The organism is Bradyrhizobium sp. 521_C7_N1_3 (assembly GCF_052075975.1).
GTDB classification, from domain to species: Bacteria; Pseudomonadota; Alphaproteobacteria; order Rhizobiales; family Xanthobacteraceae; genus Bradyrhizobium; species Bradyrhizobium japonicum.
The window spans coordinates 339,994-452,618 of the sequence record NZ_CP197232.1 but is presented as its reverse complement, the minus strand read 5'-3'; the positions used below and the strand labels follow the sequence as shown (position 1 = coordinate 452,618).

The following is a 112,625-nucleotide window of genomic DNA, read 5'->3' as shown; positions in this document are numbered from 1 at the left end:
TGTACGGCACGCGGCCGATGCAGACCAGTACGACGTCGGCGTCCAGCGTCTCGGCAGCGCCGCCGGCGGCGGGCTCGATGGTCACCTTCAGCGACTTGCCAGAGGTGTCGACGGCCGTGACCTTGGCGCCGAGCTTGAACGCAAAGCCCTGCTTTTCCAGGATGCGCTGGAATTGCTTGGCGATTTCGCCGTCCATGCCGGGCAGAATGCGATCGAGGAATTCGACGACGACGACTTCAGCGCCGAGCCGCTTCCACACCGAGCCGAGCTCGAGGCCGATCACGCCGGCGCCGACGATGAGGAGCTTGCCGGGGACCTTGTCCAGCGACAGCGCGCCGGTCGACGACACGATGCGCTTCTCGTCGATCTCGATGCCTTTGAGACGCGCGATGTCGGAGCCGGTCGCGATCACGATGCTCTTGGTGTCGACCACTTGCGACTTGCCATCGGCGGACACTTCGACCTTGCCGGTGCCAAGGATCTTGCCGGAGCCCTTGAGCACGTCGACCTTGTTCTTCTTCATCAGGAATTCGACGCCCTTGACGTTGCCGTCGATGCCCTGCTGCTTGAAGTTCATCATCGCCGGAAGCTCAAGCTTCGGCGCGGAAACGGAAACGCCCATCTTGGCGAAGGAGTGCGCGGCTTCCTCGAACATTTCGGAGGCGTGCAGCAGCGCCTTCGACGGCATGCAGCCGACGTTCAGGCAGGTGCCGCCAAGCGTGGCGTTCTTTTCGACCACGGCGACCTTCATGCCGAGCTGGGCCGCGCGCACCGCGCAGACATAACCGCCCGGTCCGGTGCCGATGACGACGAGATCGTAGGTAGCCATGAGAGAAAGTCCCGTGAGTTTAGCGTGATGAGGATGTGTCAGCGTCCGCGCGGCGCGTCAGCGTCCGCCGGACACATCGAGAATGGCTGAGGTGACGTAGGAGGCCTCGTCCGACATCAGCCAGACGATGGCGTTGGCGATTTCGTCGGCGGTGCCGACGCGCTTCATCGGCACCATATGGGCCAGACGATGGGCGCGGTCGGGCTCGCCGCCGGCGGCGTGGATTTCGGTGTCGATCAGGCCGGGGCGGATGCCCGCGACGCGGATGCCTTCGCCTGCGACCTCGTAGCCGAGACCGACGGTGAAGGAATCGATCGCGCCCTTGGACGCCGCGTAGTCGACATAGGTATTCGGCGCACCAAGTCTGGCAGCGACCGATGACAGATTGACGATGACGCCGCCCTGGCCGCCGTGCTTGGTCGACATCCGCTTCACCGCTTCGCGCGCGCAGAGGATGGAGCCGGTGACGTTGACGGCCATCACGCGCCGGATGCGCTCGGCCGACATCTCGTCGACGCGCACACCGCTCTGGCCGACGATGCCGCCATTGTTGACGAGCGCACCGAGCGTGCCGAACTTGTCGGCTTGCTTGAACAGCTCCATGATGTCGCTTTCCTCGGCGACATCGCATTTCACCGCGATGGCCTTGCCATTGCTGGCCGCGATCTGGGCGACCACCTCGTCAGCGGCCGTTTTGTTGCTGGCGTAGCCGACGACGACACGGAAGCCGCGCGCGGCCGCCGCAATCGCGGTCGCCCGCCCGATGCCGCGGCTGCCGCCGGTGATGACAACGACCTTATCCGTCACGCGCGCCTCCATGGTTCGACCTGCGCCGTCGCACGATAGGGCGACGGCGCTCGCAGAGCTTCAGGGATCAGAGATCGAGCACCAGGCGTGCCGGATCTTCCAGGCTCTCCTTGACGCGAACCAGGAAGGTGACGGCTTCCTTGCCGTCGATGACGCGGTGATCGTAGGACAGCGCCAGGTACATCATTGGACGGACCTCGATCTTGCCGGCGACGACCATCGGCCGCTCCTGGATCTTGTGCATGCCGAGGATGCCGGACTGCGGCGCGTTCAGGATCGGGGTCGACATCAGCGAGCCGTAGATGCCGCCATTGGTGATCGTGAAGGTACCGCCCTGCATCTCGTCGATCTTGAGCTGGCCGTCACGGGCGCGGCGACCGAAATCGGCGATGCCCTTCTCGATGTCGGCGATCGACTTGTTGTCGCAATCGCGCACCACCGGCACGACAAGACCCTTGTCGGTGCCGACGGCGACGCCGATGTGGTAGTAGTTCTTGTAGATCAGGTCGGTGCCGTCGATCTCGGCGTTGACCGCCGGGATGTCCTTCAGCGCCTGCACGACGGCCTTGGTGAAGAAGCCCATGAAGCCGAGCTTCGAGCCGTGCTTCTTCTCGAACGCATCCTTGTAGTGGGCACGCAGCGCCATCACGTTGGTCATGTCGACCTCGTTGAAGGTCGTCAGCATGGCCGCGGTGTTCTGCACGTCCTTGAGGCGGCGCGCGATGGTCTGGCGCAGGCGGGTCATCTTGACGCGCTCTTCGCGGGCGGCGTCATCTGCCGGCGACGGCGCGCGGACCTGGACGGCGGCGGCGGGCTGGTTGACCGGGGTCGGCGCGGAGGCCGCACGCTCGATCGCGGCGAGCATGTCGCCCTTGGTGACGCGGCCATCCTTGCCGGAGCCCGGAACGGTCGAAGCGTCGATGCCGGTCTCGGCCGAGAGCTTTCGCACGGACGGGGCCAGCGGGGCGTCGGCCGGCGGCGCCTTCGCAGCAGCCGGAGCCGGCGCGGCAGCAGCTGCGGCCGGAGCAGCAGCGGCGGGCTTCGCGGGAGCAGCAGCCGGCTTGGCAGCGCCGGCACCATCCGTGATCTGGCCGAGCAGCGCGCCCACAGCAACGGTCGCGCCATCGGCGGCGATGATCTCGCTCAGCGTGCCGGCGGACGGCGCGGGGACCTCGATGGTGACCTTGTCGGTCTCGAGCTCCACCAAGGGCTCGTCGACGGCGACGGGATCGCCGGCCTTCTTGAACCAGCGGCCGATGGTGGCCTCGGTGACGGATTCGCCGAGCGTCGGCACACGAATTTCAGTCATGGTCTTTTCCTTAAGGGATCGCCGGTGCGGTCAAAAATTCGGTCGTCATCGGCCTGCGAAAGGCAAGCCATCCAGCAAGCCGGACGTTCGTACTCTGCACGGACGTCGCGACGTACTGGATGCCCCGCTCCAGTGCGCAATTGCGCACGAGGCGGGGCATGACGCAGTTCAGAAAGATCAGCTCAGTGCTTCGTCCAGGAACGCCTTCAGCTGCGCCTGATGCTTGGACATCAGACCAGTGGCGGTCGCGGCGGAAGCGGCGCGGCCGACATAACGCGGACGCCGGCTCGCACCGTGCACCTGGTTCAGCACCCATTCCAGATAGGGCTCGATGAAGTGCCAGGCACCCATGTTGCGGGGCTCTTCCTGGCACCAAACCACTTCAGCCTTCTTGAAGCGCGACAGCTCGGCCACCAGCGCCTTCAGCGGCACCGGATAAAGCTGCTCGACGCGCATCAGGTAGATGTCGTCGATGCCGCGCTTCTCGCGCTCCTCGTAGAGGTCGTAATAGACCTTGCCGGAGCAGAGCACGATGCGGCGGACCTTCTCGTCGGGAACGAGCTTGATCGCCTCGTTCGGCAGCATCTGGGCGTCATCATAGAGGATGCGGTGGAAGGTCGTTCCCTTCGCGAGCTCCTCGAGGCGCGACACCGCCCGCTTGTGACGCAGCAGCGACTTCGGCGTCATCAGGATCAGCGGCTTGCGGATCTCGCGATGAAGCTGGCGGCGCAGCACGTGGAAGTAGTTCGCCGGCGTGGTCGGGTAGACCACCTGCATGTTGTCTTCGGCGCACATCTGCAGATAACGCTCCAGACGCGCCGAGGAGTGCTCCGGTCCCTGGCCCTCATAACCGTGCGGCAAGAGGCAGACGAGGCCGGACATGCGCAGCCATTTGCGCTCGCCCGAGGAGATGAACTGGTCGAACACGACCTGCGCACCGTTGGCGAAGTCGCCGAACTGGGCTTCCCACAGGGTCAGCGTGTTCGGCTCGGCGAGCGAGTAGCCGTATTCGAAGCCGAGCACGGCTTCTTCCGACAGCAGCGAGTTGATGACCTCGTAGTGGCCCTGCTCGTGGCCGAGATGGTTGAACGGCGTGTAGCGGCTCTCGTCTTCCTGGTCGATCAGGACCGAATGGCGCTGCGAGAACGTGCCACGCTCCGAATCCTGGCCCGAAAGGCGGACATGGTGGTTCTCGTTGAGCAGCGTGCAGAACGCCAGTGCCTCGCCGGTCGCCCAATCGATGCCGACGCCGGTGTCGATTGCCTTGGCGCGATTGTCGAGGAAGCGCTGGATGGTGCGGTGGACGCGGAAGCCATCCGGCACCTTGGTGATCTTGCGGCCGATTTCCTTCAGCTCGGCGGTGTCGACGCCTGTGACGCCGCGGCGCGCATCCTCTTCCTGGTCGGCGATCTTGAAGCCGGACCACTTGCCGTCGAGCCAGTCGGCCTTGTTCGGCTTGTAGGAGGTGCCGGCTTCGAACTCGGCATCGAGCCGTGCGCGCCAGTCGGCCTTGGCCTTGTCGACCTCGCCCACGGTCATCACGCCTTCGCTGATCAGGCGGCGGGCGTAGAGCTCGAGCGTCGACGGATGCGCCGCGATCCTCTTGTACATCACCGGCTGGGTGAAGGCCGGCTCGTCGCCCTCGTTATGGCCATGCCTGCGGTAGCAGAACATGTCGATGACGACGGGCTTGTGGAACTTCTGTCGGAATTCGGTCGCGACCTTGGCCGCGAAAACCACCGCTTCCGGGTCGTCGCCGTTCACGTGGAAGATCGGCGCGTCGATCATCTTCGCCACGTCAGACGGATAGGGCGAGGAGCGCGAGTAGCGCGGATAGGTGGTGAAGCCGATCTGGTTGTTGACGATGAAGTGGACGGAGCCGCCGGTGCGGTAGCCCTTCAGGTCGGACAGGCCGAAGCATTCCGCGACCACGCCCTGGCCGGCGAACGCGGCGTCGCCATGCATCAAGAGCGGCATCACCGAGATGCGCTGGTCCGGCGGATCGCCGTGCTGGTCCTGCTTGGCGCGAACCTTGCCGAGCACCACGGGATCGACGATCTCGAGATGCGAGGGGTTGGCGGTCAGCGACAGATGGATGCGGTTGCCGTCGAACTCGCGGTCCGAGGAGGCGCCGAGGTGATATTTGACGTCGCCGGAGCCTTCGACCGCATCGGGGTTGGCCGAGCCGCCCTTGAATTCATGGAACAGGGCGCGGTGTGCCTTGCCCATCACCTGGGTCAGCACGTTGAGGCGGCCGCGATGCGGCATGCCGAGCACGACTTCCTTCACGCCGAGATTGCCGCCGCGCTTGATGATCTGCTCGAGCGCGGGAATCAGCGATTCGCCGCCGTCGAGGCCAAAGCGCTTGGTGCCGGTGAACTTGGTGTCGCAGAACTTCTCGAAGCCTTCGGCTTCGACCAGCTTCATCAGGATCGCGCGCCGGCCTTCGCGGGTGAACGAGATTTCCTTGTCCGGTCCCTCGATGCGCTCCTGGATCCACGCCTTCTGCGCGGCGTTGCTGATGTGCATGAACTCGACGCCGAGCGTCTGGCAGTAGGTGCGCTCGCAGATTGCGGTGATCTCGCGCAGCGTGGCGTATTCGAGACCCAGCACGTGATCGAGGAAGATCTTGCGGTCGAAATCGGCTTCGCTGAAGCCGTAGGTGCGCGGGTCGAGCTCTTCGCGGTTGCGCGGGGCTTCGATGCCGAGCGGATCGAGCTTGGCGTGGAAGTGGCCGCGCATGCGGTAGGAGCGGATCAGCATCAGCGCGCGGACGGAGTCGCGCGTGGCCTGGAGCACGTCGGCGGACGAGAAATCAGCGCCCTTGTTGCCCGCCTGGGCCTGCGCCTTGGCGGCGATCTTGGCACCGACCGCCTTCTCGACCTGGGCCCAGTTGCCGTCGAGGGCGGAGGTGAGATCGTCCTGCGGGGTCAGCGGCCAGTTGTCGCGCTCCCAGGACGGGCCTTCGGCGTTCTTGCTGATATCGCCGGGCTGGTCGTTGAGGCTCTTGAAGAACTCCTGCCACTCGGCGTCGACCGAGGACGGGTCCTTCTCGTAGCGGGCGTAGATTTCGTCGATGTAGGTGGCGTTGGTGCCCTGCAAAAAGGAAGAGAGGGCAAAGGCTGCGTTCGCGTCTTGGCGAGACATGCTTGAGTTCCTGGCGATTTCGGTTCGCGCATAACAAACGGCGCTGGCGCTGAGCTCCCCGGCAGAGGCCCAGCGCGACAGGCACCATTTATCCTATTTGCTACGAAACTTCGCCCGGAAAAGTACGAAGAAGTGAATTAGCCTTTCAACTTTTCGGCAAGCGTGTGACCAAGGCGGGCGGGAGACGGAGACACTGTAATCCCAGCCGATTTCATCGCATCGGTCTTGGAACCGGCGTCGCCCTTGCCGCCTGAGATGATCGCGCCGGCATGGCCCATGCGGCGGCCGGGAGGCGCGGTGACGCCGGCAATGAAACCGACCATCGGCTTCTTGCGGCCGCGCTTGGCCTCGTCCTTGAGGAACTGGGCGGCGTCCTCCTCGGCGGAACCGCCGATCTCGCCGATCATGATGATCGATTCGGTCTTGGGGTCGGCGAGCAGCATTTCCAGCACGTCGATGAACTCGGTGCCCTTGACCGGGTCGCCGCCGATGCCGACCGCGGTGGTCTGGCCGAGGCCTTCCTGCGAGGTCTGGAACACGGCTTCATAGGTCAGCGTGCCGGAGCGGGAGACGATGCCGACGCTGCCGGTCTTGAAGATGTTGGCGGGCATGATGCCGATCTTGCACTCGCCGGCGGTCATGACGCCCGGGCAGTTCGGCCCGATCAGGCGCGACTTGGAACCGGCCAGCGAGCGCTTCACGCGTACCATGTCGACGACAGGAATGCCCTCGGTGATGCAGACGATCAGCGGGATCTCCGCGTCGATGGCTTCGCAGATCGCATCGGCCGCGCCCGGCGGCGGCACGTAGATCACCGATGCATCGGCGCCTGTCTTCTCGCGCGCCTCGCGCACCGTGTCGAACACCGGCAGGCCCAGATGCGTGGCGCCGCCTTTGCCCGGCGAGGTGCCGCCGACCATCTTGGTGCCGTAGGCAAGCGCGGCCTCCGAGTGGAAGGTGCCGTTCTTGCCGGTAAAGCCCTGGCAGATGACCTTGGTGTTCTTGTCGATCAGGATGGACATGAGGTCTGCTTTCGCGAACTAACGAGTGAGAGGTCAGTGGATGCGGCGGTAGATGCCGGTGAGCACGTCGGCCCAGCCTTCCGCGTCCGGCGAGAACTGGATCTTCAACGAGTAGGAATTGTCGTCGATGATTTCGTAGACGTGGCGCGCATTGCCGCGGAGCGAGCCGCGCACCAGCGTCAGGGTCTTGCCGACCCAGCCGCCGGAGGCGGGCGAGGGCGGCGTGTAGCCGAGCGAGTCGTACCAGAACAATTTGTAGGTCCGGTCGTCCCGGTCGTAGGTGAAGAGGCCGTGGGTGGCAAAAGCCTGCTTGCCGTCGCGCATCTGGACACAGTCCTGGATCAGGTAGAAGCCGTTCAGATCCATGCGCGCGACGACGTGCGAGGTCGCCGGCCCGCCGGCGACCCAGCGCGACGGGAAGACCACCTCTTCGCCATTCCATTCGCCGGCGAACGCGGCGAGGCGCGTGTGCTCTGCAAGCGGAGATGATGCGGCGAGATGGTCCTGGGCCATGGCCTTAGCCTCCCTTGACGGCCTTCACGATCTTCTGCGCGGCGTCGTCGAGATTGTCGGCCGGCACTACGTTCAGGCCGGATTCGCGGATGATCTTCTTGCCGAGCTCGACATTGGTGCCTTCGAGGCGGACCACCAGCGGCACGCTGAGGCCGACCTCGCGCACGGCGGCCGTGACGCCTTCGGCGATCACGTCGCACTTCATGATGCCACCGAAGATGTTGACAAGGATGCCCTTCACGTTGGGATCGGCGGTGATGATCTTGAACGCGGCCGCCACCTTCTCCTTGCTGGCGCTGCCGCCGACGTCGAGGAAGTTCGCCGGCGCCATGCCGTAGAGCTTGATGATGTCCATCGTCGCCATCGCGAGGCCGGCGCCGTTGACCATGCAGCCGATATTGCCGTCGAGGGTGACGTAGTTGAGGTCGTATTTCGACGCCTCGATTTCCTTGGCGTCTTCCTCGGTCTCGTCGCGCAGCGCGAGCACCTCGGGGTGACGGAACAGCGCGTTGTCGTCGAACGACACCTTGGCGTCGAGCACGCGGAGCTGGCCCTGCTTGGTCACGACCAGCGGGTTGATCTCCAGCATCGACATGTCCTTGGCGACGAAGGCGGTGTAGAGCTGCGCGGTGAGCTTCTCGGCCTGCTTGGCGAGATCGCCGGAGAGTTTCAGCGCGTTGGCGACGGTGCGGCCGTGATGGCCCATGATGCCGGTCGCGGGATCGACCGAGAAGGTGACGATCTTCTCGGGGGTGTTGTGCGCGACGTCCTCGATGTTGACGCCGCCTTCGGTCGACACCACGAACGACACGCGCGAGGTCTCGCGGTCGACCAGGATCGAGAGGTAGAACTCCTTGTCGATGTCCGAGCCGTCCTCGATGTAGAGGCGGTTGACCTGCTTGCCGGCGGGACCGGTCTGCACGGTCACGAGCGTGGCGCCGAGCATCTGCTTGGCGAATTCGGCGACCTCAGCGGCCGACTTGGCGATGCGGACGCCGCCCTTGTCGCCGGCCGAGGCTTCCTTGAACTTGCCCTTGCCGCGGCCACCGGCGTGGATCTGGCTCTTCACCACCCAGACCGGACCCGGGAGGGCCTTGGCGGCGGCTTCCGCGTCAGCGGGCTTCAGGACGGGGACGCCCTTCGAGATCGCGACGCCGAACTCGTTCAGCAGCGCTTTGGCCTGATATTCATGGATATTCATATGGTCGCTCCCTGAACCCGCGGGCGGTGACCTCTAGGGCCCACCTCAGTCTTGTGGCTGGCATACCATATACCACAGGAACTGCAACCCGGATTCTTTGACTTCGAGATCTCTGGACTATCGAGCCGGAACCCGCCCCGGCAGTGGGCCCCGGAAGTGAAACCGCCGAAGACCGGTTTTCGATCTTCGGCGGGGTATCATTAGCGCCTTAGCGGCCGAGAAGATCGGGTGCGATCTTCTTGCAGGCATCGACCAGGCCCTGTACGGCGCCGACCGACTTGTCGAAGGCTTCGCGGTCCTTGCCGGCGAGCTCGATCTCGACGACGCGCTCGACGCCCTTGGCGCCGATCACGACGGGCACGCCGACATACATGTCCTTCACGCCGTATTCGCCATTCAGATAGGCGGCCGAGGGCAGCACGCGCTTCTTGTCACGCAGATAGCTCTCGGCCATCGCGATCGCGGAAGCGGCGGGCGCGTAGAAGGCCGAGCCGGTCTTGAGCAGATTGACGATCTCGGCGCCGCCGTTGCGGGTGCGGTCGACGATCTCGTCGAGGCGCGCCTGCGAGGTCCAGCCCATCTTGACGAGGTCGGGCAGCGGAATGCCGGCGACGGTGGAGTACTTCACCAGCGGCACCATGGTGTCGCCGTGACCGCCGAGCACGAAGGCGGTGACGTCCTCGACCGAGACGTTGAACTCGTCGGCCAGGAAGTAGCGAAAGCGCGCCGAATCCAGCACGCCGGCCATGCCGACGACCTTCTTGTGCGGCAGGCCCGAAGCCTTCTGCAGCGCCCACACCATCGCGTCGAGCGGGTTGGTGATGCAGATGACGAAGGCGTCGGGGGCGTATTTCTTGATGCCGGCGCCGACCTGCTCCATGACCTTGAGGTTGATGGAGAGGAGGTCGTCGCGGCTCATGCCGGGCTTGCGCGGCACGCCGGCGGTGACGATGCAGACTTTTGCGTTGTCGAGGGCTTCGTACGAATTCGCGCCGGTGTAGTGCGCGTCGAAACCGTCGACCGGCGAGGACTGGGCGATGTCGAGTGCCTTGCCCTGCGGCACGCCCTCGGCGATGTCGAACATCACCACGTCGCCCAGTTCTTTCAGGCCGATGAGATGAGCCAACGTTCCGCCGATCTGACCGGAGCCAATCAAAGCAATCTTGTCGCGCGCCATGTGAACCTGTCCTTTAGACACGTTAAGGAGGGGAAAACTGAGACGGGTGGTTATCCCTTTCGCTTCCCCCGTTCAAGTCGGTGGATGCCCAATTGTCGGGCTTGGCGAATATTGAAGCGCATCCCTGTCATTCCGGGGCGCGACGAAAGTCGCGAGCTACGATGCGCAATTGCGCATCTGAGAATCCATAACCACCAGCGGGAGCATGGATTCCGGCCTCGTCGCTTCGCGACGCCCCGGAATGACAGCGCCGGCAAATAGGACTTAAGTCTCCACCAGGCCCTTGGTGGAGCCGCTGGCGGTGGAATCCTTGCGGCCGTGAGGCAGCGCCAGATAGGATTCCGAGCTCATCTCGATCAGGCGCGACGCCGTCCGCTTGAACTCCATGGCCTCGTTGCCCTCGTGGGCGAGATAGAGCGAGATCGGATTGGCATCGGCCGAGGCCATCAGCTTCACGGCATTGTCATAGAGCGTATCGATCAGCGTGATGAAACGCTTGGCGGCGTTGCGCTGGGAAAAATCCATCACTGGAATATGGTCGACCAGGATGGTGTGATAGTCGTGCGCGAGCCGGAGGTAGTCGGACGCGCCGAGCGGTTTTTCGCAGAGATCCGCAAATCCGAACCGTGCCACGCCATGGGCCGAGCACGGCACGTGCAGGATGCGGCCCTTGAACGAAATATCGCGCGACTTGCATTTGGCGCCGCCGGTCATCTTCGACCAGGCGCGGTCGAGGGCTGCGTCCGCGTCGCCGTCGGCCGGCGTCAGCCACATCGGCACGCCCTGAAGCTTTTCCAGGCGGAAATCCGTGCGCGCATCGAGCCGCAGCACGTCCATGTGGTCGGTGATCTGCTTGATGAAGGGCAGGAACAGCGAACGGTTCAAGCCGCCCTTGTAGAGATCGTCGGGCGCGACGTTGGAGGTCGCGACGACCACGGTGCCGAGCTCGAACAGCTTTGCGAACAGGCGGCCGAGGATCATCGCGTCCGCGATGTCGGTGACGTGGAATTCGTCGAAGCAGAGCAGCCAGCTCTCCTCGAAGATCGCGTTCGCAGTCAGCGCGATGACGTCGCCATCGGCGATCTCGCCGCGCGAGATGCCCTGGCGATAATCGTAGATGCGCTCATGCGCTTCCGCCATGAACTCGTGGAAATGCGCGCGGCGCTTGTGCTCGACGGTACTGTGCTGGAAGAACAGGTCCATCAGCATGGTCTTGCCGCGGCCGACTTCGCCATGGACGTAGAGTCCGCGCGGCGCCTCGTCCTTGTCGCCGCTGAACAAGCGGCTGAGCAGGCCCTGCTTGCGCTGCGGCTTGTAATTCGCGAGCCGCTGGTCGAGCGCCGCATAGGCTTCGGCGATTTCGGCCTGCGCAGCATCGGGCTCGATCGCGCCGGACGCGATCTGGGCCTGGTATGCCTCGCGGAATGAGGAACTGGGGGTGGAGAGCATGGCTCTTTACCGCCAGAGATGCGCGGAAATTGCAAGCCGTGAATTGGTGGGCGGGGTATGCGGTTTCGTGTTCCGGACGCGCTGCGTCACCGAAAGCGCGATCACGCGCGTCTTCAACGCGCTATGGTGGCGCTGCGCAGAGCCGGGACCCACTATTTCGTACATCGATCGTGGAGCGATGGGCCCCGGCTCGGCAGCGCACCGCTATGCGCCGCGCCGCGTCCGGGGCACGAGAGCGGTGCTACTCACACAGCTCGTAGGCGTCCTCGACCACATAGGGGCCGCCGCCGGTCGATGCGCGTGACGAGAACAAGACAAAACGTTCGGCCATGAACGCCTTGCTCGGGAAGTAACCGCGCAGCGAGAGATAGTCGGCGACGTCGCGGTCGGACGCGTCGTGCAGCCGGGCCAGCGTGACATGCGGGGTGAACTTGCGGCCTTCGGGATCGAGGCCGATCCGCTGCATCATGCGTTCGAGCTCGGCCTGCAACTCCATCAGCGGCTTGCTCGGCGCGATGGTTGCGACCACCGCGCGCGGCTTGCGGCCGCCGAAGCTCGTGAGCCCCTGCACCTTCACCTCGAAGGGCTTGCGATCAACGCGAAACAGCATCGATGCGATCTCGTTGGCGGACATGCCGTCGATATCGCCGATGAAGCGCAGGGTAACATGATAATTTTCGGGATCGATCCAGCGGGCGCCGGGAAGGCCGCCCCGCAAATTGGAAAGCGTCTGGCCGATCTCGGCCGGAATTTCCAGACCTGTGAACAAACGCGGCATCGTTTCGCACTCCCGATGCTTGGGCATGATCCTTGGGAAGGATCATATCCAAATTGTAGAGCCGGCAACGAATCACCGGTACCCTGATTCCTATCGCAGTTGTGTGACTCTGCGAAGCATCGCGCGCCTCACCCCGGTAAAACCCTGGGAATTACGGTTAGCGCTGCCCGCTTTTCAGCGGCGCTGCTCGCTTATGTTGCGCAAAAATGCCTCCACGGTGGGCATGATGTTGTTAACGATGATGTCGACGCCGGCCGCGGTCGGATGAATGCCGTCGGCCTGGTTAAGCTTGGCGTCGGCCGCGACACCGTCGAGGAAGAACGGATAGAGCGGCACGTCGAATTTTTTCGCAAGATCCGGATAAATCGAATTGAAGCGCGCAGCGTATTCCGCGCCGTAATTCGGCGGCGCCAGCATGCCGCACAGCATCACCGCGATCTTGCGTGCCTTCAATCGCTGGACGATGTCCGTCAGCGCGGCACGCGTCAGGTCAGGGTCGATGCCGCGCAGCGCGTCGTTGGCGCCGAGCTCGATGATCACGCCGTCGGTTCCGTCCGGGACCGACCAGTCGAGCCGCTCACGGCCGCCGGACGAGGTGTCGCCGGACACGCCGGCATTGGTCATATCGACCGCTATGCCCTTGGCCTGCAAGGCTTTTTGAAGTTTTGTGGGAAATGCGTCCTGGGCCGGGAGGCCGAGGCCGGCGCTCAGGGAATCGCCGAGAACGACAAGCTTGACCGGCTTTGCCGCTTCGGCCCATGCCGGATCCACCGCCGTCATCAAAGCGAACATCAACACGGCTATGTGCATGAAGAATCCGTAACGCCTCTCGACCGCGTATGCGGAGTTGCCATATGACCGGACCATGGACAGTCGCATCGAAACCTCTTCGCTCGCCGGCACCGCGCCGGACACCATCGCCATCTCCAACGTCAATCTTTCATTGGGTACGGGCGCGGCACGCGTTCACATCCTCAAGGATATCAGCCTGCGGGTCGCCTCGGGCGAGACGATCGGCCTGATCGGCCCGTCAGGCTCGGGCAAATCCACGCTGCTGATGGTGATGGCGGGGCTGGAGCGTCCTGATAGCGGAGAGGTGGTGGTGTCAGGCACGCCTTTCAATGCCCTCGACGAGGACGCGCTGGCCCGCTTCCGCGGCCGCCAAGTCGGCATCGTCTTCCAGTCCTTCCATCTGATCCCGACCATGACGGCGCTCGAGAACGTCGCCGTGCCGCTCGAACTCGCCGGCAACCCTGACGCTGCAAGACGCGCGGCGCAGGAGCTGCAATCGGTCGGGCTCGGCGATCGCCTGCATCACTATCCGACGCAGCTCTCCGGCGGCGAGCAGCAGCGCGTCGCGCTCGCCCGGGCGCTGGCGCCCGATCCCGCCATCCTCGTCGCGGACGAGCCGACCGGCAATCTCGACGAGGCGACGGGAAAACAGATCGTGGATCTGCTGTTCGGCAAGCACGCCGAGCGCGTCATGACGCTGGTGCTGGTCACGCACGATTCCTCGCTCGCGCAGCGCTGCGATCGCGTGATCCGCCTGCGCTCCGGCCGCATCGACACCCAGTCTGCGCCGGCATGAGCATCGCGGCCGAACCGTTCGCGAAACCCAACGGCGTCGCCCTGTCGCTGCGCTACGCGCTGCGCGAATTGCGCGGAGGCCTGCGCGGCTTCTATGTCTTCATCGCCTGCATCGCGCTCGGCGTGATGGCCATCGCCGGCGTCGGCTCGGTCTCGGCGAGCCTGAGCGACGGTCTCGCGCGCGAGGGCCGCACGCTGCTCGGCGGCGACGTCTCCTTCGTGCTGTTCCAGCGCGAGGCGAAGCCCGAGGAAGTCTCATTCCTGCGCTCGCGCGGCACGGTCTCGACGGCCGCGACCTTGCGCGGCATGGCGCGCGCCGCCGACGGCCAGCTCGCGCTGGTCGAGATGAAGGCGGTCGACGACACCTATCCGATGCTGGGCCAGCTGACGCTGGCGCCGCAGCTGCCGATGTCCGACCTGCTCGCGGAGCGCGACGGCGCGTTCGGTGCGGCCGCCGATCCGACGCTGCTGGCGCGGCTGTCGCTGAAGACCGGTGACCGCGTCACCATCGGAAGCGCAACGTTCCAGATCCGCAGCACCGTCGAAGCCGAGCCCGACAAGCTCGCCGGCGGCATCGGTTTCGGGCCGCGCTTCCTGATCAGCGAGGCGGGCCTGCGCGCCACCGGCCTGATCCAGCCCGGCAGCCTGGTGCGCTGGGTGTACCGGGTGAAGCTGCCTGACGCCGCCAACAGCGAGCGCGCCACCGAGGCCTTCATCGCGGACGCGCGCAATGCGGCGCCGCAGGCCGGCTGGGAGATCCGCAGCCGCTCCAATGCCTCGCCGCAGCTCGAGCGCAACATCAACCGCTTCACACAATTTTTGACGCTGGTCGGCCTCGCCGCGCTCCTGGTCGGCGGCGTCGGCGTCGCCAATGCGGTCAAGAGCCATATCGACCGTCGGCTCGAGGTCATCGCGGCGTTCAAGGCGGTCGGCGCCACCGGCCGCGACGTGTTCGGCATCTATCTGGCGCAGGTCCTCCTGCTGGCGGGAATTGGCTCGGTGATCGGCCTTGCGCTCGGCGCCGCCATGCCTTTCGCCATCGTCGGCCTGTTCGGAAAACTGCTGCCGCTGCCGGTGGTGCCGGCCGTGCATGCCGACGAGCTCGCGCTGTCCTTCGTCTACGGCCTGCTCACGGCGCTCGCCTTCGGCCTGTGGCCGCTCGGGCGGGTGCACGATGTGCCCGTCGCCGCGCTGTTCCGCGACACCATCAGCTCCGAATGGCACCGGCCGCGCTTGAGCTATATCGTGTTCATGGCCGTCGTGATCGCGCTGCTGATCGCGGTCGTGATCGGATTGTCCTTCGACAAGCGCATCGCCGCGGTGTTCGTGGCCTCCTCCGTCGTCGTGTTCGCCCTGCTCCGCGGCATCGCCGCCCTGCTGATGACGATCGCGCGCCGGCTGCCGCGCACGCGTCTGCCGATGCTGCGGCTGGCGATCGCCAACATCCACCGGCCCGGCGCGCTCACGCCCTCCGTCGTGCTGTCGCTCGGGCTCGGGCTCGCCGTGCTCGTCACCATCACCCAGATCGACGGCAATCTGCGCCGGCAGTTCCTTGCGGCCCTCCCCGAGCACGCGCCGTCGTTCTTCTTCATCGACATCCCGAGCACGCAGGCCGAGCAGTTCGACGGCTATCTGCGCCGGATCGCGCCGGGCGCGAAGGTCGAGGACGTGCCGATGCTGCGCGGCCGCATCGTCGCCGCGCGCGGCGTGCGTGCCGAGGATCTCAAGCCGACCACCGATTCCGAATGGGTGCTGCAAAGCGACCGCGGCCTGACCTATACCGCCGAGCTGCCGAAGGGCTCCAAGGTGGTCGAGGGTGAATGGTGGAGCGCCGACTATTCCGGCCCGCTGCTGGTCTCGATGGAGAAGAAGATCGCCGACGGGCTCGGCCTCAAGCTCGGCGACGAGATCGTGGTCAACGTGCTCGGCCGCGACATCCCGGCCAAAATCGGCAATCTGCGCACCATCGACTGGCAGGGCATGGGCATCAATTTCGTGCTGGTGTTCTCGCCCAACGCCTTCAAGGGCGCGCCCCACACCCATATCGCGACGCTCACCGAGGCCGGCGGCACAGCGGCCGGCGACGGCAAGATCATCAAGCAGGTCGCCGACGCCTATCCGATGGTGACCAGCGTGCGCGTGCGCGAGGTGATGGAGACGGTCGGCTCGGTCGTGACCAATCTGGCGCTCGCGATCCGCGGCGCCAGCGCGGTGACCCTGATCTCGGCGATCCTGGTGCTGGGCGGCGCGCTCGCCGCCGGCCACCGCCACCGGGTCTACGATGCGGTGATCCTCAAGACCCTCGGCGCGACCCGGCTGCGGCTGCTCGGCGCCTATGCCCTCGAATACCTGCTGATCGGACTTGCCACCGCGGTGTTCGGCGTGATCGCCGGCAGCATCGCGGCCTGGATGATCGTGACGCGGCTGATGACGCTGAGTTTCGTCTGGCAGGCCGGCAGCGCGGCCGGCGTGGTCGCGGCGGCCCTGGTGGTCACGGTCGGACTTGGGCTCGCCGGGACGCTGCTGGCACTGAACAAAAAGCCCGCCACGGTGTTGCGGAATTTGTGACAAATGGTAGCGGGCGCCCGCGCGATGTCGGAATCGCACGATTCCTAGCGATTAACCACGTCTGCTCGCCAGGATTGCGGGCGAGGGCGACATTCAGCCGCGCGTGGACGGTTGCAGCGAATGTGTTAGTTTCCCACATATCCAATGGGTTCGGAGCCCCGATTATGAGCCAGAATTTAGTCGGCACAGATCGGTATCCGAGATAGAATTTGACGAACCGGCGGCATCGCGACCCTCATGCCGGACCGGGCCAACCAACGGGAATTCGACCATGTCGGACCTAGACCGTAACTACGCTTCTCCTTTCGGCAGGGCCGCCGGGCGTGTTGACGCCGCGACGGTCGATGCCGGCCTGCGCGCCTATATGCTGCGCATCTACAATTACATGAGCATCGGCCTCGCCATCACCGGCCTGGCCGCGCTCGGCGTCTACATGGCCGCCGTGACCGACGTTCCGACCCCGGAAGCCGTCCGCGTCGGCAAGCTGTTCCTGACGCCGTTCGGCTACGCGATGTTCGTCAGCCCCCTGAAGTGGCTGTTCATGCTCGCGCCGCTTGCGATGGTGTTCGTGATCTCGGCGGGCATCAACCGTCTCGCCCCCTCGACCGCGCAGATCCTGTTCTGGGTGTTCGCGGCGCTGATGGGCATTTCGCTGTCCTCGATCTTCCTGGTGTTCACGCACACCTCGATCGTGCGGGTGTTCTTCATCACAGCGGCCACGTTTGGCGCACTGAGCCTCTACGGCTACACCACCAAGCGTGATCTGACCGGGATGGGCTCGTTCCTGTTCATGGGCCTGATCGGCATCATCATCGCGAGCCTGGTCAACCTGTTCCTGGCGAGCACGATGCTGCAGTTCATCGTGTCCGTGGTCGGCGTGCTGGTGTTCGCGGGCCTCACCGCCTGGGATACCCAGCGGCTGAAGAACGACTACATCTACGGCTACGCCTCGGCCGGCGGTGAAATCGCAGAGCGTGCGGCCATCACCGGCGCACTGTCGCTGTACCTGAACTTCATCAACCTGTTCACGCTGCTCCTGCAGCTCCTCGGCCAGCGCGACTAAGCGCTTCGACGAGAGAACGGATACGAACCCCGGCCGAGAGGCCGGGGTTTTTGTTTGGGGCGGGGCGCGCCACACGCCCGTAGCCCGGATGGAGCGCAGCGCAATCCGGGACAGGCCTATCTGCGGATGCGACGGCCCCGGATTTCGCTGCGCTCCATCCGGGCTACGAGCGCCACCTCTCTCCTCGTCCTTGCGAGCGCAGCGAAGCAATCCAGAGCCCCTCCGCGGGCGCATTTCTGGATTGCTTCGCTGCGCTCGCAATGACGGCGGAGAGGCGGCCTCGGCCCCTTCCAGCCGCCGCGGGAAGGCTTTAATCTTCCTTCCATGTCCGCACCTGAGATCAGGCCCGCCGTCGAGGCCGACCTTCCCGCCATCACCGCCATCTACCAGCAGGCCGTCCGCGAGGGCACCGCGACGTTCGAGCTGGAACCGCCGGATCTGGCCGAGATGACGCGCCGCTACCGCGCGCTGATCGACGGCGGCTATCCCTATTTCGTCGCGATCCTCGATCGTAGCGTCGCCGGCTATGCCTATGCCGGCGCCTACCGGCCGCGGCCGGCCTACCGCTTCACGGTCGAGAACTCGATCTATCTTGATCCCTCATTCCACCGCCGCGGCATCGGCTCATTGCTGCTGGAGCGGCTGATCGCCGAATGCGAGGCGCGCGGCTTCCGCCAGATGATCGCGGTGATCGGCGATTCCGCCAATGCCGGTTCGATCGGCGTGCACACGCGCGGCGGCTTCAAGATGATCGGCACGCATCCCAATGTCGGCCTGAAATTCGGCCGCTGGCTCGACACGGTGATGATGCAGCGCGACCTCGGTGAGGGCGCGAGCACGGTGCCGAAATAACCTCGGTCTCGTAGGGTGGGCAAAGCGTAGCGTGCCCACCATGCCCGGCGATTGAGGAAAGATGGAGGGCACGGCGCGGTGCGCCTTTGCCCACCCTACGGCACCGTCCGTACGGCTACACCACCGCCAGCTTGCGATCGATCACCAGCAGCACGCGCTCGAGCTCGTGGCCGCGGCGCAGGATCAGACCGGTCGCCGAGATCACGCTGTACATGCCCTGCTTGCGCGCCAGCCGCGGGTCTTTCTCGATGCGATAGATCGGCACTTCCGAGGCGCGGCGGAAGACCGAGAACACCGCGCGGTCCTTCAGGAAGTCGATGGCATAGTCGCGCCACTCGCCGTCGGCGACCATGCGGCCGTACAGGTTGAGGATGCGGTTCAGTTCCAGCCGGTTGAATGTCACCCGGTTGGGTTGGGCATTCGCAGCGGCGGGGCGCGCCACTGCGCGCTGCTCGCTCGGATCGGCGTCCTCCGGCGTCAGACTCATCGAGCGCCTCCTCATCTCGCGGCATGATCGCATCCGCGAAGACCGTCCCCGGAACCGCGGATCATGACAGTTGCATGATCGCGCCAACCGTTCCCCGCCGCAAGGGGCTCTTCACTCAACTCATTGAATCGGGTGCGAATCGGAACACACGCAGGAGTGGAATTCTGTCGCGGCAAACCGTCACGGGATCGTTAGAAGGAATCTTGATATCGCCGCTTTTCCGCCAAGCGCCTGCCGCCCTGCATTGCGAGAAGAGTTGTGTGCGTTGACCCGGTCCTTTCGGTTCCGGATTCCTCAGCCCCCAGCCCCCCGGGGCCGTCAGGATCGGGTCTGTACGCGCGACAAGGAGGGCCAACGCAAGTTGGTCCTTTTTGGTTTGTGGCGGGATGTTTCCGGCACGCTGTCATTCCGGGGCGCGCCTCTTGGCGCGAGCCCCGAATCCATTTCCCAGCTCAGATTGTGGATCGATGGATTCTCAGGTGTGCAATCGCGCACCATGGCTCGCGCTTCGCGCGCCCCGGAATGACGAGAGACCAATTGTCTTGAGACGTTCTTGAGCGTGCTTCGCTTCAGTGCAGCGACGTGTATGCTGCGCCGAGCATCGCACCCGGCTTCTCGCGGCTGCCGTCCTGGACATAGACCACAGCGCCGTCGACGCCCTCGCGCGTGAGATTTTCCAACGGCACCGTCCAGCTTTCCGGACGTCCGTTCCAGTCGCCGACCTTGAGCAGGTTGCGCACGACGTTGTGATAGGTGATCTGCTGTCCGCGATTTTCGCCGCGGCTGATTGCGATCGGCACCGATTTCGTGATCGAGCAGATCCAGACCTCGCCGCGCGAGACCGCCGACTCCTTGCTCGCCGCCACCGAGACGTTGATCTGCTTGCCTGCAAGCGACATCGTCACCGGCACGCTCATCACACCCGTGCCCTTGTCGGTCTGGCCGATCGCGCTCTCGATGCCGGCGCGGTCGCTGCCGATGACATGCGTCGAACCGTTGACTACGACTTGCGGCGTATAGACCTCGCGGTCGCCGCGCATGCGCGAATAGGCGCGCTGCCGCGCCGAGAAGCGCGAATCCGCAAGCGTGTCCTTCCAGCCGAGATAATCCCAATAGTCGATCGGCATGCTCAGCGCGATGATCGACGGGTCTTTGGAGAGATCGCCGATGACCTGGTCGGCGGGCGGGCAGGAAGAGCAGCCCTGCGATGTGAAGAGCTCGACCACGGCGCGAGGTTCAGCCTCGGCGGGACGGATGACGGCGACGATGGCGCAGATGCCGAGTGCTCCCGACCAGAGTGCACCGGACCAGCGCGAAACCAGATTAGAAGCCATCATTGCAGTCATGTTGAACGTCACACCTCGCACGCGTGGGGGGAATATCCTATCGCCTGATGGTCACCGTAGTCTTACGGGCATCGTACATTCAACCGTCCAGGGCGAGGTTTTCCGCCGGGCGGGACCGTCGGACGCGTGTTCTAACGCACGAAGGCGGCCCTGTGATAGGCCGCCCTCGTTTAACCTTCTACTCACGTCGCGGTGAGCCACCGTTCACAAATTCGCGCTTAGGCCGCGAGCTTGCGCAGCACGTAGTGCAGAATGCCGCCGTTCCGGTAGTAATCGAGCTCGTCCAGCGTATCGATGCGGCAAAGCAGCGAAACCCGCTGCAACGAACCGTCGCCGGAGACGATCTCCGCGGTCAGCTTCTGACGCGGCTTCAGGTCGCCGACCAGGCCGCGCAGCGTGACCTTCTCGTCGCCCTTCAGGCCGAGCGAGGACCAGGAGGTGCCCTCCTCGAACGTCAGCGGCAGCACGCCCATGCCGACCAGGTTGGAGCGGTGGATGCGCTCGAAGCTCTGGCAGATCACGGCGCGGACGCCGAGCAGGCGCGTGCCCTTCGCAGCCCAGTCGCGCGAGGAACCGTTGCCGTATTCGGCGCCGGCGAACACCACCAGCGGCACCTGCTCCTGCTGGTACTTCATCGCGGCGTCGTAGATCGACATCTGCTCGCCGTCGGGCCAGTGCTTGGTGAGACCGCCTTCCGGGATATTTCCGTCAGCGCCCTTCAGCATGAAGTTCTTGATGCGGATGTTGGCGAAGGTGCCGCGCATCATCACTTCATGGTTGCCGCGACGCGTGCCGTACTGGTTGAAGTCGGCCGGACGCACCTGGTGCTCGCTGAGATATTTGCCGGCGGGCGAGGTGAGCTTGATCGAGCCGGCCGGCGAGATGTGGTCGGTGGTGATCTTGTCGCCGAACATGGCGAGGATGCGCGCCTCGACGATGTCGGTGACCGGCTCCGGCTCCTTCTTCATGCCGTCGAAATAGGGCGGGTTCTGCACGTAGGTCGAGCTCATGTTCCAGCGATAGGTCTCGCTCTCGACCGTCTTGATCTTGCGCCAGTTGGTGTCGCCCTTGAACACGTCGGCATACTTCTTCTTGAAGATCGACGCGGTCACGAACTTCTTCATGAAGGCGTTGATCTCCTTCGTCGTCGGCCAGATGTCCTTGAGGTACACCGGCTTGCCGTCCTTGCCTTCACCGAGCGGCTCGACGGCGAGGTTCTTGGTGACGCTGCCCGCGAGCGCGTGGGCGACGACCAGCGGCGGCGACGCCAGATAGTTCGCCTGCACGTCCGGCGAGACGCGGCCTTCGAAGTTGCGGTTGCCGGAGAGCACGGCGGCCGCGACGATGCCGTTGTCGTTGATCGACTTCGAGATCTCCTCGGGCAGCGGACCGGAATTGCCGATGCAGGTGGTGCAGCCGAAGCCGACCAGGTTGAAGCCGACCTTGTCGAGATCGGCCTGCAGGCCGGAATCGGAAAGATATCCCGCGACCACCTGGCTGCCCGGGGCGAGCGAGGTCTTCACCCACGGTTTTGCCTTGAGGCCCTTGGCGGCAGCGTTGCGCGCGAGCAGGCCGGCGCCGATCAAGACGCTCGGGTTCGAGGTGTTGGTGCAGGAGGTGATCGCAGCGATCACGACGTCGCCATGTCCGATCTCGAAGTTCTTGCCGTCGACGGCAAAGCGCTTCGTCGGCTCTTCGGTCTTCTTGTACTCGGTGCCGAGCGCGAGCGAAAAGCCTTCAGCGACCGACGGCAGCGCGATGCGGCCTTCGGGGCGCTTCGGACCGGCCATCGAGGGAACGACGTCGCCGAGGTCGAGGGTCAGCGTTTCCGTGAACACCGGATCGGCCGACTTGGCGGTGCGGAACAGGCCCTGCGCCTTGGCATAGGCCTGCACCAGCGCGACGCGCGCCGGAGCGCGGCCGGACGTCTTGAGGTAATCGAGCGCAGCGGCGTCGACCGGGAAGAAGCCGCAGGTCGCACCGTATTCGGGGGCCATGTTGGCGATCGTCGCCTTGTCGGCGACGGAGAGGTGGTCGAGGCCGGGACCGAAGAACTCGACGAACTTGCCGACGACGCCGAGCTTGCGCAGCATCTGCGTGACTGTGAGCACGAGGTCGGTCGCGGTGACGCCTTCCTTCATCGCGCCCTTCAGCTTGAAGCCGACGACGTTGGGCAGCAGCATCGACAGCGGCTGGCCGAGCATGCAGGCTTCCGCCTCGATGCCGCCGACGCCCCAGCCGAGCACGGCGAGACCGTTGACCATGGTGGTGTGGGAGTCGGTGCCGACCAGCGAGTCGGGATAGGCGACCTCGAAGGTGCCGGTCTTCTTGCCGACCGTCATCTTCTCCTTCTTGGTCCAGACCGTCTGGGATAGATATTCGAGATTGACCTGATGGCAGATGCCGGTGCCGGGCGGCACGACCGAGAAGTTCGAGAACGCCTTCTGGCCCCACTTCAGGAACTCGTAGCGCTCCTGGTTCTGCTTGTATTCCTCGGTGACGTTCTTGCCGAAGGCCTTGTTGTCACCGAAGAAATTCACGATCACGGAGTGGTCGATGACGAGGTCTACCGGAACCAGCGGGTTGATCTTCTCGGCATCGCCGCCGAGCTTCTGCATCGCGTTGCGCATCGCGGCGAGATCGACCACGGCCGGCACGCCGGTGAAATCCTGCATCAGCACGCGAGCCGGGCGGAATGCGATCTCATGCTCCAGCGACTTCTTGCGCAGCCACTTCGACACCGCCACGATATCTTCCTTCTTGACCGTGCGGCCGTCCTCGTTGCGCAGGAGGTTCTCGAGCAGAACCTTCATCGAATATGGGAGTTTCGAAATTCCCTTCAGACCATTCTTCTCGGCCGTGGGCAGGCTGTAATAGACATAGGTCTTGGCGCCGACCTTGAGGGTCTTTTTGCATTTGAAGCTGTCGAGCGAGGTCATGTAGGAAATCCCAATTGTTAGTTATACCCGGCAGGGGGTATTTTAACACCGTCAGCGAGTCCGGCTGGTTCGCTTGCAGGGGCAGGTTGAGTTGCTGCATCAAGTAGTTCCGGGCTTATAGAAGCTTTCTAACCGCGCCGCCACAGCCACAATCGTGCCGCAGCAATCCGCGAGCCAAAAATTCCCATGCGCTACCCCAAGATTTCCTGAGGCCGGGCTTTGAGCGGAATGGACCAAGGCAAAATGCATCTGTCCGGACGCGGGGTCGTCTGCGTGCGCGGCGGCCGCGAGGTGTTTTCCGGGCTCGATTTCGATGCTGTCGCCGGCGAGGCCGTGGCGGTCGTCGGCCGCAACGGCTCGGGCAAGACCTCGCTGCTGCGGCTGATCGCGGGCCTGCTGATTCCGGCCGGCGGGACAATCGCGCTCGCCGGGGGCGATGCCGAGCTGACGCTGCCGGAGCAGTGCCACTATCTCGGCCATCGCGACGCCCTGAAGCCGGCGCTGAGCGTGGCGGAAAACCTGTCATTCTGGGCTGATTTTCTGGGCGGCGAGCGCAGTGATGCGGCCAAGAGCCTCGCCATCGTCGGGCTCGATCACGCCACTCACCTGCCCGCGGCCTTCCTGTCCGCCGGCCAGCGCCGCCGCCTGTCACTGGCCCGGCTGCTGACGGTGCGCCGCCCGGTCTGGCTGCTGGACGAGCCGACCACGGCGCTGGACGTGGCCGGCCAGGGCATGTTCGAGGGCCTGATGCGGGAGCATCTGGCCCGGGGCGGCCTGATCATCGCGGCGACCCATGCGCCGCTGGGGATCGAGGCGCGGGAGCTGCGGATCGGGGGAGCGGTATGAGATTCACTGACCCTCAGCTTTTCGAGCGGCCTGGCACCGCTCCGTCCGTTCCCTCCCCCCTCTTGTCCGCCGAAGCCTTGGCGAAGGCGGATGCGGGGGGAAGGAGCGCGGTTTGCCTGGCGCCCGAGCCAGGCTCTCATGGCCGCCTCGCCATCGAGGCCACCCCATGACCGCCCTGTCCGCCCTCATCCGCCGGGATATCCGGATCGCGCTCCGCGTCGGCGGCGGGGCGCTGATCGGGGTGCTGTTCTTCCTGACCGTCGTCGTCCTGATGCCGTTCGCGGTGGGGCCGGATCTGGCGCTGCTGTCGCGGCTCGGGCCGGCGATCCTGTGGCTCGGCGCGCTGCTCGCGAGCCTGCTCACCCTGGACCGGCTGTTCATGGCCGACCACGAGGACGGCTCGCTCGACCTGATCACGATGAGCCGGACGCCGCTGGAACTCGCCTGCGCCGCCAAGGCGCTGGCGCATTGGCTGGCCGCGGGCCTGCCACTGATTGTCGCAACCCCGGTGCTCGGCCTGCTGCTCAACCTCGACATGGTCGCAACCGGGGCGGTGGCGCTGACGCTCCTGGCCGGTACGCCGGCGCTGACCTTCACCGGCATGATCGGCGCCGCACTCGCGGTGACGCTGCACCGGGGCGGACTGCTGATGGCCGTGCTGGTGCTGCCGCTGTCGATCCCGGTGCTGATTTTCGGCGTCGCGGCCTCGCAGGCCGTGATCGTCGGTCCCCTGACGTTCGGCGCGCCGTTCTCGATCCTGTGCGCGCTGTCGCTGGTCAGCCTCGTCATCGGGCCTTTTGCGGCGGCGGCCAGCCTGCGCCATGGTCTCGACTGAAATGGGCTGGATTGCCCTTGACCCCGATCAACTTTCGCTGCGCGCTTTTATGCTGATTGCGTGAGTGCTGACCTGTGATTATCAGAATACCATGACGCTGATCGATCTCGCCAATCCGACACGGTTCCTCGCGCTGACGGCGCGGGTGCTGCCGTGGCTTGTAGCCGCGACCGTCATCCTGCTCACCATCGGCCTCTACCAGTCCGCACTCGCGCCCGACGACTACCAGCAGGGCGCGACGGTGAAGATCATGTTCATCCACGTGCCCAACGCCTGGCTGTCGATGTTCGTCTGGGGCGTGATGAGCATCGCCTCATTGGGCACGCTGGTGTGGCGGCATCCGCTCGCCGACGTCGCCGCCAAAGCCGCCGCGCCGATCGGCGCCGCCTTCACCTTTCTCGCGCTGCTCACGGGATCGCTGTGGGGCCGGCCGATGTGGGGCACCTATTGGGAATGGGACGCGCGACTGACCTCGGTGCTGATCCTCTTCCTGATGTATCTCGGCCTGATGGCGCTGTGGCGCGCGGTCGACGATCCCTCGCGCGCGGCGCGCGCCGCCGCGGTGCTGACGCTGGTCGGCGCGATCAACCTGCCCATCATCAAGTTCTCCGTCGACTGGTGGAACACGCTGCACCAGCCGGCGTCGGTGATGCGCATGGGCGGCTCGACGCTCGACAAGTCGTTCCTGATTCCGCTGCTGCTGATGGCCATCGCGTTCACGCTGCTGTTCGTCACGTTGCACCTGGCGGCGATGCGCAACGAGATTTTGCGCCGTCGCGTCCGCTCCTTGCAGATGATGCAGGCGAGCCAGAAGGCCGCATGACGATGTCACTTGGTCCCTACGCGTCCTTCATCGTGACGTCCTATGCCGCGGCCGCGCTCGTGGTCGCGATCCTGATCGGCTGGATCGTGCTCGACTATCGCAGCCAGACCGAGCGCCTGCGCGAGCTCGACCGCAGCGGCGTCACGCGCCGCTCCGGACGCAGCGCAACGGACACGCCGTGAGCGACCAATCATGAGCGATCAACCGACGTCCGCTCCGCCGCAGCGCCGCACCTTCCTGATGGTGCTGCCGCTGATCGCCTTCATCGCCCTGGCCCTGCTGTTCTGGTTCCGGCTCGGCAGCGGCGATCCCTCGCGGATTCCATCCGCGCTGATCGGGCGGCCGGCCCCGCAGACCACGCTGCCGCCGCTCGAAGGATTGCAGGCCGACAACTCGCAGGTGCCGGGCCTCGATCCCGCCGCGTTCAAGGGCAAGGTCAGCCTCGTCAATGTCTGGGCCTCCTGGTGCGTGCCCTGCCATGACGAGGCGCCGCTCCTGACTGAGCTCGCCAAGGACAAGCGCTTCCAGCTCGTCGGCATCAACTACAAGGACGCAGCCGACAACGCGCGCCGTTTCCTCGGCCGCTACGGCAACCCGTTCGGCCACGTCGGCGTGGATGCCAACGGCCGCGCCTCGATCGAATGGGGCGTCTATGGCGTGCCGGAGACGTTCGTCGTCGGGCGCGAAGGCACCATCGTCTACAAGCTGGTCGGACCGATCACGCCGGACAATTTGCGCACGGTGCTGCTCCCGCAGATGGAGAAGGCGTTGAAGGCGGGGAGCTAGCTCCGCTCTCGCGCGAACGAAGGCGCCGCCCCACACACCGCTGTCATGCCCCGCGAAGGCGGGGCATCCAGTACGCCGCGTCTTCTCCGTATCTCACGACTGCCTCTGGAATACTGGATCGCCCGGTCAAGCCGGGCGATGACAGTTGAGTGCGTGGCCGTATTTCAGCTCGCAATGACGAACTGAGAGACCGTCACCCCTTCCGCACATCCCCCGCCTCGGCCTCGCTCGCCTCCAGCGACGCCGGCTCGATCCCGTAGCGCTTGGTCAGCGGCATCTGGGCGATGGCGAAGATCATCGTGATCGGCGTGACGCCGAACACCTTGAAGTTCACCCAGAAGTCCGTGCTCTGGGTGCGCCAGACGATCTCGTTCAGGATGGCCATGCCGGCGAAGAACAGCGCCCAGCGCAGCGTGAGGATGCGCCAGCCCTGCGGGGTCAGATTGAACATCTGGTCGAACATCACGGCGATGAAGGAGCGGCCGAACAACAGTCCGCCGCCGAGGATCGCCGCGAACAGGCCGTAGATGATGGTCGGCTTGACCTTGATGAAGGTCTCGTCGTGCAGCACCAGCGTCAGCGTGCCGAACACCAGCACGATCACGCCGGTCACGATCGCCATGATCGGGATGTGGCGCGTCACCACATAAGAGGCGATCATCGCCGCCACGATCGCGACCATGAAGGCGCCGGTCGCGGCGAACAGATTGAACTTCGCATTCACGAAGAAGAACACGAGCAGCGGACCGAGCTCGGTCGCGAGCTTGAACAGCGGATGCGGCTGGGTCTTGTCCATTCTCAGCTTTCGATTCCGGCGATCGCACGGGCGAAATCGCGCGCCGTGAACGGCGCGAGATCGTCGACGCCTTCGCCGACGCCGATGAAATGCACCGGCAGTTTGAATTTCTCCGCGAGCGCCACCAGAATGCCGCCGCGCGCGGTGCCGTCGAGCTTCGTCATCACGAGGCCGGTGACCCCCGCCGTGCGATGGAAGGCCTCGACCTGCGACAGCGCGTTCTGGCCCACCGTTGCATCCAGCACAAGCAGCACGGCATGCGGCGCAGTGTCATCCACCTTGCGGATCACGCGCACGACCTTTTCAAGCTCGTTCATCAGCTCGGCCTTGTTTTGCAGGCGGCCGGCGGTGTCGATCAGGAGCACGTCGATGGCCTGCTCCTTCGCCGCCGTCAGCGCGTTGAAGGCGAGGCCTGCCGAATCCGAGCCCTGCGTGCCGGCGATGACCGGCGTCCTGGTGCGCTCGCCCCAGACCTTGAGCTGCTCGATGGCCGCCGCGCGAAACGTGTCGCCGGCGGCCAGCATCACCTTGCGGCCTTCGGATGCAAATTTTTGCGAGAGCTTGCCGATGGTCGTGGTCTTGCCGGAACCGTTGACGCCGACCACGAGGATGACGAACGGCTTCTTGGCCGCGTCGATCTCGAGCGGCTTCGCCACCGGCGCCAGCACTTTCTCGACCTCGGTGGCGACGACGTCCTTGACCTCGTCCGCCGAGATCGCCTTGTCGTAGCGGCCCGTGCCGACGGCGTCCGCGATCCGCACCGCGACCGACGTGCCGAGGTCGGCGCGCAGCAGCACGTCCTCGATGTCGTCGAGCATGGCGCGGTCGAGCTTGCGCTTGGTGACGAGGTCGGCGACCGCGGTCCCGAGCGAGGACGAGGTGCGCTTCAGCCCGTTGGACAGGCGGCGCCACCAGCTCAGCTTGGGGGGATCTGACGTGGTATCGTTCATGGTACTCGTGCCGCCGATTTGAAGTTCCTACTCTCTTGCCGCAAGTCCGGTTAGGAACTTCAAATCGAAGAGCGGCACGAGAAAATATTGTTGCCAGTGCGGCCCTGGATTTGGCATTCGCTTCGCGTTTCGCCGCTGGCGCTGAGCGAATGCCAAATCCACCGCACTGGTGTGTTAGCCGTTCCGGCTCCCAAACGAAAGTGTTGACCGAAAGTCTTGCAATTGCTCGATGTTCCCGAATTGACCGCCGACGAGATCCTGGCGCGCGTGCTCCATCGCGACGGGCTGATGCTGGTCATCGACAAGCCCGCCGGCCTGCCGGTCCATCGCGGCCCCAAGGGCGGGGCCAATCTGGAAACGTCGTTCGACGCGCTTCGTTTCGGCCTGCCGCGGCCGCCGGTGCTGGCCCACCGGCTGGACAAGGACACCTCCGGCTGCCTCGTGCTCGGCCGCCATCGCAAGGCGACGGCCTCGCTCGGCCTGTTGTTCAAGCACGGCAAGATCGGCAAGACCTACTGGACCGTGGTCGAGGGCGGCCCTGCCCAAGACGAAGGCACCATCGACATGCCGCTCGGCCGGCTCAATGCCGAGCGCGGCTGGTGGCAGAAACCCGATCCCGAGGGCCAGAAGGCGATCACCAACTGGAAGGTGATGGGCCGGGGCGACGGGCTGACCTGGCTCGCCATGGAACCGGTGACCGGCCGAACCCATCAATTGCGGGTGCATTCGGCCGCGACCGGCTGGCCGATTTTCGGCGATAACATTTACGGCAACGGGCCGCGCTTCGGCGAGCCGCGGCTGCACCTGCATTCCCGCGAGATCGTGGTGCCGATCTCCCGGAACAAGGAGCCGATCCGCGTGGTCGCGCCGGCGCCGCCCCACATGCATGAGAAGCTCCGCGCCTGCGGGTGGAATGGGGAATAGTTTTAGCCCCTCATGGTGAGGAGGCGCGTCAGCGCCGTCTCGAACTATGAAGGCCCGACTGCTGCCTGCGGCCATCCTTCGAGACGCCCGCTTCGCGGGCTCCTCAGGATGAGGAGCAGTGGCCGATCGGGGAGCAAAGCAGTGCTCGCCTTCCGCCCCGTGGTTTACGAAACGTTCAGTGCTCGTCTCTAATGATAGCGATTGCTTAGAACAAGCTTCCGTCATCCGCTCAGGACGAGCAACGCGTCATGTCCACGGCCGAGTTTTCGATCATCGATGAAGTCGAATCCGCGATTCGGCTCGGCTCGGCGGAAAAGGGCCTGGAAACGGCCCGCCGCGTCACCGATCTCTTCCTCTCCTCCGCCGGAAGTTTTGACAACGAGCAGATCGCACTGTTCGACGACGTGCTCGAGCGCCTGATCGGCACCATCGAGCTGCGCGCCATCGCCGACATGGGCGCACGCATTGCGCTGGCCGAGATCAGCGCGCAGCTTGCGCCGATCGCGCAGGCGCCGCCCTCCGTGATTCGTCGCCTCGCCAATAATGACGAGATTCGCATCGCCGGCCCCGTGCTCCAGGAATCGGCGCGCCTCGACGATGGCGAGCTGGTGAAGATCGCCTCCAGCAAGGGCGAGCCGCATCTGCTCGCGGTCGCCGGGCGCTGGTGGCTCAAGGAGATCGTCACCGATGCGCTGCTGGCGCGGCGCTATCCCAGCGTCAGCCGGCGGCTTGCCGCCAATCCCGGCGCGCGCGTTTCCGGAAACGGATTTGCCGTCATCGTCGGGCAGGCCGAGGCCGATCCCGAGCTCGCCGTGAGCGTCGGCGTCCGCGTCGACCTGCCGTCCGACTTGCGCCGCCGGCTGCTGAGTTCTGCGACCGATGCCGTGCGCACCCGGCTGCTGTCGCGCGCACCGCCGCATCTGTTCGAGGAGATCCAGGGCGCAATCGCCGCCGTGACCGTCGGTGTCGAGCGCGAGATGTCGGGCGTGCGCGATTTCGAAGGCGCCAAGCGGGCCATCGCAAATCTCAAGGCGACGGGCCAGCTGACCGAAGCGACGCTGCTCGGCTTCGCCACGCAGCGGCGCTATGAGGAAGCCGTGGCTGCCCTGGCGGCCCTGTCCGGATCGACCATTGAGGTGATTCGCCCGCTGATGCAGAGCCTGCGCGAGGACGGCCTGCTCGTGCCGTGCAAGGCGGCCCAGCTCAGCTGGGAAACCACAGCCGCCGTGCTCGAGAGCCGCTTTGCCACCGGCGCGATGAAGCCCGCGGATATCGCGAGGGCGCAGGGGCATTATGCACGCATGACCTCGGAGAACGCGCGGCGGACGCTGCGATTCTGGCAGGTGCGGGCGTTGTAGGTTTGCTGCTCATCACACACTCCGCTGTCATTGCACGCGAAAGCGGGCAATTCAGTATTGCAGAGACGGCAGCGATAGAACCGAGGAGCCGCGGCGTACCGGGTCGCCCGGTCAAGCCGGGCGACGACACTGCCTATACTGTCAACCGCTCGCCATCGCTGCCGGCAATCATCAGCGGCACCACGCGACCCACGCGTTCGCCCGCGATCGCCACCGGCAGATAATGCTCCGTGCGGCCCTGGCTGTCGCTCTCGATCAGCACATCGCGCGTCGTACCCACTTCCTCTTGCAGCCGCCGCCGTAATGCCGCTTCGCCCGCCGCACGCAGCCGCTTCGCGCGCTCCTTGATCGCGCCGCCTGCGACCTGCGGCATCCGCGCGGCCGGCGTGCCGGGGCGTGGCGAATACGGGAAGACGTGCAGGAACGTCAAACCGCACTCCTCCACGAGATCCAGCGAGCGCGAAAACATCTCCTCGGTCTCGGTCGGAAAACCCGCGATGATGTCGGCGCCGAAGGCGATGTCCGGGCGCAGGCGGCGGACCTGGTCGCAGAACGCGATCGCGTGGTCGCGCGAATGACGCCTTTTCATGCGCTTCAAAATCATGTCGTCGCCGGATTGCAGCGACAGGTGCAGATGCGGCATCAGGCGCGCATCGTCGCCGATGGCATCCAGCAGATCGGCATCGGCCTCGATCGAATCGATCGAGGAGATGCGCAGGCGCTTCAGCTCCGGCACATGCCGCAGGATCTGCTTGGTCAGCATGCCGAGCCTTGGTGCACCCGGCAGGTCGGCGCCATAGCTGGTGAGGTCCACACCGGTCAGCACGATCTCGGCATGGCCGCGCGCAACAAGCGCCCGCACCTGATCGACCACCGCGCCCATCGGCACCGAGCGTGAATTGCCGCGGCCGTAGGGGATGATGCAGAACGTGCAGCGATGGTCGCAGCCGTTCTGCACCTGCACGAACACGCGCGGCAGGCCGCTCGCAAAGCCGTCGATCAGATGCGGTGCCATCTGCTTCACCGCCATGATGTCGCTGACGTCGATCTTTTCGCTCGCACCGAGATCGAACGCGGCACGCGCATCGCGCCAGGCCTCGCTGCGCATCTTGTCGTCATTGCCGAGGACGCGATCGACCTCGGCCATGTCTGCGAACATCCGGCTCTGCGTCTGCGCCGCACAGCCGGTGACGACGATGCGCGCACCCGGCCGTTCGCGCTTCAATTTGCGGATCGACTGGCGCGCCTGCGCCACCGCTTCATTGGTGACGGCGCAGCTGTTGATGACGATGGTGTCGGAGAGGCCCGCGCCCTCGGCCTCGCGGCGGATCAATTCGGCCTCGAAGGCATTGAGGCGGCAGCCGAAGGTGACGACGTCGACGGCCATCAGCCGACCGGCGCGAACAGCGCCGGATCGAAGGAGCCCTCATACTCGAAGGTCGCGGGGCCCGTCATCAGCACGTGGTCGTCGCTTTCGCGCCATTCGATCCCGAGCTTGCCGCCGGGCAGCGTGATCTCGACATTGCGCTCGGTGCGCTTCAGCCGCGCGGCCGCGACCGCGGTCGCGCACGCCGCCGAACCGCAAGCTCTGGTCAGGCCCGCGCCACGCTCCCAGGTGCGGATCGTGACGTGCTGGGGATCGACGATATGGGCGAGCGTGATGTTGGCGCGCTCGGGGAAGATCGGGTGATTTTCCAGCAGCGGACCAAAGCGCTCGAGATCGTAGCCGTTGACGTCCTCGACCCAGAAGATCGCATGCGGATTGCCCATGCTCACCACTGAAGGCGAATGCAGGATCGGATTGTCGATCGGCCCGATCTGCAATTCGATGTAGCGGGTGTCGCGAAACTCTTCCGCCAGCGGAATCTCCTGCCAGCCGAACTTCGGCGCGCCCATATCGACGGTATAGAGATCGGGCGCCGGACCCTGCCAGCAATTGAGCAGGCCCGCAGCGGTCTCGAACGTTGCCGTGGTCCGCCCGGTCTTCTCGAAGATACGCCGCACCACGCAGCGCATGCCGTTGCCGCAGGCGCCGGCCTCGGAGCCGTCATTGTTGTAGATGCTGATGAAGGCCTCGGTACCGTCGAACCGCGGCTTCCGGAGCACCATGAGCTGGTCATAGGGCACGCCGCCCGGCGCGGACGCGACCGCGCGGGCGTCGTCCGGCGTCACCGGCGCGGCGGAATCACGCATGTCGACAACGACGATCTCGTTGCCGATGCCGTTCATCTTGGCAAATGCGTGGTTGGCCAGAGCGCTCATGAAATTTCCCGAATTTCGCCTGCCTTATATGGCGATCCTTGGTGGCTTGGCCAGTGATTTGCCGCCATGGCCATGACGCATCTGTCATGGGACGAATTCGGCACTCGCGTGTTAGAACGGCGCGGTTCGCGCAATCCGGGACGCGCGGCCGGCTCTGGGTCTTGGGGACGTAAGGCCTTGACGATGTAAGGCCTTGGCGACGCAAGGCTTGGACGTAAGGCTTGGCGGATAAGTCCTTGGGGAGAATAGAATGAATCGTTTTTGTCGCCTCGTACTGCTCGCGCTGATCCCGGCAGCGACCATGTCGTTTGGCGTGCCCGGCGCTCTGGCGCAGACCCCGAGCCCGGCGCCCGCCGCGTCGGCCAGCCCTTCGCCGGCTCCGTCGGCCTCGCCCGCCCCGGCCGCAAGTACCGCACCTGCACCCGCGGGAGCGCCCTCTCCGGCGCCAGCGCCTGCGGCCAGCGCTTCGCCCTCACCCGCTCCGGCGGCCCCGCCGCCCGCTGCGGCCGCGACGCCCGCCCCGGTGCAGACCGCCGATCCCTTTGGCCTGGAGACCACGCTCGAGCCGAAGAAGGTCCTGATGGTCAAGGGCACTGCCAATTGGGATTCGGCCTTCGACACGCTGATCGACGCCTTCAAGGCGCTGAACACGCTGCTGGACAAGCAGGGCATCAAGCCCGCCGGCAATTCGATGATCGTCTACACCTCGACCGATGACACTGGCTTCACCTTCCTGGCCGAGATCCCGGTCGAGCAGGACCCGAAGAACCTGCCCAAGGACATGAGCATCGGCAAATCGCCGGAAGGCAAGGCGTTGAAATTCGTCCATCGCGGCTCCTACGACAACATGGACAACACCTATGAGGCGATCACCAATCACCTCGACGACAAGAAGCTGGAAGCCAAGGACACCTTTGTCGAGGAGTACCTCACCGATCCCCTGAAGACGGCGGAGGACAAGCTCGTGATCAACGTGTTCGTGCCATTGAAGTGAGAGAGATGAAGAAGCCTGCCGTCCTTTTTACGTCGTTTGCCGCCGCTGTCGCCGTCACGCTGCTGGCAACGCCCGCGCTCGCCGACGATTTTCCATCCGCCATCACGGTGAGCGGCGAAGCCATGATCTCCGCGGCGCCCGATCTCGCGCAGATCGATGCCGGCGTCGCCAACGATGCCAAGTCGGCGAAGGAAGCCTCCGACGCCAACAACGCCGCGATGGGCAAGGTGCTGTTGGCGCTGAAGGGCGTCGGCATCGCCGAGAAGGACTATCAGACCTCGCGCCTGTCCTTGCAGCCGCAATACGGCCAGAACAAATCCACCGGCGCCTCGCCCGTGGTCGGGTTCCGCGCCTCAAACCGCGTCACCGTGAAGATCCGCGACGTGACCAAGGTCGCCGGCATCATCGACACGCTGGTCGGCGCGGGCGCCAACGACATCGGCAACATCTCCTTCGAGGTGACGCAGGCCTCAAAGCTGCTCGACGACGCCCGTGAACAGGCGGTCGTGGACGCCCGCCGCAAGGCCGAGATTTACGCCAGGGCCACCGGCGTCACGCTCGGCTCGCCGCTCAGCGTGTCCGAGGGCGGCGCTCCGGTACCGCTGTTCAAGGCAAGAATGGCGACCGCGCCGATGGCGGCGCCCGCGGCAGTAGCGCCGGGCGAGGAAACGCTGTCAGTGACCGTGAATGTGAGCTGGGCGATCATACGCCCTGAGGGCAAGTAAGCCGTAAGAGGCACACTGCCCACTCCGAGTACAGGTGTCGTCCCCGCGAATGCGGGGACCCATAACCACAGGGAGTGGTTATGACACGTCGCAGGTAACTCCGAGTCTTTGCCAAACCTCTCCCTGTGGTTATGGGTCCCGGATCTGCGCTTCGCTTGTCCGGGGCGACAGCGGGGAACGAAGCTAAATCTCCGCTAAATCTCCACCACCTGTCCCGGCTTCATCGCCACAAACCGCTCCTGCGGAATCTTCGCGGCATCCAACGCTTCGACCAGCGCCTTCGCCGGCGCGTCGATCGCTTCATCCGTCAGCTGGAACGTGCCGTGATGATGCCCGAGCGCGGCTTGCGCGCCGCAATCGGCCAGCGCCTTCACGGCGTCTTCCGGATTCATGTGCTGGTCGCGCATGAACCAGCGCGGTTCGTAGGCGCCGATCGGGAGGATCGCCAGACGCAGCGGCCCATGCTTCTCCGCAACGCGGCGAAAGTGGCCGCCGTCGCCATAACCGGAATCGCAGACAACGTAGATTTTCCCCGCCGGCGTCTCCAGCACGAAACTCGCCCACAGCGCCTTGTTGCGATCGAACATGCCGCGCGCCGACCAGTGCCGGGTCGGCACCAGCGTCACGGCGATGCCGCCGCCGAGCTCGACGCGGTCGTGCCAGTCAAACGCCTCCGCCTTGATGGAAGAGTCGGTGCTGCGCATCGTCACGTCGTTGCCGAGTGGCGTCACCACGCGCGGCGCAAAATTTTTGGCGAGCCGCGACAGCGTCGCGATGTCCAGATGATCGTAATGACCGTGCGAAACCAGCACGACGTCGATCTTCGGCAGCTTCTCGAACGCGATGCCGGGGTCGTTGTGCCGCTTCGGACCGGCAAAGCTGACGGGCGAGACCCGCGAGGACCAGACGGGATCGACGAGGATGTTGAGGCCGTCGGCCTGAATCAGCCAGCTGGCGTGGCCGACGAAGGAGAGCCGCACCTTGTCGCCCTCGACTCGGGCGGGTGGCGTGTCGGCGTGAGAGTTCGGCACCCAGTCGGGCCAATCCGCGCGCTGCCCCCGGGCACCTAATTGCCAGCGCAGCACCTCGCCAAGCGATCTCGGCGGCGCCCCGTCGGGATCGAAGAAGGTCAGGCCGTCAAAATGGTCGGAGACCGGGCCGTCATAGGTTTTCATGCGGGACATCCAGAGGGGCGGAACACCGACCAGCGCGGCGCCACCGGCGATCAATCCAAAGAGGCGGCGGCGGGTGACCGGCACAAGCGGGCTTCAGGGATGGTAACGGAGGTAAATCATCATCTTCTATATGGGCGGAGCCCAGGCAAAAGGAACCGGCCGCCAAAAGTTCCGTACTCTCAGGGCCTTGCCCTGGCAAAGGCACCCCGGCACCCTAACTTTCCTTGACTTTTGGGCGGGAGCGGCGTTTAACCCCGCCACTTTCTCGGAAAGGCTTTCTTTTCGACCCGCCCACTGGCCCTGGAGGCCAGAGGCCAACGCCCGACAGCGCTGTGCGCCCTCGGGCGCAAAGGTGTTTGGAAGATCGCTTGTTTAGGAAGTGGTCATCGCCCGATTTGATCGGGAGATCCAGTATCCCAGAGGCCGCTCGGCTGAACCGAGGTGCCGCGGCGTACTGGATGCCCCGGTCAAGCAGGGGCATGACAGTGGTGAACGCGGCAACCCTGCGCGAGCAGGACAAGGGACAACGGCATTGTTCGACAATCTGTCGGAACGGCTTGGTGGCATTCTCGATCGTCTGACGGGGCGCGGTGCGCTGACCGAAAAGGACGTTGACGCCGCGATGCGCGAGGTGCGCCGCGCGCTGTTGGAAGCCGACGTCGCGTTAGAGGTGGTGCGCAGCTTCACCGAGCGCGTCCGCGAGCAGGCGATCGGCGCCACCGTCGTCAAGTCGGTCACGCCCGGCCAGATGGTGGTCAAGATCGTCCATGACGAGCTGATCAACACGCTCGGCGCCGAAAGCCAGACCATCGACGTCAATTCCGTGCCGCCGGTGCCGATCATGATGGTCGGTCTGCAAGGCTCCGGTAAAACCACCACCACCGCAAAGCTCGCCCGCCGCCTGGTCCAGCGCGACAAGCGCAAGGTGCTGATGGCTTCGCTCGACGTCTACCGTCCGGCGGCGATGGAGCAGTTGGCCGTGCTCGGCCGCGACCTCGACATTCCGACCCTGCCGATCGTGGCGGGGCAGCAGCCGCCGCAGATCGCGAAGCGCGCGCTCGAAGCCGGCAAGCTCGGCGGCTACGACATCGTGCTGCTCGACACCGCCGGCCGCACCACGCTCGACGAAGACATGATGGCGGAAGCAGCGGCGATCAAAGCCGCTGCGAACCCGCATGAAGTGCTGCTGGTCGCCGACAGCCTCACCGGCCAGGACGCCGTGAATCTTGCGCGCGCCTTCGATCAGCGCGTCGGCCTCACCGGCATCGTGCTGACACGAGTCGACGGCGACGGCCGCGGCGGCGCCGCGCTGTCGATGCGCGCCGTCACCGGCAAGCCGATCAAGCTGATCGGCACCGGTGAAAAGACCGACGCGCTGGAAGATTTCCATCCCGATCGTATCGCCGGCCGCATCCTCGGCATGGGCGACGTGGTGTCGCTGGTCGAACGTGCCGCCGCCAACATCGACGCCGAGAAGGCCGCGCGCACCGCCGAGCGCATGCGCAAGGGTCAGTTCGACCTCAACGACATGCGCGAGCAGCTGTTGCAGATGGCGAACATGGGCGGCATCAGCGGGCTGATGGGCATGATGCCCGGCATCGCCAAGATGAAGAACCAGATCGCGGCCGCCGGCATCGACGACAAGATCCTGAAGCGCCAGGTCGCGGTGATCGATTCCATGACACGCGACGAGCGCCGTCATCCCGACCTGCTCAAGGCCAGCCGCAAGAAGCGCATCGCCGCAGGAAGCGGCCAGAGCGTCGAGCAGGTCAACAAGCTGCTCAAGATGCACCGGAACATGGCCGACGTGATGAAGGCCATGGGCTCGGGCAAGCGCGGCCCGCTCGCCGGCATCGCACAGGCGATGGGCTTCGGCGGCGGCATGAAGATGCCCTCGCCCGAAGAGATGAAGGCAATGCAGGAGAAGATGCAGAGCGGCGGCGGGCAGGGTCTGCCCAGCCTGCCGAAGGATCTGCCGCCCGGTCTTCGCTCGGGGCTGCCGAATTTGCCGGGGCTTACCGGCCTCAGCGGCAAGCCGACCCTTCCGGGGCTCGGCGGTTTTCCCGGCAAGAAGAAATGAGGAATTCGTCGCGGGGGATCGCAAGCGTCCCGCGCAACGCGGAATACCAATCAACCGAACAAAACGTACTTTGCAAACCGTACTTCGAAGGAGAACTGAATGTCCGTCGTTATCCGCCTCGCTCGTGCAGGCACCAAGAAGCGCCCCGTCTATCACGTCGTCGTCGCCGATTCGCGCTTTCCCCGCGATGGCCGCTTCATCGAGCGTCTCGGTTATTTCAACCCGCTGCTGCCGAAGGACAACGAGGCCCGCCTCAAGCTCGACATGGACAAGGTGAAGGCCTGGGTTGCCAAGGGTGCGCAGCCGTCGGACCGCGTGGCGCGTTTCCTCGACGCCGCCGGCGTCAAGAAGCGCGAAGCGCGCAACAATCCGCAGAAGGCCGTGCCGCGCAAGGAGCGCAAGGCGCAGGCCGAAGCCGCCGCGAAGGCGTAAGGCCAGACCATGTCGGCGCTGGTCTGCGTCGCGCGGATCGGCGCCGCGCATGGTGTGCGCGGTGCGGTCAAGCTGTGGACCTTCACCGAAGATCCCTTTGCCATCAAACGCTACGGTCCGCTTCGCTCCAAGGACGGCAAGCGCCAGTTCGAGGTCGCGCAGGCGCGCGAGGCCAGGGATCATCTGGTCGCGACGTTCAAGGGCGTCACGACCCGCGATGAGGCCGAGCGCCTCAACGGCATCGAGCTCTACGTCGCGCGCGAAAAGCTGCCCGCGACCGACGAGGACGAATATTACCACACCGACCTGATCGGGCTCGCCGCCGTCACCACCGACGGCGACGCGCTCGGCCGCGTGCTCGCGATCCACAATTTCGGCGCCGGCGACATCATCGAGATCGCGCCCCTCAAGGGCACGACGATGCTGCTGCCATTCACAAACGCGGTGGTGCCGGAAGTCGATCTCACAGGCGGACGCGTCGTGATCGCGCTGCCGCAGGAGATCGAGGGTGATGATGGGGGCGAGGATCTCTCTCCGAGTCGTCCCCGCGAACGCGGGGACCCATAAACCACGGGCCGTGGTTTTTGGCTAAGCTGCTAGCCTCGATCATCGCAAAACTGGCTGCGGTGGTTATGGGTCCCGGGCTCGCGCTCCGCGCACCCCGGGACGACGAGATCGGGAAACAATGACCAACCCCTCACCCTGGCGCGCGACGGTGCTAACGCTGTTTCCGGAGATGTTTCCGGGACCGCTCGGCGTGAGCCTGGCCGGCCGGGCGCTGGCTGGCGGGCTCTGGGAGCTCGAGGCCCGCGACATCCGGGCTTCGGCCACCGACCGGCATCGGAGCGTCGACGACACCCCGGCCGGCGGCGGACCGGGCATGGTGCTGCGGGCCGATATTCTGGCGGCGGCGATCGATGCCGCCGAGATCGGCCAAGATCCCTTAAAAGTGCGGCCGCGCCTGCTGATGAGCCCCCGCGGTCGGCCATTGACCCAGGCCCGGGTGGTGGAGCTGGCCGAGGGTCCGGGTCCCCTGATCGTTTGCGGACGGTTCGAAGGCGTGGACCAACGGGTGATCGACGGGCGCGGTCTGGAGGAGGTCTCGATCGGCGATTACGTGCTGTCCGGGGGCGAAATCGCCGCGCTGGCCCTGATCGACGCCTGCGTCCGGCTGCTGCCCGGCGTGATGGGCAAGGAGGCCTCGGGAACCGAGGAAAGCTTCTCTGAGGGCCTCCTCGAATACCCCCAATACACCCGCCCGCAGCTGTTCGAGGGGGCTCCGATCCCGGAGACCCTGACCTCCGGCGACCACGCCAAGGTTGCAGTCTGGCGGCGGGCGCAATCCGAGGCCCTGACGGCGGCGCGGCGGCCTGATTTATGGGCCCAAATCCCGGCCAAGGCCCCGAATCGGGCCAGACGCCAAAAAACGCCAAAAAACAAGACAGACGGGTGACAAACGCTCCGGCTTGCCTTATAGGAGCGCCCACATCCGCAATAGCTGGATCAACGAATTTCGCGCAGCCCCCACCCTGCGGCTGGGCGCGCCGATGGAGATTTACCCATGAACCTGATCAAGCAGCTCGAGCAAGAGCAATTCGACAAGCTCTCGGCCGGCAAGGAAATCCCGGAGTTCGGACCCGGCGATACCGTGATCGTCAACGTCAAGGTCGTCGAAGGCGATCGTACCCGCGTGCAGGCCTATGAAGGCGTCTGCATCGGCCGTTCCGGCGGCGGGCTCAATGAGAGCTTCACCGTCCGCAAGATCTCCTATGGCGAGGGTGTCGAGCGCGTGTTCCCGGTGCTCTCCCCGATGATCGACTCGATCAAGGTGGTGCGCCGCGGCAAGGTGCGTCGCGCCAAGCTCTATTACCTCCGCAACCTTCGCGGCAAGTCGGCCCGCATCGTCGAGAAGCAGGACCGCGCGACTGCCGTCGGCGAGTAATCTTCGCCCCACCAGGCAAGTTTTCGAAAGCGCGGGGCTCGGCTCCGCGCTTTTTTGTTGCGTCAGCTGTGCGCGTCAAAGCACTCGCGCTTCCAATTCGGCCTGCTATATATTCTTGGAATGTTTCCAGATCAGACCAGCCTCGCCCCCGTCACGCGCATCGTCATCGACGATCGCTCGCGGCTGCCTGGCCGGTTCTTCGGACGCTTCGCGACCTCGGCAACGTCAGAGCTTACGCGCGCAGCCTAAAAGCTGCGCTGACGATTTTGTTGCCCGCGCGTGACCGCGCATATCCGCACCACAACATTCCTGGAGCTGAAGCTCATGTCCAAGCCGACCACATTGTACGACAAGATCTGGAACGACCATCTGGTACACGAAGCCGACGACGGCACCTGCCTGCTCTATATCGACCGCCATCTGGTGCACGAAGTGACCTCGCCGCAGGCGTTCGAAGGTCTGCGCGCCACCGGCCGCAAGGTGCACTCGCCGGAAAAGACGCTCGCCGTCGTCGACCACAACGTGCCGACCACCGATCGCACCAAGCCGAACCCGGATCCGGAGAGCATCGAGCAGATCAAGGCGCTGGCCGAGAACGCCAAGGAATTCGGCATCGAATATTACGACGAGTTCGATAAGCGCCAGGGCGTCGTCCACGTCATCGGGCCCGAGCAGGGCTTCACCCTGCCTGGCACCACCATCGTCTGCGGTGACAGCCACACCTCGACGCATGGCGCGTTCGGCGCGCTCGCACACGGCATCGGCACCTCCGAGGTCGAGCACGTGCTGGCGACGCAGACGCTGATCCAGAAGAAAGCGAAGAACATGCGCGTCACCGTCGACGGCAAGCTGCCGGAGGGCGTGACGGGCAAGGACATCATCCTCGCCATCATCGGCGAGATCGGCACTGCCGGCGGCACTGGCTACGTGCTGGAATACGCCGGCGATGCGATCAGCGCGCTCAGCATGGAAGGCCGCATGACGGTCTGCAACATGTCGATCGAAGGCGGCGCGCGCGCCGGCCTGGTTGCGCCCGACCAGAAGGCGTTCGACTTCCTGCGCGGCCGCCCGAAGGCACCGAAAGGCGCGGACTGGGACGCGGCGATGCGCTATTGGGAGAAGCTGCGCTCCGACGCCGGCGCGCATTTCGACCACGAGCTGCGCCTCGACGCTGCCAAGCTGCCGCCGATCGTGACCTGGGGCACCTCGCCCGAGGACGTCATCTCGGTGACCGGCATCGTGCCCGATCCGGATCAGATCGCGGACGAGGCCAAGCGTCTCTCCAAGCACCGCGCGCTGAAGTACATGGGCCTGACCGCGGGCACCAAGATCACCGACATCAAGGTCGACCGCATCTTCATCGGCTCCTGCACCAACGGCCGCATCGAGGATCTGCGCGCCGCCGCCAAGATCGCGGAAGGCAAGCACGTCTCCGCTCATGTCAACGCCATGGTCGTGCCGGGCTCCGGCATCGTGAAGGAGCAGGCCGAGGCCGAGGGTCTGGACAAGATCTTCATCAAGGCCGGCTTCGAATGGCGCGAGCCCGGTTGCTCGATGTGCCTCGCCATGAACCCGGACAAGCTGAAGCCGGAAGAGCGCTGCGCCTCGACCTCGAACCGCAACTTCGAGGGCCGCCAGGGCTTCAAGGGTCGCACGCATCTGGTGTCGCCGGCGATGGCGGCAGCCGCCGCGATCGCGGGTCACTTCGTCGACGTCAGGGAGTGGCGGTAAGCCGCTCCCTGCAATTTGAGCTAAAGCGGCAAACGGCCGTTAAGCGGCATCGCCGACACTGCGTCCTCGCGACGGTTTCGCGAGGACGAAAGCCATGGCCAACAAGCCTGAATATGTCGATCTGATCGGCGAGGCGACGCGCCAGCACCGACGGCGCGCAACGCCCTTGCCCATCGTCGCCAAGCCCGAGGTCGAGGAGATCTCGAAGCTCAGCCGCTGGCCGCCGGCGATGATCAAGCAGTGGAAGCTCGAGAACCTGACGCGGTGGAAGCCGGCGTCATGGAAGCTGAAGGATTGGCTCTAGGCCAAAGAGCGTCGCCGCTATCCGCGGTCATTCCGGGGCGCCCATAGGGCGAACCCGGAATCTCGAGATTCCGGGTTCGATGCTTCGCATCGCCCCGGAATGACGGTGCTAACTCAAATCACCAATAGCGATACGGATAGTGCCAGCGATGCCAGCGGCAGACGCGGCGCGGGCCGTAATAGGTCCAGATCACCCGGCAGCGGCGCGGATAGTGGTAGTAGGGATAGTAGCCGCCGTAATAATAGCGCCGGTGGAAGTGGCGATAGCCGTAATGCGGGCGATAGAACCCGTAGCGATGATAACCGCCATAGTGGCGAAATCCGCCGTAGCGATAGCCGCCACCATGAAAGGCGGGCGCGGCGCGGAAGCCGCCGACATGGCCGCCACGAAAGCCACCACCGCGGAAACCGCCGATATGTCCTCCGCCACCGTGGAAACCACCACCACGAAAACCGCCGCCGCCATGAAAGCCGCCACCATGTCCGCCACCGCCGCCACCGTGACGGACCTGCGTGATCATGTCATCGCTTGCAGCCTTCGCCGCCGGCAACGGCGTCGGATTGATCGGAGTCATCGCTTCGGCACGTTGTGCAGTCCCGGCCGACAGCATCAGCGTGGCAACGGCTGCAAGCCCGAGCAAGCGTATCGGGCTTGTCCGAGCGTCCAACATCCGCAGCATGGAATTCTCCCTGAACGGCAGCATTGCGGCGCGGCGTCGCTCGCATCGCTGTTCAATTGCAGTCGCTCCCAAGATTAAACTAGGGACCGTGAACCCCTCATGAATGAACAACCTGCCGAAGCGCCGTGGCACGACAAGAGGAATCCGAGAGATGACCGTCTACGCGATCGCGCAATTGAAGATGACGGACCGCGCGGCCTATGACCGCTATCAGGCGCGGTTCTTCGATGTGTTCAGAAAGTACAATGGACGGTTGCTCGCCGCCGACGAGCAGCCGCGCGTGCTCGAGGGCCCATGGCCGTTCGACAAGCTCGTCATGATGTCGTTTCCCGACGAGGCCGCGTTCCTCGCCTTCTCGAATTCGCCGGACTACGAAGACATCTCGCGCGATCGCAAGGCGGGCGCGCAGGCAACCGTGTTGCTGGTCAGGGGATTTGCGCCGGCGGCCTAACGTGACGGCGTCACCACCACGGCCCGTAGCCGAACACGAACGGTGCCGGCACGCCGTAGGGATAGGGACGGTAGTAGACGGGCCGCGCGTAATAGCGCGGATCATGGGGCGCTGAGCGCCGCGCAACGTCATGGTGTCTTGCGTGCCGCCTCGCATCGAAAATCGCCGTCCCGGCCGAGGCATCCGACTTCGTCACACTCTGCGCGGTTGAAGCGCGAGGCAAAGCCGCTGCGAGCCCGGCGACAACGGCCAATGCAATCCATCTCGTCATGACGAACTCCGCCCTCAAGATGCGGGTGGCATCACACGGCCGCTGAGGCGCGTCAGCCCCGCCGCCAGTAGCAGCTCATATGCGGTACGATCACCGTGCCGCTCGGCCGATATTCCTGCACATAGGTGGCGTTGCACTCGCGCACCGCGTCGGGACCCGGATAGTAGCGCGGATCGACGCCGTCCGGAGCGTAGTAGGGCGTGACGCGCAGCCGGGCGGGCGGGCGCCTGCGCGGCGGGGGAACGTCGTCTGGCGAGGCCGCCTGGGCCATCCTGACGCCGGTGCCGGCCGTCTGGGCTTCAGCACCGACGCAAAATTGCAAAAACAACCCCATGCAAAGTAGAACCAGTATTGCTGTTCCCGCCCGCATCGCACCACCACCCACCTGAGCCATCCCCTTGAGGCGCCGTACGCTCCCCGTTTTCGCGCGCGGCGTCAACTCTTCGTAGCCTCCTATAAAGCCGGATGCATCGCCACGGAACCCGCGCTAAGAAAAGCCCATGTGGACGGAATTGAAAGCGCCCTCGCTGGCGGAGATGGAAGCGACGGCGCATGACATCTTCGAGCGCCTGCCGGCGGAATTTCGCGGCCTCTGTGAGGGCGTGATCCTCCGCGTCGACGACTTCCCGACCGAGGAAGTGATGGACGAGATGAAATGCGAGAGCGAGTTCGACCTGCTCGGCCTGTTCCAGGGCGTGGGCCTGCCCCAGCAGAGCCTGGGCGACGTAGCGCGGCTGCCCAACATGGTCTGGCTCTACCGCCGGCCGATCCTGGATTACTGGGCCGAGCACGACGAGAGCCTCGGCCACATCGTCCGCCACGTCCTGATCCACGAGATCGGCCACCATTTCGGCCTCTCGGACGACGATATGGCCGCGATTGAGGCTCAGGCGGACTAGGACGTCATCGGTTGCCTATGGTTGGCGCAGCGAGAAGCATCGTCAGTCGATAGTCGGACCAGCCCGCGAGAGACAGCGACACCTGCTGATAGTGCAGCAGTCCCATGGTCGGATGATCGAACGCACGCTCGCCGCCTTCGCGTGCCAGAACCCCCTGCGTCTCCCAGCAGCGTTCGAAGTCGGGGCTTCCAACTCTCAGTTCCTCGACGAGCCGGCGAATGTCCGGATCGTCGGAATAGGCTGTAACAGCGGCGCGGAATTCTGCGACGACGCGCTGCGCGCGCGAGGTCCAGTCGAGGATCAGTGTTCGCGCCTCGGGCCTGAGGAAGATGTAGCGCAGAAGATTTTTTTCGCCGTCAGCATCGAGCCATCCGGCAAACAACCGGGCCGCTTTCGCATTCCAACGACGCGCGCCCCATGTGCGATCGAGAATGTAGGCCGGCCCATCGATCGCATCGACGCAGGCCAGCACCTCCTCAGGCGGATCATCCCTGTGGCCGGGACGCTCGGGATCGCGCTTGCCCCCAACCTCGAACAGATAGCTGCGCTCCGCTCGTGACAGGCGCAATCCGCGTGCGAGGCGCGCAAGTGCCGAAGCCGAGACGGAGACATCGCGACCCTGCTCGATCCACGTGTACCAGGTGACGCTCAATCCGCAGAGCTGAGCGACCTCCTCGCGCCGGAGACCGGGCGTGCGCCGCCGTGCTCCGGCGGCGAGGCCGAATTCTGCCGGAGACCGGCGCTCCCGGAGCGCGCGCAGGAACGCGCTGAGCGAGAGAGCTGGAGCGATCGCGTCTGGTCCCTTCATGGTGGTTTTTATACCAGCATAAAGAGCATTCTTAAACGGGTATAATTTGCATGCTAACTCTTTGTCGCTGCGGCGTCGCCGCGGAAAGGACGAACGGGCATGGGCAGGCAATTCGCAAGGATCGAACCCGAGCACAGGGCTTTCATCGAACGGCAGAAGATCTTCTTCGTCGCGAGCGCCCCGCCGAAGGGACGCGTCAACGTGTCTCCCAAGGGCCTGTCGTCATTCCAGGTGCTGGGAGAGAGCGACGTCGCCTACCTCGATTGCACCGGCAGCGGCAGCGAGACCCGCGCGCACCTGGTCGCATCTGATGACAAGCGGCTAACCATCATGTTTTGTGCCTTCGACGGCGATCCGGTAATCCTGCGGCTCTATGGCCAGGGCCGATCGCTCATGCGCGGCACGCCGGAATACGCCGATCTCGCTCCGAAGTTCGAGGACATGGCAGGCGCTCGCCAGATCGTGCGCCTCTCGGTCGACCTTGTGCAGACGTCATGCGGTATGGGCGTGCCGCTGTTCGACTACAGACAAGAACGCGGCAGCCTCGTGCGCTACTGGACGGTGCAGGGTATCAACAATTTGCGAAAATACTGGGGTCTGAAGAACATGAAGAGCATCGACGGCCTGCCGACCGGCTTTGCCCCTGACAGCATGGCTCCGCCAGGCTGAGGACGAACCTCGATTTACGCCCCTTAGGCCTGCCGAATCCGGCCTAGGATTTGTGTGCCAACCGGGCTAAATAGCCCTCCCCTGAGTTCAAACCGGGAAGCCTGAAATGGACAAGTTCACCACGCTGGAAGGCGTCGCGGCGCCGCTGAAGATCATCAATGTCGACACCGACATGATCATTCCGAAGCAGTACCTCAAGACCATCAAGCGCACCGGCCTTGGCAAGGGGCTCTTCTCCGAGCAGCGCTACAAGGACGACGGCAGCGAGAATCCGGATTTCGTCCTCAACCAGCCCGCCTATCGCAATTCGAAGGTGCTGGTCGCCGGCGACAATTTCGGCTGCGGCTCGAGCCGCGAGCACGCGCCCTGGGCGCTGCTCGACTTCGGCATCCGCTGCGTGATCTCGACCTCGTTCGGTGACATCTTCTACAACAACTGCTTCAAGAACGGCATTCTGCCGATCCGCGTCTCGCAGGAAGACCTCGACAAGCTGTTCGACGATGCCGAGCGCGGCGCCAATGCGACGCTGACGATCGACCTGCCGAACCAGGAGATCCGCGGCCCCGACGGCGGCAAGGTCAAGTTCGAGATCGACCCGTTCCGCAAGCACTGCCTGATCAACGGCCTCGACGACATCGGCCTGACGATGGAGAAGAAGGCCTCGATCGACACCTACGAGGAAAAGCTAAAGCGCGAGCGCGCCTGGGCCTGAGATCGAGCTCCAGTTCGAGCCCCGGTGCGACGAGCGCCGGGGCTTTTTCTCTGCCCTGATTAACCCCTAAATTGACGCGCATGCTGCCCGACATCGTCACCTTCTGGCACGGCCCGATGGACGCACTGCGCCAGACCTGTCTGCGCTCGCAGTTAGCTGCCGGCCACAAGGTCACGGTCTACAGTTTCGACACCATTCCCGGCCTGCCCGCGGGCATCGGGAACGCGGACGCCGAGGCGATCCTGCCGCACGCGTTCTCCGAGCGATTGCGGCCGCCGCAGCCGGACGGAAGCTGGCGCGACTGGACCACGCTGCAGTTCAGCGACTTCTTCCGCATGAAGCTGATGGCGAAGAACCTCGGCCTCTGGCTCGATGCCGACGTGCTGCTGCTGAAACCCGTCGAGATCGACCCGACAAAACCCTACTTCGCCTGGGAGCGGCCGCGCCAGCTCGGCAATTCCGTGATCTATCTGCCGGCGGAGCACGGCATCGTTGCCGCCTTCGAGGAGCTGATGGAGCAGGAGGAGCTGACGCCGAACTGGCTGTCGGTGCGCCATCGCATCACCTTCATGATGCGTCGCCTGCGCGGGGGCTCGAACCGTCTCTCGGACATTCGCGTCGCGATCTTCGGGCCGGCGGCGCTCACCGCGCTCGCGCGCCGCACCGGTGAATTGCAGAATGCGCTGCCGAAGCAATCGTTCTACGCCGTGCATGCCGAGCCAAAACTGTTCTTCGATCCCTCGAGCTATCTCGGCCTCGTCACCAACCCCGAGATCATCGGCCTGCACATCTCGCCCAAGGGCCGCGGCAGCGAAAAGCCGATCCCGGGCAGCCTGTATGCGTGGGCGACGGAGCGGTTCGCGTAACTCAGCCCGCTACCCGGCGCTCTCGTGCCCTGGCTCAGCGGAGCGGCACTTCGCGCCGCACCGCGTCCGGGACACGAAACCAACCACCAACGCGCCACACTCCAACGCTTCCAAATTTGATCCAGCGCAACGCGCCTCTGCACCATTGTGCCTAATCTCGCTCCAATTCCGCCGCCCGAATGGAGCTTTCCATGAGCACCGCAAGCAGGCCTTATCCCATCGTTCAGGACCTCATCGAGTCCTTTGCCGCCTGGCTGAAGCATCGCCGCGAGATGAACGAGATGCGGCAGCTCGATCGCGCCGATTTCGACCGGATCGCGCAGGACCTCAGGATCGCGCCTGACGATCTGGAGGAGCTGGTCCGTCACGGCAAGCACGCTGCCGACGAGCTGCCGAAAATGCTCGAACAGCTCGGCATCAGCGCAGACAGGCTCGGTCGTGCGCAGCCGCTGCTGCTCCGCGACATGGAGCGCGTCTGCTCGCTCTGCAATCACAAGGGACAATGCGACCGCGATCTCGCCGATGGCACCGCCGCGGAGAACTACTACGGCTATTGTGCCAATGCTTCGACGCTGGAGTCGCTCGATCGGGCCGACGTCGCCCCGCGCTGACGCGTCGTCGGGATCGAAAAGATCAGATCGTGCCGTTTCGCGCGCAAGCTTCGCACTGGGCAAATCCCTTCACGAGCCGACGACGAGCTGCCGACGATGCCGGTACAGCTCGGCATCGGCGCGAAGAGCTGGGGGCCCAGGGGCAGACTCACGCGCTGCCGCGACAATCACTGGTCGATCACCATGTGTGGCACCTCGCCGAGTAGCAAAGGGCGTCAATAGTATGATGTATGGAAGACCCCGTTTGCGCGGCGAGGATGCCGGCAAGGTCTCCGCAATTGTCCGCGCTTGATCTCGGCGAATGGCTCTGTTTGGATGGTTGCCCTTCGGCGATTCGTATTTCGGATAGTCATGGCAAACGAAATAGATGGTTACCGTCGTTCGTTGGGTGCTCGTCCACCGGAAAGCACCGTGACCGTCCACCGCACGGGCATCGGGAATCAACTATTGGCGGCGTTGCCGCCGGCGGATCTCGGTTTGCTCACGCCCTACTTCCAGAAGGTCTCGTTCGAACCCGATGCCATCCTGGTGCGGTCGGGCGATGAGCTCGACCCGGTTTATTTCCCCCATAGCGGCGCCATCGCCTTCATGCTCGATATGCCGGACGGGCAAACGGTCGCAACCACCTTGATGGGACGGGAGGGCGCGTTGGCCTCGTTCTCCGTGCTCGGCCCGTCGCTGTCATCCGTGACCGCGATTGCCCGCATCGCCGGCACGGCATCGCTGATTTCCGCCGCCAAGTTTCGCGCGGCCTTTGCGCAAAGCGCCGCCATCAGGAACGTCGTGCAAGTCCACGCCCGCGCGGTGTTGTTGCAGCTCCAGCACGTGGCCGCCTGCAACGCGCTGCACCGGGTGGATGGCCGCATGGCGCGGTGGCTCCTGCAGCTTCACGACCGCGTTCCCGATGACCGGCTTCCGGTGACGCACGAGGCGCTTGCGCAATTGCTTGGGGTGCGACGGACGACAGTGACCCTGACGATGAGCAAGCTGCGCGACGCCGGCGCCGTCCCGTCCGACCGGCGCGGGTTTGTCGAGATCCATCGGGCGCGGCTCGAGAAGGTCGCATGCGATTGCTATGCGCTCATGCAGCGCAAGATCGATCAGATGTATTGCCAGGAATTGGCGGCGCCGCAGCCTGTCGATGCGCCGTCCCGCGAAAGCGCCATCGTCGCGGGTGGCGAATCCAGAGCCGCTTCGCGGGCGGGAAAATAGGCGATCGGGACTGACCGTCGCGATGACCGCCTGGGTCGCCAGCGGCAGCCCGCTTGACGTCCAGAAGATGTCCGCCCGGGCGGGGACAAGCGGATATCGCTTCCTCGAGTTGACGCCTCAGCCCTTGCTCATCGCTGCGATCGCGTCCGCAATCTCGATCGTGCGCCGCGCCATGTCGGCGTGCAGACGCTCCACCATTGCGCCATCGAGCCGGATCGCGCCGCGCGAGACGTTCTCAGGCAGCTCGAACGCCGCGATGATCTTTCGCGCGCGCGCGACTTCCTCTTCGGGCGGCGTGAAGATCGCGTTGCAGGCCTCGATCTGCGATGGATGGATCAGCGTCTTGCCGTCGAAGCCGAGGTCGCGACCCTGTGCGCATTCGGTGGCAAAGCCGTCGGAATTCGCAATGTCGCTGTAGGGACCGTCGAGGATCTCGAGGCCATGGGCCCGCGTCGCCAGGATGCAATGGGTGATCATCGGGATCATCGCCGCGCGGCCCGGCAACATCTTGATGCGCGTCTCGCGCGAGATGTCGTTCGGGCCGAACACGAAACCGGAGAGGCGCGTCTTCGGATCGCGGCCGGCCGCGGCCAGTTCCTCGGCATGCAGCACGGCGCGCGCGGTCTCGATCATCGCCCAGACTTTCACCGTCGGCGCGGCGCCGAGCTCGGCAAGGCGAGCGCCGATCGCCTTGAGATCCTCGATGCTTGAAACTTTTGGAACCAGAATGCCGTCGGGCGAGGCCTTGGCGGCCATCGCGACGTCATCGGCCCACCAGGGCGTGTCGAGGCCGTTGGTCCGGATCAAAATCTCGCGCTTGCCGAACCCCTTGTCCGCGATCGCAGCGGCGATGCCGTCCCGCGCCACCCCCTTGAGGTCGGGGGCGACGGAATCTTCCAGATCGAGGATCAGGCCGTCGGCGGCGAGATTTCGCGCCTTTTCCAGCGCGCGGGGGTTGGAGCCGGGCATGAACAGATGGCTGCGGCGCGGGCGGGTCATGCGAGCATTCCTTCCAGTTTCCTCAGGTGTATTCTGGAGCATGATCCCGGAAAAGTGTGCGGCGATTTTCCGAAAGGATCATGCTCAAACAACAAGCCAAGCCGATAGCACCTGCCCTGCCTATTCGAAAGGCTTGTTCGCCCCTCTGGTCTATGGTTAGGCATAGGCCATGATCACATTCCCGAAGCATTTGCTGGAAGGCTACAAGGCCTTCGCCACCCAGCGGCTGCCGACCGAGCAGAGCCGCTATCGCGAGCTGTCGGTGAAGGGGCAGTTCCCGGAAGTGATGGTGATCGGCTGTTGCGACAGCCGCGTCTCGCCCGAGGTGATCTTCGACGTCGGCCCGGGCGAACTGTTCGTGGTCCGCAACATCGCCAATCTGGTGCCGGTGTATCAGCCCGACGGCAATGCGCACGGCGTCTCCGCGGCGCTGGAATATGCCGTGACGGTGCTGAAGGTGAAGCACATCGTCGTGCTCGGGCACGCGCAATGCGGCGGCATCCGCGCCTTCGTCGACAAGATCGAGCCGCTCACGCCGGGCGACTTCATCGGCAAATGGATGCAGATGTTCATCAAGCCGGGCGAAGTGGTCGAGCAACGCGACCACGAGACCATGGCGCAGTTCGTCGAGCGCATCGAGAAGGCCGCGGTGTTCCGCAGCCTGGAGAACCTGATGACGTTTCCGTTCGTGCAGAAGGCGGTGGACTCAGGCCAGATGCAGACTCACGGCGCCTATTTCGGCGTCGCGGAGGGTTCGCTGTTCGTGCTGGACAAGGTCACGAAGGAATTCAAGAACGCACGCGGTGCGGCGTAGGCCTGCTTCGGCTTGGCTTGAATTCGTAGGGTGGGCAAAGGCGCAACGCGCCGTGCCCACCATCTTTCCCGATCGAGACCTTGGTGGGCACGCTTCGCTTTGCCCACCCTACAAGATCTACGGTAGCGGGCGTTACGCCGCCTTCTTCTTCGCGCTGATCAGCTTGCGGTTGATCAGCACTTCCGCGATCTGGATGGCGTTGAGCGCGGCACCCTTGCGCAGATTGTCGGACACGCACCACAGCACGAGGCCGTTCTCCACCGTCGCGTCCTCGCGGATGCGGCTGATATAGGTGGCGTCCTCGCCGGCGGCTTCATACGGCGTGGCGTAGCCACCGGGCTCCTGCTTGTCGATGACGAGGCAGCCCGGCGCCTTGCGCAGGATGTCGCGCGCCTCGTCCGCCGTGATCGGATTCTCGAACTCGATGTTGACGGCTTCGGAGTGGCCGACGAACACCGGCACGCGCACGCAGGTCGCGGAGAGCTTGATCTTGGGATCAAGAATCTTCTTGGTCTCCGCCATCATCTTCCACTCTTCCTTGGTGTAGCCGTCCTCCATGAAGACGTCGATGTGGGGGATGACGTTGAAGGCGATGCGCTTGGGGAATTTCTTCGCGATCAGCTCGTCATTGGTGTAGACGGCCTTGGTCTGCGAGAACAATTCGTCCATCGCATCCTTGCCGGCGCCCGAGACCGATTGATAGGTCGAGACCACGACGCGCTTGATCGTCGCCTTGTCGTGCAGCGGCTTCAGCGCGACCACGAGCTGTGCGGTCGAGCAGTTCGGATTGGCGATGATGTTCTTCTTCTTGAAGCCTTCGGTCGCAGCCGCGTTTACTTCCGGCACGATCAGCGGCACGTCCGGATCCATGCGCCAGGCGGACGAGTTGTCGATCACGACCGTGCCGGCGGCGCCGATCTTCGGCGACCATTCCTTCGACACCGAACCGCCCGCCGACATCAGGCAGATGTCGACGTCGGAGAAGTCGTAGTGCTCGAGCGCTTTGACCTTCAGGGTGTGGTCGCCGTAGGAGACCTCGACGCCGACGCTGCGGCGTGACGCCAATGCCACCACTTCGTCCGCGGGGAATTTGCGCTCATCGAGGATGTTGAGCATTTCCCGTCCGACATTGCCGGTCGCGCCGACGACTGCGACTTTGTAACCCATCGTTCACTCTCCGATGAAAAAGCCCGTTCCTGAAGCTGACGCTTAAACAGGAAGAGCAGCGCTTCTATGCGAGAACCGGCCTCAAGACAACGTTGGACCATGCCTGAAGGCCGTGGATGCAGTCGCCAGAGGCCAGCACGGCCGCAACCCCTACCCAGATCCATCTGGCGCTCGCAGCCGTCGCCGACGAAGTCGTCGGCACGCTGGCGCGCCTGTTCGCCTATGTGGGGGCGCTGGTCCTGTTTGCCATCCTCGCCCTCGCCGCACTCGACCAGCTGCCCAGCCTGCGCGACGATGAGGCCGCGGAGAAGCCGGGCTGGAGCGTGGCCGACCGCTCGCAACCGGCCTTCGCCCTCAGCCGGCTCGATTCATCAGAAAAAACAGCATCTTACGTCATCCTCAGGCATCCTGAAGGCGGCCGCAGGGACGTGATGCGCTGGACCGGCGAGGCGGACAAGCCCGTGGCGGAGCTCGAGATCTACCGCGAAGGCAGCGAATTCGACGTGACCCGTCCGGCGACAGCGGACCTGGCGGTCCACATGGGCCTGGGTGAAACAACGCCGCTCGAGCAGGCCGGGCTGATCGACACGAAATTCGGTCCCGTCGCCCTGTTCCGGCCTACCGGCACGGCGGAGGGCGCGCGGGCGTGCCTCGGCTACCTCAAGCGCAGCGAGGAGCCGGCGCTCCAGATCTCCGGCTTCTCCTGCCAGGGCGACACCCTGCCCGCCCGGCGCGCGGCGATCGCCTGCACGCTGAACCGGCTGACGCTCCTGACCTCGGGTAACGAGCCGAAGCTGGCGGAATTGTTCGCCCATGCGGAGCTGAAGCGCCGCTCCTGCGCTCCCCAGGGTTCGTCGGATTGGCTGCTGGGCGCGGCGAACGCGCAATTGCGCGGGGCGCTTTGACCGGCATCAAGCTCAAGTGGCTGGTATTGATGCAACTTTTGCCAGCGCGCACGATTATTCCGGGCTGGTGTGACCCAATAGACCTAGTTGCGGCCGCCCCAGCCGGGTTAGTATGGAGATGAAATCGATTGGCGGCTTGCCGCCTGAAGGGGACGTGATGAGCTCGAATTTCTCCGCCGCGAACAAACTGGCGATGTGGCTTGCGGCCGGCGCCGTGGTTGCCATGTCCTCAGCCCTCGCGACACCCGCCTCGGCCGACACCAAGAAGCAGCGTTACGACAACAGCCGTCCCTATTACGGCTCGAGCGGCCCCAACGCGGTCTATCAGCAGGGCCGCACCCGCCTCTATGTGAGCAAGCGCTCCTGGCTGGACGGCGGCACCGAGGTCAATCCGGGCGACCGCAAGTTCTCCGATTACGCTTTCCCGCCGGCGATCGGCTATCCGACCTTCGCCCGCGAGAACAACAACCGCCCGATCGATCGCCAGCCGCTGAGCACGCCGGCCGACGTCGGCGGCTATCCACGGAATTTCCCGCTGTACTGAGCGGAATGATCGACCGAATCAAAATGGCCGGGCTCGCGCCCGGCCATTTTTATTTGTGAGGGATACGTCCGCTTCAGGCGTTGGCTGCCGGGTCGTAGCGCCTGCAAAATTCTTCGATCGCCTCGGAGCGGAAATCGCCCAGGCGCTCGAAGATCAGCTCGTCCGGCCAATCCCACCAGGCAATGCGGCGCAGGCTTTCGGCCACCGAATCGTCAAAGCGCCTGCGGATGGCTCGCGCGGGAACGCCGCCGACGATTGTGTAGGGCGCGACATCGCGGCTGACGACCGCGCCCGCGGCAATCACCGCGCCGTCGCCGACCGTGACGCCCGGCAGCAGGATCGCGGCGTGCCCGATCCAGACGTCGTTGCCGACGATCACCCGGTCGCTGCGGCGATCCGCAAAGAAGTCGCGGTCACGCGTCGCACTCGCCTCGTAATATTCCGGGACATAGGTGAAGCGATGCTGGGACGGACGGCCCATCGGATGATTGGGCGCACCGATCCGCACCGAGTTGGCGATCGCGGTGAATTTTCCGATCACCGCGTCGGCGACCTCGCAGTTCTCGCCGAGATAGGAGTAGTCGCCGAGCGCGGCATATTCGATGCGGGTGTTGGCGAGGATTTCGCAACGGCGCCCGATCTGTGCTTCGCGCTGGCGCACCGTTTCATGGATGATGGTTTCCGCGATCTTGGGGCGGGGCGAGGCATCCATGAGGCGGCTCCGATGACGTCGTCAGCAGCGCGTAGCCCGGATGGAGCGAAGCGCAATCCGGGAAGGTCTGTCTGCAGGGCGAGAACCCGGATTTCGCTTCGCTCCATCCGGGCTACGACTCCTGCGCTTACGCGTGCAGCTTCTGCAATTCCTTCAGGATCGCTTCGCCCATCTGCGTGGTCGAGGCGGCCGTGGTGCCTTCCGACTTGATGTCGGCGGTGCGCAGGCCGCTCGCCAGCACGGCGGCGATCGCTGCATCGACCTTGTCGGCGAGATCGCCCATGTCGAAGGAATAGCGCAGCGCCATGCCGAAGGACGAGATCATCGCGATGGGATTCGCGAGGCCCTTTCCGGCGATGTCAGGCGCCGAACCGTGCACGGGCTCGTACAGCGCCTTGCGCTTCTTGCTCTTGACGTCGACCTCGCCGAGCGAGGCCGAGGGCAGCATGCCGAGCGAGCCGGTCAGCATCGCCGCAATGTCGGACAGCATGTCGCCGAACAAATTGTCGGTGACGATGACGTCGAACTGCTTCGGCGCCTTCACCAGCATCATGCCGCCGGAATCGGCGAGCTGGTGCTCGAGCGTCACGTCAGGATATTCGCGCTTGTGGACCGCCGTCATGACCTCGTTCCAGAGCACGCCCGACTTCATGACGTTGCGCTTCTCCATCGAGGTCACCTTGTTCTTGCGCTTCCTGGCAAGCTCGAAGGCGACGCGGCCGATGCGCTCGATCTCATAGGTGTCGTAGACCTGGGTATCGACGGCGCGCTTCTGGCCGTTGCCGAGATCGGTGATGGTCTTGGGCTCGCCGAAATAGACGCCGCCGGTGAGCTCGCGCACGATGACGATGTCGAGGCCCTCGACCGCCTCGCGCTTCAGGCTGGAGGCATCGGCCAGCGCCGGATAGCACACCGCGGGGCGGAGGTTGGCGAACAAAGCGAGATCCTTGCGCAGGCGCAGCAGGCCGGCTTCGGGGCGCACCTCGTAAGGAACGGCATCCCACTTCGGGCCGCCGACCGCGCCGAAGATGATGGCGTCGGCGGCCAGCGCCTTGGCCATGTCGCCCTCGGAGATCGACACCTTGTGGGCGTCATAGGCGGAGCCGCCGACCAGCCCGGTATCGGTCTCGAATTTGGCGATCCCTGCCGAATTGAGCCAGTCGATCAGCCGCTTCACCTCGCCCATCACCTCGGGGCCGATACCGTCGCCGGGGAGCAGCAGCAATTTGTGGGTCGCCATGATCGTTTCCTCTGAGATCGAATTCGGCCGGAGTGCTAGAGCGGCGTTGCGCGCTTGGCAAGACACCATTGCCGCCTCGCGGCTGTGCAAGGCCCGCAGGGCCTGCCACACTGGACGCGCCGGAGTATCCCTTGCGCGCCCCTGATCGACCCCCGCTCGACGCACACCCCGCTCGGCTTATCCTGACGCTGTCGCTGGCAGCGACGGTCGGGCTCGGCATCGGCCGCTTTGCCTATGCGCTGGTGCTGCCCGATATGCGGGAGGACCTCGGCTGGTCCTACTCGGCGGCCGGTTTCATGAACACCATCAACGCCGTCGGCTACCTCGTGGGCGCGCTTGTCGCGTCCCGGCTGATCCAGCGCGTCGGCTGGTCGGCGGCGATCCGCGGCGGAACCCTCGCCTGCGTCGCCGCGCTCGCCACTTGCGCGCTGACCGGAAATTTCGTTGCACTGAGCCTCGCACGCCTCGTGCTGGGCCTAGGGGCCGCGGCCGGCTTCGTCGCCGGCGGCGCGCTGGCCGCGGCTATCGCGCAGTCGCGCCCGGAACGGGCCAATTTCCTGCTTAGCCTGTTCTATGCCGGGCCCGGCATCGGCATTCTCGCCTCGGGGCTGATCGCCCCGTTCACGCTGCAATATTTCGGACCGGGCTCGTGGTGGCTGGTGTGGTGGGCGCTGACGCTGCTGTCCGTCGTGATGACCGTGCCGCTGTTCCTGATCCGCATCGAGAGCGGGGTGCGCTTCTCGGAAGGCAGCCACGCCACCTTCGCGATTCTACCCGTGCTGATCTATCTCGCCGGCTACTTCCTGTTTGGCGCCGGCTACATCGCCTACATGACCTTCATGATCGCCTATGTGCGCGACGGCGGCGGTGGCGCCGCGGCGCAGGCCGCGTTCTGGAGCCTGATCGGCCTCAGCGCCTTCGTCACGCCCTGGGTCTGGCGCGGCGTGCTGGCGCTCGACCGCGGCGGACTTGCCACCGCGATCATCCTCGGCACCAACGCGCTCGGCGCGGCCCTGCCGATGCTGGGGCATTCGCCGGCGTGGCTTGCGGTCTCGGCCGTGGTGTTCGGCGTCGCCTTCTTCGCCGTGGTCGGCTCGACCACGGCCTTCGTCCGCTTCAACTACCCGCCGGAGGCGTGGCCCACCGCGATCGCGGCGATGACGATCTCGTTCGGCGTCGGGCAGACGCTCGGCCCGATCGTGGTCGGCGCGATCACGGATGCGCTGGGGAGTCTGAGTTACGCGCTGAATGTGTCGGCGGCGCTGCTAGCGCTGGGGGCGGTGGCCGCGTTGTGCCAGCGCAAGGTGGGGCCGGTCAAACAGTCGGTGCCGTAGGGTGGGCAAAGGCGCGAAGCGCCGTGCCCACGAAAAATGGTCGACACAGATGCAGAGCTGGTGGGCACGCTTGCGCTTTGCCCACCCTACGGCAGTGTGTGCCTAGCTCCCGCTGAACGAATTGTACCCCTGGTCTTCCCAATAGCCGCCCTTGTAGTCGTTGGTGACTTCCATCGAGACCACGTATTTCGGGTTCTTGAATCCGAGTTTTGTCGGCACGCGGATCTTCATCGGGAAGCCGTAGGCGCGCGGCAAAATCTCGTTCGCATATTTGAACGTCATCTGGGTTTGCGGATGCAGCGCGCTGCGCATGTCCAAGGGCGAGTTGTAGCCGTCCTTGTCGGCGCACTGGAACCAGACGTATTTCGCACGCGTATCGGCGCCGATCAGCTTGAGGAAATCGCGGAGCGGCGTGCCGGTCCAGCTTCCGATCGCGCTCCAGCCCTCGACGCAGATGTGGCGGGTGATCTGCGTGACCTGCGGCAGCTTGTAGAGCTCGTCCAGGGTCCAGGATTTCTTGTTGTCGACGAGGCCGCGCACCTCGAGCTTCCAGTCCGCGGCCGAGACATCGGGCGCGTCGTCGAGATCGTAATAGGCGTTGAACGGGAACGGTTTCGTAATCGCGCTCTCGGGGAAGGTGGGCGCCAGTGCGTCGGGATTGAACATCCACGCCTGCACGGCGTCGTTGAACTTCGAGACCTTCGCGAGCAGGGTATCGGCCGACGAGGAATCGACGACGTCGCAGCCGGTCAGCAGCGTCAGCGCGCCGAGGCTGGCGCCGCCCGCGATGAAGCGGCGGCGGGTGAAGTCCGGCATGGACTTGATGGAGTCCTTGATCAGCAGCCGCTTGTCGACGCCGGGGATGAGGAATGAGCGCTTGGCCATAACGGGTCTCCTAATCAGCGGCCAATGATCATCGCGCGCAGGCTCTTCGGTACCAGCAGCGCGAGCAAGACGTGAATGACGAGGAAGGCGCAGATCGCGGCCATGCAGAAGAAATGGACGTAGCGCGCGGTCGGATAATCGCCGAACAGCATCACGAGATAATAGAGCTGCACCGGCTTCCACATCGACAGGCCCGACAGCACGATCAGCACGCCGACCACGATGATGCCGGCATAGAGCAGGCGCTGCACGTAATTGTAGACGGTGAGATCGTCGTGGCCGAGCTTGAAGGTCAGGGCAGCCCTGACGTCGTGGAGCACGCCGGATGGCGTGATCGGCAGCAGTTTCTTGCGGAAGCGGCCGGTGGCGAAGCCGGTGACGAGATAGGCGAGGCCGTTGACCATCAGCAGCCACATCGCCGCAAAGTGCCAGAGCAGGCCGCCGCCGAGCCAGCCGCCAAGCGTATATTCGCGCGGAAAGCTGAAACCGAACAGCGGCGAGGCGTTGTAGATCTGCCAACCCGACAGGATCATCAGGATCATGGCGACCGCGTTGGTCCAGTGCATGACGCGAACCCAGGCCGGCTGGATCACTTTGGCGGGGGTGGCGCTGACCTGCTCGTCGCTGACTGTGAGGCTCGACATGATGGTTCCGTCCTGAAGGTCGTCTGACACCGAATATACGCTGATGCGGCCGCTTTCGTTACGCCCCGCCGGCCATCGAATCGATGCCTTTGGGCTATCGTGGTCACAATAAAGCGAGCCGGGTGCCCCCGGCTCGCCGTTTCGTCGCATCCTGCTTGCGGGATGAAACAGGGACGCGCGGTGTTACGTCGCCGGCATCAGCACGGTGTCGACCACATGGATGACGCCGTTCGACTGGTTGACGTTGGAGATCGTCACCATCGAGGTGCCGCCCTTGGCATCGACGATCCAGACCTTGCCGTCCTGCTTCTTCACGGTCAGTTCCTCGCCTTCGGCGGTCTTCATCTTCTTGCCGTCGGTGAGGTCGGAGGCCTCGAGCTTGCCGGGCACGACATGGTAGGTGAGGATCTTGGTCAAGGTCGCCTTGTTCTCGGGCTTGACCAGGTTGTCGACGGTGCCGACCGGCAGCTTGCCGAAGGCGGCGTTGGTGGGCGCGAACACCGTGAACGGGCCCTTGCTTTCCAGCGTCGGCACGAGGCCGGCCGCCTTCACCGCCGCCACCAGCGTGGTGTGATCCTTCGAGTTGACGGCGTTCTGGACGATGTTCTTGGACGGGAACATCGCGGCGCCGCCGACCATGACGGTCTTCTCCTCGGCGCGGACAGGCGCGACGACGGTCGCGGTGATGGCCAGGGCGCTGAAGGCGGCGGCAGCGAGATAGGCAATACGCTTCGACATGGAGAATCTCCCGATTGAATTGTGACCGGCAATGGCCGGCGTTTGCGTTGGGCCAACAACGGCGCCTGCGACCTTTTGGCGTGAAGCAGCAGTGCCGTCGTTGGACCGAACTACGGGAGGGTTCGCGATGGGGTTTCGGACAAAAATTCTTTGTGATGCGTGAAACTATGGGGCGGCGCGTCCGTGTGATGCGCGAACGTGCGACACACTCCGCTGTCGTCCCGGACAAGCGAAGCGCAGATCCGGGACCCATAACCACAGGGAGATGTTTGGCGAAGACTCGGAGTGGCCAGCTCGCGCCGAACATGTTCCTGTGGTTATGGGTCCCCGCGTTCGCGGGGACGACACCGAGTGTGTGGCGCGGCCATCGCGCAATCCCGTTTCAATCCCTGTTGTTCGGCGTCTGAATGAATCCGCGATTATGCGTCGGGCTGATCAGGAGCTCGTTGATGCAGACGCGCGGCGGCATGCTGGCGATGAACGCGATGGTGCGGCCGAGATCTTCGGATTGCAGCATCTTGGCCTGCTCCGCCTCGCTCGGCACCACCGGGCGCAGCTTCAGGATGGGAGTAGCCACCTCGCCCGGCATCAGGCAGCAGGCGCGCAAGCCGTTGACGCATTCGTCCATGTTGAAGGAATGGGTCAGCGCGAGCACCGCATGCTTGGTGGTGGTGTAGGCCGGGCCCGGCATCTTCGAGACGTGGCGGCCGGCCCAGGATGAGACGTTGATGATCGAGCCATCCTGCTGTTTGCGCATCGTGGGCAACACCGCGCGCATGCAATACAGCACGCCGTTGAGATTGACCTGGACGAGCTTGTCCCAGCCCTCCAGTTCCATGTCCTTCCAGCTCCGCCTGGGGACATTGATACCGGCATTGTTCACGAGCAGGTCGATGCGGCCGTGCTTCGCGACGATTTGGTCGGCCGCCTTCTGGGCTTCGGCGGCGTTGGACACATCGAGCGCAAGGGCCTCAGCCGCCCCGCCTGCCCCAGCAATCCTGGCAACCACGGTATCCAGGGCATCCTTGCGGCGGCCCGAGACCACGACTATCCAGCCGTCGGCCGCGAGCGCCTCGGCGCCGGCCTCCCCGATGCCGCTGCCACCGCCCGTCACCCAGGCCACGCGTTTCCCGTTTTTGGTCATGCAAACTGTCTCCGTTGCTTCATTGGGGCGGTTTTTGCTAATCCAGCCCTCGGTTTTGACCGGCCTTGTTTGCCTTGCGGTCGAGGAAATCTTGCATGAACCAAGCTGCCAACGCCAACCTGTTTTCCCGCCTGTTCGATGGTCTGGACGATCCCAAACGCCTCGCGGTCGAGACGCAGGACGGCGCCCATATCAGCTATGGCGATCTGATCGCGCGGGCCGGGCAAATGGCGAATGTGCTGGTCGCGCGCGGCGTGAAGCCCGGCGACCGCGTCGCGGTGCAGGTGGAGAAATCGGTCGCCAATATCGTGCTGTATCTCGCCACGGTGCGGGCCGGCGCGGTCTATTTGCCGCTGAACACGGCCTACACGCTGAACGAGCTCGACTACTTCATCGGCGATGCCGAGCCGTCGCTGGTGGTCTGCGATCCCTCCAAGGCGGAAGGGCTCGCCCCGATCGCCGCCAAGGTGAAGGCCAGGGTCGAGACGCTCGGGCCCGACGGCAAGGGCTCGTTGACGGAAGCCGCCGACAAGGCCAGCAGCGAATTTGCAACCGTCTCGCGGGCAAACGACGATCTCGCCGCGATCCTCTACACCTCGGGCACCACCGGCCGCTCCAAGGGCGCGATGCTGACGCACGACAATCTCGCGTCGAACTCGCTCTCTCTCGTCGGCTATTGGCGTTTCACCGACAAGGACGTGCTGATCCACGCGCTACCGATCTACCACACGCACGGCCTGTTCGTGGCGACCAACGTGACGCTGTTTTCGCGGGCGTCGATGATCTTCCTGCCGAAGCTCGACCCGGACCTGATCATCAAGCTGATGGCGCGCGCCACGGTGCTGATGGGCGTACCGACCTTCTATACCCGTCTGCTCCAGAACTCCGCGCTGTCGCGCGAGACGACAAAGCACATGCGGCTGTTCATCTCGGGCTCCGCGCCGCTGCTCGCCGAAACCCATCGCGAATGGTCGGCGCGCACGGGACACGCGGTGCTCGAGCGCTACGGCATGACCGAGACCAACATGAACACGTCGAATCCGTATGACGGCGAGCGCGTGCCCGGCGCGGTCGGCTTTCCCCTCCCCGGCGTCTCCGTGCGCGTGACCGAGCCCGAGACCGGCAAGGAGCTGCCGCGCGACGAGATCGGCATGATCGAGGTGAAGGGCCCGAACGTCTTCAAAGGCTATTGGCGCATGCCGGAGAAGACCAAGTCGGAATTCCGGTCCGACGGCTTCTTCATCACCGGCGACCTCGGCAAGATCGACGACAAGGGCTACGTCCACATTCTCGGCCGCGGCAAGGATCTGGTGATCTCCGGCGGCTTCAACGTCTACCCCAAGGAAATCGAGAGCGAGATCGACGCCATGCCCGGCGTGGTGGAGTCCGCCGTGATCGGCGTGCCGCATGCCGATTTCGGCGAGGGGGTCACGGCGGTTCTGGTCTGCAGCAAGGGCGCCGACGTCACCGAAGCCGCGGTGCTGAAGGCGCTCGACGGAAGGCTGGCAAAGTTCAAGATGCCCAAGCGCGTCTTCGTCGTCGACGAGCTGCCGCGCAACACCATGGGCAAGGTGCAGAAGAACGTGCTGCGCGATACGTACAAGGATATTTACGCGAAGAAGTGAGTGGGGGAGCTCTGCTCTCTCGCCGTCATTGCGAGGAGCCTCTACCCGGTACGCTGTCATGCCCCGCGGAGGCGGGGCATCCAGTACGCCGCGGCCTCTCGGATCAATCACCGGCGCTGGTGGAATACTGGATCGCCCGCTTTCGCGGGCGATGACAGCGGAGTGTGTGGCGCGGCGTTCGGCCCAAGCCGGTTACTGCCCGCCCACCAAGCTCATCACGAACCGGCTGCCGACGATAAACAGATAGCAGCCGAACGCCACCTCCAGCGTCCGCTTCGACATCGCATGCGCGGCTCTCACGCCGAGCGGCGCGGTGACGAGGCTCATCGGCATCACCAGCACGGCGCCGATCAGCGAGACGTAGCCAAGCGCGAACGGGATTTGCAGCGCTGCGACGGCCGGATAGGTCGCAGCTGCCGGCCAGCCGGCATAGATGTAGCCGAGCGCGCCGGGGATCGAGATCAGCACCGCGAGCGCCGACGAGGTCGCCACTGCCTGGTGGATGGGCCGGCCGTAGAACGTCATCAGCAGGTTCGAGAACAGGCCGCCGCCGATACCCATCAGCGTCGAGAGGATACCGACGCAGAAGCCGTAGACGCGCATCAGCGGCCCTTTGGGCAGATCGTCGCCGAACTTCCAGCCCTCGCGCGCGAAGATGAGACGCGCCGACGCGGAATAGGCGACGCAGACGAACACGATCTTGAACAGCTTCTCCGGCGCGTAACGCGCGATGACGCTGCCGGCGACGACGCCGATCACGATCGGCAGCCACCACACGCGCAGGATCGACATGTCGACGGCACCGCGCTTGTAGTGCGCCTGGAACGAACGGATCGACGTCGGAATGATCACCGCGAGCGAGGTGCCGATGCAGAGCGGCATCCTCACTTCGAGCGGCACGCCGGCGATGCGGAAGCATTCGTAGAACACCGGCACGAGAATCGCGCCGCCGCCGATGCCGAACACGCCGGCCAGGAATCCCGAAAGCGCGCCGGTTGCGATCAGCAACAGCGCGAGCTCGACGATCTCCTTGATATCAAGACCTGCAATCACCCCTGACCTGCCCCGACGACTGGTCGCAACTTCTCCGAAACACGCGCTCGGAAAGCTGCGTGCGGAGCTTTAGGCGATCTGATTCTCGCGGTCGACACGCCACGTCTTGCGGCTGGGGTGGAATGCAAGGTGCGCATATCCGGACAGGGGTCAGACCGGGCCCGGGCGGGAGCGGCTTGGTGCCGTCCGAATGGCGTTAGCGGCACAAAAGACCGGCCCCGGGCGGGTTTGGACGGCATGGTCCGTTTAGAGGCGTTCCAATAGCAATTTCAACGCGCATCGGTCTCTCCAGAACAAATGAATATATATTCTGTTTTTCGTTGGCGGACCGAAGTGCTGGTATACCAAGCCACTGATTGGCCTTGCATCATCAACGCTCTAGAGCTGAACCGCGGTTCGATTTATGGCGATTTGGTGATTGCGCAGGCGAAATCGACTCCGTAAATAGAGCCGACCTTTCGCGATCCCCGCGTGCCCCCTGCTGGGCCGCAATAAACATCAAAAGCCCATGACCGCACGGATCGAACGACCGCTTTCCCCCCACATGCAAGTCTACCGCTGGACGCTGACGATGGCGCTGTCCATCGTCCATCGCGCCACCGGTATCGCGCTCTACGTCGGAACCCTGCTGCTGGCCTGGTGGCTGATCGCGGCGGCTTCCGGCCCCGCCGCCTATTCCCACGTCCAGGCCTTCACCGGCAGCATCATCGGCCGGCTGATCATGTTCGGCTACACCTGGGCGCTGATGCACCATATGCTGAGCGGTATCCGGCACTTCGTGTGGGACCTCGGCTACGGCTTCAAGGCCAATGAGCGCGAAGCGCTGACCTGGGGCGCACTGATCGGCGGCATCGCGCTGACGGTGCTGATCTGGATCATTGCCTACGCGATCGGAGGTGGACGATGAGCACGGCCGATACGCCGAAGCGCAGCATGCGCACCCCGCTCGGCCGCGTCCGCAACCTTGGCGCGGCGCATTCCGGCACGTCCGATTTCTGGCGCCAGCGCTTGACTGCAGTGGCGATGGTCCTGCTGATGATCCCCGTGATCGTCGTCATCATGATGCTGCTCGGCCGCAACCAGGCGTATGCCAAGCAGATCCTCGGCTCGCTGCCAATCGCCATCATCATGGTGCTCTTCATCGTCGCCAGCGCCTGGCACATGAAGATCGGCATGCAGGTCGTGATCGAGGACTATGTCCACAACGAGAAGCTGAAGCTCGCGACGATCATGCTCAACAATTTCTTCTCGATCGCGGTCGCGCTCGCGTCGATCTACGCGATTCTCCAACTGTCATCCGGAGTGTAACCCATGGCCAATGCGACAAATGGCAAGGGCAACGGCGCTCCCGCCACCAACGGCAAAGCCTATCCGATCGAAGACCACACCTATGACGTCGTCGTGGTCGGCGCCGGCGGCGCGGGCCTGCGCGCCGTGGTCGGCTGCAGCGAAGCCGGTCTTCGCACCGCCTGCATCACCAAGGTGTTTCCGACCCGCTCGCATACGGTCGCGGCGCAAGGCGGCATCTCGGCCTCGCTCGGCAACATGCACAAGGACGACTGGCGCTGGCACATGTACGACACCGTGAAGGGGTCGGACTGGCTCGGTGACCAGGACGCGATCGAATACATGGTGCGCAACGCGCCCGAGGCCGTCTACGAGCTCGAACATTGGGGCGTGCCGTTCTCGCGCACCGAGGACGGCAAGATCTACCAGCGCCCGTTCGGCGGCATGACCACCGAGTTCGGCAAGAGCCAGGCGCAGCGCACCTGCGCCGCCGCCGACCGCACCGGCCACGCCATGCTGCACACGATGTATGGCCAGTCGCTGCGTCACGCGGCCGAGTTCTTCATCGAGTTCTTCGCCATCGATTTGATCATGGACGACCAGGGCACCTGCCGCGGCGTCATCGCGCTCAAGCTGGACGACGGCACGCTGCACCGCTTCCGCGCCCAGACCGTGATTCTCGCCACCGGCGGCTATGGCCGTGCCTACGCCTCCTGCACCTCGGCGCACACCTGCACGGGCGACGGCGGCGGCATGGTGCTGCGCGCCGGCCTGCCGATGCAGGACATGGAGTTCGTGCAGTTCCACCCGACCGGCATTTACGGCTCGGGCTGTCTCGTCACCGAAGGCGCGCGCGGCGAAGGCGGCTATCTCGTCAATTCGGAGGGCGAGCGCTTCATGGAGCGGTATGCGCCGTCCGCGAAGGACCTCGCCTCGCGCGACGTCGTCTCGCGCGCGATGACCATCGAGATCCGCGAAGGCCGCGGCGTCGGCAAGAAGAAGGACCACATCTTCCTGCATCTCGACCATCTCGATCCCGCGGTGCTCGCCGAGCGCCTGCCGGGCATCTCCGAATCCGCAAAAATCTTCGCCAATGTCGACGTGACACGCGAGCCGATCCCGATCGTGCCGACCGTGCACTACAACATGGGCGGCATCCCAACGAACTATCATGGCGAAGTGCTGACCAAGCGGGATGGCGACGACAACGCCATCATCCCCGGCCTGATGGCGATCGGCGAAGCGGCCTGCGTCTCCGTGCACGGCGCCAACCGCCTCGGCTCCAACTCGCTGATCGACCTCGTCGTGTTCGGCCGCGCCGCAGCGCTCCGTCTCGCCGAGAAGCTCACGCCCAACGCCAAGCAGCCCGAGCTGCCGGCGAACTCGTCCGAGCTCGCGCTCGGCCGCCTCGACCATTACCGCTACGCCTCCGGCGGCACGCCGACCGCGAAGCTGCGCGAAGGCATGCAGCACGTTATGCAGAACAATTGCGCGGTGTTCCGCACCGGCGAGGTGCTCAGCGAAGGCCAGAACCTGATCGAGAAGGTCCACAGCGGCATCACCGACATCGCCGTGTCCGACCGCTCGCTGGTGTGGAATTCCGACCTGATCGAGACGCTGGAGTTCGACAATCTGATCTCGCAGGCGGTGGTGACGATGGACTCCGCCGCCAACCGCACCGAGAGCCGCGGCGCGCATGCCCGCGAGGACTTCTCCGCGCGCGACGACAAGAACTGGATGAAGCACACGCTGGCCTGGCTCGACGACAAGGGCAAGGTCAAGATCGAGTACCGCCCCGTTCACGACTACACCATGACCAACGACGTGCAGTATATCCCGCCCAAAGCTCGCGTTTACTGAGCTACGCGCGTGTACTGAGCGAACAGCGAAGGCCTTAATCGAAATGGTTGAATTCGCACTTCCGAAGAACTCCAAGATCACCGGCGGCAAGACCTGGCCGAAGCCGGCGGGCGCGACAGACGTTCGCGAATTCCGCGTCTATCGCTGGAATCCGGACGACGGCAAGAATCCGAGCGTCGACACCTATTACGTCGACACCCATGATTGCGGTCCGATGGTGTTGGACGGCCTGATCTGGATCAAGAACAACATCGACCCGTCGCTGACCTTCCGCCGCTCCTGCCGTGAAGGCGTCTGCGGCTCCTGCGCGATGAACATCGACGGCCAGAACACGCTCGCCTGCACCCGCTCGATGCACGACGTCAAGGACGGCGCGGTCAAGATCAATCCGCTGCCGCACCAGCCTGTCGTGAAGGACCTCGTCCCCGACCTCACCAATTTCTACGCGCAGTACGCCTCCATCGAGCCGTGGCTGAAAACGACCTCGCCGATGCCGCAGAAGGAATGGCGCCAGAGCCATGAGGACCGCGAAAAGCTCGACGGCCTCTACGAGTGCATCCTCTGCGCCTGCTGCTCGACCTCGTGCCCGAGCTATTGGTGGAACAGCGATCGCTATCTCGGCCCGGCCGCCCTGCTCCAGGCCAACCGCTGGGTCTCCGACTCCCGCGACGAGGCGACCGGCGAGCGACTCGACAATCTCGAGGACCCGTTCCGCCTCTACCGTTGCCATACCATTATGAACTGCGCCAAGGCCTGCCCGAAGGGTCTCAACCCGGCCGAAGCCATCGCCGAGCTCAAGCTCAAGATGGTCGAGCGCCAGATCTAGCCAGCCTTAGTCGCCTTGATCCCCCGGCCGGAACGGCCGGGGCATTCTACTTCCGCCGCGAATTCCGCGAGATTGTTCTCCCGGCTCGCGTCACGCGCGAACGTCCGGATTACAACCTCCGGTTCCATCGACAAGCCGCTTCCTTCCCAGCGGGAATTTCAAGTAAGCTCTCCGGTCAGGGACCGGAGCGACTGTGCAGGGTGCGCAACGCAACTCGCTGAGACTGTTGCAGTGGATGATGGCGGCATCCCTGGCGCTGCCGATTGCACTGTTCGTCTTCACCTCCACGATCTCCTACACATCGACAAAGGACATCGCCGACCGCGAGATCGAGCGCACGCTCGATGTCGCCCATGAGCACGCGCTCAAGGTGTTCGAGACCATCGACCGCAGCCTTGCCGAGCTCAACGAGGTCGTGCAAGGCCTTCCCGACGAGATCATCCGCTCGCGCGAACCGGCGCTGCACCGCCGCCTGAAACGACTGACCGATGCGCTGCCGCAGCTCAAATCGGCCTGGATCTTCGACGCGAACGGAAAATCGCTGGTCAACAGCCTCGCCTCGCCACCGCCGGATCTGAGTTTTGCGGACCGCGATTACTTCTACGCCCATGTCGACCAGAACATTGGCACGTTCGTCGGCGCAGCCCTGACGCCGCGTCCGCCCTATCAGGGGGCACGCTTCTTCGGCATGAGCCGGCGCCGCGAAGCCGACGATGGCAGCTTCATCGGCGTCATCCAGGCCTCCGTCCTGCCGGAATATTTCGAGAGCTTTTATGCCAGGATCGGCTCCGATCCCGGCAGCTTCTTCGCCATGGGACGCACGGACGGCGTGGTGCTCACCCATTTTCCCCGGCTCGACCGCGACTTCCGGCTCGATCCGACCGGGCCGGTCGGGCGGCAGATCGCCGCCCACCCCGAGCACGGCCTCATCACCATCGCCTGGCCCTCGGACGGAATCGAGCGGCGCGTCGGCTACAGGCGCGTCGCCGAATATCCGATCTATGTCAGCGCCGGGCTCGAGACCTCGGCGATCCGCGCGCGCTGGCTCGCCACCATGGGCCAGCATCTGGTGTTCGGCATTCCCGCCACGGCGCTGCTGTTTCTGCTGCTTGCGCTCGCGTTCCGGCGCACCCAGCATCTCCACGCCGAGGCCACGGCACGACGCGAGGCCGAGGAGGCGCTCAAGCACAGCCAGCGGCTGGAAGCGCTCGGCCAGCTCACCGGCGGCGTCGCGCACGACTTCAACAATCTCCTCACCGTGATCCGCGCCTCGGTCGACCTGCTGAACCGGCCGCAGCTGAGCGATGAGCGGCGGCAGCGCTACATCAATGCCATTGCGGACGCGGTCGCGCGCGCCGCCAAGCTGACCTCGCAGCTGCTGGCGTTCGCGCGGCGTCAGACCCTGAAACCGGAGGTGTTCGACGTCGGGGAGCGGATGCAGTCGCTGCACGACATGCTCGCCACGCTGCTCGGGCCGGCGATCGAGATCGGAATCCGGCTGCCGACCGAGCCCTGCCTCGTCAAGGCCGATGCCGGCCAGTTCGAGACGGCTCTGATCAACATGGCGACCAATGCGCGCGACGCCATGCAGGGCAAAGGCAGGATCACCTTCGCCGTGCAGGCGGCGGCGACCATACCCGATACATTGGTGCACGTTTCGGGCAGCCATGATCTCGCAGGCGGCGATGGCTTCGTCAGTGTCGCCGTCAGCGACACCGGCATCGGCATTCCCGCCGCAAGATTGGGCCGCATCTTCGAGCCGTTCTTCACCACCAAGCAGGTCGGCCAGGGCACCGGCCTCGGCCTGTCGCAGGTGTTCGGCTTCGCCCGGCAATCCGGCGGCGAGGTGACCGTCGAGAGCGAGGTCGGCCAGGGCAGCACCTTCTCACTCTATCTGCCGCGCGTGCCCACGGACCTGCTGCCGCAGCGGCAGGCGCCCAACACCGCGCCGGCGGTGGCCGGCAGCGGCATGTCCGTGCTGTTGGTCGAGGACAATATCGAGCTCGCCAATTTCGCCGCCGACGGCCTCACCGAGCTCGGTTACAGCATCACTTTGGTGGACAACGCCGCCGACGCGCTCGCCGAGCTCACCATGGACGCAGAGCGCTTCGACGTCGTGTTCTCCGACGTGGTGATGCCGGGAATGACGGGGCTCGATCTGGCGCAGGCGATCCGCGACCGCGGCATCCGCGTGCCGATCGTGCTGACCACGGGCTACAGTCAGGCCCTGTCACAAGATGGCGCCGCCGGCTTCGATCTCGTGCAAAAGCCCTATTCGATCGAGGAATTGTCGCGCGTTCTCCATCGGGCCGCGAAGCTCCGGCCGGTCCGCGACGGCGCCGCCGAGTGAGGGCGGCACGGAACCAACGGGAACCGATTGATTCGGTTCGCGTTATCCGCGCATGCATAAGCCGGCCGCAAAGCGCGAACAGGGCAGGAAGCCGCCCATTGTCGAGATCAAGGGCGAGAATGGCGATGAGGTCGCACCGCCGCCGCCGGAGGTGCTTGAGCCTGATCCGGAGCTATCACCCGAAGAAGCCGAACAGGCCCGCAAGGACTATCTGCTGACGCGCTTCTGGATCAGCGCACGCGGCTTCTGGGGCCGCAACGGCGACCGGCTCGCGTGGCTCTACTCGATCGGCCTCGTCTTGCTGATCGTCCTCACCGTCGGCTTTCAATACGGCATCAATGTCTGGAATCGCGCGATCTTCGACGCCATCGAGAAGCGCGAGGCGAGCACCGTCTTCCATCTCACCGCGGTGTTCTTCCCGCTCGCGATTGGCAGCATCGTGCTCGGCGTCGCGCAGGTGTTCGCGCGGATGGGAATCCAGCGCCGCTGGCGCGCCTGGCTCACGGCAAGCGTGCTGACGCGCTGGCTGAAGAACGGCCGCTACTACCAGCTCAACCTAGTCGGCGGCGACCACAAGAATCCGGAATACCGCATCGCCGAGGATCTGCGCGTGGCGACCGATTCGCCGGTCGATTTTCTCGCCGGCGTGACATCGGCGCTGTTGTCGGCGGTCACGTTCATCATCGTGCTCTGGACCATCGGCGGCGCGCTCACGGTTACGCTTGCGGGATCGACCATCACCATCCCCGGGTTCCTCGTCATCGCCGCGATCCTCTACGCCGCGATCGCCTCCGGTTCGATCCTGGTGATCGGCCGGCGCTTCGTGCAGGTCTCCGAGGACAAGAACCAGGCCGAGGCGGATTTCCGCTACACGCTGACGCGCGTGCGCGAGAACGGCGAGAGCATCGCGCTGCTCGGCGGCGAGGAGGAGGAGCGCGGCGGCATCGACCGCAATTTCACCAACGTGCTGCGGCAGTGGGCGCGTTTGGCCGGCCAGCACATGCGCACGACGCTGGTCTCGCAGGGATCGAGCCTTGTTGCTCCCGTGGTCCCACTCCTGCTCTGCGCGCCAAAATTCCTCGACGGCAGCATGACGCTCGGACAGGTGATGCAGGCGGCGTCCGCCTTTACCATCGTGCAGAGCGCGTTCGGCTGGCTGGTCGATAATTACCCGCGGCTCGCCGACTGGAACGCCTGCGCGCGTCGCATCGCCTCGCTGATGATGTCGCTCGATGGCCTGGAGCGCGCCGAGCAGGGCGACGGCCTCGGCCGCATCAAGCGCGGCGAGACCGGCAACGAGGCCATGCTGGAGATGAAGGATCTCTCCGTCACGCTCGACGACGGCACGGCCGTGGTCGGCGAAACCGAGGTGGTGATCGAGCCGGGCGAGCGGCTGCTGGTCGCCGGTGAATCCGGCACCGGCAAGAGCACGCTGGTGCGCGCCATCGCAGGCCTCTGGCCCTGGGGCGGCGGCAGCGTCAATTTCCATCCCGACCGGCGGCTGTTCATGCTGCCGCAACGGCCTTACGTGCCGTCCGGCAGCTTGCGCCGCGCGGTCGCCTATCCCGGCGCCGAGGACGACTGGACCGTCGAGGAGATCGGCGAGGCCCTGCACAAGGTCGGCCTCGATCACCTCAAGGAGAAGATCGAGGAAGAGGGACCGTGGGACCAGACGCTGTCAGGTGGCGAGAAGCAGCGCCTCGCCTTCGCGCGGCTGCTGCTGCACAACCCCGACATCGTCGTGCTGGATGAGGCGACCTCCGCGCTCGACGAGAAGAGCCAGGACAAGATGATGCAGATGGTCACCGACGAGTTGCCAAAGGCGACCATCGTCAGCGTCGCCCATCGCGTCGAGCTGGAAGCCTTCCACAGCCGCAAGATCGTGCTGGAACGCCGCAAGGGCGGCGCAAAACTCGTCAGCGATATCGACCTGATCCCGCGCAAGGGCAAGCGCAAGCTGCTCGGGCGATTCCTGAGGCAGCGCAAGGCCGCGCCGAAAAAGGCGGCGTGAGAAAAGTGACGCGAGTTTCTCGCTGTCGTCCCGGGGCGCGCAAAGCGCGAACCCGGGACCCATACCCACCGGATTGAGTTTGACGAAGACTCGGAGTGGGCGTCTCGCCTCACACTCCGCCCTGGCTTTATGGGTCCCGGGCTCGCTTCGCGCCCCGGGACGACACCTGTGATGGAGCGTTGGAGTCCTCATCAAAACCGGCTATGGATGCGCCGCCTGCAACGAGGATCGCCTGCTTGACGCCCGACAACGCCCCTTCATCTGCGCCGTTCGGCGCGTTTGCGCCGAATGCGGCACAGGCTGTGATCATTCGCCTTGCGCAACAGTCGGGGCTGAAGCGCGGTGCGTTCCGCCCGTGGATGTCGCGGCTGGTCAACCTGATGCGCGGCGGGCCAATCGATGTGCAGTACCAGGGCGCCTCGTTCCGCCTCTATCACCAGGGCAGCGCGACCGAGCGCGGCGCGCTGTTCAATCCCGACTACAATCTCGACGAGCTCGACTTCCTGCGCCAGCACACGCCCGCAGGCGGCACATTCGTCGACGTCGGCGCCAATGTCGGCACCTTTGCGCTGGTGATGGCGCTGCAGGTCGGCACCCATGGCAAGGTGGTCGCGATCGAACCGCATCCGATGACGTTTGGACGGCTCTCGTTCAACCACGCCGCGTCGAAGACGACGCAGGTGCGCCTGGTGCAGGCTGCCGCCGGTGACAGCGACGGCGAGCTGATGATCGAGAGCGGCGGCGGCAATCTCGGCGCCACCCACGTCGTCACCGGCACGGCCAGCGCGGAGGCCATCAAGGTGCCGTCGCTGCGGCTGACGCGCATTCTGGACGAGGCCGGCGTCGGCCAGGTCGATTCGCTCAAGATCGACGTCGAGGGCTTCGAGGACCGCGTGCTGATCGGCTTCTTCCGCGACGCGCCGCAATCGCTGTGGCCGCGCGCGGTGGTCATCGAGCATTTGTCACAAGACGAATGGCAGCAGGATTGTATCGCAGACATGGTCGCGCGCGGCTTTGCGATCGCGCGCAAGACACGGAGCAATACGTTCCTGTCGCGCTAACCGCGAGCAAGGGAGATTTGCGATGATCGACCATCTGGGTTTTTCCGTCACCGACTACGAGCGCGCGAAAGCGTTCTATGCCAAGGCGCTGGCGCCGCTCGACTACAGCCTGATCATGGAGGTCACGGCGGAGCAGACCGGCCACGCTGCGGCCGCAGGCTTCGGCGCCAACGGCAAGCCGGACCTCTGGTTCGGTGCCGAAGGCGCCATGAACAAGCCGGTGCACATCGCGATTCTCGCCAAGGATCGCGCCACGGTCGATGCCTTCTACAAGGCAGCGATTGCCGCCGGCGGCCGCGACAACGGCGCGCCGGGCATCCGCCCGCATTATCATGCGAACTACTACGGCGCGTTCGTGCTCGATCCTGATGGACACAACATCGAGGCCGTTTGTCACGCGCCGGAATAGGGCGCGCTCCAAGACGACGCGACAAGGAACATCGGCGCGGCATCATCGTTGTCGTTCTCTGGACAACTGATCTCAATGATGCCGATGCCGATCGAACCGCCCGAGATTCCACCGGCAACACCGGGCACCCCCACCGAGCCGCCGCCTGGAATTCCGCCGGGCAATCCGCAGCCTGAAATCACGCCGCCGGTGCGCGAACCCGGCGAATCACCGCGGCCCGATGAATTGCCGGGCCACGTGCCAGAAGAGATTCCATCGCGCGGACCGAACGGACCGCTCACGCCGAATCCCGCGACGGATGCAAGTTCGCTGCGCGATCACATATGAGGCGAAGCATCACATGTGAGGCAATTGCAACCAGCGTCTGAATGCGCAATGAACGTCACCATAGTGAGGTGATTTGCGTGCAGAAATAAATCGGGCCGCGACCTCTTCGCCCGCCACATTCCGGCCTAACGCGTAGCTGTTCATCCCGACACTTCGTCAAAGAACCTTCCGGGGAAGTTCACCACCATGACCAACCTTCGTTTCGTGCTGCTTGCAACGACGGCTCTGACCGCGATGCAGTTCGCAAGCTCCGCATCGCATGCGCAAAGCGCGCCGCCGCTCGTGGTCGCGCAGGCGCAGACACAACCACCAGAGACCGACAAATCGAAGCAGCCTCCGAAGGAAGCGCCGAAGGGACCGCCGCCTGGCGCACGTCCTGCCGCACCACCTCCTCCTGCCGCAGCACCGCCCGCAGCTCCTGCGCGCCCGACGGCGCCGCCGCCCGCGGCTGCACCTCCGCATCCTCCCGCGCCGCCGCCGCCGGCTGCCGCACCGTCGCGCCCGACACCGCCACCGCCTCCTCCGCCTGCGGCACGTCCGGCACCTCCGCCTCCGCCGCCACCCCCACCGCCGGCAGCTCCCAAGCAGCCGTCGCCGCCTCCGGCTGCGGCACCCCAGCAGCACGCGCCTGCGCCAACTCCGCCGCCTCCGGCCGCGCAGCAGCACACACCGACGCCGCCTCCCGCCGCAGCTCCGCCTGCCGCACGTCCCGCTCCGACTCCGCCGGCAGCAGCAACGCCGCCCGCAGCAGCACCCGCACGTCCGGTGCCGGCACCTGCGGCTACGCCGTCGCCTTCACCGGCCGCGCCTGCGGCCCGCCCTGGCGCGGCTGCACCGACTGCCACGCCCGCACCGGCGACAACACCTGCGCCGACCGCGACACCTGCGCCGACGGCAACGCCGGCACCGGGCGTCACGCCCGGCGCACCGCCGGCCGGTCGCCCGGGTGCACCGCCGCCCGGCGGACGTCCTGGCACGCCTCCGGCTGCAGGATCCCCGTCGCCGGCTCCCGGTGCCACGCCTGCTCCAACGGCCACGCCGGCCCCTGGTGGCGCTACGCCGCCGCCCGGCCGTCCCGGCGCAGGACCGACGCCCACCCCCGGCACAGCTCCGGCGGCGACGCCGACCCCTGGTCAACAGGGTGGAACGCCTCCCGCTGGCGCGCCCGCAGCCGGAACTCCGGCTGCGCCGCCCCAGGCCGGCGGCCTCCCGCCCCGGCCAGCGGCTCCCGCCGGCGCCGCGGCACCGACTGTCGTTCCCGGCTCTGCGGCCGCAGCGCCGCCGCCCGACAGGGCGCAATACAGACCGCCGACGGTTACGCCTGCCTTCCAGGCACGGCCGACGGTCGTCGCACCGCTGCCGCCTCCGCCGCGCCCGCCGCAGCGTGACCTGACACCGCTCGCGATCGGTGCGGGCGTGGTGGCCGGCGCCGTGATCGGGGCCACCATTGCCGACCTGCACAACCAGCGACGCGAGGCCATCGAAGGCGGCCGCACCGTCTACACCGAACCGGATCGCATCATCATCCGCGATCCGGGCGGGCAGGCCTATGTCCGCGGCAACGACCTCTATCGCTTCCGCTATGGCGCCCGCGACATCCGTACCGACACCATCGGCGGCGAGACCCGCACGGTCGTGATCCGTCCCGATGGCAGCGAGGTCATCACCGTGGTCGGTCCCGACGGTTCGTTGCTGCGGCGAATCCGCAGGGACCCCGGCGGGCGCGAGATCATCATCATCGACAACAGCTATCGCGATCCGCGGTCGGTCGGCGGCTTCTATGTCGACGTGCCGCCGCCGGTGGTCAACATGCCCTACGATCGCTACATCGTCGACGCTCAGGAGGCATCGCCGGACGTGATCTACCAGACCATGGAGGCACCGCCGGTGCAGCGGATCGATCGGCGTTACACGCTCGACGAGATCCGCTACAGCCCCAATGTTCGCATGCAGATGCCGAGCATCGACGTCAACACGATCACCTTCGAGACGGGCTCGTGGACCATCCCGCCGGACCAGGCGGCCCGGCTGCAGGGGATCGCCGACGGTCTCAACCGTGCGATCCAGCGCAACCCGCGCGCGGTGTTCCTGATCGAGGGACACACCGACGCGGTCGGCAACGAGGTCGACAATCTGTCATTGTCGGACCGCCGTGCGCAGTCCGCGGCCGAATTGTTGACCCAGCAGTTCGGGGTGCCCGCCGAGAACCTGACGTCGCAGGGCTATGGCGAGCAGTATCTGAAGGAGCAGACGCAAGGACCGAGCCTGATCAACCGGCGCGTCACCGTCCGCAACATCACGCCACTGCTCAACGGTGGCCAGGCCTCGCTGCCGCCGCCCCCGCCCGGCACCGCACCGCCGCGCTGAGGCGAAGCACACATGCAAAATGGCCGGGAGCAATCCCGGCCATTTTTGTTTGGATCAGGCCCCCGCTGCCTGAACCGGAACGCAGGCAGCGCAGATGGCTGCGGCATGCCTGTGGTCGGTGCCGCAGCAGCCGCCGAGCAGCTGCATGCGCGGGAATGCCCGCCTGAGCGCCACATAACGGCGGCCGAGATCGGCGGGATCGCCGCTGTCGAGTACCTCGGACTCATCGAGCTCGGCATGACTCTTGGCCGACGCATTGGCCCTGACGCCATGAATCCGTTCGACCCATGGCTCGCCGGCCTGGAGGGCACTCTCGAAATGGGTCGGATGGGCGCAGTTGATCAGGAAATATTCGCAGGCGCTTTCCGTTGCTTGATCGACGGTTTCGATCGCCTCCCGCAGGGTTTCTCCCCTGACCAGACGACCATCGGTTTCGACCGTGAAGGAGATGGCAACCGGGATCGCGTGCATCTTTGCAGCACGCACGACGCCGATGGCTTCATTGACGCTGTTCAGCGTGAATGCCGTCACCATGTCGGCGCCGGCCTCGGCGAAGGAGGCGATCTGGGACGAATGATAGTCCATCGCCTCCGTCGCACCCATGTTGCCGGCCTTGTAGCCGTCGCCCCGCGGACCGATCGCACCGTTGATCACACAGGGCAGGCCGGAGGTCTCCCACGTGCCGCGCAATTCCTCGAGAAAGCGAATTGCGCGCATGTTGATCGCCGTGAGCGCGTCCATATCGTAGCCGAGCTTGACACCCCAATCAGGATTGGCGCGCCAGGTCGGGCTGTCGAGCACGAAGCCGAGCCCATGCTGACGCGCGATCGCAAGATAGGCTTCGTAATACTGCCTCAGATGCGAGCGGCCGTCCGCGCTGTCGAGCAACACGAAGGCGGCGAAGTGAGGAAGTTCCAGACCTTTGTGAAAGATCAGGGTGGTCTCCATGCCGCCGTCGGTCAGGAAGATGCCGCCGCGGCGCTGAGGCAGATTGTCTCTGTACTTCGCCATTGGTCGCTCCGTCACTGCGAGGCCCCACTCATTCGGTCGTTTCAACCTCCTTCCGGTCTCATGCGAGATGGTGCCGCATAATGTCGCGCGGCACGCGACTGCTCCTACTGCGCTGCGGCGAGTCCAAGCGCATCGACCATCACGCGAAACACCTCGGTGTTGTCCATCGAGCCGTGCACGCGCTCGCTGCCCGGCCCGGTCGCCGTCAGGATGACGTCTTCGCCCGAATGCACGCTGGCGCCGATCATCGCCGACAGGTTGCCCGGGCGCAGCACCGCGCCGGGGACGTCCTTGTATTTGTCGTTGGCCTTGAAGGTCCCGTCGTCACCGGCCTTGACGGTCGGCTCATTGGGATTGTCGAGCTTCGGCCGGAACGTCTCATAGTGATCGGGCAGGCTCGCCGAGAAGATGGCGAGCCGGCGGCTCACGTCGACGCGTGACGGATAACCCTCCGCATCCGGCGCCGGATAATTGGGAAATCCGGCCTGCTCGTAGACGCCGACACGCTCGCGCAGCGGCACGTTGGGCGTGGTGCCCATGTCGTCGTTCACCGTGCCGACAAGGCTGTTCGGATGATTGTGGTCCGCCAGGACCAGGATGAGGGTGTCGTCGCCGCGCGCCCGTGCCCATTCGCGCGTCTGGCGCACCGCATTGTCGAGCATGATCGTGTCGTAGACCGCTCGCTCCATGTCGAGCAGGTGCGCATATTTGTCGATCAGTCCGGATTCGACCATCAGGAAGAAGCCGGTCTCGTTCTTCGAGAGGATGTTCAGCGCCGCCTGCACCTGCTCGGTCAAATCAGGCTGCTCGGGAAATTTCTTCACGCCGCCGCCCTTGAGGAATTTGCGGTCGAGCACGCCGTCCATGTTGCCGGTTGCGAACAGGCCGAGCAGCTTGCTTGTCTCCGGCTTTGCGACGGAAGCGCCGAGCTCGCTTGCAGTCGTCGCGACCTGATAGCCTGCGTCGCGGAACTTCGCGATGTAGTCGGCTTCGTCCTTGCGCTTGGAGCCGGCCGCGGACTTCGGCAGAAAATTCGCGCTGCCGCCGCCCATCAGCACATCCGGCTTCGCCGCGAAGAACTGTTCGACGATCTCGTCATAGGCGGCGCGCCGGCGGGTGTGCGCAACCATCGCGGCCGGCGTCGCGTCTTCGATCTCGGTGTTGGTGACGACACCGATCGCCATGCCGTGCCGCCGCCTGGCAAGACTCGTGATGGTCTCGACGCGAGGATCGTCGAACGGGCTTGCGGTGCGGTCCGCATAGACGCCCAGGGCGTTGACGGCGCTCTTGTGCCCGGTCGCATAGGCGCTGGCCGAGTTCGCGGAGTCCGTGATGATCGAGTCCGAGCCCGCTGTCGCCACCAGCGCCATATGAGGCATGTCGTCGATCGCGAGCTTGCCGCGGCTCTTGCCTTCCGCAATCCCCTTGGACAGGATTCGCGCCGCGACCCGATGCGCCGGCGACATGCCGTCGCCGATGAACAGGATGACGTTCTTCGCCTTGCGCGGACCCGTGTCGTAAACCGTCCATGCGACGCTGCGCTGCTGCGTGCCGTCGCTGACGTCCACCGTGACGGTGCCGGGCTTGGCCAGCATGACGTCGCGCAAAATCAGCGCCGACTGGTCCTTGCCGTCCTCGCGATCGATGAAGGTCCCGCTACGTCCGAACGCGGCAGCATAGTCCGCGCCGTTCACGGTCACCTTCAGCCTGGCCGGATCGACCGGCCCGGGAAACTCGACCTTGAAGTCGAACCGGGCGCCAGCCAGGATCTCGGCACGATCGATCGGATAGATCGTCTGCGCCGACAGCGACGTTGTCCAACAGAGGACGATGAGTGAGGCGAGTGCCGACCCCTTGACCATGCGCGATGCTCCGCAATCCCGTTCACAACAGGAGCGGAACCCTAGCGGCCGCGCATGACATCGTCATTAAGCGCGTAGCCCGGATGGAGCGAACCGCAATCCGGGAATCTAGCGGCTGGACGAGAGGCCCCGGATTTCGCTTCGCTCCATCCGGGCTACAAGATCAGCCCTTGTCGCTCTCGAGCTTGAAGATCTGCGAGCCTTCGCTGCCCGACAACAGGCCGGTGTCGCTGTAGAGCTTCAGCTTGGTGCGCGTGTCGGCGATGTCGAGATTGCGCATGGTGAGCTGGCCGATACGGTCGGCCGGCGTGAATGCGGCGTCTTCCACCTTCTCCATGCTGAGCCGTTCCGGCGCATAGGTCAGGTTCGGACTCTCGGTGTTGAGGATCGAATAGTCGTTGCCGCGGCGCAGCTCCAGCGTCACCTCGCCGGTGACGGCGCGTGCAACCCAGCGCTGCGCGGTCTCGCGCAGCATCAGAGCCTGCGAATCGAACCAGCGCCCCTGATACAGCAGGCGTCCCAGGCGCATACCGCTGATGCGGTACTGCTCGATGGTGTCCTCGTTGTGGATGCCGGTGACGAGGCGCTCATAGGCGATGTGCAGCAGCGCCATGCCGGGCGCCTCGTAGATGCCGCGGCTCTTCGCCTCGATGATGCGGTTCTCGATCTGGTCGCTCATGCCGAGGCCGTGGCGACCGCCGATCGCATTGGCTTCGAGGAACAGCGCGACGGGATCAGAGAAAGTCTGGCCGTTCAGCGCGACCGGCTGGCCTTCCTCGAAACGCACCACGACCTTCTCGGCCTTGACGTTGCAGTCGTCACGCCAGAACGGCACGCCCATGATCGGGTTGACGATCTTGATGCCGCTGTCGAGGCTTTCGAGATCCTTCGCCTCGTGCGTGGCGCCGAGCAGATTGCTGTCGGTCGAGTACGCCTTCTCGGCGCTCATCTTGTAGGCGAAGCCCTGCGCGGTCATGAATGCCGACATTTCGGCGCGGCCGCCGAGTTCGTCGATGAACTGCTGGTCGAGCCAGGGCTTGTAGATGCGCAAGGATGGATTGGTCAGCAGGCCGTAGCGGTAGAAGCGCTCGATGTCGTTGCCCTTGAAGGTCGAGCCGTCGCCCCAGATGTTGACGCCGTCCTCCTTCATCGCCGCGACCAGCATCGTGCCGGTGACGGCGCGCCCGAGCGGCGTGGTGTTGAAATAGGTGATGCCGCCGGTCGAGATGTGGAAGGCGCCGGACTGGATCGCGGCGATGCCTTCATGGACGAGCTGGGTGCGGCAGTCGACGAGCACCGCCTTCTCGGCACCGAACGCCTCGGCCTTGCGCGGGATCTCGTTGTAGTCGGCTTCATCGGGCTGGCCGAGATTGGCCGTGTAGGCGTAGCAGCGCGCGCCCTTCTGCTTCATCCAGAGCAGCGCCGCGCTGGTATCGAGGCCGCCCGAAAACGCGATGCCGACTTTTTCACCCTTGGGCAGGCTTTTCAGGATCGTGGTCATGGCGCTTCCAATCGGGTTTTAAGAGGCTGATGGCGTTTGTGGGTTGACCGCGCGAATATCAAATTTCGCACGCCTCGGCACGCTTTTAATGGCTCAAATCGACGGCTCGGGGCCTGTCTTGCGGCCGAACAGGCGCTGGCGGAGCCGGTAGGCGGGCATGTTCAGCCGGGTCAGGGCGGCATCGACCGCCTCGTCCGAGAACCGGGTCCGCGGCCAGCGGTAGATCATGGCGTAGGCGAACCAGATCACGACGAAGGTGACGAGGCCGGCGATCGAGACATCGGTGAAGAAGTGGCCGCCGAAGGCCATACGTAGCCCGCTGGTGACCGCGCCGAAGATGACCGCTCCGGCGTAAGCGAGCGGCCGCCATGCCGGCGGCGCCAGCGCAGCCGGCGCCAGCGTCCAGAACGCGGTCGCGCCCTCGCCCGAGAAGAACGAGCAGTTGCGCGCGCAGTCGCCGCGCGGGTCCCACCACGCCACGAATTGCTGGTCGCCGGCGAACTGCGTCACCACCACCGGCCGCGGCCGGCCCCAATAGGTCTTGAAGGTGAGATTGGTGAGAATGCCGGCCGACAGGATGATGGTGACCAGCAGGAACACGATCGCGCGCCCCGACACCATCAAGGGACGGTCGGGCCGGATCATCTTGACCACGAGTGCAACCAGCGGCGGCAGCACGAACGCCCAAGCCACCCACATGGCGGCATCGCGCGCGAAGCCCGCCCATTCGTTCAGCTTGAGCGGAAACGTCTTCGTAGCAGGGTCGAAGAACAGCGCGGCGAGCTTGAGATCGAGCTCGGGATAGAGGCCGAAAACGACGCCGATCACGAGCCACAGCGCCAGGGCGATGAAGAGTCCAGTCCGGTTCATGGCGCGCGGTTTAGCGGAGTGGGGCGGAGATGAAAACCCCGGAAGCGGCGCGACTCATCGCGCATCCGGCCGCGAATTCGCCGGCAATGGCGGAGGTGGCTTGCGCGGGGGTGGCGGTTCGCGCCAGGCGCCGGCGTTGCGGCCGGCGATCAGCCAGTAGACGACGCCGGCAACGATGCCGGCCCCCGTCATGATCTCCAGGTGACGCCGCACGATGCCTTCGAACTGCAAAGTGTCGGAGCGGAAGGGAACGAGGCCGAGATAGCAGGCGAGCCCGACGAGGCCGCCGCCAGCGGCGTAAGCCAGCGCGCTGCGGATATAGAGCGCCTCGGTGATCGCAACGATCACCGCCGCCGGAACCAGCGCAAAGCCCGAGACGAAGATGAAGCCGAAGCCGAGCAGGATGTCGATCGCGCCCTGATCGACGGGACCGGCGCCGAGATCGGCGAATTCCGGAAACAGCAGCGCGACGACGACGATCATCCCGCCGACGAAGCAGGCGGCGAGAAAGCCGATGAAGATGACGATGAGGCGGCCGATCAGGGACATGAGAAGAAAGCCACCGTTGCCGTCATTGCGAGCGAAGCGAAGCAATCCAGAAATGCGTCCGCCGAAATAGTCTGGATTGCTTCGTCGCTGCGCTCCTCGCAATGACGAGGTTGCGACAGCGTGCACATAACTAGCTAGTCCGTCATCGCCATGGCGCGCAGCGCCTGACGTTCGCGTGCGCTGAGCTTTTCGGTCTCCGACTTGAGCTGGCCGCAGGCGGCGAGGATGTCGCGGCCGCGCGGGGTGCGCACCGGCGAGGAATAGCCGGCATTAAAAATGTATTCGGAGAATTTCTCGATCTGGTCCCAGTCCGAGCATTCATAGGCGGTGCCGGGCCAGGGATTGAACGGAATCAGATTGATCTTGGCGTGAATGCCCTTGAGCAGCTTCACCAGCAGCTTCGCATCGTCGAGCGAATCGTTGACGCCCTTGAGCATCACATATTCGAAAGTGATGCGGCGCGCGTTCGAGGCGCCGGGATAGTCGCGGCAGGCCTGCAGCAGTTCCTTGATCGGATATTTGCGGTTGAGCGGCACGAGCTCGTTGCGCAGCTCATCGCGCACCGCGTGCAGCGAGATTGCGAGCATCACGCCGATCTCCTCGCCGGCGCGCACGATGTTCGGTACCACGCCCGAGGTCGACAGCGTGATGCGGCGACGGGAGATGCCGATGCCTTCATTGTCGCCGACGATCAGCAGCGCGTCGCGCACCGCGTCGAAATTGTAGAGCGGCTCGCCCATACCCATCATCACGATGTTGGTGACGCGGCGCGTGCCGTCCTCGCGATCGGCCCAGTCATTGAGGCGGTCGCGCGCGACCATCACCTGTCCGACGATCTCGCCGGCGGTGAGGTTGCGCACCAGCCGCTGCGTGCCGGTGTGACAGAAGGAGCAGTTCAGCGTGCAGCCGACCTGGGAGGAGACGCAAAGCGTGCCGCGATCGGTCTCGGGGATGTAGACGCACTCGACTTCATGGGCGCGCTCGACATTGTCGCCGCTAGGCAGACGCAGCAGCCATTTGCGGGTGCCGTCGTTGGAGATCTGCTCGGCCACGACTTCGGGGCGGTCGACCGTAAAATGCTGCGCGAGCTCGGCGCGAATGCCCTTCGAGATCGACGTCATATCGTCGAAGCTTTGGGCGCCGCGGAAATAGAGCCAGTGCCACAGCTGCTGCACGCGCATCTTGCGCTGCGCGGGCGCAACGCCGATCTCGCCGAGGCGGTCGGCAAGCTCGCTGCGCGACAGGCCGATCAGCGAGGGCCTGGCCGGCGGCACATAGGTTTCGAGCGGAGTCTTCTCCACCAGTATTGCGTTGTGCGGCTCGGTCGTCGGTTGCATTGGTTGCCTGATATCTCTCGTCATACCCGGGCTTGTCCCGGGCATCCACGTTCTGTTCCACCCGTTGCTAGCGCGTGGACGGCCGGGACATCTGGTGCGAAGACGCGCTTCGCGCTTTAGCCCGGCCATGACGGCTACAGCTTTGGGATAGCCTTATATAGCAACCGGAACCGCCGATTGCGACCGTGATACCGCCCTCAGGCTTAACGCCGCCGGCAGTCCTACCGCCTGCAATCCTGGGCGATCCGGTCGAGCGCCTGGGCGAGGCCCTTCAGCGAAAACGTATCGGTCGTCTCCGTTCCCTTGGCCGAGACACCCTTGACCACGAGATCGGCGGATTTGCGCATGGCCTCGACCATCCGCTCTTCCTCGGCCGCGTTCTTAATCCAGAGGCCGTCGCCCTGCGTGTACATCGCGAAAGCGGCGCCGCCGACCTCGACCGAGGATTCCGAGCCCGGCTTCAGCGCATAGCCGATCATGACCGAGACTTCGTTGTTTACCCTTTCCGCCGGCCGGGTCGAAACGAAGGCATAGGCGGGATCGCGCGGGCGGTTCGGCGGGTTGGTCTTCGACGACGACGGCTTCGCCAGCGCGAAGCAGACCTTCTTGCCGTTGGGGGTAGCCGAATAGGCGCCCCAGGTGCCGAACTGGCCGATCAGGGTCGGCTCCGCGCCGCCCGCAACCGCGGCGGCGGGAGCCACCGACTTGCTCTCGGGCTTTGCTGCTGACTTTGCAGCCGGATTGGCCGCCGGTGCAGCCGCCTTTGGCGCGGCTTTGGGCGCCGGTTGCGCCGTCTGCGCCCGCGCGGAATCGGTGATTCCCACGGCCGTAACGCCCGTCATCAAGGCTAAAATCAGCACCCGCCACATGCTGGAGTGGTTCCCTCAATATTGTGACTGGAAGATGGCCCGGCCGCGCTTTGTCCCCCGGCAGGGATAACCGGGAAAGTCCAATTTGGGAAGGCAGTTAGCGGCTTAGCCTTTGGATCGCGCAGCGCGCTGCTCGGTCCATTGCGCGTCGGTCCAGCGCAACAAATCCTCGGCGCCGGAGCTGCGCAAATGCGCGCCACCGTCGATCACGACCATCTCGCCATTGATGTAGCCGGCACGGTCCGAGACCAGGAAGCTGGCGAGGTCGGCGAGCTCGCTGTGCTCGCCGGTGCGCCCCATCGGGTTGCGGGCGGTCCAGCCTTCGTCGCGGCCCTCGGGACGGAGCTGTCCCGAGGCGCCCGCGGTCGGGAACGGGCCCGGGGCGATCGCGACGGTGCGGATGCCCTTCGGGCCCCACTCGACAGCGAGACTCCTGGTCATCGCCAGCACCGCCGACTTCGCCATCGCCGAGGGAACCGTGAAGGCGCGGCCGGTGATGGTCGAGGTCGAGAGAATCGAGAGCACGACGCCGCCATGCTTGCCGTCGATCCAGCGCTTGCCAGCGGCGAGCGTGCAATACATCGCACCATGCAGCGTCGGCGCGAGGATCGCGTCCGCGGCGCGAAACGACAGATGCTCGCTCTGCGCGATGAAGGTTGCGGCAGCGTTGTTGACGAGAACGTCGAGCGGTGCCTCGCGCCAGATCGCGTCCATCATGCTCTCGACGGCCGCGCCATCGCGAATATCGCAGGCCATCGTCGTGACCTTGCCGCCGGTCTGCGCGCGCATCTCGCTCGCCGTTGCTTCCAGCCGGTCGAGCTTGCGACCGCAGATCACGAGCTCGGCGCCGAGCGCGAGGAAGCGGTGTCCCATCGCCGCGCCGAGGCCGGAGCCACCACCGGTGACGAGGATGCGCTTGTCCCTGAGCAGACCTGTTTCAAACATCGTTTGAATCCTCTTTCCACGTAAGCCGTCTTTGGGAGGAACCACCCGGTCCCGCCTCCGGCGGGCCGGATGACAGGCTCCGCGACGAAGCAATCCAGACTATTTCCGCAGGACGGACTCTGGATTGCTTCGCGGAGCCTGTCATCGGGCCGCGCTTCGCGCGGACCCGGTGGCTCGCAATGACGAGGATAAGCCGGCGCGTAGTCTCAGACAAAGAATCTGGATTGTCGCCCGTGCCTAAATCCGGCAAAACCCGATCAACTTAATTCCGCTCGAAACGCCCAGTGCTTGCTTCTCAAGAAGGTGCCGTCATGAAAGCCATCCTCTGCTCGCAATATTGCCAGCCCGATGATCTCGTGCTTGCCGACGTGCCGGATCCGGTGGCAGGTCCCGGCGAAGCGGTGATCGCGATCAAGGCGGCGGCGCTGAACTTCTTCGACATCCTGATGATTCAGGGCAAGTACCAGATCAAGCCACCGTTCCCGTTCTCGCCCGCCGCCGAAGTCGCCGGCGTGATCGAGAGCATCGGTCCCGGCGTGACTGATCTGAAGGTCGGCGATCGCGTCGTCGCGTCCTGCGGCCACAACGGCGCGCGCGAAAAGATCGCGCTGCCGGCGGCATCGATCGTGAAGATTCCCGACAATCTCGACTATGACCGCGCGGCCGGCATCATCATCATCTACGGCACCGCGCTGCATGCGCTGGAAGACCGCGCGAGCCCGAAGCCGGGCGAGACGCTCGCGGTGCTGGGCGCGGCCGGCGGCACCGGCCTTGCTGCCTGCGAGCTCGGCAAGCTGATGGGCCTGAAGGTGATCGCCTGCGCCTCGTCGGATGAGAAGCTCGAATTCGCGAAAGCGCATGGCGCCGAGTTGACGCTGAACTACGGCAAGGAAGATCTGAAGGAAGGCTTGCGAAAACTCACCGGCGGCAAGGGCGTCGACATCATCTTCGATCCGGTTGGTGGCGCCTATGCCGAGCAGGCACTGCGCTCGATTGCCTGGGAAGGCCGCTTCCTGGTCATCGGTTTTGCCGCCGGCGACATTCCGAAGATGCCGCTGAACCTCGCGCTGCTGAAGGGCTGCGACATCCGCGGCGTGTTCTGGGGCGCGTGGACCCGGCTCAACCCGGCCAAGAACCGCGCCAATCTCGAGAAGCTCGTGAAGTGGACCGCGGAAGGAAAGATTTCCTCGCATGTCGACCGCACTTTCCCGCTGGCACAGACCGCCGACGCACTGAAGGTCCTGGCGGGACGCCAGGCCATGGGCAAGGTGATCCTGCATCCGTGATGGTGTGGGCGACGGCGTCGCCTGCTACGCACTCGCCACACATGCAACTGTCATCGCCCGCCTTCTGCGCAATTGCGTACTGAGGCGGGCGGTCCAGATTTCAGAGACACCAGAGATTTCAGCCGAGACGCCGCGGGCCCACTGGGGGCCTTGGGGTCAACGCCGGCGGAGTCTAGGAAAATCTTCCTCAACCATCGCCGCCAAAATCGTGGTGCATTCCCCCGGTCCGCCTCAATCAAACCCAAATATTTCCCGATTCGCGCAAACCGTTGTCGTTTTTTGGGCTGATTCCAGCGGCGTTTTACCGGTTCCATTTGCGGGACACTTTGGACAAAAGCAAGAAGACTTAAGCCGAATTGCCCCTGCGTTGCGTTAGTAATGGGGAGCATGACCATGGAGACGACGGCGCATCGACCGTCGAAGGAGTCGAAGGCGTTCGACTCCGATCGAGCCACATCATCACATCCGCCGAGCGCGTCCTTTATCCGTGCGCGCGCCGCGCGGGCCGATCTTTCGCAGGACGATCCAATTCCACTCTTCCTGTCCGATCCGCTCGGTGCGCCGGACCCGCACGAATATGCGCCCGTTGAGGTGCGCTCCAGAATTGTCCCGCGTGTTCTCGCGGCCGTTCTGACGGCATCCACAATGGCAGTTCTGGTCACACTTTATCAGTCCGACTTTCGCGGCCTCTTCGCCGCCAATGCCGTTAGCTGGATGGGCATCGCGCCGGAGCAGGCCATGGCGTCGGCCAACACGCCGGCCATGACGCAGAGCTCGCTGAAGGATTCGGACCGCGTGACCAACACGAGGCTGGCGAGCGCCAACACGCAGGATCCCCCTGCGCCGTCAACGCCGAGCCGCGAAGCGATCGCGACCGCCTATCAGACGGCGCTGCAAGCCCAGGCGCCCGCACCCGTCGCGGCGCCGCCTGCACCTCCTCCGCCCGCCAGGACGCTCGATGCCGACACGCTGGCCGGGCTGATGACGCGCGCGAAGAACCTGTTGAAGATCGGCGATATTGTTGCAGCCCGCCTGCTGCTCGAGCGCGCGGCCAATGCACAGGATGCAACGGCCGCGTTTCTGCTGGCGCAGACCCATGACCCGGCCGTGCTGGGCACCAGCGACGCGCGGAGCATCGCCGGCGACGCGACCGTCGCGCGCGACTGGTACCAGAAGGCCGCGGCACTCGGATCGACGGAGGCGCGGCAGCGCCTCGCTCAGCTTCAGAACTAGAACTTTTCAGAGGGTATCATGCGTAATGCTTTGGGAATGGCGGTTGCCGCCATCATGACGATCTGTGCCTTCGCGGCACGCGCCGAGCAGACCGAATACGATCCGGCCAAGGTTTCGGACAGCTTGAGGGCCATCTTCCAGTTCGGCTCGACCTCGACCAAGCAGTCGTTGAACGCCAACACGGTCACGCTGATCACCGGCACGATCGGCGGCACCTATGTGCAGTTCGGCGCTGACCTCGCTTCCGTGCTCGACGACGGCAACAAGATCCGCGTGCTCCCGATCGTCGGCCGCGGCTCGGTGCAGAGCGTCGCCGACATTCTGTTCCTGCAAGGTGTCGATCTCGGCGTCGTGCGAGCGGATACGCTCGACTATCTCGAACGCAAGGGCTTTGCCAAGGACATCAAGAAGCAGTTCACCTACGTGACCAAGCTCTACAACGAGGAGATGCAGGTGATCGCGCCGAAATCGGTTGCGACGCTCAAGGACCTCGAAGGCAAGACTGTCAGCGTGGACCTGCCGAACGGCGGCACCTTCGTCACCGCGCTCACCGTGTTCGAGCGGCTCGGGATCAAGGCGAAATTCGTCTATGTCGAGCAGCGCATCGCGATGGAGAAGCTGAAGGCCGGCGAGATCGACGCCGTCATCGTGGTCGGAGGCAAGCCTTACAAATCGGTCTCGAACTTCGGCAATGACGGCCGCTTCCATCTTGCGGGGGTCGACTATGCAAAGCCGCTCCAGAGCGACTATCTGCCGGCGACGCTGACCGCCAAGGACTATCCGAACCTGATCAAGGAGGGCGAGAGCGTGGACACGATCGCGGTGCCCGCGGTGCTCGCCGCCTATAATTGGGCCCCGAACACCGAGCGCTATCGCAAGATCGCGCTGTTCGTGGACGCCTTCTTCACGAAATTCCCCGCGCTCCAGAACCCGCCCTTCCATCCGAAGTGGAAGGAGGTCTCGCTGTCGGCCCCCCTGTCCGGCTGGAACAGATTGCCGGTGGCGCAGCAATGGCTCGACAAGCATGGCATTGAGCCGGTGACGCGGCAGCGCTTCGAGGCGTTCCTGAAGCAGAACCCTGCGGGAACGAAAGTGTCCGACGCGGACAAGGAGACGCTGTTCAAGCAATTCCAGGCGTGGGACGCGGAGAAGGCGCGGGCGGAGGCGGGGAAGAAGTAACCAGCGGCGGCCGATGGTGTCGCAAGCTGTCCACTCACTGTCATCGCCCGGCTTGACCGGGCGATCCAGCACTCCGCGACGTCAGTGATTGAATCGAGAAGCCGCGGCGTGCTGGATGCCCCGGTCCCGGCTCCGCCAAGGCTACGCCGGGCCACAAGCTCGCTCGGCCGCCAAAGCTTCAGCGAAGGCGGCAAGCCGGGGCATGACGGCGCTGGGTGCGGCTAGCGGCTACGACGTGCTGTCAACGCTTACTGCGCCGTCTCCCCCTCATCCACCCCACGCTTCAACACCGCACGCGCGGCTTCGCGGTGCTCCGTCGTGATGTGGCTGGCGACCATGCGGATGGCGGTGGCGAGTACGGCGGCGTCATCGGTGAAGCCGAGGATCGGCATCACGTCGGGGACGAAATCGAACGGCAGGATGAAATAGGCGATCGCCCCGAGCAGCGACGCCTGGACATGGCGCGGCGTCTGCCGGTCGAACGCACAGTAATAGGCCGCGAGAAGGTCTTCCGCGAACGGCAATTGCACGGCGACACGCTTCAGCTTGCGCCAGAAACGGCGGCGCACGCTCTCATGATCCTCCGCAAGCCGATCGGCCGGCTCGAAGCCGACGCTGTGTTCGGCAGCCATGTTCGACAAACTCCCCGTTCAGCCAGGGGCGGCAGATGGCCGCGTCTCCTGCTGATCACAACATGGGGATGCAGGCGATCCTCGCAAGATGTCAGGTAGCTGTCAGCTTGGCGATCGTGTTCATCGTCCTGGCGAGCTCGATGTCGAGCTTGGTGACACCGCCGGCGTCATGGGTCGACAGCACCACCTCCACCGTCTTGTAGACGTTGCGCCATTCGGGGTGGTGATCCATCTTCTCGGCAACCAGCGCCGCGCGGGTCATGAACCCGAACGCCTCGTTGAAATCCTTGAAGACAAAGGTCTTCCCGATGGCGTCGCGGCCCTGAACCTCGGTCCAGCCCGGTATGGCGCCCAGTGCCTGCTTGCGTGCATCCGCCGTCAGCCGCTCTGCCATGATCGCCTCCATTTTCAGGGGAACTTTACCCTAACATCGTGCATATGGCCCCGGTTCAGACCGGATTTCGTCCATCCGCTAACCATGACGGAGATGTAACCCCGCCGGACAAGAAATTTGCTATGATTGCAGGTGTAAATCGCCGGCCAAGATGAAACTGAGCCTCAAGCGCCTGTTTGGGAGATCGATGACCGGGGGATTGGACCTGGCCGAAGCGCCCACCCCGCCTTCGCCGCGATCAGCGGCGCGGAAGACGGCGCTCGTGTCTCTGGCGCTGGTGCTTGCGATCATCGGTGCGCTCGTCGGCGGCTACTATTTTGCGATGCGGCCGGTGACGCTGAAGATCGCGGTCGGTCCGGCCAATAGCGATGACCTCAAGGTGGTGCAGGCGCTGACGCAGGCTTTCGCGCAGCACAAGAGCTTTGTGCGGCTACGCCCGATCCAGACCGACGGCGCCACCGCCAGCGCCGATGCGCTCGCGGAGAACAAGGTCGATCTCGCCATCGTGCGCGGCGACGTCGACGTGCCGAAGAACGCGCAAGCCGTCGCGACCCTGCGCAAGAACGTCGTGGTGCTGTGGTCCGTGCCCGGCAAGGGCAAGAGGAAGGGCGCGAAGATCACCAAGATCGCGCAGCTCGCCGGCCATCGCGTCGGGGTGATCGGCCGAACCCAGGCCAACGTCAACTTGCTCAAGGTGATCCTCCAGCAATACGGCGTCGATCCCGCCAAGGTCGAGGTCATACAGTTTCCGGCCAATGAGGCCGCCGAGGCGATCAAGGCCCAGAAGGCCGATGCCTATCTCGCAGCCGGCCCCGTCAACAGCAAGATCACGTCGGATGCGATCGCGGCTTCCGCCAAGGACAGCGGCACGCCGACCTTCCTGGCGATCGATTCCGCGGACGCGATTGCGCAAAACCATCCCGTCTACGAAGCATCGGAGATTCCTGCCGGCACGTATGGCGGCTCACCCGATCGCCCCGATGACGAGGTCAAGACCATCAGCTTCTCGCACCACATCGTGGCGCGCAAAGGTGTGTCCGATACCACCATCGCGGCGTTCACGCGCCAGCTCTTCGCCGTGCGCCAGCAACTGGTGGCGGAATTCCCGATGGCGGCGAAGATCGAGACGCCCGACACCGACAAGGATGCGGTGATCCCCGTGCATCCGGGCGCCGCCGCCTTTGTCGATGGTGAGGAAAAGACCTTCCTCGACAAATACAGCGATTACATCTGGTGGACCCTGATGGCGCTCTCGGCGATGGGCTCGATCGGCGCCTGGTTCGCGGGCTACCTCAAGAAGGACGAGCGCGACAACAACAGCCATTTGCGCGACCGCCTGTTCGACATGATCGCGGCGGCGCGCAAGAGCGAGACGACCGACGAGCTCGACCAGATGCAAACCGAGGCTGACGAGATCCTGCGCGACACGCTGCGCTGCTTCGATCACGGCGCGATCGAGGAGGGCGGGCTCACCGCCATCAACATCGTGCTCGACCAGTTCCACGCGGCCGTCGCCGACCGCAAGGCCGTGCTGTTTGCCATGCCGCAAAGTCTGCAGCGCGCAGGCGCGCAATTCAGGGCCGCCGGCAACGCGTAAACGCTTGCCGCGTTATTGCTGCGTCATACTGTCTCAGTATAGCTTTCGCAGTCATTCCGGAGCGCACGCAGCGCGGGTCCGGAATCTCGGGATTCCCCGGTGCGCAATTGCGCACCTGAGGTCCGGTCGTTCGGACCGAACCGGGATGACGACGCGAGATGCGCACGAGACAAAAAGCGAAGCCGCCATGAAAATCAAATTCTCCCGCCGCCGCTTCCTCACCACCGGCGCCGGTGCGCTCGGCGCGATCGCGATGCCCCATCTCTCGCGTGCGGCCGACCGGCCGGCGGTTACGCATGGCGTGCAGTCCGGCGACGTCACGGTCGACGGTGGCGTGGTCTGGGCGCGCACTGACCGGCCATCGCAGATGCTGGTCGAGGTGGCCACGACCGAGTCCTTCAAGGATGCCCGCGCGCTGCCGCCGATCGCGGCGCTGCCGGAGAGCGACTTCACCGCGAAGATGCTGATCGAGAACCTGCCGGGCGGACAGGACATCTTCTATCGCGTCCGCTTCCGCGACCTCTCGCATACCGCGATCGAGGGCGAGCCGGCGGTCGGCCGCTTCCGCACCGCGCCGGCCGACCGTCGCGACGTCAGCTTCGTCTGGGGCGGCGACGTCGCAGGGCAAGGCTGGGGCATCAATCCCGATGATGGCGGCATGTTCACCTTCTCCGCGATGCGCAAGCATCGCCCGGATTTCTTCCTGCATTCCGGCGACACGATCTATGCCGACGGTCCGATCGAATCCGAGGTGAAGCTCGCCGACGGCAAGATCTGGAAGAACGTCACCATCCCCGAGAAAGCCAAGGTCGCGGAGACGCTGGACGAGTACCGCGCCGCGCACAAATACAATCTCACCGACGACAACGTCCGCGCCTTCAATGCCGAAGTGCCGATCTTCGTGCAGTGGGACGATCACGAGGTGACCAACAACTGGTCGCTGTCGAAGGAGTTGCCGGCGTCCTACAAGGTGCGCGACATCTCGCTGCTGGCAGCCCGCGCGGGCCGCGCCTTCCACGAGATGTATCCGATGCGGGAGAGCATCGTTGAGCCGGGCCGGGTCTATCGCCAGATCTCGTACGGCCCGCATCTCGACGTGTTCATGCTCGACGAGCGCAGCTATCGCGGCCCGAACGGCGCCAATCTCGAAACCGCTTACGGGCCCGCCAGCTATTTCCTCGGCCCGGACCAGATCGCCTGGCTCAAGCGCGGCCTCCTCAACTCGCGCGCCACATGGAAAGTGATCGCCTCCGACATGCCACTCAGTCTCGTCGTCTCGGACACGCCGAAGGGCGGATCGGAAGCCATTGCGCAGGGCGACGGCCCGGTACGCGGCCGCGAGTTCGAGATCGCCGACATCCTGCGCTTCATCAAGATGGCGCCGATCAGCAACACGGTGTGGCTGACCGCGGACGTGCACTACGCCGCCGCGCATTATTACGATCCGAACAAGGCGCAATTCCAGGAGTTCGAGCCGTTCTGGGAATTCGTCTCGGGCCCGCTGCATGCGGGCACCTTCGGTCCGAACGCCCTCGACAACACCTTTGGACCCGAGGTGCGCTTCGTCAAAGCACCGGGCAAGGACAACCAGAACCTGCCGCCGTCCGCAGGCATGCAATTCTTCGGTCACGTCAAGATCGACGGCGCATTCGGCCAGATGACGGTGACCTTGCGCGACCGCGCCGACGTTGCGCTGTGGTCGACCACGCTCGATCCGAAATTTGCCTGAAGCCGGGAGAACGCCGACGGGCGATCAGGCACCGCGCGAGCGCAGCGCGGCCTCCAGCGCTTCGCTCGAGCAGGGCTTTTGCAACCGCGGCCGCGTCTTGAATTCGGGAGCGATCCGAGCCTCGGCACCGTAGCCGGTCACGAAGACGAAGGGAATTTGCGCCGCCGCCAGCCGGTCGGCGACGGCAAAGCTTTTCTCGCGGCCGAGCTCGACGTCGAGCAGCGCGAAATCCGGCGCGCGCGCTGCGATCGCCGCCAGCGCCTGCGCCACCGACCCCACGGTGCGAACGCTCTTCACGCCAAATCCGAGCAGGCGATCCTCGAAATCGATCGCAATGATCGGATCGTCCTCAACGATCAGGACATCGGCTGGCATGCCGGCGGAGTCGTGCGGGGGAGCAGGTATCATGATGCTGGATATCGAGGGCTGCATATTCTTACCAATCAAGGACAGCCTCATCCCGACGCCTGCGCCCCAGCGCATCGGAGGGTTCCCGGAACGAAACTCACCACAGAACAGTTTTCACGTCTGTCCACTTGTGCACACAGCCCATGATCGGACCTCGCTAGTGTTGAAGGGAGAGCAGGGGATTTACGATGGACGCGCGTATCAGCAAGACAACCGAAGTCGGCAGCCGGCCGGCCAACAATCTGCTGCGGCGCTTGAGTCCGGCTGACTACGCGCTGCTGGCGCCGCACGTCACCCTGGACACCGCCGGGGCCAACGAGCTGCTCTACAGTCCCGGCGACGATGTCCAGGTCGTGCACTTTCCCTGCGGGCCGTCGCTCGCGACGTTTCTCGTTCCCAATGAGGACGGCCGCGACGTCGAGACCATCCTGGTCGGACGCGAAGGCGCGGTGGGCGGCATTGTCAGCGAGGGATTTTTGCCGGCCTATACCCGCATCTGCGTGAAATTCGGCGGCCCCTTCGCGCGCATTCATGTCGCCAAGCTGGAAGCTGCCAAGATGCGCTCGGCCTCGCTGCGCAACATCTTCGCCCGCTATGCCGATTGCATGCTGGCGCAGATGTTCCAGTCCACCGCCTGCAACGCCATCCACTCCATCGAGCAGCGTACGGCAAAGTGGATCATCGCGGCGATGGAGCGGACCGGCGACGAGAGCAGCGTGCCGCTGACGCATGAGCAGCTCGCGACGCTGCTCGGGGTCGGCCGCAGCTATGCGAGCCGCGTGCTCCAGTCGTTCAAGGCCGAGGGCGTGCTCGATACCAGACGCGGCGCGATCCTGGTCCGCAATCTCGACGGCCTGCACCTGCGCGCCTGCCTGTGCAACGACGCGGTGAAGATGCACTTCGAGGAGGTGCTGCGCGGGGTCTATCCGACCGAAAAGGCGGACCTGAGCTCCGCGCAGGGCTGATCGAGGCGGCAGCCGGCCGAACAGGGCCGGTTTGACACCGGATTGTCACTAAGCCCCGGGGATTCCCGGGCAAAATTCAATCAACCAAGGCCCAAAGAACACATTGTTTTTTGGCGGTTTTTGCATATATTGCGCCGCAACGCGTAGGGTGCCTGGTCGAGATGGCCGGGCGGCCCTTTTTGGGCGGAAAGCGCCCGTTTCCAGTCTTCCAGCGTTGTTTCGAGAAGAGGTCCCGGTCCGACCGGCGAGATCGCGCTTAACCCATTGTCCGACCGCAAAGAAGCTCACTCATGAACCTTCGTAACGTCGCCATCATCGCCCACGTCGACCACGGCAAGACGACCCTGGTCGACAAACTCCTCCAGCAATCCGGTACGTTCCGCGAGAACCAGAAGGTGACGGATCGCGCCATGGACTCCAACGATCTGGAGCGTGAGCGCGGCATCACCATCCTGGCCAAGGCGGCCTCGGTGCAGTGGAAGGACACCCGCATCAACATCGTCGACACCCCCGGCCACGCCGATTTCGGCGGCGAGGTCGAGCGCATCCTGAACATGGTGGACGGCGCCCTGGTGCTGGTCGACGCCGCCGAAGGCCCGCTGCCGCAGACCAAATTCGTGGTCTCCAAGGCGCTCAAAGTCGGCCTCAAGCCGATCGTCGTCATCAACAAGGTCGACCGCCCCGACGCGCGCCCGACCGAAGTCATCAACGAGGTGTTCGACCTGTTCGCGGCGCTCGATGCCAGCGAGGAGCAGCTCGACTTCCCGATCCTGTACGGGTCGGCCAAGCAGGGCTGGATGGCCGAAAGCCCCGAAGGTCCGCAGGACAAGGGCATGGAGCCGCTGTTCGACCTGGTCCTGCGCCACGTCGCGCCGCCGACGGTCGAGCAAGGCCCGTTCCGCATGATCGGCACCATCCTCGAGGCCAACCCCTATCTCGGCCGCATCATCACCGGCCGCATCTCGTCCGGCGTGCTCAAGCCGAACCAGCAGGTCAAGGTGCTGCATGCCGACGGCAAGCTGGTTGAGTCCGGCCGCATCACCAAGATCCTGGCCTTCCGCGGTCTCGAGCGCACGCCGCTCGATGAAGCCGAAGCCGGCGACATCGTCGCCATTGCCGGCCTGACCAAGGGCACCGTCGCCGACACCTTCTGCGATCCGACCGTCGAGGTGCCGCTGCCGGCGCAGCCGATCGACCCGCCGACCGTGTCGATGTCGTTCATCGTCAACAACTCCCCGCTCGCCGGCACCGAAGGCGACAAGGTGACGAGCCGCATGATCCGCGACCGTCTGCTGCGCGAGGCCGAAGGCAACGTCGCGCTGCGCGTCGTCGAGGCCGCCGACAAGGATGCGATGGAAGTGTCCGGCCGCGGCGAATTGCAGCTCGCGATCCTGATCGAGACCATGCGCCGCGAAGGCTTTGAGCTCTCGGTGTCGCGCCCGCGCGTCGTGTTCCAGAAGGATGAAGCGACCGGTGCCACCATGGAGCCGATCGAGGAAGTCGTGATCGACGTCGACGAGGAGCATTCCGGCGTCGTCGTGCAGAAGATGAGCGAGCGCAAGTCCGAGCTGATCGAGATGAAGCCCTCGGGCGGTAACCGCCAGCGCCTGGTGTTCTACGCGCCGACCCGCGGCCTGATCGGCTACCAGGGCGAGCTGCTCACCGACACCCGCGGCACCGCGATCATGAACCGCCTGTTCCACGGCTACGCCCCGTACAAGGGCGAGATCCAGGGCCGCCGCAACGGCGTCTTGATCTCCAACGACCAGGGCGACGCGGTGGCCTACGCGATGTTCAAGCTGGAAGACCGCGGCCCGATGATGATCGAGCCGGGCTGGAAGGTCTACAAAGGCATGATCGTCGGCGAGCACACCCGCGACAACGATCTCGAGATCAACGTGCTCAAGGGCAAGCAGCTCACCAACATCCGCACGACGTCGAAGGACGAAGCGGTGCGCCTGACCCCGCCGATCCGCATGACGCTGGAAAAGGCGCTCGCCTATATCGAGGACGACGAACTCGTCGAGGTCACCCCGAAGTCGATCCGCCTGCGCAAGAAGCATCTCGACCCGAACGAGCGCAAGCGCGCGGAAAAGTCCAAGGAAGCGGTGGCGTAAGGCCGCCGCTCTCTCTCACTGTCATGCCCCGGTTTGACCGGGGCATCCAGTACGTCGCAGCCTTTCGATTCGATAACAGGCTTCTCTGGAATACTGGATCACCCGCTCCAGTGCGCAATCGCGCACAAGGCGGGTGATGACAGTTCGTTTTGTGGTGGCTCTCCAGCGAACGTGCTAGAGCCCGTTGATGACCTCCCTGCCCTCCTCGGTCAACGTCGCGATCATCGGCGCCGGCGCAGCCGGCCTCGGCGCGGCGCATGCGCTGGCTGGCTCCGGCCTCTCCGTGATCGTGCTGGAGGCGCGCGACCGGATTGGCGGACGCGCCTGGACCGTGCAGGCCTCGCCTGAGGTGACCTTCGACGTCGGCTGCGGCTGGCTGCACTCGGCCGACAAGAATTCCTTCGTCGCAATCGCCACGCAGCTCGGCTTCGAGGTCAACAAGGACCTGCCGCCCTGGCGCGAGCGCGCCTTCGGCAACGCGTTTCCGCAGGCCGAGCGCGACGATTTCATGCGCGCGATGGACGCATTCTACGAGCGGCTGTGGCAGGCCGCGCAAAAGGGCAAGGACGAACCCGCGAGCCTGAGCCTCGATCCCGGCAATCGCTGGAATCCCATGATCGACGCGGTCTCGACCTACATCAACGGCTGCGAACTGAAGGACATGTCGACACTGGATTGGGACGCCTATGAGGACAGCGACCTCAACTGGCGCGTCCGCCGTGGCTATGGCGCGCTGGTCGCGGCCTATGGCGCCCCCTGCCCGGTGGCCCTGGGCTGCAATGTCACGCTGATCGATCATTCCGGCCAGCGCCTCCGCATCGAGACGTCGCAGGGCACGCTGACCGCCGACAAGGTGATCGTCACCGTTCCAACCAATCTCATCGCCGATGAGGCGATCCGCTTCTCACCGCCGCTGCCCGCCAAGGTCGATGCGGCGGCCGGCCTGCCGCTCGGCGTCGACGACAAGGTGACGCTGGCGCTCGACGATGCAGAAACCTTTCCGAAAGAGGGCAATCTGCGCGGTGCCACCATGCGCACCGAGATGGGCACCTACCACATCCGCCCGTTCGGCCAGCCCTGCATCGAAGGCTTTTTCGGCGGCAGCTTTGCCCGCGAGCTGGAAGACGCCGGCGACGGCGCCATTGCCGCGCATGGCATCGACGAGATCGCGGGCTTCCTCGGCAACGACATCAGGCGCAAGCTGAAACCGCTGTACGAGTCGCGCTGGGCGCACGACCCCTTCGCGAGAGGATCCTATTCACACGCATTGCCAGGGCACGCTGGCGACCGGGCCGTGCTGGCCGCGCCGGTGGATGGGCGGCTGTTCTTCGCGGGAGAAGCGACGTCGCCAAGCTTCTTCACGACGGCGCATGGGGCCAGGGACAGCGGGGAGCGCGCGGCGAAGGAAGTGCTGGCGGCTTCAAGCAAGCCGTAAACCGCAAGCTCCGTTATTCCGAGCGCAGCAAAGCAATCCAGAATCTTTCCGTGGAGACAGTCTGGATTGCTTCGCTGCGCTCGCAATGACGGGCTACTCGATCACCCGTGCCCGCAAATCAGCGTCAGGCACAAAACACGCGTCATACTTGCCGAAGATGCGATAGCGGTTGCGCGCGATGAGGCTGTACACGGGGTCGCGCAGCGGCTTTGGGACGGCGAACAGCATCCGCACCCAACTCCATCCCGGCAGATGCGACAGCACGGTCAGCGCGGCGTCGGACTTCATAAAGACCTCGCCGCCATGAATTACGGCATTGGTGTCGGGATCGTCAGGATTGATGCCAAACGTACGTGCAAGCCGGGCCCCATAATCCGACTGGATCGGCGTGAAACGAAACCGCTTCGCCGTGTCGCGCTTGGCGACGAACCGCACCCAGCGCGAGCAGAAGATGCAGACGCCGTCGAACAGGATCACGTCATCGTCGGGCCATTTTTGCATCAGTCTCTCTATCTTACGCGTTTTCTTCACGCGAACCGGGATCCACTTCGCTCGAAAACGCTATCGATTGTCCAACATCAACAAGGCGACCAGCATCAGCACAATGGCCGGCCCTGTCTTCACCAGCGCGCCGAGCGGCTCAATCCAGAGATCGGGCGTGAGGATCGCCGCACCAACCATATAGCCGAGCGAGGCGACGATGCCTGCAACCAGACCGATCGCCGCGGTGCGGCGGAAGGCGATCAGCACGCCGATGCTCATGTCCATCAGGCTGGTGCCGACGGTGATGGGATCGACCAACGCGGGCGGAAAATTGTGCGCACTCAAAATTCCGGCGGCGGCGCGGTAGGAGACGAACAGTGCGATGAAGCCGGAGACGAGCCAGAACGCGACCAGGCTGGCGAAGATCAGCGCCTTGACTAGGAACAGCCGCGCGAACCATTTGTCCTGGATGGTGGCGGGATGGCGCCCGATCGTCTCGGTCAACGTCCTCGGCGCGATGCCCGTGGCGGCGATCCAGGGCGAGGGATCGCCGGTCACGCCGCGGCGCAGCTCGGCGATGGCGGTGGAGCGCATCGGCGGCATCCAGCCGAGATGATTGGCGAGATCGCCGATCTTCGCGCCGAGATCGAGCATGAAGGATGGCATCACGAGGCGCGGCCAGCCGGCCGTGCCGAAGGCGTGGCGGAACTGTTTGATGACGCCGGCCATGGTGGGCGGCTCGGCCTGCATCAGGTCCCACGTCACGGCTTTGACTGAGGCGTCGTCGATATCGCGGGCGGCGAGCCAGGCGATGGTGGCCGAAATGTCCTCGACTGCGACGGACCGGAATGGCGTCGACATCTCCTTCCCGGGCAGGTCGAGCGGGAAGGCGGCGAGCGAGCGCAGCATGGCGCTGCCGCCATAGGCTGACGGTGCGACGACGAAGCCGGGCCGCAGAATCGCGTGGGGGATGCCGGAGGCTGCAATCAGGCGTTCGGCCTCGCGCTTGGTCGTCGCGAAGGCGGTGCGATCCGCCTCCGCGGTCCCGGGGATCGAGATGTGCACCAGCCGGATCGCGCGGCCGCTGTCGGCGATCGCCTGAAGCAGGCGCGCGACGAAATCGCGATGCACCGCGCTGGTGTCGCTGCCGGGACCATCCTGGAGCACGCCGAGACAGTTCACGACGACGTCGACGGCGTGCTCGCGGAAGAGGATCATCAGCGCGGCTACATCGAGTGACAGGATCGGCTGCTCGATGTCCAGTGCGCTCATCTTCTGCGCGGGCGACAGGCTGCGTGCGACGCCGACCACCCGAAATCCCCGCACGCGCAGATCGTCGGTGACGAAGCGCCCGATCAGGCCGGAGGCGCCGAGCACCAAAACGGTTCGCTGGGTCATCGCACCTCTCAAAACGGTTTCGCGATCATCAGCCACAGGATCAACATCGTCGCGCCGAAGCCGGGGAAACCGAACGCGAACCAGCGGCGGTAGAGCACGAAGTAGCGTTCAGGCAGAGCGCCGCGCTGCTCGGCCGCCTTGCGCGCGAGATCGCGCATCTCGATCTGCATGAAAACGACGGGGACCCAGAACAGGCCCGCAAAGACGTAGAGCCCAAGCGAGGCCAGCAGCCAGCGTTCCGTGATCGGCATGGCCGAAAGCATCATCAGCAGGCCGCCCGTCACCGGCTGGAGGATCACGGCCGACAGCGTGAAGATCGCATCCGCGATCACCACCACCGAAGCGGTGCGCGCGATGAATTCGGCGTCGTTCGCGCGATGCGCCATCAGCATGAAGAAAGCGATGCCGGTGCCGGTGCCGAGAATGACGATGGCGCCCAGCACATGGAGGTATTTGACCAGAAGATACAGCGTCATGGCTTCCTGGCCGCCGCAGGTTTGGACTGGTTCAGCGCAAGCCCGAGCTCGCGACTGGCGGCTTTGACGCCGGCTTCGCTCTCGATCATCCAATGCCCCTCGCTGCCGACGGCCGGCAATGTGCGGAAGTCCACCTTGCCGCCTCCGCCGCGAAACGCATCCGCCAATTGCCGTGAGAACGCCGGCGCAAAATAGCTGTCATTGGTCGCCACGAGCCATGTGACGGGAATGCGCGCCGCCTTGCCGAACTCGACCGCCGCGGCGAGAAGCGTCTGCGGCGCGCAGATCCGGTTCGGTTCGTCATTGGCATGGCCACCGCGCCCCGGCGCAAACGCGATGATCGCGGAGATCGCGTTCGGATCGGCATTCGCGAGCGCCAACGCCCCCCAACCGCCGGCGGAGTGGCCGAGCACGACGATCTTGTCTTGACGAACGAAATCCTGCTTTCGCAAAAAATCCAGCGCGAGCGAAATCTCGGCGGCCGTCGCGCGACCCGAACGCGCATAATCCGCCTCGTCGCAGCCGCCCTGGTCCTCGACATAGCGGCCGCCGGTCGCACCATGGCCGAGCCGCTCCGGCACCAGCACGGCGAAGCCGCGTGCGACCAGAAACGCGACCAGCGCGCGGTATTCAGGCTGCGGCATTTGCGCCCGACGCAGCACATTCTGCGTCGAAGCATGTGCGATCACCGCAAGCCGGAACGGACCGGCGCCGACGGGACGAAACAGCAGCGCATGCGCGGCAATGTCGGTATCCGGCGATGGCACGCGCCATTGTTGCCGGCGAAACGGCTCGCCCTCCTCACCCGATGACCCAAACGTGACCTGTGCGCACAGAGGCGACGCCATCAGCAAGGGCAGCAGAAGCAGGAGGGCGAAGATGTTGAAGAGGCGCATGAATTGCCGCAGGCGAACACTGACAGCGACGGATCTGCAGGAACGAATCATTTTCGGCGGACTTTTTGCGTTGCCATCGCGGTTCATTGGTTGCCGCAGCGCAGTTTTGCACCGGCAATGGCAGGCCGGTGCCGTTCGAAATGGCGTCTTGTCTTCTTTCGGTACAACATGGTTAAAATACTGATGCACAAAATCCACACGTTAACCGATAATTAACGATAGGTCTTGCCGCCGGCGCGGCGACTTGGTTTGATTGCGTCCATGAGCACAACCCTGATCGAGGTCCGGCCGGCCAAAGCTGCAGATGCAACTGCGGTGGCGTCCACCCATGACGAAGCCTGGCGCTCCGCCTATCAGGGCATCATTCCCGGCGGCGAACTGGAAAAGCTGATCAACCGCCGCGGTCCGCAGTGGTGGGACAGTGCGATTCGCAAAGGCAGCCGCGTCAGCGTGCTCGTGTTCGGCGACAAGATCGCCGGCTATGCCAATTACGGCCGCAACCGCGCCCGCAGCCTGCACTTCGACGGCGAGATCTACGAGCTCTATCTGCGTCCGGAATTCCAGGGTCTCGGCTTCGGCCGCCGCCTGTTCACCGCAGCCCGCCGCGATCTGATGCAGAGCGGCCTGAAGAGCATGGTGGTGTGGGCGCTCTCGGACAACGATCCGGCGACCGAGTTCTATCGCGCCTTGGGCGGCCGCATGGTGGCGCGCTCCTCCGAGCGTTTCGGGCCGAAGTCGCTCGACAAGGTTGCCTTCGCTTGGACCAATTGAGCTGCTGAAAGTCTAGCCGGCAGCGTTTCCCATCCGTCGATACCGTTGCCTTTTGAGCCGGTAGTCGCTGGATTCATTATTTCACAAAAACACGATGGATTGGCGGGCCAAGCCCGCGTATGACAGCGCCAAAATCGCTGCCGGGCGCGATTTAACCTCGGCAACAACGGAGCCTTGAATGCGTATCGATGCGGTCTCGATCGGAAAAAACGTACCCCACGACGTCAACGTCATCATCGAAGTCCCCGTGGGCGGCGAACCGATCAAATACGAGATGGACAAGGAAGCCGGCACGCTCGTTGTCGACCGCTTCCTCTACACGCCGATGCGTTACCCCGGCAATTACGGCTTCATCCCGCACACGCTGTCCGATGACGGCGATCCCTGCGACGTGCTGATCATCAACACCCGCGCCATCATCCCCGGCGCCGTCATGAGCGTGCGTCCGGTCGGCGTGCTGTTCATGGAAGACGAAGCCGGCGGCGACGAGAAGATTCTCGCTGTGCCGTCGTCGAAGCTGACGCAACGCTACGACAAGGTGAAGTCGTACTCCGACCTGCCCGACATCACGCTGCAGCAGATCCAGCACTTCTTCGAGCACTACAAGGATCTCGAGAAGGGCAAGTGGGTGAAGATTCTGCGCTGGGGCGGCCCGGAAGACGCCCAGAAGCTGATCCTCGAAGGCATCGAGCGCGAGAAGAAAAAGAAGGCGTGAGCTTGCGTGTCCCGGACGCGGTGCATCACGAAGTGATGCGCCGCAGAGCCGGGACCCATGGCGCCGCTTGCGGTGGGCCCCGGCTCTGCAGCGCATCGTTGCACGCTGCGCTGCGTCCGGGGCGCGAGACCTGGAGTTAAACCACCGGCTTCGGCAGCCCGGCGATCGCGCAAGCCGCGCGCAGCGTATTCACCAGCAGGCACGCGACCGTCATCTGGCCAACGCCGCCCGGCACCGGCGTGATCGCGCCGGCAACGGCGAGTGCTTCCTGATAGGCGACATCGCCGACCAGACGCGTCTTGCCGTCGTCCTTGGGGATGCGATTGATGCCGATGTCGATCACGGTCGCGCCCGGCTTGAGCCAGTCGCCGCGCACCATTTCGGGCTTGCCGACCGCAGCATAGACCAGGTCGGCGCGCTTCACGAGCCCGGGCAGATCGCGCGAGCGCGAATGCGCGATGGTCACCGTGGCGTTCTCGTTGAGCAGCAATTGCACCAGCGGACGGCCGACCAGATTGGAGCGGCCGATAACGATGGCATTCATGCCTTCGAGCGAGGCGTGGACGCTCTTAGTCAGGATGATCGAGCCGAGCGGCGTGCAGGGCGACAGCGCTTCAAAGCCGCCGGCGAGCCGGCCGGCATTGTTCGGATGCAAACCGTCGACATCCTTGGCGGGATCGATGGCGTTGATGACGGCCTCGGTGTTCAGGCCCTTCGGCAGCGGCAGCTGCACCAGAATGCCGTGCACGGCCGGATCGCGGTTGAGTTTTGCGACGACGGCCAGCAGATCGGCCTGCGAGACGTCGGCCGGCAGCTTGTGCTCGAACGAGGCCATACCGGCCGCCTGGGTCTGGGTGTGCTTGGAGCGGACATAGACCTCGCTGGCGGGGTCGTTGCCGACCAGAACCACCGCGAGGCCCGGCACCAGATTGTGCTCGCGCTTGACGCGGGCAACCTCGTCAGCGACGCGCGCGCGGAGTTCCGCAGCGATGACTTTTCCATCGATGATCTTGGCCGTCATGTCAGTTCCCTTGGTCTGTCGGTTTGGCGTCTGCCGATCTGGCTTGGGCGAGCTTGCGCAGGGCTTCGCCGAGCCGCGCCGGATCGCCGTCGACCGCGATCTGCTTCAGCCGCGAGGTGGCACCGGATAGCAGCTTTACACTCGCCTTGGGGACGCCGAGCGATTTCGCCAATAGCACCAGAACGGCCTTGTTGGCCTCGCCGCCATCGGCTATCGCGCGCACCCGCACCTTGAGCACGCTGCGGCCATCGGCCAATTGCTCGATCCCGTCGATGTCGTCACGGCCGCCGCGCGGCGTCACCCGCAGCGCGATGCTGATTCCTGCGGCCGAATAGCGCCAGGGTTCCTTGAAGGCCTGTTTCGCAACCAAGGCGCTCCCGCCTGCTTAGATCACGTTCGGGTAGATGTAATACAGGATCACCCGCTCGATGAACATGATGAGCAGGATCAGGATGATCGGCGAGATATCGAGGCCGCCGAGGCTGGGCAGGAAATTGCGAATCGGCGCCAGCAACGGCTCGGTGATCCGGTACAGGAACTCCGCCACCGCCGAAACGAACTGGTTGCGGGTGTTCACGACGTTGAAAGCAATCAGCCAGGACAGGATCGCGGAGGCGATCAGCAGCCAGACGTAGAGGTCGAGCACGATGATGACGATGTCGAGAACGGCACGCATGGCTTTTGAAGACTCTGGCTTTCGGTCGGGATTGACGCTTTTTGCTAGATATCGGTTCCCCCCGGCCCAAACAAGGGAAGTCGGTGCCGGGATGGTTAAAACCCGGTCATACCCGTCCTTGACTTGACCTTGCCGGGGACTTAAATGGCGCCCGGTTGTCGGCCGCATTCACCAGAGCGGCCAGCAAACGGGGCCATAGCTCAGCTGGGAGAGCGCGTCGTTCGCAATGACGAGGTCGGCGGTTCGATCCCGCCTGGCTCCACCAGCCTTCGCTCGCTTCGCGAGCTACGGCTAGGCAAGCCAGCCGAGCTCCATCGTGGCGAAGCGAGCGAAGGCTGTCCCGCCATAGCCCGAAGGGCGACGGCGGACCTTTTCCCCGAGTTCAGCCCCCCTACCTCCCTGTAAACTTCGGCGGCCGCTTCTCCATGAAGCTCGCGACCCCCTCCCGGAAATCGCTGCCGTTCAGCGCGACCATCATCTCGCGGTTGGCCTCGATCGTCGCCTCCGCCAGCGTCTGGAACGGCACCTCGTAGAGCTGCCGCTTGATCACGGCCATCGCGCTCGGGGAAACCATGTCCGCGAGGTCGCGCGCATAGGCGTAGGTCTCCTCGCGGAGTTTTTCAGGCGCGCATAGCCGGTTCACCAGACCGATCCGCAACGCCTCCTCGCTCGACACGCGCCGGGCCGAGAGCAGCAAATCCATCGCATTGGCGTGGCCGACGATGCGCGGCAGCATCCAGGACATGCCATGCTCGGCGATCAGTCCGCGCCGCGCGAAGGCCGTGGTGAAGACGGTATTGTCGGCAGCAAAGCGCAGGTCGCAATAAAGCGCGTGGACGAGGCCGATGCCGGCGGTCGCGCCGTTGAGCATGGCGATGACGGGCTTTCCGATCGACGGATAGAAGCCGTAGCGCGTCTGCCAGTCCGGCCGGCGGTTCATGTCGAAGGGCGGCAGGTTCGAGGCCCGCCTGACGTCGTTGGGGTCGAGCCCCTTCAGCGCATCCATGTCCGCGCCGGCGCAGAAGGCACGGCCGGCGCCGGTGAGCACGATGACGCGGACATCGACATCGACGCTCGATGCTTCCATCGCGTGACGCACGTCGCGCTCCATCGTCGGCGTCCACGCATTCATGCGATCAGGGCGATTGAGCGTGATGGTCGCGACCTTGTCGCTCACCTCATAGAGAATGTGTTCGTAGGCCATGACGCTCTCCCTGTGTCTGCCGGCACGCGTTCGCGCGCGCTCGTTAGGAACGAGCCTAGCATATCCAGGGATCAGGCAAGGGCTTGTGCCAAGGACCTGCGCCAAGGACCTGAGAAGGCGCGATCACTCGGCGGCTTGCGCCAGCACCTGCCGGCGCGCCAGCCAGCCGTCGATGAAATGATCGAGCCAGGCCCGTTCCGCAACGTCGTAGACGGCACGGTCCGCGAAATGATGATGCCGCTCGCGCGCGCCGGGCGCGCTGAGGCCGTCATAGCCGCGCGTGGTCCAGCAATGCATCATCGCGCAGGTCACGTCAGGATGAAACTGCACTCCGAAAGCGTTCTCGGAGCGGAACGCCTGGATCGGAAAATCATCGCCTTCCGCAAGCAGCTCAGTGCCGACGGGCAGTTCAAATCCTTCGCGATGCCAGTGATAGACATGCGCCGGCCAATTCGGGCAGAGCGCGTGGCCCGCGGCGGTCGGGCGGATCGGATAGTAGCCGATCTGGGTCAGCGCCTCCGCATGCGGTGCGACGCGGGCTCCCAACTGCATCGCCAGCATCTGCGCGCCGAGGCAGATGCCGAGGAACGGTCGCTGTTCGCGGAGCGGAATTTCGATCCAGTCGATCTCGCGGCGGATGTAGTCGTCGGGATCGTTGGCGCTCATCGGACCGCCGAAGAAAACCGCGCCGGCATGCTGATCGAGCGTGTCGGGCAGGGCATCGCCGAAGCGGGGGCGGCGAATGTCGAGGCGATGGCCGAGCGCGCGCAGCGCATTGCCGACGCGGCCGGGCGTCGAGGATTCCTGATGCAGGATGATCAGAACCGGCAACCGGGCTTCGGAGGCGGCGGCGCTCGGCGTCCTTCTGGGGAAGGGCACCAATTCTGCGCCACCAAACCTATCCGTCCGGAACGACATGGCCTCTGCGAGTGCTATCGGTTCAGACCGCCAGCATAGCTGAGCGGTAGTTAACATCGTGTGAGTTCGTGCACACGCGTCCCGATATTGAAGCAAGCTCCGGGCCATTACGGAGCTTTGAGCTTTCTTCAAAAGCGTTTTCGAGCGAAGTGGATACCGGTTCGCGCAATGAAAACGCGTCAAAACAAGAAATCAGTGCCTCTGCCTCTGGAACCGGCTGGTGGCGGACAGGATGAAGCCGCGTGGGAAGAAACGCAGCGCGAACGGCACGATCTTGATGCCGAGACCAGGCAGCACTGCCCGTTTGTTGGCCATCAGGCCACGATAGGCCTGCTGCGCAACATCGGCGGCAGGCACGTTGAGAAGAGCCGTATCATGCCCGGACCCGACGCCGGCGCGCGCCTGGAATTCGGTGGGCACCGGACCCGGGCAAAGTACGGTGACGCGTACGCCGCGCGGCGCAAGCTCCGCCCGCAGGGCCTCGGTGAGGGAAATCACATAGGCCTTGGACGCGTAGTACACGGCCATGCCGGGTCCGGGCAGAAAGCCCGCGACCGATCCGACATTGAGAAGACCGCCCTTGTTCCTGATCAGCTGATCGGCAAAGCGCAGCGACAGATCCGTCAGAGCCCGCACGTTGACATCGACGATGCCGACCTGCTCGACGCGGTCGCGCTCGATCGCATCGCCGAACACGCCGAAGCCGGCATTGTTGACGAGATGGTCGAGCTCGACGCCTTCGGCGGCAAGCGCGGCGGCGATCTTCTCGCCCGCATCCGCCTCCTGCAGGTCGCAGGCGATCACGATCGGCTTCTTGCCGCCCTTGGCGGCGAGCTCGTTCGCAAGCGCCTCCAGCCGGTCCGCGCGTCGCGCCGTCAGCGCGAGGCGATGCCCGTTGGCGGCGAACACACGCGCCAGCTCCGTGCCGATGCCCGCCGACGCACCGGTGATCAACGTTACCCGCTCAGTCACGATCGAAGTCTCTTGAATTGAAGTTTTTTGGCCCCGCAATGGCGGAACGAGAGCATAGGCCGAGCGCGACAGGCAAGCGTCACCGGCAGCATGGCTGCTTGAGCGGGCAACAGGGAAGCGGGAAAACCACGGATTTTACGGGGAAATCCGGGGTTGGGGCGGTCGACGGGGGTATATTAAAGTTTCGTCATGTGGTCAGCACAACCGCCGATAACACCGCGTCGAGACGGCTCAACCCCCGACGGCACCGTCCTTGACCTGACCACCGGCGCGATTTGCGACCGCATGCTTGAGGTCGATCCGGTCGCGCTGGGCGATCCCGAGCAGGTCGGAGGCGCGCCAGACGACGTTGTCCTCGAACTCGGAGACCTGGCCATCGGCATAGACCAGCTCCCACATCATCTGGACGATGCGCTTGCGGCCCTCTTCGTCGAGCGAGCGCATGATGACACTGGTGAAGTGATAGAGGTCGACGGCCTCGCCCTCGACCTGGGTGGCGTCCGCGATCAGGCGATCGGCGGTACCGCGATCCAGCCCGAAATGGCTTTCGATCAGGCTGTGCAGCTTACGCTGCTCGTTCGCCGTCGGCTGACCGTCCAGCGAGACCACGTGAACCAGCAGCGCGGTCGCCGCAAGGCGGTAATCGCTATCGCCGAATGCGCGATCCCCGGCATGAGGGGCGACAATGTCGGTGATGAATTGGCGCAGGCCGTCGAGCATAGGATCCTACCGAAATCGATGAAGCCGCGGGAGTGCGGCCGCCACCGGCATTATATGAGCGGGAAACTCAACCGCCGCAACGTTCGTCAGCTCCGCGCGGGCATTACCTTTCAGCAATCTGGACGTTGTGAATCGGGCGCGAGCAGCGAGCCTAGCCCTCAGACGTCGTCCCTGCGAAAGCAGGGACCCATAACCACAGGCTGTGGTTTGGCGACGACTCGAGCAACGACCATCCTGCCTATTCCAGAAATCACGCGGTATGGGTCCCTGCTTTCGCAGGGACGACGGCGAAAATCCCTCACGGTATCTCGTACACCACCATCTTGTCGGCGATGCCGCGCAGGGCCGCCTGCTTCTGGATCGGCTTGATCGCGCGCTGCTCGAGCACCTCGGCGACTGCGGGCGCATCGAGCACGGGGCCCGTGATGTGGATCTCCTGTGCCGTCGACAGGCTCTGGACGCGAGCGGCGATGTTGACGGTCTGGCCGAAATAATCCTGGCGTTCGTTGAGCATCACCGCAAGACACGGGCCTTCATGGATGCCGATCTTGACGATCAGATCGTCGGTGCCGCGCTGCCTGTTGAGCTCGTCCATCGCGGCCCGCATCCGCAGGCCCGCGACGATGGCGTGCTCGGGGCGGACGAAGGTCGCCATCACGGCGTCGCCGATCGTCTTCACCACCGCGCCCTTCTCGGAGGAGATGATCTCGAGCAGCGCATGGAAATGCGCGCGCACGAGATCGAAGGCGGCGAGATCGCCGACGCGTTCGTAGAGCGCGGTCGAGCCCTTCAAATCGGTGAACAGGAATGTCAGCGACGTGATCTGGAGCCGCTGGTCGAGGCTGAGATTGTCCGCCTTGAAGACATCGCGAAACGTCTGGTTCGACAGCATGCGCTTGGCGGTGAGGAACGGCTTGCGCTTGCCGATGAGATGATGGAGCGCCTCGGCCGCGATGAACACCGACGGCAACACGCGCACGCCGGCCTGGTTCTCAAGCGACAGCCGCAGCGGCCCCGGCCGCATGGTCGTCGTCCCGGTCGGAGCGTGCACCTTGTTGTACATGATCGCGAACTGCTGACGCTCCTTGGTCGGCTCGCCCTGGACGTCGATGAAATGGGCGGCGTGCGTCACCGGCTCGAAGATGATGATGAAGTCGCCTGGCAGTTGCAGCGACATGGTCGCCTTCTCGCCGGCCGGCAGCTCCATGGTATCCAGCGTCACCTCGTTGGCGAGCGTCGCAAACGATTCCTTGTTGAAGTCGACGCCGGAGCTCCAGAACACCTGCTTGAAATATTCCCACACCGGAAGCGTATCGGGATCGTGCGCTGCGATACGCCGCACGCGTGGATTCACGGTGAAGGAGACCTCGACCTGATCGTCGACCGACGCCTTGTAGCCGCAGGCGCAGAGCGCGCAGTGATAATCGTCCGGCTTGAGCGCCTTCAGCGTCGAATGGGCGCCCAGCACGCCGCCGCAGCCCGGACAGAGCACGTTCCAGCCGAGATCGAACAGCCCGAGCCGCGCCGAGTGCAGGAAGGTGGAGATCGTGTGCTCTTCGTCGAGGCCGTGCTGTCTGGAGAAATCGAGAACATTGACGCGGTTGAGCTCGTGATCCTCGCCGTTCTCGATGAGGTCCGCAATCGCGTCGACCACCTTGGCGTCGGCAGTCTGCTTCAGAACGGAAAACTGGGCCTGGATGTCGCTCATGGCGGAGGCTCTATCTGGAGTGGATCGCGCCATCGGGCAGACGAATGTCTGTCACCGACGCGTGATGCGGAACAAAGGTGAGTGGTCGGGCTGGGTCGTCACGACGCCGAGCGGGATCACCGGAACCCTGTCGGCAAGCTCGATGCGGAACGCGCCGATCAGCCGGGCCAGCGCCAGCACGGATTCGGCTTGCGCGAACGGCGCGCCGATGCAGACGCGCGGACCCGCGCCGAACGGCAGGTAAGCGAAACGGTCGGGCGCCTCCTTCGACATGAAGCGTTTTGGGATGAAGGCGTTCGGCTGATCCCACAGCTTCTCATGCCGGTGCAGCAGCCAGGGCGCGATCATGATGATGTCGCCCTTGCCGATCTCGACGCCGGCCGCATTGTCCTTCTCGCGCGCGGCGCGCGCGACCAGGAAGGCCGGCGGATAGAGCCGCATGGTCTCCTCGATCACCGCGCGGGTGAACTTCTGGCGATCGATGTCGGCCATGCTGTCGAGATGCTCGCCGTGGGTCTCGGAGGCGACTTCCTCCTGCATCTCCGGATCGAGCGCGAGCAGATAGAGCGCCCAGAACAGCGCCGTCGCCGTGGTCTCGTGACCCGCCAGGATCATGGTCGCGACCTCGTCGACGAGTTGCGCGTCCGAAAAGCCCTTGCCGGTCTCGGGATCGCGCGCCGCGTCCATGAGATCGAACAGGTCGCGCGGTGGAGCGCCGTCCTTCTTGCCCATCGTGCGCCGCTCGGCGATCAGCATCGCGACGAACTCGGTCCAGCGCTTGCGGAAGCGGGCGCGGGCAAAATCCATCGGGGTCGGCCAGGACACCGGCAACAGCATGTCGAGGAAATATGGCCGCCCGAGCCGCGCACCGTATTCCATGACGAAGTTGCGCAAGGTCGGGCCGTGACGATCCATGCCGAACGAGAACATCGTGCGCCCGGCGATCTCCAGCGTCATGCGCTGCATCGCCTCGCGCAGATCGACCGGCTCGCTTGTTCGCGCGTCGAGCTTTGTGATGGTCTCGTCGAGCACCGCGGTCATATGCGGGACGAGATTTGCAGTCGCACGCGGTGTGAAGGCCGGCGCGAGCGTACGGCGCTGATGCGTCCAGGCGTGGCCTTCCGCGATCAGGAGTCCTTCGCCGAGCACCGGACGCAGCATGCGGATCCCCGCCGGCGTGCGCGTGTAATTTTCATAATTGCTGAGCAGGACATGCCGGATTGCATCCGGCTGATTCAGGATGAAGCTGTTGTGGAGGAAAAAGCGGCCCTTGATGACCTCTTCTTCATAGGCACGCTGCCCCCAGGTTGCGATCATGTTCTGCTTGAGGACCGCGACCCGGCCGAAAAACGACATATCGTCGGGCGCACGCGGCGGGGTCGGAGGGATGATGGGCCGACGCACACTGGCGATGTTCATGGCTCTCTCCCGCAGATGTGACCCAGGCCAATAGCTAGTAAGTCAGCTCGGCAATCGCAATCCTGTTCTCGGAGGCGGGCCAGGCGCGCGCCACAATTCGTTCTTCGCCGAACTGGGCCACGATGTTACGCCCGGCCTCCGCGGCCGGGAGCCGCAAGGTTGCTGCCGAATCCGTGGGCACACCCGGCTTGACGTCGGCCGGCTCCTTGCCGTCGAGCAGCACCACGTCCCGCGGCAGGCCGAAATAGCCGCGCGGTCGCGACATGATCACGACGGCGCCGGCATCCTTGTCCGCCGGCCCGAGCGGGCGCGCGGCACGCAGATGCACAACATCGGACCAGCGCGGGAAGGGCGAGCGGTAGATATGCGTCGTCGGCGCGTCCGGCGATGTCAGGACGAATTCAAGGAACCAGGAAGGCTCGACCTGCGCCGGACCCCAGCGGCCGTCGGCGCCGGTCCTCGCGCTGTGCACCGCGCCGCCTCTGCGCTCCCCGGTATCGGGGTCGACGCGGAAGACATCGACGGTTGCACCTGCCACCGGGCGATTGGTCGACACGCCGCCTGGCGTACCGGTCACGAGGCCGCTCAACCTGACGCTCTGCTCCGGCACAATCGCGATGCGCGCGGGCTCGCGGCCGGCAATGAATTTGTAGATCTCGCGGAAGGCGCGCGGGTGAAACGCCACTTCGCGATGGTCGAGCGCGCCGAGCACGAGATTGGTGGCGCCCTTCAACTCCGGCCCTTCAACGGTGACACCGGTCGGCGTGCCCGGCTTGCCGATGAAGCGGCCGTCCGCTTGCGCGTACTTGTCCATGCCATCGCTGCGCAGGGTGAGGAAGGCCGTGCCCGGCGTCACCTCGCTCTCGCCCTCATTCAGGCCGCGCAGAAATGTGCCACGGCCGTTGAATTCGTTGTTCGGCTGGTCATCGGTCGCGAACACGCCGTGATTGGGCGTGCCGCACAGCACGGCATGGCTGACGTCGCCGGTGCCGCCGTTCCTGATGACGTTGCGAATGGCGTAGCCACCGCGCGAGCTGCCGACCAGCGCCACGCGCGGCGCACCGGTGCGGCGTTTCAAGTCGGCGATGGCGGCAGCGAGCTCGCGGCGCTGGTCCTCGGTCGAGGAGCGGTTCGCCTGCTCGACCTTGTCGTCGCTGCGCGCATTGGGATCGGTGAAATTGATCGCCGCCATGCGATCCCGCGCGATGCCGTTGGATTCCATCCGCCAAAGCGTCGTCATCCAGAGCGCGTCGTAGTCGCCATTGCCGTGGACGAACAGGATCGGAGGCACCTCGGCATTCTGCGCCGCGGGCGCGGTCTGGGCCAGCGCGCCTGTCCGGAAGCTCGGAACCGCGAAAGGCAAGCTGCCTGCCCCCAGCAGGATCGACCGTCGCGACAGCTTCATATGTTTCTCCGGCAAAACCATCTCTTTGTACCGCTTATAGCGGCCTAACCACTGGACAGCGAAGGACTTTCGCAGGCATCACTGAACCTGCCGGAATCACCCGAGACCACTTCTGCCAGCCCATATGGAAGGGGATATGACCGAGCAGCCGAACCGTCAGAAATTCGCCGGCGACGGCATCGCCGCACCGCTGCGGTACACCGTGTTCCGGCGCATCTGGCTCGCCAGCCTGCTCTCCAATCTTGGCCTCTTGATCCAGGGCGTGGGCGCGGCCTGGGCGATGACGCAGATGGCGGCCTCGGCCGACAAGGTGGCGCTGGTGCAGACCGCGCTGATGCTGCCGATCATGCTGATCTCGATGCCGGCCGGCGCCATTGCGGACATGTATGACCGCCGCATCGTGACCT

General features: G+C 64.9%; 110 protein-coding genes and 1 tRNA gene (2 of these 111 only partly in view). 54 read left to right on the top strand and 57 right to left on the bottom strand.

Features of this window, described 5'->3' with window-relative positions; all coding sequences use genetic code 11:
* The 11 genes from lpdA to AB7008_RS02045 form a co-directional block, all read right to left on the bottom strand.
* A protein-coding gene (gene lpdA, locus AB7008_RS02095) for a dihydrolipoyl dehydrogenase (protein ID WP_304492336.1) crosses the window boundary here: on the bottom strand, window positions 1–829 show its 5' portion. Its footprint begins 572 nt before the window's first position; the window shows 829 of its 1,401 coding nt (coding positions 1–829); its start codon is at window positions 827–829; its stop codon lies beyond the left edge, outside the window.
* Window positions 830–886: 57 nt separating this feature from the next.
* Complete coding sequence (locus AB7008_RS02090; protein ID WP_304492335.1) at window positions 887–1,648, bottom strand: SDR family oxidoreductase; 762 nt, start codon at window positions 1,646–1,648, stop codon at window positions 887–889.
* A 55-nt stretch (window positions 1,649–1,703) separates the two neighbouring features.
* Complete coding sequence (odhB, locus tag AB7008_RS02085) at window positions 1,704–2,945, bottom strand: 2-oxoglutarate dehydrogenase complex dihydrolipoyllysine-residue succinyltransferase (protein ID WP_028158552.1); 1,242 nt, start codon at window positions 2,943–2,945, stop codon at window positions 1,704–1,706.
* Window positions 2,946–3,122: 177 nt separating this feature from the next.
* On the bottom strand, window positions 3,123–6,092 hold the full coding sequence (locus AB7008_RS02080; RefSeq protein WP_028158553.1) for a 2-oxoglutarate dehydrogenase E1 component: 2,970 nt from the start codon (window positions 6,090–6,092) through the stop codon (window positions 3,123–3,125).
* Between the two features lie 137 nt (window positions 6,093–6,229).
* A complete protein-coding gene (gene sucD / locus AB7008_RS02075) occupies window positions 6,230–7,114 on the bottom strand; it encodes a succinate--CoA ligase subunit alpha (protein WP_014490620.1) in 885 nt (294 codons plus the stop codon).
* 33 nt (window positions 7,115–7,147) lie between these two features.
* Window positions 7,148–7,627: a DUF1579 family protein gene (locus AB7008_RS02070; RefSeq protein ID WP_028158554.1), complete on the bottom strand. Its 480-nt coding sequence runs from the start codon at window positions 7,625–7,627 to the stop codon at window positions 7,148–7,150.
* Between the two features lie 4 nt (window positions 7,628–7,631).
* Window positions 7,632–8,828: an ADP-forming succinate--CoA ligase subunit beta gene (sucC, locus tag AB7008_RS02065; RefSeq protein ID WP_028158555.1), complete on the bottom strand. Its 1,197-nt coding sequence runs from the start codon at window positions 8,826–8,828 to the stop codon at window positions 7,632–7,634.
* 208 nt (window positions 8,829–9,036) lie between these two features.
* Window positions 9,037–10,005 carry a malate dehydrogenase gene (gene mdh / locus AB7008_RS02060; RefSeq protein ID WP_014490623.1) on the bottom strand — a complete coding sequence of 323 codons (969 nt, stop codon included), beginning with the start codon at window positions 10,003–10,005 and terminating at the stop codon, window positions 9,037–9,039.
* Window positions 10,006–10,269: 264 nt separating this feature from the next.
* Window positions 10,270–11,454 carry a cell division protein ZapE gene (zapE, locus tag AB7008_RS02055; RefSeq protein ID WP_028158556.1) on the bottom strand — a complete coding sequence of 395 codons (1,185 nt, stop codon included), beginning with the start codon at window positions 11,452–11,454 and terminating at the stop codon, window positions 10,270–10,272.
* A gap of 241 nt (window positions 11,455–11,695) precedes the next feature.
* On the bottom strand, window positions 11,696–12,232 hold the full coding sequence (gene thpR / locus AB7008_RS02050; RefSeq protein ID WP_014490625.1) for an RNA 2',3'-cyclic phosphodiesterase: 537 nt from the start codon (window positions 12,230–12,232) through the stop codon (window positions 11,696–11,698).
* Between the two features lie 174 nt (window positions 12,233–12,406).
* Window positions 12,407–13,042, bottom strand: coding sequence for an arylesterase (locus AB7008_RS02045; RefSeq protein ID WP_041960635.1), 636 nt, complete (start codon window positions 13,040–13,042; stop codon window positions 12,407–12,409).
* 55 nt (window positions 13,043–13,097) lie between these two features.
* On the opposite strand from AB7008_RS02045, the gene AB7008_RS02040 reads away from it, so the two are divergent.
* From AB7008_RS02040 to AB7008_RS02025, 4 genes are all read left to right on the top strand, one after another.
* Window positions 13,098–13,820: an ABC transporter ATP-binding protein gene (locus AB7008_RS02040; protein ID WP_441258349.1), complete on the top strand. Its 723-nt coding sequence runs from the start codon at window positions 13,098–13,100 to the stop codon at window positions 13,818–13,820.
* The gene (locus tag AB7008_RS02035; RefSeq protein WP_304492330.1) at window positions 13,817–16,387 is read left to right on the top strand and encodes an ABC transporter permease; all 2,571 of its coding nucleotides are present in this window, start codon (window positions 13,817–13,819) and stop codon (window positions 16,385–16,387) included. Before AB7008_RS02040 ends, AB7008_RS02035 begins: the two co-directional genes overlap by 4 nt.
* A gap of 271 nt (window positions 16,388–16,658) precedes the next feature.
* Window positions 16,659–17,450: a Bax inhibitor-1/YccA family protein gene (locus AB7008_RS02030; protein WP_039155334.1), complete on the top strand. Its 792-nt coding sequence runs from the start codon at window positions 16,659–16,661 to the stop codon at window positions 17,448–17,450.
* 324 nt (window positions 17,451–17,774) lie between these two features.
* Window positions 17,775–18,302: an N-acetyltransferase family protein gene (locus tag AB7008_RS02025; protein WP_441258348.1), complete on the top strand. Its 528-nt coding sequence runs from the start codon at window positions 17,775–17,777 to the stop codon at window positions 18,300–18,302.
* A 115-nt stretch (window positions 18,303–18,417) separates the two neighbouring features.
* On the opposite strand, the gene AB7008_RS02020 is transcribed toward AB7008_RS02025, so the two are convergent.
* The 3 genes from AB7008_RS02020 to acnA form a co-directional block, all read right to left on the bottom strand.
* Entirely contained in the window at window positions 18,418–18,789 is a 372-nt protein-coding gene (locus AB7008_RS02020) for a DUF2794 domain-containing protein (RefSeq protein WP_014490631.1), read from the bottom strand.
* Window positions 18,790–19,358: 569 nt separating this feature from the next.
* The gene (locus AB7008_RS02015; RefSeq protein ID WP_304492327.1) at window positions 19,359–20,135 is read right to left on the bottom strand and encodes a DUF1223 domain-containing protein; all 777 of its coding nucleotides are present in this window, start codon (window positions 20,133–20,135) and stop codon (window positions 19,359–19,361) included.
* 218 nt (window positions 20,136–20,353) lie between these two features.
* Window positions 20,354–23,074, bottom strand: a complete 2,721-nt coding sequence (gene acnA / locus AB7008_RS02010) for an aconitate hydratase AcnA (RefSeq protein ID WP_041960603.1) — start codon at window positions 23,072–23,074, stop codon at window positions 20,354–20,356.
* Window positions 23,075–23,317: 243 nt separating this feature from the next.
* Between acnA and ccmA the strand changes: the two genes are divergently transcribed.
* The 5 genes from ccmA (at window position 23,318) to AB7008_RS01985 (ending at window position 26,364) form a co-directional block, all read left to right on the top strand.
* Window positions 23,318–23,920, top strand: a complete 603-nt coding sequence (gene ccmA, locus AB7008_RS02005) for a heme ABC exporter ATP-binding protein CcmA (RefSeq protein ID WP_441261174.1) — start codon at window positions 23,318–23,320, stop codon at window positions 23,918–23,920.
* Window positions 23,921–24,086: 166 nt separating this feature from the next.
* Window positions 24,087–24,755 carry a heme exporter protein CcmB gene (gene ccmB / locus AB7008_RS02000; protein ID WP_028158563.1) on the top strand — a complete coding sequence of 223 codons (669 nt, stop codon included), beginning with the start codon at window positions 24,087–24,089 and terminating at the stop codon, window positions 24,753–24,755.
* A gap of 91 nt (window positions 24,756–24,846) precedes the next feature.
* Window positions 24,847–25,578, top strand: a complete 732-nt coding sequence (locus AB7008_RS01995; protein WP_028158564.1) for a heme ABC transporter permease — start codon at window positions 24,847–24,849, stop codon at window positions 25,576–25,578.
* Window positions 25,575–25,760 (top strand): heme exporter protein CcmD, encoded by a 186-nt coding sequence (gene ccmD, locus AB7008_RS01990; RefSeq protein WP_441258347.1) that lies wholly within the window; start codon window positions 25,575–25,577, stop codon window positions 25,758–25,760. Before AB7008_RS01995 ends, ccmD begins: the two co-directional genes overlap by 4 nt.
* Window positions 25,761–25,770: 10 nt before the next feature.
* Entirely contained in the window at window positions 25,771–26,364 is a 594-nt protein-coding gene (locus AB7008_RS01985; protein ID WP_014490638.1) for a DsbE family thiol:disulfide interchange protein, read from the top strand.
* A gap of 193 nt (window positions 26,365–26,557) precedes the next feature.
* Here AB7008_RS01985 and AB7008_RS01980 read toward each other — a convergent pair whose 3' ends face one another.
* Together AB7008_RS01980 and ftsY are read right to left on the bottom strand one after the other, a co-directional pair.
* The gene (locus tag AB7008_RS01980; RefSeq protein ID WP_028158565.1) at window positions 26,558–27,160 is read right to left on the bottom strand and encodes a septation protein A; all 603 of its coding nucleotides are present in this window, start codon (window positions 27,158–27,160) and stop codon (window positions 26,558–26,560) included.
* A 2-nt stretch (window positions 27,161–27,162) separates the two neighbouring features.
* On the bottom strand, window positions 27,163–28,110 hold the full coding sequence (gene ftsY, locus AB7008_RS01975; protein WP_028158566.1) for a signal recognition particle-docking protein FtsY: 948 nt from the start codon (window positions 28,108–28,110) through the stop codon (window positions 27,163–27,165).
* A gap of 222 nt (window positions 28,111–28,332) precedes the next feature.
* On the opposite strand from ftsY, the gene AB7008_RS01970 reads away from it, so the two are divergent.
* The gene (locus AB7008_RS01970) at window positions 28,333–29,034 is read left to right on the top strand and encodes an RluA family pseudouridine synthase (RefSeq protein ID WP_028158567.1); all 702 of its coding nucleotides are present in this window, start codon (window positions 28,333–28,335) and stop codon (window positions 29,032–29,034) included.
* 248 nt (window positions 29,035–29,282) lie between these two features.
* Window positions 29,283–30,392: a DUF2336 domain-containing protein gene (locus AB7008_RS01965; protein ID WP_304492325.1), complete on the top strand. Its 1,110-nt coding sequence runs from the start codon at window positions 29,283–29,285 to the stop codon at window positions 30,390–30,392.
* Between the two features lie 133 nt (window positions 30,393–30,525).
* Here AB7008_RS01965 and mtaB read toward each other — a convergent pair whose 3' ends face one another.
* Window positions 30,526–31,779, bottom strand: a complete 1,254-nt coding sequence (mtaB, locus tag AB7008_RS01960) for a tRNA (N(6)-L-threonylcarbamoyladenosine(37)-C(2))-methylthiotransferase MtaB (protein WP_441258346.1) — start codon at window positions 31,777–31,779, stop codon at window positions 30,526–30,528.
* The gene (dapF, locus tag AB7008_RS01955) at window positions 31,779–32,654 is read right to left on the bottom strand and encodes a diaminopimelate epimerase (protein WP_441258345.1); all 876 of its coding nucleotides are present in this window, start codon (window positions 32,652–32,654) and stop codon (window positions 31,779–31,781) included. The genes mtaB and dapF overlap by 1 nt, the downstream gene beginning before the upstream one ends.
* A 250-nt stretch (window positions 32,655–32,904) precedes the next feature.
* Between dapF and AB7008_RS01950 the strand changes: the two genes are divergently transcribed.
* A complete protein-coding gene (locus tag AB7008_RS01950; protein WP_441258344.1) occupies window positions 32,905–33,648 on the top strand; it encodes a GyrI-like domain-containing protein in 744 nt (247 codons plus the stop codon).
* A gap of 5 nt (window positions 33,649–33,653) precedes the next feature.
* Window positions 33,654–34,373: an SIMPL domain-containing protein gene (locus AB7008_RS01945; RefSeq protein WP_441258343.1), complete on the top strand. Its 720-nt coding sequence runs from the start codon at window positions 33,654–33,656 to the stop codon at window positions 34,371–34,373.
* Between the two features lie 194 nt (window positions 34,374–34,567).
* On the opposite strand, the gene AB7008_RS01940 is transcribed toward AB7008_RS01945, so the two are convergent.
* Window positions 34,568–35,632, bottom strand: a complete 1,065-nt coding sequence (locus AB7008_RS01940) for an MBL fold metallo-hydrolase (protein WP_441258342.1) — start codon at window positions 35,630–35,632, stop codon at window positions 34,568–34,570.
* A gap of 448 nt (window positions 35,633–36,080) precedes the next feature.
* On the opposite strand from AB7008_RS01940, the gene ffh reads away from it, so the two are divergent.
* The 7 genes from ffh (at window position 36,081) to AB7008_RS01905 (ending at window position 42,037) form a co-directional block, all read left to right on the top strand.
* Window positions 36,081–37,628 (top strand): signal recognition particle protein, encoded by a 1,548-nt coding sequence (gene ffh, locus AB7008_RS01935; RefSeq protein ID WP_014490648.1) that lies wholly within the window; start codon window positions 36,081–36,083, stop codon window positions 37,626–37,628.
* A 99-nt stretch (window positions 37,629–37,727) separates the two neighbouring features.
* A complete protein-coding gene (gene rpsP, locus AB7008_RS01930) occupies window positions 37,728–38,060 on the top strand; it encodes a 30S ribosomal protein S16 (protein WP_014490649.1) in 333 nt (110 codons plus the stop codon).
* Window positions 38,061–38,069: 9 nt separating this feature from the next.
* A complete protein-coding gene (rimM, locus tag AB7008_RS01925; RefSeq protein ID WP_441258341.1) occupies window positions 38,070–38,627 on the top strand; it encodes a ribosome maturation factor RimM in 558 nt (185 codons plus the stop codon).
* Between the two features lie 118 nt (window positions 38,628–38,745).
* Window positions 38,746–39,513, top strand: a complete 768-nt coding sequence (gene trmD, locus AB7008_RS01920) for a tRNA (guanosine(37)-N1)-methyltransferase TrmD (RefSeq protein ID WP_248881000.1) — start codon at window positions 38,746–38,748, stop codon at window positions 39,511–39,513.
* Between the two features lie 108 nt (window positions 39,514–39,621).
* Complete coding sequence (gene rplS, locus AB7008_RS01915) at window positions 39,622–40,002, top strand: 50S ribosomal protein L19 (RefSeq protein WP_441258340.1); 381 nt, start codon at window positions 39,622–39,624, stop codon at window positions 40,000–40,002.
* 324 nt (window positions 40,003–40,326) lie between these two features.
* Window positions 40,327–41,733, top strand: coding sequence for a 3-isopropylmalate dehydratase large subunit (leuC, locus tag AB7008_RS01910; RefSeq protein WP_028158577.1), 1,407 nt, complete (start codon window positions 40,327–40,329; stop codon window positions 41,731–41,733).
* Between the two features lie 94 nt (window positions 41,734–41,827).
* Window positions 41,828–42,037: a hypothetical protein gene (locus AB7008_RS01905; RefSeq protein WP_039155328.1), complete on the top strand. Its 210-nt coding sequence runs from the start codon at window positions 41,828–41,830 to the stop codon at window positions 42,035–42,037.
* Window positions 42,038–42,155: 118 nt separating this feature from the next.
* Here the strand turns inward: AB7008_RS01905 and AB7008_RS01900 are convergent, their stop codons facing one another.
* Window positions 42,156–42,716, bottom strand: a complete 561-nt coding sequence (locus tag AB7008_RS01900; protein WP_304492320.1) for a hypothetical protein — start codon at window positions 42,714–42,716, stop codon at window positions 42,156–42,158.
* A gap of 151 nt (window positions 42,717–42,867) precedes the next feature.
* Between AB7008_RS01900 and AB7008_RS01895 the strand changes: the two genes are divergently transcribed.
* Window positions 42,868–43,167, top strand: coding sequence for a DUF1330 domain-containing protein (locus tag AB7008_RS01895; protein ID WP_028158580.1), 300 nt, complete (start codon window positions 42,868–42,870; stop codon window positions 43,165–43,167).
* 10 nt (window positions 43,168–43,177) lie between these two features.
* On the opposite strand, the gene AB7008_RS01890 is transcribed toward AB7008_RS01895, so the two are convergent.
* Together AB7008_RS01890 and AB7008_RS01885 are read right to left on the bottom strand one after the other, a co-directional pair.
* The gene (locus AB7008_RS01890; protein ID WP_304492319.1) at window positions 43,178–43,438 is read right to left on the bottom strand and encodes a hypothetical protein; all 261 of its coding nucleotides are present in this window, start codon (window positions 43,436–43,438) and stop codon (window positions 43,178–43,180) included.
* A 52-nt stretch (window positions 43,439–43,490) separates the two neighbouring features.
* A complete protein-coding gene (locus AB7008_RS01885) occupies window positions 43,491–43,772 on the bottom strand; it encodes a hypothetical protein (protein ID WP_304492317.1) in 282 nt (93 codons plus the stop codon).
* A gap of 166 nt (window positions 43,773–43,938) precedes the next feature.
* Here AB7008_RS01885 and AB7008_RS01880 point away from each other — a divergent pair, with 166 nt between their 5' ends.
* A complete protein-coding gene (locus tag AB7008_RS01880; RefSeq protein ID WP_028158583.1) occupies window positions 43,939–44,337 on the top strand; it encodes a metallopeptidase family protein in 399 nt (132 codons plus the stop codon).
* A gap of 4 nt (window positions 44,338–44,341) precedes the next feature.
* Here AB7008_RS01880 and AB7008_RS01875 read toward each other — a convergent pair whose 3' ends face one another.
* Window positions 44,342–45,145 (bottom strand): helix-turn-helix transcriptional regulator, encoded by an 804-nt coding sequence (locus AB7008_RS01875; protein WP_304492316.1) that lies wholly within the window; start codon window positions 45,143–45,145, stop codon window positions 44,342–44,344.
* Window positions 45,146–45,244: 99 nt separating this feature from the next.
* Here AB7008_RS01875 and AB7008_RS01870 point away from each other — a divergent pair, with 99 nt between their 5' ends.
* The 5 genes from AB7008_RS01870 to AB7008_RS01850 all read left to right on the top strand — a co-directional run bounded on the left by AB7008_RS01870 (window position 45,245) and on the right by AB7008_RS01850 (window position 49,215).
* The gene (locus AB7008_RS01870; RefSeq protein WP_304492315.1) at window positions 45,245–45,814 is read left to right on the top strand and encodes a pyridoxamine 5'-phosphate oxidase family protein; all 570 of its coding nucleotides are present in this window, start codon (window positions 45,245–45,247) and stop codon (window positions 45,812–45,814) included.
* A gap of 106 nt (window positions 45,815–45,920) precedes the next feature.
* Window positions 45,921–46,526 (top strand): 3-isopropylmalate dehydratase small subunit, encoded by a 606-nt coding sequence (gene leuD / locus AB7008_RS01865; protein WP_014490662.1) that lies wholly within the window; start codon window positions 45,921–45,923, stop codon window positions 46,524–46,526.
* Between the two features lie 80 nt (window positions 46,527–46,606).
* Complete coding sequence (locus AB7008_RS01860) at window positions 46,607–47,392, top strand: hypothetical protein (protein WP_304492313.1); 786 nt, start codon at window positions 46,607–46,609, stop codon at window positions 47,390–47,392.
* A gap of 191 nt (window positions 47,393–47,583) precedes the next feature.
* Window positions 47,584–48,003 carry a hypothetical protein gene (locus AB7008_RS01855; protein ID WP_248880993.1) on the top strand — a complete coding sequence of 140 codons (420 nt, stop codon included), beginning with the start codon at window positions 47,584–47,586 and terminating at the stop codon, window positions 48,001–48,003.
* Window positions 48,004–48,414: 411 nt separating this feature from the next.
* Entirely contained in the window at window positions 48,415–49,215 is an 801-nt protein-coding gene (locus tag AB7008_RS01850) for a Crp/Fnr family transcriptional regulator (RefSeq protein ID WP_041960595.1), read from the top strand.
* 117 nt (window positions 49,216–49,332) lie between these two features.
* Here AB7008_RS01850 and AB7008_RS01845 read toward each other — a convergent pair whose 3' ends face one another.
* A complete protein-coding gene (locus AB7008_RS01845) occupies window positions 49,333–50,214 on the bottom strand; it encodes an HpcH/HpaI aldolase/citrate lyase family protein (RefSeq protein WP_248880992.1) in 882 nt (293 codons plus the stop codon).
* Between the two features lie 169 nt (window positions 50,215–50,383).
* Between AB7008_RS01845 and AB7008_RS01840 the strand changes: the two genes are divergently transcribed.
* Complete coding sequence (locus tag AB7008_RS01840) at window positions 50,384–51,028, top strand: carbonic anhydrase (protein ID WP_028158589.1); 645 nt, start codon at window positions 50,384–50,386, stop codon at window positions 51,026–51,028.
* Between the two features lie 132 nt (window positions 51,029–51,160).
* On the opposite strand, the gene AB7008_RS01835 is transcribed toward AB7008_RS01840, so the two are convergent.
* Complete coding sequence (locus tag AB7008_RS01835) at window positions 51,161–52,195, bottom strand: aspartate-semialdehyde dehydrogenase (protein ID WP_028158590.1); 1,035 nt, start codon at window positions 52,193–52,195, stop codon at window positions 51,161–51,163.
* A gap of 116 nt (window positions 52,196–52,311) precedes the next feature.
* Between AB7008_RS01835 and AB7008_RS01830 the strand changes: the two genes are divergently transcribed.
* Window positions 52,312–53,100 (top strand): hypothetical protein, encoded by a 789-nt coding sequence (locus AB7008_RS01830; RefSeq protein ID WP_441258339.1) that lies wholly within the window; start codon window positions 52,312–52,314, stop codon window positions 53,098–53,100.
* A 157-nt stretch (window positions 53,101–53,257) separates the two neighbouring features.
* Window positions 53,258–53,644 (top strand): hypothetical protein, encoded by a 387-nt coding sequence (locus AB7008_RS01825; protein WP_441258338.1) that lies wholly within the window; start codon window positions 53,258–53,260, stop codon window positions 53,642–53,644.
* Window positions 53,645–53,717: 73 nt separating this feature from the next.
* On the opposite strand, the gene AB7008_RS01820 is transcribed toward AB7008_RS01825, so the two are convergent.
* Window positions 53,718–54,356 carry a DapH/DapD/GlmU-related protein gene (locus tag AB7008_RS01820; protein WP_028158593.1) on the bottom strand — a complete coding sequence of 213 codons (639 nt, stop codon included), beginning with the start codon at window positions 54,354–54,356 and terminating at the stop codon, window positions 53,718–53,720.
* 127 nt (window positions 54,357–54,483) lie between these two features.
* Complete coding sequence (gene leuB, locus AB7008_RS01815) at window positions 54,484–55,596, bottom strand: 3-isopropylmalate dehydrogenase (protein WP_071908678.1); 1,113 nt, start codon at window positions 55,594–55,596, stop codon at window positions 54,484–54,486.
* A gap of 131 nt (window positions 55,597–55,727) precedes the next feature.
* Here leuB and AB7008_RS01810 point away from each other — a divergent pair, with 131 nt between their 5' ends.
* Window positions 55,728–56,930, top strand: coding sequence for a YbfB/YjiJ family MFS transporter (locus AB7008_RS01810; RefSeq protein ID WP_304492309.1), 1,203 nt, complete (start codon window positions 55,728–55,730; stop codon window positions 56,928–56,930).
* Window positions 56,931–57,032: 102 nt separating this feature from the next.
* Here the strand turns inward: AB7008_RS01810 and AB7008_RS01805 are convergent, their stop codons facing one another.
* The 4 genes from AB7008_RS01805 to AB7008_RS01790 form a co-directional block, all read right to left on the bottom strand.
* Complete coding sequence (locus AB7008_RS01805) at window positions 57,033–57,815, bottom strand: molybdopterin-binding protein (protein ID WP_014490674.1); 783 nt, start codon at window positions 57,813–57,815, stop codon at window positions 57,033–57,035.
* A 14-nt stretch (window positions 57,816–57,829) separates the two neighbouring features.
* On the bottom strand, window positions 57,830–58,459 hold the full coding sequence (locus AB7008_RS01800; RefSeq protein ID WP_014490675.1) for a cytochrome b/b6 domain-containing protein: 630 nt from the start codon (window positions 58,457–58,459) through the stop codon (window positions 57,830–57,832).
* Window positions 58,460–58,642: 183 nt separating this feature from the next.
* On the bottom strand, window positions 58,643–59,197 hold the full coding sequence (locus AB7008_RS01795) for a fasciclin domain-containing protein (protein WP_166346838.1): 555 nt from the start codon (window positions 59,195–59,197) through the stop codon (window positions 58,643–58,645).
* Window positions 59,198–59,579: 382 nt separating this feature from the next.
* Window positions 59,580–60,341, bottom strand: a complete 762-nt coding sequence (locus AB7008_RS01790) for an SDR family oxidoreductase (protein ID WP_441258337.1) — start codon at window positions 60,339–60,341, stop codon at window positions 59,580–59,582.
* Window positions 60,342–60,436: 95 nt separating this feature from the next.
* Between AB7008_RS01790 and AB7008_RS01785 the strand changes: the two genes are divergently transcribed.
* The gene (locus AB7008_RS01785; protein WP_028158597.1) at window positions 60,437–61,966 is read left to right on the top strand and encodes a malonate--CoA ligase; all 1,530 of its coding nucleotides are present in this window, start codon (window positions 60,437–60,439) and stop codon (window positions 61,964–61,966) included.
* A 192-nt stretch (window positions 61,967–62,158) separates the two neighbouring features.
* Here the strand turns inward: AB7008_RS01785 and AB7008_RS01780 are convergent, their stop codons facing one another.
* On the bottom strand, window positions 62,159–63,019 hold the full coding sequence (locus tag AB7008_RS01780) for a sulfite exporter TauE/SafE family protein (protein WP_014490679.1): 861 nt from the start codon (window positions 63,017–63,019) through the stop codon (window positions 62,159–62,161).
* A gap of 508 nt (window positions 63,020–63,527) precedes the next feature.
* Here AB7008_RS01780 and sdhC point away from each other — a divergent pair.
* The 10 genes from sdhC to AB7008_RS01730 all read left to right on the top strand — a co-directional run bounded on the left by sdhC (window position 63,528) and on the right by AB7008_RS01730 (window position 75,517).
* Entirely contained in the window at window positions 63,528–63,926 is a 399-nt protein-coding gene (sdhC, locus tag AB7008_RS01775; RefSeq protein WP_014490680.1) for a succinate dehydrogenase, cytochrome b556 subunit, read from the top strand.
* Window positions 63,923–64,327: a succinate dehydrogenase, hydrophobic membrane anchor protein gene (sdhD, locus tag AB7008_RS01770; protein WP_028158598.1), complete on the top strand. Its 405-nt coding sequence runs from the start codon at window positions 63,923–63,925 to the stop codon at window positions 64,325–64,327. Before sdhC ends, sdhD begins: the two co-directional genes overlap by 4 nt.
* Before the next feature lie 3 nt (window positions 64,328–64,330).
* Window positions 64,331–66,166: a succinate dehydrogenase flavoprotein subunit gene (gene sdhA, locus AB7008_RS01765; RefSeq protein WP_028158599.1), complete on the top strand. Its 1,836-nt coding sequence runs from the start codon at window positions 64,331–64,333 to the stop codon at window positions 66,164–66,166.
* Between the two features lie 43 nt (window positions 66,167–66,209).
* Window positions 66,210–66,992 carry a succinate dehydrogenase iron-sulfur subunit gene (locus AB7008_RS01760; RefSeq protein ID WP_014490683.1) on the top strand — a complete coding sequence of 261 codons (783 nt, stop codon included), beginning with the start codon at window positions 66,210–66,212 and terminating at the stop codon, window positions 66,990–66,992.
* 193 nt (window positions 66,993–67,185) lie between these two features.
* Complete coding sequence (locus tag AB7008_RS01755; RefSeq protein ID WP_441258336.1) at window positions 67,186–69,342, top strand: ATP-binding protein; 2,157 nt, start codon at window positions 67,186–67,188, stop codon at window positions 69,340–69,342.
* Between the two features lie 52 nt (window positions 69,343–69,394).
* On the top strand, window positions 69,395–71,353 hold the full coding sequence (locus tag AB7008_RS01750; RefSeq protein WP_441258335.1) for an ABC transporter ATP-binding protein/permease: 1,959 nt from the start codon (window positions 69,395–69,397) through the stop codon (window positions 71,351–71,353).
* Between the two features lie 236 nt (window positions 71,354–71,589).
* Entirely contained in the window at window positions 71,590–72,414 is an 825-nt protein-coding gene (locus AB7008_RS01745) for an FkbM family methyltransferase (RefSeq protein WP_441258334.1), read from the top strand.
* Between the two features lie 22 nt (window positions 72,415–72,436).
* Window positions 72,437–72,823: a VOC family protein gene (locus AB7008_RS01740; RefSeq protein ID WP_304492304.1), complete on the top strand. Its 387-nt coding sequence runs from the start codon at window positions 72,437–72,439 to the stop codon at window positions 72,821–72,823.
* Between the two features lie 84 nt (window positions 72,824–72,907).
* Complete coding sequence (locus AB7008_RS01735; protein WP_248889085.1) at window positions 72,908–73,150, top strand: hypothetical protein; 243 nt, start codon at window positions 72,908–72,910, stop codon at window positions 73,148–73,150.
* Between the two features lie 186 nt (window positions 73,151–73,336).
* Window positions 73,337–75,517, top strand: coding sequence for an OmpA family protein (locus AB7008_RS01730; RefSeq protein ID WP_304492303.1), 2,181 nt, complete (start codon window positions 73,337–73,339; stop codon window positions 75,515–75,517).
* 54 nt (window positions 75,518–75,571) lie between these two features.
* Here the strand turns inward: AB7008_RS01730 and AB7008_RS01725 are convergent, their stop codons facing one another.
* From AB7008_RS01725 to AB7008_RS01690, 8 genes are all read right to left on the bottom strand, one after another.
* On the bottom strand, window positions 75,572–76,528 hold the full coding sequence (locus AB7008_RS01725) for a homocysteine S-methyltransferase family protein (RefSeq protein WP_304492302.1): 957 nt from the start codon (window positions 76,526–76,528) through the stop codon (window positions 75,572–75,574).
* Between the two features lie 104 nt (window positions 76,529–76,632).
* Window positions 76,633–78,390 (bottom strand): alkaline phosphatase, encoded by a 1,758-nt coding sequence (locus AB7008_RS01720; protein WP_304492301.1) that lies wholly within the window; start codon window positions 78,388–78,390, stop codon window positions 76,633–76,635.
* Between the two features lie 163 nt (window positions 78,391–78,553).
* On the bottom strand, window positions 78,554–79,891 hold the full coding sequence (gene argG, locus AB7008_RS01715) for an argininosuccinate synthase (protein WP_248880971.1): 1,338 nt from the start codon (window positions 79,889–79,891) through the stop codon (window positions 78,554–78,556).
* Window positions 79,892–79,984: 93 nt separating this feature from the next.
* Window positions 79,985–80,761, bottom strand: coding sequence for a phosphatase PAP2 family protein (locus AB7008_RS01710; protein ID WP_441258333.1), 777 nt, complete (start codon window positions 80,759–80,761; stop codon window positions 79,985–79,987).
* Between the two features lie 54 nt (window positions 80,762–80,815).
* Window positions 80,816–81,310 carry a hypothetical protein gene (locus AB7008_RS01705; RefSeq protein WP_028158610.1) on the bottom strand — a complete coding sequence of 165 codons (495 nt, stop codon included), beginning with the start codon at window positions 81,308–81,310 and terminating at the stop codon, window positions 80,816–80,818.
* 134 nt (window positions 81,311–81,444) lie between these two features.
* The gene (gene rlmN, locus AB7008_RS01700) at window positions 81,445–82,647 is read right to left on the bottom strand and encodes a 23S rRNA (adenine(2503)-C(2))-methyltransferase RlmN (RefSeq protein WP_039155312.1); all 1,203 of its coding nucleotides are present in this window, start codon (window positions 82,645–82,647) and stop codon (window positions 81,445–81,447) included.
* A 221-nt stretch (window positions 82,648–82,868) separates the two neighbouring features.
* The gene (locus AB7008_RS01695) at window positions 82,869–83,516 is read right to left on the bottom strand and encodes an invasion associated locus B family protein (RefSeq protein ID WP_441258332.1); all 648 of its coding nucleotides are present in this window, start codon (window positions 83,514–83,516) and stop codon (window positions 82,869–82,871) included.
* Window positions 83,517–83,621: 105 nt separating this feature from the next.
* Entirely contained in the window at window positions 83,622–84,461 is an 840-nt protein-coding gene (locus AB7008_RS01690; protein ID WP_028158613.1) for an SDR family oxidoreductase, read from the bottom strand.
* Window positions 84,462–84,772: 311 nt separating this feature from the next.
* On the opposite strand from AB7008_RS01690, the gene AB7008_RS01685 reads away from it, so the two are divergent.
* The 3 genes from AB7008_RS01685 to AB7008_RS01675 all read left to right on the top strand — a co-directional run bounded on the left by AB7008_RS01685 (window position 84,773) and on the right by AB7008_RS01675 (window position 88,159).
* Entirely contained in the window at window positions 84,773–85,747 is a 975-nt protein-coding gene (locus AB7008_RS01685) for an NADPH:quinone oxidoreductase family protein (RefSeq protein ID WP_014490699.1), read from the top strand.
* A 393-nt stretch (window positions 85,748–86,140) separates the two neighbouring features.
* A complete protein-coding gene (locus AB7008_RS01680) occupies window positions 86,141–86,980 on the top strand; it encodes a hypothetical protein (RefSeq protein WP_441258331.1) in 840 nt (279 codons plus the stop codon).
* Between the two features lie 18 nt (window positions 86,981–86,998).
* Window positions 86,999–88,159, top strand: coding sequence for a TAXI family TRAP transporter solute-binding subunit (locus AB7008_RS01675; RefSeq protein WP_028158615.1), 1,161 nt, complete (start codon window positions 86,999–87,001; stop codon window positions 88,157–88,159).
* A gap of 248 nt (window positions 88,160–88,407) precedes the next feature.
* Here the strand turns inward: AB7008_RS01675 and AB7008_RS01670 are convergent, their stop codons facing one another.
* Together AB7008_RS01670 and AB7008_RS01665 are read right to left on the bottom strand one after the other, a co-directional pair.
* The gene (locus AB7008_RS01670; protein WP_014490702.1) at window positions 88,408–88,791 is read right to left on the bottom strand and encodes a YkvA family protein; all 384 of its coding nucleotides are present in this window, start codon (window positions 88,789–88,791) and stop codon (window positions 88,408–88,410) included.
* Window positions 88,792–88,882: 91 nt separating this feature from the next.
* The gene (locus tag AB7008_RS01665) at window positions 88,883–89,185 is read right to left on the bottom strand and encodes a 4a-hydroxytetrahydrobiopterin dehydratase (RefSeq protein WP_028158617.1); all 303 of its coding nucleotides are present in this window, start codon (window positions 89,183–89,185) and stop codon (window positions 88,883–88,885) included.
* Between the two features lie 151 nt (window positions 89,186–89,336).
* Here AB7008_RS01665 and AB7008_RS01660 point away from each other — a divergent pair, with 151 nt between their 5' ends.
* Together AB7008_RS01660 and AB7008_RS01655 are read left to right on the top strand one after the other, a co-directional pair.
* Window positions 89,337–90,782 (top strand): TAXI family TRAP transporter solute-binding subunit, encoded by a 1,446-nt coding sequence (locus AB7008_RS01660; protein WP_028158618.1) that lies wholly within the window; start codon window positions 89,337–89,339, stop codon window positions 90,780–90,782.
* 187 nt (window positions 90,783–90,969) lie between these two features.
* Window positions 90,970–92,511: an alkaline phosphatase D family protein gene (locus AB7008_RS01655; RefSeq protein ID WP_441258330.1), complete on the top strand. Its 1,542-nt coding sequence runs from the start codon at window positions 90,970–90,972 to the stop codon at window positions 92,509–92,511.
* Window positions 92,512–92,535: 24 nt separating this feature from the next.
* On the opposite strand, the gene AB7008_RS01650 is transcribed toward AB7008_RS01655, so the two are convergent.
* On the bottom strand, window positions 92,536–92,919 hold the full coding sequence (locus AB7008_RS01650) for a response regulator (protein ID WP_028158620.1): 384 nt from the start codon (window positions 92,917–92,919) through the stop codon (window positions 92,536–92,538).
* Between the two features lie 188 nt (window positions 92,920–93,107).
* Here AB7008_RS01650 and AB7008_RS01645 point away from each other — a divergent pair, with 188 nt between their 5' ends.
* From AB7008_RS01645 to AB7008_RS01635, 3 genes are all read left to right on the top strand, one after another.
* Window positions 93,108–93,884 (top strand): Crp/Fnr family transcriptional regulator, encoded by a 777-nt coding sequence (locus AB7008_RS01645; RefSeq protein ID WP_028158621.1) that lies wholly within the window; start codon window positions 93,108–93,110, stop codon window positions 93,882–93,884.
* Between the two features lie 290 nt (window positions 93,885–94,174).
* Window positions 94,175–96,001 (top strand): translational GTPase TypA, encoded by a 1,827-nt coding sequence (gene typA / locus AB7008_RS01640; protein ID WP_248880963.1) that lies wholly within the window; start codon window positions 94,175–94,177, stop codon window positions 95,999–96,001.
* A gap of 187 nt (window positions 96,002–96,188) precedes the next feature.
* On the top strand, window positions 96,189–97,436 hold the full coding sequence (locus AB7008_RS01635) for a flavin monoamine oxidase family protein (protein WP_441258329.1): 1,248 nt from the start codon (window positions 96,189–96,191) through the stop codon (window positions 97,434–97,436).
* A 93-nt stretch (window positions 97,437–97,529) separates the two neighbouring features.
* Here AB7008_RS01635 and AB7008_RS01630 read toward each other — a convergent pair whose 3' ends face one another.
* From AB7008_RS01630 to AB7008_RS01615, 4 genes are read right to left on the bottom strand one after another with little or no spacing between them, the layout of a single operon-like run.
* Window positions 97,530–97,937: a thiol-disulfide oxidoreductase DCC family protein gene (locus AB7008_RS01630; protein ID WP_028158625.1), complete on the bottom strand. Its 408-nt coding sequence runs from the start codon at window positions 97,935–97,937 to the stop codon at window positions 97,530–97,532.
* A gap of 60 nt (window positions 97,938–97,997) precedes the next feature.
* Window positions 97,998–99,317 (bottom strand): SDR family oxidoreductase, encoded by a 1,320-nt coding sequence (locus AB7008_RS01625; RefSeq protein ID WP_441258328.1) that lies wholly within the window; start codon window positions 99,315–99,317, stop codon window positions 97,998–98,000.
* Window positions 99,318–99,325: 8 nt separating this feature from the next.
* Window positions 99,326–99,793, bottom strand: a complete 468-nt coding sequence (locus tag AB7008_RS01620; RefSeq protein WP_441258327.1) for a DUF2269 family protein — start codon at window positions 99,791–99,793, stop codon at window positions 99,326–99,328.
* Complete coding sequence (locus AB7008_RS01615; protein ID WP_441258326.1) at window positions 99,790–100,689, bottom strand: alpha/beta hydrolase family protein; 900 nt, start codon at window positions 100,687–100,689, stop codon at window positions 99,790–99,792. The genes AB7008_RS01620 and AB7008_RS01615 overlap by 4 nt, the downstream gene beginning before the upstream one ends.
* 261 nt (window positions 100,690–100,950) lie before the next feature.
* Between AB7008_RS01615 and AB7008_RS01610 the strand changes: the two genes are divergently transcribed.
* Both AB7008_RS01610 and ppa read left to right on the top strand, forming a co-directional pair.
* A complete protein-coding gene (locus AB7008_RS01610; protein ID WP_014490714.1) occupies window positions 100,951–101,460 on the top strand; it encodes a GNAT family N-acetyltransferase in 510 nt (169 codons plus the stop codon).
* A 178-nt stretch (window positions 101,461–101,638) separates the two neighbouring features.
* Window positions 101,639–102,175 (top strand): inorganic diphosphatase, encoded by a 537-nt coding sequence (gene ppa, locus AB7008_RS01605; RefSeq protein ID WP_014490715.1) that lies wholly within the window; start codon window positions 101,639–101,641, stop codon window positions 102,173–102,175.
* 136 nt (window positions 102,176–102,311) lie between these two features.
* Here the strand turns inward: ppa and folD are convergent, their stop codons facing one another.
* From folD to AB7008_RS01590, 3 genes are read right to left on the bottom strand one after another with little or no spacing between them, the layout of a single operon-like run.
* Window positions 102,312–103,196 carry a bifunctional methylenetetrahydrofolate dehydrogenase/methenyltetrahydrofolate cyclohydrolase FolD gene (gene folD, locus AB7008_RS01600; protein ID WP_441258325.1) on the bottom strand — a complete coding sequence of 295 codons (885 nt, stop codon included), beginning with the start codon at window positions 103,194–103,196 and terminating at the stop codon, window positions 102,312–102,314.
* Window position 103,197: 1 nt separating this feature from the next.
* Entirely contained in the window at window positions 103,198–103,566 is a 369-nt protein-coding gene (locus tag AB7008_RS01595; RefSeq protein WP_028158631.1) for a DUF167 domain-containing protein, read from the bottom strand.
* A 15-nt stretch (window positions 103,567–103,581) separates the two neighbouring features.
* Window positions 103,582–103,872, bottom strand: a complete 291-nt coding sequence (locus tag AB7008_RS01590; protein WP_008539240.1) for a YggT family protein — start codon at window positions 103,870–103,872, stop codon at window positions 103,582–103,584.
* Window positions 103,873–104,061: 189 nt separating this feature from the next.
* Here AB7008_RS01590 and AB7008_RS01585 point away from each other — a divergent pair.
* Window positions 104,062–104,137: transfer RNA gene (locus AB7008_RS01585), tRNA-Ala, on the top strand.
* 126 nt (window positions 104,138–104,263) lie between these two features.
* Here the strand turns inward: AB7008_RS01585 and AB7008_RS01580 are convergent.
* The 7 genes from AB7008_RS01580 to AB7008_RS01550 all read right to left on the bottom strand — a co-directional run bounded on the left by AB7008_RS01580 (window position 104,264) and on the right by AB7008_RS01550 (window position 112,218).
* On the bottom strand, window positions 104,264–105,076 hold the full coding sequence (locus AB7008_RS01580) for an enoyl-CoA hydratase (RefSeq protein WP_441258324.1): 813 nt from the start codon (window positions 105,074–105,076) through the stop codon (window positions 104,264–104,266).
* Between the two features lie 123 nt (window positions 105,077–105,199).
* Window positions 105,200–105,994 (bottom strand): glutamine amidotransferase, encoded by a 795-nt coding sequence (locus tag AB7008_RS01575; RefSeq protein ID WP_441258323.1) that lies wholly within the window; start codon window positions 105,992–105,994, stop codon window positions 105,200–105,202.
* Window positions 105,995–106,186: 192 nt separating this feature from the next.
* The gene (locus tag AB7008_RS01570; protein WP_028158634.1) at window positions 106,187–106,966 is read right to left on the bottom strand and encodes an SDR family NAD(P)-dependent oxidoreductase; all 780 of its coding nucleotides are present in this window, start codon (window positions 106,964–106,966) and stop codon (window positions 106,187–106,189) included.
* Window positions 106,967–107,197: 231 nt separating this feature from the next.
* Window positions 107,198–107,686 carry a TerB family tellurite resistance protein gene (locus AB7008_RS01565; protein ID WP_441258322.1) on the bottom strand — a complete coding sequence of 163 codons (489 nt, stop codon included), beginning with the start codon at window positions 107,684–107,686 and terminating at the stop codon, window positions 107,198–107,200.
* A 298-nt stretch (window positions 107,687–107,984) separates the two neighbouring features.
* Entirely contained in the window at window positions 107,985–109,394 is a 1,410-nt protein-coding gene (locus AB7008_RS01560) for an adenylate/guanylate cyclase domain-containing protein (protein ID WP_441258321.1), read from the bottom strand.
* A gap of 51 nt (window positions 109,395–109,445) precedes the next feature.
* A complete protein-coding gene (locus tag AB7008_RS01555) occupies window positions 109,446–110,813 on the bottom strand; it encodes a cytochrome P450 (RefSeq protein WP_441258320.1) in 1,368 nt (455 codons plus the stop codon).
* A gap of 34 nt (window positions 110,814–110,847) precedes the next feature.
* The gene (locus AB7008_RS01550) at window positions 110,848–112,218 is read right to left on the bottom strand and encodes a hydrolase (protein WP_441258319.1); all 1,371 of its coding nucleotides are present in this window, start codon (window positions 112,216–112,218) and stop codon (window positions 110,848–110,850) included.
* A gap of 136 nt (window positions 112,219–112,354) precedes the next feature.
* Between AB7008_RS01550 and AB7008_RS01545 the strand changes: the two genes are divergently transcribed.
* A protein-coding gene (locus tag AB7008_RS01545) for an MFS transporter (RefSeq protein WP_028158639.1) crosses the window boundary here: on the top strand, window positions 112,355–112,625 show its beginning. The gene runs 1,418 nt beyond the window's last position; 271 of the gene's 1,689 nt are visible here — the first part of the coding sequence; the start codon lies at window positions 112,355–112,357; its stop codon lies off the right edge, out of view.

Coding starts and splice junctions, on each gene's coding strand:
- sdhD (WP_028158598.1), top strand. CDS start 63,923: ATGAGCACGGCCGATACGCCGAAGCGCAGCATGCGCACCCCGCTCGGC.
- AB7008_RS01830 (WP_441258339.1), top strand. CDS start 52,312: ATGCAGTCGCCAGAGGCCAGCACGGCCGCAACCCCTACCCAGATCCAT.
- AB7008_RS01945 (WP_441258343.1), top strand. CDS start 33,654: ATGAAGAAGCCTGCCGTCCTTTTTACGTCGTTTGCCGCCGCTGTCGCC.
- rlmN (WP_039155312.1), bottom strand. CDS start 82,647: ATGCAACCGACGACCGAGCCGCACAACGCAATACTGGTGGAGAAGACT.
- AB7008_RS01645 (WP_028158621.1), top strand. CDS start 93,108: ATGGACGCGCGTATCAGCAAGACAACCGAAGTCGGCAGCCGGCCGGCC.
- AB7008_RS01995 (WP_028158564.1), top strand. CDS start 24,847: ATGACGCTGATCGATCTCGCCAATCCGACACGGTTCCTCGCGCTGACG.
- typA (WP_248880963.1), top strand. CDS start 94,175: ATGAACCTTCGTAACGTCGCCATCATCGCCCACGTCGACCACGGCAAG.
- AB7008_RS01625 (WP_441258328.1), bottom strand. CDS start 99,317: ATGACCCAGCGAACCGTTTTGGTGCTCGGCGCCTCCGGCCTGATCGGG.
- AB7008_RS01730 (WP_304492303.1), top strand. CDS start 73,337: ATGACCAACCTTCGTTTCGTGCTGCTTGCAACGACGGCTCTGACCGCG.
- AB7008_RS01965 (WP_304492325.1), top strand. CDS start 29,283: ATGTCCACGGCCGAGTTTTCGATCATCGATGAAGTCGAATCCGCGATT.
- sucD (WP_014490620.1), bottom strand. CDS start 7,114: ATGTCCATCCTGATCGACAAGAACACCAAGGTCATCTGCCAGGGCTTT.
- rimM (WP_441258341.1), top strand. CDS start 38,070: ATGTCGGCGCTGGTCTGCGTCGCGCGGATCGGCGCCGCGCATGGTGTG.
- rpsP (WP_014490649.1), top strand. CDS start 37,728: ATGTCCGTCGTTATCCGCCTCGCTCGTGCAGGCACCAAGAAGCGCCCC.
- AB7008_RS01875 (WP_304492316.1), bottom strand. CDS start 45,145: ATGAAGGGACCAGACGCGATCGCTCCAGCTCTCTCGCTCAGCGCGTTC.
- AB7008_RS01685 (WP_014490699.1), top strand. CDS start 84,773: ATGAAAGCCATCCTCTGCTCGCAATATTGCCAGCCCGATGATCTCGTG.
- AB7008_RS01615 (WP_441258326.1), bottom strand. CDS start 100,689: ATGCGCCTCTTCAACATCTTCGCCCTCCTGCTTCTGCTGCCCTTGCTG.
- thpR (WP_014490625.1), bottom strand. CDS start 12,232: ATGCCGCGTTTGTTCACAGGTCTGGAAATTCCGGCCGAGATCGGCCAG.
- AB7008_RS01870 (WP_304492315.1), top strand. CDS start 45,245: ATGGGCAGGCAATTCGCAAGGATCGAACCCGAGCACAGGGCTTTCATC.
- AB7008_RS01680 (WP_441258331.1), top strand. CDS start 86,141: ATGGAGACGACGGCGCATCGACCGTCGAAGGAGTCGAAGGCGTTCGAC.
- AB7008_RS02025 (WP_441258348.1), top strand. CDS start 17,775: ATGTCCGCACCTGAGATCAGGCCCGCCGTCGAGGCCGACCTTCCCGCC.
- AB7008_RS01705 (WP_028158610.1), bottom strand. CDS start 81,310: ATGTCCCTGATCGGCCGCCTCATCGTCATCTTCATCGGCTTTCTCGCC.
- zapE (WP_028158556.1), bottom strand. CDS start 11,454: ATGCTCTCCACCCCCAGTTCCTCATTCCGCGAGGCATACCAGGCCCAG.
- AB7008_RS01795 (WP_166346838.1), bottom strand. CDS start 59,197: ATGTCGAAGCGTATTGCCTATCTCGCTGCCGCCGCCTTCAGCGCCCTG.
- AB7008_RS01590 (WP_008539240.1), bottom strand. CDS start 103,872: ATGCGTGCCGTTCTCGACATCGTCATCATCGTGCTCGACCTCTACGTC.
- AB7008_RS02045 (WP_041960635.1), bottom strand. CDS start 13,042: ATGCACATAGCCGTGTTGATGTTCGCTTTGATGACGGCGGTGGATCCG.
- ppa (WP_014490715.1), top strand. CDS start 101,639: ATGCGTATCGATGCGGTCTCGATCGGAAAAAACGTACCCCACGACGTC.
- AB7008_RS01880 (WP_028158583.1), top strand. CDS start 43,939: ATGTGGACGGAATTGAAAGCGCCCTCGCTGGCGGAGATGGAAGCGACG.
- mdh (WP_014490623.1), bottom strand. CDS start 10,005: ATGGCGCGCGACAAGATTGCTTTGATTGGCTCCGGTCAGATCGGCGGA.
- sdhC (WP_014490680.1), top strand. CDS start 63,528: ATGACCGCACGGATCGAACGACCGCTTTCCCCCCACATGCAAGTCTAC.
- AB7008_RS01980 (WP_028158565.1), bottom strand. CDS start 27,160: ATGGACAAGACCCAGCCGCATCCGCTGTTCAAGCTCGCGACCGAGCTC.
- AB7008_RS01550 (WP_441258319.1), bottom strand. CDS start 112,218: ATGAAGCTGTCGCGACGGTCGATCCTGCTGGGGGCAGGCAGCTTGCCT.
- mtaB (WP_441258346.1), bottom strand. CDS start 31,779: ATGGCCGTCGACGTCGTCACCTTCGGCTGCCGCCTCAATGCCTTCGAG.
- ccmB (WP_028158563.1), top strand. CDS start 24,087: ATGACCGCCCTGTCCGCCCTCATCCGCCGGGATATCCGGATCGCGCTC.
- AB7008_RS01720 (WP_304492301.1), bottom strand. CDS start 78,390: ATGGTCAAGGGGTCGGCACTCGCCTCACTCATCGTCCTCTGTTGGACA.
- AB7008_RS01800 (WP_014490675.1), bottom strand. CDS start 58,459: ATGTCGAGCCTCACAGTCAGCGACGAGCAGGTCAGCGCCACCCCCGCC.
- AB7008_RS01690 (WP_028158613.1), bottom strand. CDS start 84,461: ATGTTTGAAACAGGTCTGCTCAGGGACAAGCGCATCCTCGTCACCGGT.
- AB7008_RS01825 (WP_441258338.1), top strand. CDS start 53,258: ATGAGCTCGAATTTCTCCGCCGCGAACAAACTGGCGATGTGGCTTGCG.
- AB7008_RS01655 (WP_441258330.1), top strand. CDS start 90,970: ATGAAAATCAAATTCTCCCGCCGCCGCTTCCTCACCACCGGCGCCGGT.
- AB7008_RS01630 (WP_028158625.1), bottom strand. CDS start 97,937: ATGCAAAAATGGCCCGACGATGACGTGATCCTGTTCGACGGCGTCTGC.
- AB7008_RS01675 (WP_028158615.1), top strand. CDS start 86,999: ATGCGTAATGCTTTGGGAATGGCGGTTGCCGCCATCATGACGATCTGT.
- dapF (WP_441258345.1), bottom strand. CDS start 32,654: ATGAGCGCTCTGGCCAACCACGCATTTGCCAAGATGAACGGCATCGGC.
- AB7008_RS02030 (WP_039155334.1), top strand. CDS start 16,659: ATGTCGGACCTAGACCGTAACTACGCTTCTCCTTTCGGCAGGGCCGCC.
- AB7008_RS01950 (WP_441258344.1), top strand. CDS start 32,905: ATGAATCGTTTTTGTCGCCTCGTACTGCTCGCGCTGATCCCGGCAGCG.
- argG (WP_248880971.1), bottom strand. CDS start 79,891: ATGACCACGATCCTGAAAAGCCTGCCCAAGGGTGAAAAAGTCGGCATC.
- AB7008_RS01660 (WP_028158618.1), top strand. CDS start 89,337: ATGAAACTGAGCCTCAAGCGCCTGTTTGGGAGATCGATGACCGGGGGA.
- AB7008_RS01820 (WP_028158593.1), bottom strand. CDS start 54,356: ATGGATGCCTCGCCCCGCCCCAAGATCGCGGAAACCATCATCCATGAA.
- folD (WP_441258325.1), bottom strand. CDS start 103,196: ATGACGGCCAAGATCATCGATGGAAAAGTCATCGCTGCGGAACTCCGC.
- sdhA (WP_028158599.1), top strand. CDS start 64,331: ATGGCCAATGCGACAAATGGCAAGGGCAACGGCGCTCCCGCCACCAAC.
- AB7008_RS02070 (WP_028158554.1), bottom strand. CDS start 7,627: ATGGCCCAGGACCATCTCGCCGCATCATCTCCGCTTGCAGAGCACACG.
- AB7008_RS01580 (WP_441258324.1), bottom strand. CDS start 105,076: ATGGCCTACGAACACATTCTCTATGAGGTGAGCGACAAGGTCGCGACC.
- AB7008_RS01905 (WP_039155328.1), top strand. CDS start 41,828: ATGGCCAACAAGCCTGAATATGTCGATCTGATCGGCGAGGCGACGCGC.
- AB7008_RS02040 (WP_441258349.1), top strand. CDS start 13,098: ATGGACAGTCGCATCGAAACCTCTTCGCTCGCCGGCACCGCGCCGGAC.
- AB7008_RS02015 (WP_304492327.1), bottom strand. CDS start 20,135: ATGACTGCAATGATGGCTTCTAATCTGGTTTCGCGCTGGTCCGGTGCA.
- leuD (WP_014490662.1), top strand. CDS start 45,921: ATGGACAAGTTCACCACGCTGGAAGGCGTCGCGGCGCCGCTGAAGATC.
- AB7008_RS01790 (WP_441258337.1), bottom strand. CDS start 60,341: ATGACCAAAAACGGGAAACGCGTGGCCTGGGTGACGGGCGGTGGCAGC.
- AB7008_RS01845 (WP_248880992.1), bottom strand. CDS start 50,214: ATGACCCGCCCGCGCCGCAGCCATCTGTTCATGCCCGGCTCCAACCCC.
- AB7008_RS01665 (WP_028158617.1), bottom strand. CDS start 89,185: ATGGCAGAGCGGCTGACGGCGGATGCACGCAAGCAGGCACTGGGCGCC.
- leuC (WP_028158577.1), top strand. CDS start 40,327: ATGTCCAAGCCGACCACATTGTACGACAAGATCTGGAACGACCATCTG.
- AB7008_RS01565 (WP_441258322.1), bottom strand. CDS start 107,686: ATGCTCGACGGCCTGCGCCAATTCATCACCGACATTGTCGCCCCTCAT.
- AB7008_RS01710 (WP_441258333.1), bottom strand. CDS start 80,761: ATGAACCGGACTGGACTCTTCATCGCCCTGGCGCTGTGGCTCGTGATC.
- sucC (WP_028158555.1), bottom strand. CDS start 8,828: ATGAATATCCATGAATATCAGGCCAAAGCGCTGCTGAACGAGTTCGGC.
- AB7008_RS01900 (WP_304492320.1), bottom strand. CDS start 42,716: ATGCTGCGGATGTTGGACGCTCGGACAAGCCCGATACGCTTGCTCGGG.
- AB7008_RS01895 (WP_028158580.1), top strand. CDS start 42,868: ATGACCGTCTACGCGATCGCGCAATTGAAGATGACGGACCGCGCGGCC.
- AB7008_RS01835 (WP_028158590.1), bottom strand. CDS start 52,195: ATGGGTTACAAAGTCGCAGTCGTCGGCGCGACCGGCAATGTCGGACGG.
- acnA (WP_041960603.1), bottom strand. CDS start 23,074: ATGACCTCGCTCGACAGCTTCAAATGCAAAAAGACCCTCAAGGTCGGC.
- AB7008_RS01725 (WP_304492302.1), bottom strand. CDS start 76,528: ATGGCGAAGTACAGAGACAATCTGCCTCAGCGCCGCGGCGGCATCTTC.
- AB7008_RS02090 (WP_304492335.1), bottom strand. CDS start 1,648: ATGGAGGCGCGCGTGACGGATAAGGTCGTTGTCATCACCGGCGGCAGC.
- AB7008_RS01635 (WP_441258329.1), top strand. CDS start 96,189: ATGACCTCCCTGCCCTCCTCGGTCAACGTCGCGATCATCGGCGCCGGC.
- AB7008_RS01860 (WP_304492313.1), top strand. CDS start 46,607: ATGCTGCCCGACATCGTCACCTTCTGGCACGGCCCGATGGACGCACTG.
- AB7008_RS02020 (WP_014490631.1), bottom strand. CDS start 18,789: ATGAGTCTGACGCCGGAGGACGCCGATCCGAGCGAGCAGCGCGCAGTG.
- AB7008_RS01805 (WP_014490674.1), bottom strand. CDS start 57,815: ATGGCCAAGCGCTCATTCCTCATCCCCGGCGTCGACAAGCGGCTGCTG.
- AB7008_RS01885 (WP_304492317.1), bottom strand. CDS start 43,772: ATGGGGTTGTTTTTGCAATTTTGCGTCGGTGCTGAAGCCCAGACGGCC.
- AB7008_RS01985 (WP_014490638.1), top strand. CDS start 25,771: ATGAGCGATCAACCGACGTCCGCTCCGCCGCAGCGCCGCACCTTCCTG.
- AB7008_RS01785 (WP_028158597.1), top strand. CDS start 60,437: ATGAACCAAGCTGCCAACGCCAACCTGTTTTCCCGCCTGTTCGATGGT.
- ccmA (WP_441261174.1), top strand. CDS start 23,318: ATGCATCTGTCCGGACGCGGGGTCGTCTGCGTGCGCGGCGGCCGCGAG.
- ccmD (WP_441258347.1), top strand. CDS start 25,575: ATGACGATGTCACTTGGTCCCTACGCGTCCTTCATCGTGACGTCCTAT.
- AB7008_RS02035 (WP_304492330.1), top strand. CDS start 13,817: ATGAGCATCGCGGCCGAACCGTTCGCGAAACCCAACGGCGTCGCCCTG.
- AB7008_RS01560 (WP_441258321.1), bottom strand. CDS start 109,394: ATGAGCGACATCCAGGCCCAGTTTTCCGTTCTGAAGCAGACTGCCGAC.
- trmD (WP_248881000.1), top strand. CDS start 38,746: ATGACCAACCCCTCACCCTGGCGCGCGACGGTGCTAACGCTGTTTCCG.
- leuB (WP_071908678.1), bottom strand. CDS start 55,596: ATGGCGACCCACAAATTGCTGCTGCTCCCCGGCGACGGTATCGGCCCC.
- AB7008_RS01735 (WP_248889085.1), top strand. CDS start 72,908: ATGCCGATCGAACCGCCCGAGATTCCACCGGCAACACCGGGCACCCCC.
- odhB (WP_028158552.1), bottom strand. CDS start 2,945: ATGACTGAAATTCGTGTGCCGACGCTCGGCGAATCCGTCACCGAGGCC.
- AB7008_RS01575 (WP_441258323.1), bottom strand. CDS start 105,994: ATGTCGTTCCGGACGGATAGGTTTGGTGGCGCAGAATTGGTGCCCTTC.
- AB7008_RS01555 (WP_441258320.1), bottom strand. CDS start 110,813: ATGAACATCGCCAGTGTGCGTCGGCCCATCATCCCTCCGACCCCGCCG.
- AB7008_RS01750 (WP_441258335.1), top strand. CDS start 69,395: ATGCATAAGCCGGCCGCAAAGCGCGAACAGGGCAGGAAGCCGCCCATT.
- AB7008_RS01695 (WP_441258332.1), bottom strand. CDS start 83,516: ATGTGGCGGGTGCTGATTTTAGCCTTGATGACGGGCGTTACGGCCGTG.
- rplS (WP_441258340.1), top strand. CDS start 39,622: ATGAACCTGATCAAGCAGCTCGAGCAAGAGCAATTCGACAAGCTCTCG.
- AB7008_RS01890 (WP_304492319.1), bottom strand. CDS start 43,438: ATGACGAGATGGATTGCATTGGCCGTTGTCGCCGGGCTCGCAGCGGCT.
- AB7008_RS01760 (WP_014490683.1), top strand. CDS start 66,210: ATGGTTGAATTCGCACTTCCGAAGAACTCCAAGATCACCGGCGGCAAG.
- AB7008_RS01620 (WP_441258327.1), bottom strand. CDS start 99,793: ATGACGCTGTATCTTCTGGTCAAATACCTCCATGTGCTGGGCGCCATC.
- AB7008_RS01855 (WP_248880993.1), top strand. CDS start 47,584: ATGAGCACCGCAAGCAGGCCTTATCCCATCGTTCAGGACCTCATCGAG.
- AB7008_RS02080 (WP_028158553.1), bottom strand. CDS start 6,092: ATGTCTCGCCAAGACGCGAACGCAGCCTTTGCCCTCTCTTCCTTTTTG.
- AB7008_RS01840 (WP_028158589.1), top strand. CDS start 50,384: ATGATCACATTCCCGAAGCATTTGCTGGAAGGCTACAAGGCCTTCGCC.
- AB7008_RS01650 (WP_028158620.1), bottom strand. CDS start 92,919: ATGATACCTGCTCCCCCGCACGACTCCGCCGGCATGCCAGCCGATGTC.
- ftsY (WP_028158566.1), bottom strand. CDS start 28,110: ATGAACGATACCACGTCAGATCCCCCCAAGCTGAGCTGGTGGCGCCGC.
- AB7008_RS01610 (WP_014490714.1), top strand. CDS start 100,951: ATGAGCACAACCCTGATCGAGGTCCGGCCGGCCAAAGCTGCAGATGCA.
- AB7008_RS01670 (WP_014490702.1), bottom strand. CDS start 88,791: ATGGCTGCCGAACACAGCGTCGGCTTCGAGCCGGCCGATCGGCTTGCG.
- AB7008_RS01740 (WP_304492304.1), top strand. CDS start 72,437: ATGATCGACCATCTGGGTTTTTCCGTCACCGACTACGAGCGCGCGAAA.